The 115,343-nt window shown below is 48.3% G+C and carries 117 protein-coding genes, 2 tRNA genes and 1 riboswitch; of the genes, 24 read left to right on the top strand and 95 right to left on the bottom strand.

The window, feature by feature from the left end; genetic code table 11:
- The first annotated feature begins 219 nt into the window (after positions 1-219).
- From DFR27_RS04200 to DFR27_RS04190, 3 genes are all read left to right on the top strand, one after another.
- Complete coding sequence (locus DFR27_RS04200; RefSeq protein WP_121876225.1) at positions 220-1,920, top strand: nitrite/sulfite reductase; 1,701 nt, start codon at positions 220-222, stop codon at positions 1,918-1,920.
- Positions 1,913-2,272 carry a DUF934 domain-containing protein gene (locus DFR27_RS04195; protein ID WP_170150773.1) on the top strand — a complete coding sequence of 120 codons (360 nt, stop codon included), beginning with the start codon at positions 1,913-1,915 and terminating at the stop codon, positions 2,270-2,272. Before DFR27_RS04200 ends, DFR27_RS04195 begins: the two co-directional genes overlap by 8 nt.
- A 97-nt stretch (positions 2,273-2,369) precedes the next feature.
- On the top strand, positions 2,370-3,539 hold the full coding sequence (locus tag DFR27_RS04190) for a cation:proton antiporter domain-containing protein (protein WP_121876223.1): 1,170 nt from the start codon (positions 2,370-2,372) through the stop codon (positions 3,537-3,539).
- Positions 3,540-3,772: 233 nt separating this feature from the next.
- Here DFR27_RS04190 and sohB read toward each other — a convergent pair whose 3' ends face one another.
- Positions 3,773-4,864: a protease SohB gene (gene sohB / locus DFR27_RS04185; RefSeq protein ID WP_121876222.1), complete on the bottom strand. Its 1,092-nt coding sequence runs from the start codon at positions 4,862-4,864 to the stop codon at positions 3,773-3,775.
- A gap of 152 nt (positions 4,865-5,016) precedes the next feature.
- Between sohB and DFR27_RS04180 the strand changes: the two genes are divergently transcribed.
- Positions 5,017-5,766 (top strand): SDR family oxidoreductase, encoded by a 750-nt coding sequence (locus DFR27_RS04180; RefSeq protein WP_121876221.1) that lies wholly within the window; start codon positions 5,017-5,019, stop codon positions 5,764-5,766.
- Between the two features lie 91 nt (positions 5,767-5,857).
- Here the strand turns inward: DFR27_RS04180 and nudC are convergent, their stop codons facing one another.
- Complete coding sequence (gene nudC, locus DFR27_RS04175) at positions 5,858-6,601, bottom strand: NAD(+) diphosphatase (protein WP_121876220.1); 744 nt, start codon at positions 6,599-6,601, stop codon at positions 5,858-5,860.
- A gap of 1 nt (position 6,602) precedes the next feature.
- Entirely contained in the window at positions 6,603-8,234 is a 1,632-nt protein-coding gene (locus DFR27_RS04170; RefSeq protein ID WP_147434516.1) for a FimL-related protein, read from the bottom strand.
- Between the two features lie 244 nt (positions 8,235-8,478).
- On the opposite strand from DFR27_RS04170, the gene nhaB reads away from it, so the two are divergent.
- Entirely contained in the window at positions 8,479-9,957 is a 1,479-nt protein-coding gene (nhaB, locus tag DFR27_RS04165) for a sodium/proton antiporter NhaB (RefSeq protein ID WP_121876592.1), read from the top strand.
- Between the two features lie 130 nt (positions 9,958-10,087).
- Here the strand turns inward: nhaB and dnaQ are convergent, their stop codons facing one another.
- The 3 genes from dnaQ to DFR27_RS04150 are packed head-to-tail and all read right to left on the bottom strand — an operon-like array spanning position 10,088 to position 11,977.
- Positions 10,088-10,810, bottom strand: coding sequence for a DNA polymerase III subunit epsilon (gene dnaQ, locus DFR27_RS04160; RefSeq protein WP_121876218.1), 723 nt, complete (start codon positions 10,808-10,810; stop codon positions 10,088-10,090).
- Positions 10,811-10,814: 4 nt separating this feature from the next.
- A complete protein-coding gene (gene rnhA / locus DFR27_RS04155) occupies positions 10,815-11,255 on the bottom strand; it encodes a ribonuclease HI (RefSeq protein ID WP_121876217.1) in 441 nt (146 codons plus the stop codon).
- Positions 11,252-11,977, bottom strand: coding sequence for a class I SAM-dependent methyltransferase (locus tag DFR27_RS04150; RefSeq protein WP_121876216.1), 726 nt, complete (start codon positions 11,975-11,977; stop codon positions 11,252-11,254). Before DFR27_RS04150 ends, rnhA begins: the two co-directional genes overlap by 4 nt.
- Positions 11,978-12,059: 82 nt before the next feature.
- Here DFR27_RS04150 and gloB point away from each other — a divergent pair, with 82 nt between their 5' ends.
- On the top strand, positions 12,060-12,833 hold the full coding sequence (gloB, locus tag DFR27_RS04145) for a hydroxyacylglutathione hydrolase (RefSeq protein WP_121876215.1): 774 nt from the start codon (positions 12,060-12,062) through the stop codon (positions 12,831-12,833).
- Entirely contained in the window at positions 12,833-14,431 is a 1,599-nt protein-coding gene (locus DFR27_RS04140; protein WP_121876214.1) for a lytic transglycosylase, read from the top strand. Before gloB ends, DFR27_RS04140 begins: the two co-directional genes overlap by 1 nt.
- A gap of 359 nt (positions 14,432-14,790) precedes the next feature.
- On the opposite strand, the gene DFR27_RS04135 is transcribed toward DFR27_RS04140, so the two are convergent.
- The 10 genes from DFR27_RS04135 to fadB all read right to left on the bottom strand — a co-directional run bounded on the left by DFR27_RS04135 (position 14,791) and on the right by fadB (position 27,182).
- The gene (locus tag DFR27_RS04135; protein WP_121876213.1) at positions 14,791-16,653 is read right to left on the bottom strand and encodes a SurA N-terminal domain-containing protein; all 1,863 of its coding nucleotides are present in this window, start codon (positions 16,651-16,653) and stop codon (positions 14,791-14,793) included.
- A gap of 93 nt (positions 16,654-16,746) precedes the next feature.
- Positions 16,747-17,019: an HU family DNA-binding protein gene (locus DFR27_RS04130; RefSeq protein WP_121876212.1), complete on the bottom strand. Its 273-nt coding sequence runs from the start codon at positions 17,017-17,019 to the stop codon at positions 16,747-16,749.
- A 139-nt stretch (positions 17,020-17,158) separates the two neighbouring features.
- Positions 17,159-19,558 carry an endopeptidase La gene (gene lon, locus DFR27_RS04125; RefSeq protein WP_211327563.1) on the bottom strand — a complete coding sequence of 800 codons (2,400 nt, stop codon included), beginning with the start codon at positions 19,556-19,558 and terminating at the stop codon, positions 17,159-17,161.
- Positions 19,559-19,742: 184 nt separating this feature from the next.
- A complete protein-coding gene (gene clpX, locus DFR27_RS04120; RefSeq protein ID WP_121876211.1) occupies positions 19,743-21,029 on the bottom strand; it encodes an ATP-dependent Clp protease ATP-binding subunit ClpX in 1,287 nt (428 codons plus the stop codon).
- Positions 21,030-21,093: 64 nt separating this feature from the next.
- The gene (gene clpP / locus DFR27_RS04115; RefSeq protein WP_211327562.1) at positions 21,094-21,726 is read right to left on the bottom strand and encodes an ATP-dependent Clp endopeptidase proteolytic subunit ClpP; all 633 of its coding nucleotides are present in this window, start codon (positions 21,724-21,726) and stop codon (positions 21,094-21,096) included.
- Between the two features lie 158 nt (positions 21,727-21,884).
- Entirely contained in the window at positions 21,885-23,201 is a 1,317-nt protein-coding gene (gene tig, locus DFR27_RS04110; protein ID WP_121876209.1) for a trigger factor, read from the bottom strand.
- A gap of 255 nt (positions 23,202-23,456) precedes the next feature.
- A tRNA-Leu gene (locus DFR27_RS04105) sits at positions 23,457-23,541 on the bottom strand.
- A gap of 41 nt (positions 23,542-23,582) precedes the next feature.
- Positions 23,583-23,667 (bottom strand) — tRNA-Leu (locus DFR27_RS04100).
- A gap of 182 nt (positions 23,668-23,849) precedes the next feature.
- On the bottom strand, positions 23,850-25,025 hold the full coding sequence (gene fadA, locus DFR27_RS04095) for an acetyl-CoA C-acyltransferase FadA (RefSeq protein ID WP_121876208.1): 1,176 nt from the start codon (positions 25,023-25,025) through the stop codon (positions 23,850-23,852).
- Positions 25,026-25,040: 15 nt separating this feature from the next.
- Positions 25,041-27,182 (bottom strand): fatty acid oxidation complex subunit alpha FadB, encoded by a 2,142-nt coding sequence (gene fadB, locus DFR27_RS04090; RefSeq protein ID WP_121876207.1) that lies wholly within the window; start codon positions 27,180-27,182, stop codon positions 25,041-25,043.
- 278 nt (positions 27,183-27,460) lie between these two features.
- Between fadB and DFR27_RS04085 the strand changes: the two genes are divergently transcribed.
- Positions 27,461-28,822, top strand: a complete 1,362-nt coding sequence (locus DFR27_RS04085) for a glutamine synthetase family protein (protein WP_121876206.1) — start codon at positions 27,461-27,463, stop codon at positions 28,820-28,822.
- Positions 28,823-28,947: 125 nt separating this feature from the next.
- On the opposite strand, the gene DFR27_RS04080 is transcribed toward DFR27_RS04085, so the two are convergent.
- Both DFR27_RS04080 and DFR27_RS04075 read right to left on the bottom strand, forming a co-directional pair.
- Positions 28,948-29,496, bottom strand: a complete 549-nt coding sequence (locus tag DFR27_RS04080; RefSeq protein ID WP_245962599.1) for a cupin domain-containing protein — start codon at positions 29,494-29,496, stop codon at positions 28,948-28,950.
- Positions 29,497-29,664: 168 nt separating this feature from the next.
- On the bottom strand, positions 29,665-31,509 hold the full coding sequence (locus DFR27_RS04075; RefSeq protein ID WP_121876204.1) for a beta-ketoacyl synthase: 1,845 nt from the start codon (positions 31,507-31,509) through the stop codon (positions 29,665-29,667).
- 107 nt (positions 31,510-31,616) lie between these two features.
- Here DFR27_RS04075 and DFR27_RS04070 point away from each other — a divergent pair, with 107 nt between their 5' ends.
- A complete protein-coding gene (locus tag DFR27_RS04070) occupies positions 31,617-32,591 on the top strand; it encodes a GlxA family transcriptional regulator (RefSeq protein ID WP_121876203.1) in 975 nt (324 codons plus the stop codon).
- A gap of 8 nt (positions 32,592-32,599) precedes the next feature.
- On the opposite strand, the gene DFR27_RS04065 is transcribed toward DFR27_RS04070, so the two are convergent.
- The 3 genes from DFR27_RS04065 to DFR27_RS04055 all read right to left on the bottom strand — a co-directional run bounded on the left by DFR27_RS04065 (position 32,600) and on the right by DFR27_RS04055 (position 36,360).
- Positions 32,600-33,367: an enoyl-CoA hydratase gene (locus DFR27_RS04065; protein ID WP_121876202.1), complete on the bottom strand. Its 768-nt coding sequence runs from the start codon at positions 33,365-33,367 to the stop codon at positions 32,600-32,602.
- A gap of 165 nt (positions 33,368-33,532) precedes the next feature.
- A complete protein-coding gene (locus tag DFR27_RS04060) occupies positions 33,533-35,023 on the bottom strand; it encodes a peptide MFS transporter (protein ID WP_121876201.1) in 1,491 nt (496 codons plus the stop codon).
- Between the two features lie 83 nt (positions 35,024-35,106).
- Positions 35,107-36,360 carry a valine--pyruvate transaminase gene (locus tag DFR27_RS04055; protein WP_121876200.1) on the bottom strand — a complete coding sequence of 418 codons (1,254 nt, stop codon included), beginning with the start codon at positions 36,358-36,360 and terminating at the stop codon, positions 35,107-35,109.
- A 456-nt stretch (positions 36,361-36,816) separates the two neighbouring features.
- Between DFR27_RS04055 and DFR27_RS04050 the strand changes: the two genes are divergently transcribed.
- Positions 36,817-37,206, top strand: coding sequence for a response regulator transcription factor (locus DFR27_RS04050; protein ID WP_121876199.1), 390 nt, complete (start codon positions 36,817-36,819; stop codon positions 37,204-37,206).
- Between the two features lie 320 nt (positions 37,207-37,526).
- Here the strand turns inward: DFR27_RS04050 and DFR27_RS04045 are convergent, their stop codons facing one another.
- The gene (locus DFR27_RS04045) at positions 37,527-38,129 is read right to left on the bottom strand and encodes a hypothetical protein (protein ID WP_121876198.1); all 603 of its coding nucleotides are present in this window, start codon (positions 38,127-38,129) and stop codon (positions 37,527-37,529) included.
- Positions 38,130-38,485: 356 nt separating this feature from the next.
- On the opposite strand from DFR27_RS04045, the gene queD reads away from it, so the two are divergent.
- Positions 38,486-38,851: a 6-carboxytetrahydropterin synthase QueD gene (gene queD, locus DFR27_RS04040; protein WP_121876197.1), complete on the top strand. Its 366-nt coding sequence runs from the start codon at positions 38,486-38,488 to the stop codon at positions 38,849-38,851.
- Here queD and DFR27_RS04035 read toward each other — a convergent pair whose 3' ends face one another.
- The 4 genes from DFR27_RS04035 to DFR27_RS04020 all read right to left on the bottom strand — a co-directional run bounded on the left by DFR27_RS04035 (position 38,852) and on the right by DFR27_RS04020 (position 43,963).
- The gene (locus tag DFR27_RS04035; RefSeq protein ID WP_121876196.1) at positions 38,852-39,217 is read right to left on the bottom strand and encodes a DUF2750 domain-containing protein; all 366 of its coding nucleotides are present in this window, start codon (positions 39,215-39,217) and stop codon (positions 38,852-38,854) included.
- 21 nt (positions 39,218-39,238) lie between these two features.
- Positions 39,239-40,000 carry a head GIN domain-containing protein gene (locus tag DFR27_RS04030; protein WP_121876195.1) on the bottom strand — a complete coding sequence of 254 codons (762 nt, stop codon included), beginning with the start codon at positions 39,998-40,000 and terminating at the stop codon, positions 39,239-39,241.
- A 96-nt stretch (positions 40,001-40,096) separates the two neighbouring features.
- Positions 40,097-43,297, bottom strand: coding sequence for an amidohydrolase family protein (locus tag DFR27_RS04025; RefSeq protein ID WP_121876194.1), 3,201 nt, complete (start codon positions 43,295-43,297; stop codon positions 40,097-40,099).
- Between the two features lie 15 nt (positions 43,298-43,312).
- Positions 43,313-43,963, bottom strand: a complete 651-nt coding sequence (locus DFR27_RS04020) for an MBL fold metallo-hydrolase (RefSeq protein ID WP_121876193.1) — start codon at positions 43,961-43,963, stop codon at positions 43,313-43,315.
- A 160-nt stretch (positions 43,964-44,123) separates the two neighbouring features.
- Between DFR27_RS04020 and DFR27_RS04015 the strand changes: the two genes are divergently transcribed.
- The 4 genes from DFR27_RS04015 to DFR27_RS04000 all read left to right on the top strand — a co-directional run bounded on the left by DFR27_RS04015 (position 44,124) and on the right by DFR27_RS04000 (position 47,327).
- On the top strand, positions 44,124-44,609 hold the full coding sequence (locus DFR27_RS04015) for a DUF3806 domain-containing protein (RefSeq protein WP_147434515.1): 486 nt from the start codon (positions 44,124-44,126) through the stop codon (positions 44,607-44,609).
- A gap of 20 nt (positions 44,610-44,629) precedes the next feature.
- The gene (gene pepQ, locus DFR27_RS04010) at positions 44,630-45,934 is read left to right on the top strand and encodes a Xaa-Pro dipeptidase (protein WP_121876191.1); all 1,305 of its coding nucleotides are present in this window, start codon (positions 44,630-44,632) and stop codon (positions 45,932-45,934) included.
- 44 nt (positions 45,935-45,978) lie between these two features.
- Positions 45,979-46,578 (top strand): acyltransferase, encoded by a 600-nt coding sequence (locus DFR27_RS04005; protein ID WP_121876190.1) that lies wholly within the window; start codon positions 45,979-45,981, stop codon positions 46,576-46,578.
- Between the two features lie 140 nt (positions 46,579-46,718).
- Entirely contained in the window at positions 46,719-47,327 is a 609-nt protein-coding gene (locus DFR27_RS04000) for a glutathione peroxidase (protein ID WP_245962598.1), read from the top strand.
- A 37-nt stretch (positions 47,328-47,364) separates the two neighbouring features.
- Here DFR27_RS04000 and DFR27_RS03995 read toward each other — a convergent pair whose 3' ends face one another.
- On the bottom strand, positions 47,365-48,297 hold the full coding sequence (locus DFR27_RS03995; protein ID WP_245962597.1) for a histone deacetylase family protein: 933 nt from the start codon (positions 48,295-48,297) through the stop codon (positions 47,365-47,367).
- Positions 48,298-48,397: 100 nt separating this feature from the next.
- Here DFR27_RS03995 and DFR27_RS03990 point away from each other — a divergent pair, with 100 nt between their 5' ends.
- Together DFR27_RS03990 and DFR27_RS03985 are read left to right on the top strand one after the other, a co-directional pair.
- Positions 48,398-49,735, top strand: a complete 1,338-nt coding sequence (locus tag DFR27_RS03990; RefSeq protein ID WP_211327561.1) for a class II 3-deoxy-7-phosphoheptulonate synthase — start codon at positions 48,398-48,400, stop codon at positions 49,733-49,735.
- A gap of 91 nt (positions 49,736-49,826) precedes the next feature.
- The gene (locus DFR27_RS03985) at positions 49,827-50,573 is read left to right on the top strand and encodes a helix-turn-helix transcriptional regulator (protein ID WP_170150771.1); all 747 of its coding nucleotides are present in this window, start codon (positions 49,827-49,829) and stop codon (positions 50,571-50,573) included.
- Positions 50,574-50,576: 3 nt separating this feature from the next.
- Here DFR27_RS03985 and DFR27_RS03980 read toward each other — a convergent pair whose 3' ends face one another.
- The 5 genes from DFR27_RS03980 to DFR27_RS03960 all read right to left on the bottom strand — a co-directional run bounded on the left by DFR27_RS03980 (position 50,577) and on the right by DFR27_RS03960 (position 54,594).
- Positions 50,577-50,807: a cysteine-rich CWC family protein gene (locus DFR27_RS03980; RefSeq protein WP_121876187.1), complete on the bottom strand. Its 231-nt coding sequence runs from the start codon at positions 50,805-50,807 to the stop codon at positions 50,577-50,579.
- Between the two features lie 2 nt (positions 50,808-50,809).
- Positions 50,810-52,216: a sodium-dependent transporter gene (locus tag DFR27_RS03975; RefSeq protein WP_121876186.1), complete on the bottom strand. Its 1,407-nt coding sequence runs from the start codon at positions 52,214-52,216 to the stop codon at positions 50,810-50,812.
- An 88-nt stretch (positions 52,217-52,304) separates the two neighbouring features.
- A complete protein-coding gene (locus DFR27_RS03970) occupies positions 52,305-52,532 on the bottom strand; it encodes a hypothetical protein (protein ID WP_121876185.1) in 228 nt (75 codons plus the stop codon).
- An 8-nt stretch (positions 52,533-52,540) separates the two neighbouring features.
- Positions 52,541-53,305 carry a dimethylarginine dimethylaminohydrolase family protein gene (locus tag DFR27_RS03965; RefSeq protein WP_245962596.1) on the bottom strand — a complete coding sequence of 255 codons (765 nt, stop codon included), beginning with the start codon at positions 53,303-53,305 and terminating at the stop codon, positions 52,541-52,543.
- An 8-nt stretch (positions 53,306-53,313) separates the two neighbouring features.
- Positions 53,314-54,594 (bottom strand): APC family permease, encoded by a 1,281-nt coding sequence (locus tag DFR27_RS03960; protein WP_121876184.1) that lies wholly within the window; start codon positions 54,592-54,594, stop codon positions 53,314-53,316.
- A gap of 109 nt (positions 54,595-54,703) precedes the next feature.
- Here DFR27_RS03960 and DFR27_RS03955 point away from each other — a divergent pair, with 109 nt between their 5' ends.
- Complete coding sequence (locus tag DFR27_RS03955) at positions 54,704-54,943, top strand: hypothetical protein (RefSeq protein WP_121876183.1); 240 nt, start codon at positions 54,704-54,706, stop codon at positions 54,941-54,943.
- A 107-nt stretch (positions 54,944-55,050) separates the two neighbouring features.
- Here DFR27_RS03955 and DFR27_RS03950 read toward each other — a convergent pair whose 3' ends face one another.
- The gene (locus DFR27_RS03950; protein WP_121876182.1) at positions 55,051-57,264 is read right to left on the bottom strand and encodes a TonB-dependent receptor family protein; all 2,214 of its coding nucleotides are present in this window, start codon (positions 57,262-57,264) and stop codon (positions 55,051-55,053) included.
- A 28-nt stretch (positions 57,265-57,292) separates the two neighbouring features.
- Here DFR27_RS03950 and DFR27_RS03945 point away from each other — a divergent pair, with 28 nt between their 5' ends.
- A complete protein-coding gene (locus DFR27_RS03945; protein WP_121876181.1) occupies positions 57,293-58,375 on the top strand; it encodes a DUF3080 family protein in 1,083 nt (360 codons plus the stop codon).
- A gap of 113 nt (positions 58,376-58,488) precedes the next feature.
- A riboswitch (TPP riboswitch) is annotated at positions 58,489-58,585 on the top strand.
- Between the two features lie 54 nt (positions 58,586-58,639).
- Positions 58,640-60,670, top strand: a complete 2,031-nt coding sequence (locus DFR27_RS03940; RefSeq protein WP_121876180.1) for a TonB-dependent receptor — start codon at positions 58,640-58,642, stop codon at positions 60,668-60,670.
- Positions 60,671-60,914: 244 nt separating this feature from the next.
- On the opposite strand, the gene DFR27_RS03935 is transcribed toward DFR27_RS03940, so the two are convergent.
- The 12 genes from DFR27_RS03935 to DFR27_RS03880 form a co-directional block, all read right to left on the bottom strand.
- Positions 60,915-61,253, bottom strand: a complete 339-nt coding sequence (locus tag DFR27_RS03935) for a hypothetical protein (protein WP_147434514.1) — start codon at positions 61,251-61,253, stop codon at positions 60,915-60,917.
- A gap of 87 nt (positions 61,254-61,340) precedes the next feature.
- Entirely contained in the window at positions 61,341-61,736 is a 396-nt protein-coding gene (locus DFR27_RS03930) for a GFA family protein (protein ID WP_121876178.1), read from the bottom strand.
- A complete protein-coding gene (locus DFR27_RS03925; RefSeq protein WP_121876177.1) occupies positions 61,729-62,331 on the bottom strand; it encodes a carbonic anhydrase in 603 nt (200 codons plus the stop codon). Before DFR27_RS03925 ends, DFR27_RS03930 begins: the two co-directional genes overlap by 8 nt.
- Positions 62,332-62,539: 208 nt before the next feature.
- The gene (locus DFR27_RS03920; RefSeq protein WP_121876176.1) at positions 62,540-62,974 is read right to left on the bottom strand and encodes a hypothetical protein; all 435 of its coding nucleotides are present in this window, start codon (positions 62,972-62,974) and stop codon (positions 62,540-62,542) included.
- A gap of 41 nt (positions 62,975-63,015) precedes the next feature.
- The gene (locus tag DFR27_RS03915) at positions 63,016-63,240 is read right to left on the bottom strand and encodes a hypothetical protein (RefSeq protein WP_121876175.1); all 225 of its coding nucleotides are present in this window, start codon (positions 63,238-63,240) and stop codon (positions 63,016-63,018) included.
- Between the two features lie 3 nt (positions 63,241-63,243).
- On the bottom strand, positions 63,244-63,933 hold the full coding sequence (gene aqpZ, locus DFR27_RS03910) for an aquaporin Z (protein WP_121876174.1): 690 nt from the start codon (positions 63,931-63,933) through the stop codon (positions 63,244-63,246).
- A gap of 91 nt (positions 63,934-64,024) precedes the next feature.
- Positions 64,025-64,486: a YaiI/YqxD family protein gene (locus DFR27_RS03905; protein WP_121876173.1), complete on the bottom strand. Its 462-nt coding sequence runs from the start codon at positions 64,484-64,486 to the stop codon at positions 64,025-64,027.
- A gap of 2 nt (positions 64,487-64,488) precedes the next feature.
- Positions 64,489-64,932: a GNAT family N-acetyltransferase gene (locus tag DFR27_RS03900; RefSeq protein WP_170150770.1), complete on the bottom strand. Its 444-nt coding sequence runs from the start codon at positions 64,930-64,932 to the stop codon at positions 64,489-64,491.
- A gap of 190 nt (positions 64,933-65,122) precedes the next feature.
- Positions 65,123-65,695, bottom strand: a complete 573-nt coding sequence (locus tag DFR27_RS03895) for a phosphoribosyltransferase (protein ID WP_121876171.1) — start codon at positions 65,693-65,695, stop codon at positions 65,123-65,125.
- Between the two features lie 75 nt (positions 65,696-65,770).
- The gene (locus DFR27_RS03890; RefSeq protein ID WP_121876170.1) at positions 65,771-66,322 is read right to left on the bottom strand and encodes a DUF3833 family protein; all 552 of its coding nucleotides are present in this window, start codon (positions 66,320-66,322) and stop codon (positions 65,771-65,773) included.
- The gene (locus DFR27_RS03885; protein ID WP_121876169.1) at positions 66,319-66,819 is read right to left on the bottom strand and encodes a chalcone isomerase family protein; all 501 of its coding nucleotides are present in this window, start codon (positions 66,817-66,819) and stop codon (positions 66,319-66,321) included. The genes DFR27_RS03890 and DFR27_RS03885 overlap by 4 nt, the downstream gene beginning before the upstream one ends.
- Positions 66,816-67,355 (bottom strand): DUF2878 domain-containing protein, encoded by a 540-nt coding sequence (locus DFR27_RS03880; protein WP_121876168.1) that lies wholly within the window; start codon positions 67,353-67,355, stop codon positions 66,816-66,818. The genes DFR27_RS03885 and DFR27_RS03880 overlap by 4 nt, the downstream gene beginning before the upstream one ends.
- Before the next feature lie 323 nt (positions 67,356-67,678).
- Here DFR27_RS03880 and DFR27_RS03875 point away from each other — a divergent pair, with 323 nt between their 5' ends.
- The gene (locus DFR27_RS03875) at positions 67,679-69,181 is read left to right on the top strand and encodes a sensor domain-containing diguanylate cyclase (RefSeq protein ID WP_121876167.1); all 1,503 of its coding nucleotides are present in this window, start codon (positions 67,679-67,681) and stop codon (positions 69,179-69,181) included.
- Positions 69,182-69,222: 41 nt separating this feature from the next.
- On the opposite strand, the gene DFR27_RS03870 is transcribed toward DFR27_RS03875, so the two are convergent.
- From DFR27_RS03870 to DFR27_RS03850, 5 genes are read right to left on the bottom strand one after another with little or no spacing between them, the layout of a single operon-like run.
- On the bottom strand, positions 69,223-69,762 hold the full coding sequence (locus tag DFR27_RS03870; protein WP_121876166.1) for a lipocalin family protein: 540 nt from the start codon (positions 69,760-69,762) through the stop codon (positions 69,223-69,225).
- Entirely contained in the window at positions 69,759-70,475 is a 717-nt protein-coding gene (locus DFR27_RS03865) for a DUF429 domain-containing protein (protein ID WP_121876165.1), read from the bottom strand. Before DFR27_RS03865 ends, DFR27_RS03870 begins: the two co-directional genes overlap by 4 nt.
- Complete coding sequence (locus DFR27_RS03860) at positions 70,475-70,810, bottom strand: tRNA-binding protein (protein WP_121876164.1); 336 nt, start codon at positions 70,808-70,810, stop codon at positions 70,475-70,477. The genes DFR27_RS03865 and DFR27_RS03860 overlap by 1 nt, the downstream gene beginning before the upstream one ends.
- Entirely contained in the window at positions 70,807-71,118 is a 312-nt protein-coding gene (locus DFR27_RS03855) for a putative signal transducing protein (RefSeq protein ID WP_121876163.1), read from the bottom strand. The genes DFR27_RS03860 and DFR27_RS03855 overlap by 4 nt, the downstream gene beginning before the upstream one ends.
- A gap of 55 nt (positions 71,119-71,173) precedes the next feature.
- Positions 71,174-71,881, bottom strand: a complete 708-nt coding sequence (locus DFR27_RS03850) for a ZIP family metal transporter (protein ID WP_121876162.1) — start codon at positions 71,879-71,881, stop codon at positions 71,174-71,176.
- Between the two features lie 126 nt (positions 71,882-72,007).
- Here DFR27_RS03850 and DFR27_RS03845 point away from each other — a divergent pair, with 126 nt between their 5' ends.
- A complete protein-coding gene (locus tag DFR27_RS03845; protein WP_121876161.1) occupies positions 72,008-72,757 on the top strand; it encodes a class I SAM-dependent methyltransferase in 750 nt (249 codons plus the stop codon).
- Between the two features lie 4 nt (positions 72,758-72,761).
- On the opposite strand, the gene DFR27_RS03840 is transcribed toward DFR27_RS03845, so the two are convergent.
- The 3 genes from DFR27_RS03840 to DFR27_RS03830 form a co-directional block, all read right to left on the bottom strand.
- Complete coding sequence (locus DFR27_RS03840) at positions 72,762-73,496, bottom strand: polysaccharide deacetylase family protein (RefSeq protein WP_121876160.1); 735 nt, start codon at positions 73,494-73,496, stop codon at positions 72,762-72,764.
- 18 nt (positions 73,497-73,514) lie between these two features.
- Positions 73,515-74,120 (bottom strand): DUF2238 domain-containing protein, encoded by a 606-nt coding sequence (locus DFR27_RS03835; protein ID WP_121876159.1) that lies wholly within the window; start codon positions 74,118-74,120, stop codon positions 73,515-73,517.
- Between the two features lie 161 nt (positions 74,121-74,281).
- Complete coding sequence (locus tag DFR27_RS03830; RefSeq protein WP_121876158.1) at positions 74,282-75,415, bottom strand: cobalamin-independent methionine synthase II family protein; 1,134 nt, start codon at positions 75,413-75,415, stop codon at positions 74,282-74,284.
- Between the two features lie 243 nt (positions 75,416-75,658).
- Here DFR27_RS03830 and DFR27_RS03825 point away from each other — a divergent pair, with 243 nt between their 5' ends.
- A complete protein-coding gene (locus tag DFR27_RS03825) occupies positions 75,659-75,955 on the top strand; it encodes a hypothetical protein (RefSeq protein WP_121876157.1) in 297 nt (98 codons plus the stop codon).
- A gap of 37 nt (positions 75,956-75,992) precedes the next feature.
- Here the strand turns inward: DFR27_RS03825 and DFR27_RS03820 are convergent, their stop codons facing one another.
- From DFR27_RS03820 to DFR27_RS03655, 32 genes are all read right to left on the bottom strand, one after another.
- Positions 75,993-77,834 carry a CocE/NonD family hydrolase gene (locus DFR27_RS03820; RefSeq protein ID WP_121876156.1) on the bottom strand — a complete coding sequence of 614 codons (1,842 nt, stop codon included), beginning with the start codon at positions 77,832-77,834 and terminating at the stop codon, positions 75,993-75,995.
- Positions 77,831-78,046 (bottom strand): hypothetical protein, encoded by a 216-nt coding sequence (locus DFR27_RS03815; protein WP_121876155.1) that lies wholly within the window; start codon positions 78,044-78,046, stop codon positions 77,831-77,833. The genes DFR27_RS03820 and DFR27_RS03815 overlap by 4 nt, the downstream gene beginning before the upstream one ends.
- 76 nt (positions 78,047-78,122) lie before the next feature.
- Positions 78,123-78,920, bottom strand: coding sequence for an SDR family NAD(P)-dependent oxidoreductase (locus DFR27_RS03810; protein ID WP_121876154.1), 798 nt, complete (start codon positions 78,918-78,920; stop codon positions 78,123-78,125).
- Positions 78,913-79,848: an NAD-dependent epimerase/dehydratase family protein gene (locus DFR27_RS03805; RefSeq protein ID WP_121876153.1), complete on the bottom strand. Its 936-nt coding sequence runs from the start codon at positions 79,846-79,848 to the stop codon at positions 78,913-78,915. The genes DFR27_RS03810 and DFR27_RS03805 overlap by 8 nt, the downstream gene beginning before the upstream one ends.
- Entirely contained in the window at positions 79,845-80,735 is an 891-nt protein-coding gene (locus DFR27_RS03800) for a bile acid:sodium symporter family protein (protein WP_121876152.1), read from the bottom strand. The genes DFR27_RS03805 and DFR27_RS03800 overlap by 4 nt, the downstream gene beginning before the upstream one ends.
- A gap of 1 nt (position 80,736) precedes the next feature.
- Positions 80,737-82,026, bottom strand: a complete 1,290-nt coding sequence (locus tag DFR27_RS03795; RefSeq protein ID WP_121876151.1) for a flavin-containing monooxygenase — start codon at positions 82,024-82,026, stop codon at positions 80,737-80,739.
- Positions 82,027-82,280: 254 nt separating this feature from the next.
- Positions 82,281-83,468 carry a CaiB/BaiF CoA transferase family protein gene (locus DFR27_RS03790; protein WP_121876150.1) on the bottom strand — a complete coding sequence of 396 codons (1,188 nt, stop codon included), beginning with the start codon at positions 83,466-83,468 and terminating at the stop codon, positions 82,281-82,283.
- Positions 83,465-84,604, bottom strand: coding sequence for an acyl-CoA dehydrogenase family protein (locus DFR27_RS03785; RefSeq protein WP_121876149.1), 1,140 nt, complete (start codon positions 84,602-84,604; stop codon positions 83,465-83,467). Before DFR27_RS03785 ends, DFR27_RS03790 begins: the two co-directional genes overlap by 4 nt.
- Positions 84,594-86,732, bottom strand: coding sequence for a 3-hydroxyacyl-CoA dehydrogenase NAD-binding domain-containing protein (locus DFR27_RS03780; protein WP_121876148.1), 2,139 nt, complete (start codon positions 86,730-86,732; stop codon positions 84,594-84,596). Before DFR27_RS03780 ends, DFR27_RS03785 begins: the two co-directional genes overlap by 11 nt.
- Positions 86,733-86,741: 9 nt before the next feature.
- Positions 86,742-87,944 carry an acetyl-CoA C-acetyltransferase gene (locus DFR27_RS03775; RefSeq protein WP_121876147.1) on the bottom strand — a complete coding sequence of 401 codons (1,203 nt, stop codon included), beginning with the start codon at positions 87,942-87,944 and terminating at the stop codon, positions 86,742-86,744.
- A gap of 239 nt (positions 87,945-88,183) precedes the next feature.
- Entirely contained in the window at positions 88,184-89,218 is a 1,035-nt protein-coding gene (locus DFR27_RS03770; RefSeq protein WP_121876146.1) for an AraC family transcriptional regulator, read from the bottom strand.
- Between the two features lie 110 nt (positions 89,219-89,328).
- Positions 89,329-90,522, bottom strand: a complete 1,194-nt coding sequence (locus DFR27_RS03765) for a BamA/TamA family outer membrane protein (RefSeq protein ID WP_245962594.1) — start codon at positions 90,520-90,522, stop codon at positions 89,329-89,331.
- A 153-nt stretch (positions 90,523-90,675) separates the two neighbouring features.
- Positions 90,676-90,915 carry a DUF6868 family protein gene (locus DFR27_RS03760; protein WP_121876145.1) on the bottom strand — a complete coding sequence of 80 codons (240 nt, stop codon included), beginning with the start codon at positions 90,913-90,915 and terminating at the stop codon, positions 90,676-90,678.
- Between the two features lie 98 nt (positions 90,916-91,013).
- Positions 91,014-91,472 (bottom strand): SRPBCC family protein, encoded by a 459-nt coding sequence (locus DFR27_RS03755; RefSeq protein ID WP_121876144.1) that lies wholly within the window; start codon positions 91,470-91,472, stop codon positions 91,014-91,016.
- Positions 91,473-91,652: 180 nt separating this feature from the next.
- Positions 91,653-93,476, bottom strand: coding sequence for an ABC transporter ATP-binding protein (locus DFR27_RS03750; RefSeq protein ID WP_121876586.1), 1,824 nt, complete (start codon positions 93,474-93,476; stop codon positions 91,653-91,655).
- Between the two features lie 88 nt (positions 93,477-93,564).
- Complete coding sequence (locus DFR27_RS03745) at positions 93,565-94,233, bottom strand: outer membrane protein (protein ID WP_121876143.1); 669 nt, start codon at positions 94,231-94,233, stop codon at positions 93,565-93,567.
- 126 nt (positions 94,234-94,359) lie between these two features.
- Positions 94,360-95,697, bottom strand: coding sequence for a DASH family cryptochrome (locus DFR27_RS03740; protein WP_121876142.1), 1,338 nt, complete (start codon positions 95,695-95,697; stop codon positions 94,360-94,362).
- 170 nt (positions 95,698-95,867) lie between these two features.
- Positions 95,868-96,206 (bottom strand): outer membrane protein assembly factor BamB family protein, encoded by a 339-nt coding sequence (locus tag DFR27_RS03735; RefSeq protein WP_121876141.1) that lies wholly within the window; start codon positions 96,204-96,206, stop codon positions 95,868-95,870.
- A 118-nt stretch (positions 96,207-96,324) separates the two neighbouring features.
- On the bottom strand, positions 96,325-96,705 hold the full coding sequence (locus DFR27_RS03730) for a hypothetical protein (protein ID WP_121876140.1): 381 nt from the start codon (positions 96,703-96,705) through the stop codon (positions 96,325-96,327).
- 75 nt (positions 96,706-96,780) lie between these two features.
- The gene (locus DFR27_RS03725; protein WP_121876139.1) at positions 96,781-97,275 is read right to left on the bottom strand and encodes a lactoylglutathione lyase family protein; all 495 of its coding nucleotides are present in this window, start codon (positions 97,273-97,275) and stop codon (positions 96,781-96,783) included.
- 238 nt (positions 97,276-97,513) lie between these two features.
- Positions 97,514-99,382, bottom strand: a complete 1,869-nt coding sequence (locus DFR27_RS03720) for an amidohydrolase (RefSeq protein ID WP_121876138.1) — start codon at positions 99,380-99,382, stop codon at positions 97,514-97,516.
- A gap of 226 nt (positions 99,383-99,608) precedes the next feature.
- Positions 99,609-100,034, bottom strand: coding sequence for a GNAT family N-acetyltransferase (locus tag DFR27_RS03715; protein ID WP_121876137.1), 426 nt, complete (start codon positions 100,032-100,034; stop codon positions 99,609-99,611).
- Positions 100,035-100,070: 36 nt separating this feature from the next.
- Positions 100,071-100,883 (bottom strand): transporter, encoded by an 813-nt coding sequence (locus DFR27_RS03710; protein ID WP_170150769.1) that lies wholly within the window; start codon positions 100,881-100,883, stop codon positions 100,071-100,073.
- 104 nt (positions 100,884-100,987) lie between these two features.
- Complete coding sequence (locus DFR27_RS03705) at positions 100,988-101,557, bottom strand: dihydrofolate reductase family protein (protein WP_121876136.1); 570 nt, start codon at positions 101,555-101,557, stop codon at positions 100,988-100,990.
- Positions 101,558-101,865: 308 nt separating this feature from the next.
- Positions 101,866-102,153 (bottom strand): hypothetical protein, encoded by a 288-nt coding sequence (locus tag DFR27_RS03700; RefSeq protein ID WP_147434513.1) that lies wholly within the window; start codon positions 102,151-102,153, stop codon positions 101,866-101,868.
- 651 nt (positions 102,154-102,804) lie between these two features.
- Complete coding sequence (locus DFR27_RS03690) at positions 102,805-103,272, bottom strand: hypothetical protein (protein ID WP_121876133.1); 468 nt, start codon at positions 103,270-103,272, stop codon at positions 102,805-102,807.
- Positions 103,273-103,763: 491 nt separating this feature from the next.
- On the bottom strand, positions 103,764-104,339 hold the full coding sequence (locus DFR27_RS03680) for a YdeI/OmpD-associated family protein (RefSeq protein ID WP_121876131.1): 576 nt from the start codon (positions 104,337-104,339) through the stop codon (positions 103,764-103,766).
- A gap of 210 nt (positions 104,340-104,549) precedes the next feature.
- Positions 104,550-104,987 carry a GNAT family N-acetyltransferase gene (locus DFR27_RS03675; protein ID WP_121876130.1) on the bottom strand — a complete coding sequence of 146 codons (438 nt, stop codon included), beginning with the start codon at positions 104,985-104,987 and terminating at the stop codon, positions 104,550-104,552.
- 88 nt (positions 104,988-105,075) lie between these two features.
- Positions 105,076-105,405, bottom strand: a complete 330-nt coding sequence (locus tag DFR27_RS03670) for a hypothetical protein (protein WP_147434512.1) — start codon at positions 105,403-105,405, stop codon at positions 105,076-105,078.
- A 131-nt stretch (positions 105,406-105,536) separates the two neighbouring features.
- Entirely contained in the window at positions 105,537-105,734 is a 198-nt protein-coding gene (locus DFR27_RS12765; RefSeq protein WP_425452016.1) for an NAD-dependent epimerase/dehydratase family protein, read from the bottom strand.
- A 266-nt stretch (positions 105,735-106,000) separates the two neighbouring features.
- A complete protein-coding gene (locus tag DFR27_RS03660; RefSeq protein WP_170150768.1) occupies positions 106,001-106,528 on the bottom strand; it encodes an Hcp family type VI secretion system effector in 528 nt (175 codons plus the stop codon).
- A gap of 422 nt (positions 106,529-106,950) precedes the next feature.
- Entirely contained in the window at positions 106,951-107,460 is a 510-nt protein-coding gene (locus DFR27_RS03655; RefSeq protein WP_121876127.1) for a GNAT family N-acetyltransferase, read from the bottom strand.
- A gap of 357 nt (positions 107,461-107,817) precedes the next feature.
- Between DFR27_RS03655 and DFR27_RS03650 the strand changes: the two genes are divergently transcribed.
- Positions 107,818-109,110, top strand: coding sequence for a flavin-containing monooxygenase (locus tag DFR27_RS03650; RefSeq protein WP_121876126.1), 1,293 nt, complete (start codon positions 107,818-107,820; stop codon positions 109,108-109,110).
- Positions 109,111-109,357: 247 nt separating this feature from the next.
- Here the strand turns inward: DFR27_RS03650 and DFR27_RS03645 are convergent, their stop codons facing one another.
- The 10 genes from DFR27_RS03645 to DFR27_RS03600 form a co-directional block, all read right to left on the bottom strand.
- A complete protein-coding gene (locus DFR27_RS03645; protein WP_121876125.1) occupies positions 109,358-110,332 on the bottom strand; it encodes a 3-hydroxyacyl-CoA dehydrogenase family protein in 975 nt (324 codons plus the stop codon).
- Between the two features lie 251 nt (positions 110,333-110,583).
- Positions 110,584-110,844: a Txe/YoeB family addiction module toxin gene (locus DFR27_RS03640; protein WP_121876124.1), complete on the bottom strand. Its 261-nt coding sequence runs from the start codon at positions 110,842-110,844 to the stop codon at positions 110,584-110,586.
- A complete protein-coding gene (locus DFR27_RS03635) occupies positions 110,837-111,091 on the bottom strand; it encodes a type II toxin-antitoxin system Phd/YefM family antitoxin (protein ID WP_121876123.1) in 255 nt (84 codons plus the stop codon). The genes DFR27_RS03640 and DFR27_RS03635 overlap by 8 nt, the downstream gene beginning before the upstream one ends.
- Before the next feature lie 182 nt (positions 111,092-111,273).
- Positions 111,274-111,573, bottom strand: coding sequence for a type II toxin-antitoxin system RelE/ParE family toxin (locus tag DFR27_RS03630; protein WP_121876122.1), 300 nt, complete (start codon positions 111,571-111,573; stop codon positions 111,274-111,276).
- Positions 111,561-111,818, bottom strand: a complete 258-nt coding sequence (locus DFR27_RS03625; protein WP_121876121.1) for a type II toxin-antitoxin system Phd/YefM family antitoxin — start codon at positions 111,816-111,818, stop codon at positions 111,561-111,563. Before DFR27_RS03625 ends, DFR27_RS03630 begins: the two co-directional genes overlap by 13 nt.
- 196 nt (positions 111,819-112,014) lie before the next feature.
- Positions 112,015-112,254: a type II toxin-antitoxin system BrnA family antitoxin gene (gene brnA / locus DFR27_RS03620; RefSeq protein WP_121876120.1), complete on the bottom strand. Its 240-nt coding sequence runs from the start codon at positions 112,252-112,254 to the stop codon at positions 112,015-112,017.
- Entirely contained in the window at positions 112,241-112,585 is a 345-nt protein-coding gene (locus DFR27_RS12760; RefSeq protein ID WP_211327560.1) for a BrnT family toxin, read from the bottom strand. The genes brnA and DFR27_RS12760 overlap by 14 nt, the downstream gene beginning before the upstream one ends.
- Before the next feature lie 49 nt (positions 112,586-112,634).
- Positions 112,635-113,240: a hypothetical protein gene (locus DFR27_RS03610; RefSeq protein ID WP_121876119.1), complete on the bottom strand. Its 606-nt coding sequence runs from the start codon at positions 113,238-113,240 to the stop codon at positions 112,635-112,637.
- A gap of 89 nt (positions 113,241-113,329) precedes the next feature.
- On the bottom strand, positions 113,330-113,776 hold the full coding sequence (locus tag DFR27_RS03605; protein ID WP_121876118.1) for a hypothetical protein: 447 nt from the start codon (positions 113,774-113,776) through the stop codon (positions 113,330-113,332).
- 101 nt (positions 113,777-113,877) lie between these two features.
- Entirely contained in the window at positions 113,878-114,558 is a 681-nt protein-coding gene (locus DFR27_RS03600) for a hypothetical protein (protein WP_121876117.1), read from the bottom strand.
- Positions 114,559-115,343: the final 785 nt, after the last annotated feature.

The following is a 115,343-nucleotide window of genomic DNA, read 5'->3' as shown; positions in this document are numbered from 1 at the left end:
ATTAGATTGACCGATCCATAACAGCCTCGGCTATTTACAGTATAACCACTACCTATTACCACCGACAACCCGTGGAAACCCCCACTCTGGCTGGCCTAGCGCAGCGCATTCAACTTATATAACAATAGGTAATAAGAGTATAAAATTACTGTTCTTTTTAGAATAATAGAAAGCTGCTAAGTTAGCGCCCTAGTAAAGTAATTCAGGGATTGACTGAACATGTACGTATATAAAGCCTTCGACCAATCTGTGGTTGACCAACGAGTTAGTCAATTCCGTGATCAAACGGCTAGATACCTAGCCGGAGAATTATCTGAAGAAGCCTATCTGCCGCTACGTCTTCAGAACGGTCTTTACATTCAACGTCATGCGCCCATGCTCCGAGTGGCTATTCCCTACGGGATGATTAATAGCCAGCAACTGCGCAGGCTTGCCGACGTTAGTCGACGCTATGATCGCTCATATGTCCACGTAACGACTCGCCAGAACATTCAGCTCAATTGGCCGCAGCTCGAAGACGTTCCCGATATTCTAGCTGAGCTAGCTCAGGTTGAAATGCACGCCATACAAACGTCTGGCAACTGCATTCGAAATACCACTACGGATGCTTTCGCAGGCGTAGCAAGAGATGAAGTCGCCGACCCTCGTCCGCTGTGTGAACTAATCAGGCAGTGGAGTACGCTGCACCCTGAGTATGCGTTCTTACCTCGTAAATTTAAGATCGCCGTATCGGGCACTGAGTCAGATCGTGCCGCCATCCGCTTCCATGATATCGGCCTGCAGTTAGCCCACAACAGCTCGGGTGAACTAGGCGTTGAAATTTTCGTGGGCGGTGGTTTGGGACGCACGCCAATTGTCGGGCAGTCGGTTTTTGATTGGGTTCCACTTAGTCAGCTACTTAATTACCTCGAGGCCATTTTAACGGTCTATAACCTGAATGGCCGACGCGACAACAAATACAAAGCCCGCATCAAAATTTTGGTGAAGGCAATGGGCGTCGAAGCATTCAGAGAGGCCGTGTTAAAGCAACTACCAATAGTTGGCAGCTACGAGGAGCGGCACGTCGCTAACAAGCTGAGCGAGCTCGGCGGCTATTTTAGCGAGCCCAATTATGAACGCGGTCTTGATGAACTTGAAACGCAAGCAAAACTGTTTGAGCAGCAAAAGCTCGATAATAATTTTGCGCTTTGGCTTGGTAGAAACGTAAGTCAGCATCGTATCGATGGATATCGCGCGGTAACACTCTCGCTCAAGAAGCCCGGCACGCCACCAGGTGATCTATCCGCTGACCAACTTAACTTGGTAGCCGATCTTGCTGAGCAATATAGTTTCGGCGAAGCCCGAATGACGCACGAGCAGAATATCGTTCTCGCTGATGTGCCGGCCAATGGTCTTTATGCACTTTACCAAGCACTCTTAACGGCCGGTTTCGCTACGCCAAACATCAACACCATGACTGATATCATTTGCTGTCCTGGCGGAGACTTTTGTGCCTTAGCTAACGCCAAGTCGATTCCGGTCGCACATGATATTCAAGCGACCTTTGATAATTATGATTATCTTTATGACTTGGGCGATCTTGATCTCAATATTTCCGGTTGCATGAACGCCTGTGGCCATCACCACATTGGCGACATTGGTATTTTAGGCGTCGACAAGAAAGGTAAGGAGTTCTATCAAATTTCTTTAGGTGGCAATGCGGGCTACGAAGCAGCAACTATTGGCAAAATACTGGGGCCATCATTTGCCCAAGAGGAAATTACCAGCGTCTTGCAGAAGCTCCTTAATGTCTTCCTGGAGCACCGCCTAGAAGGCGAGCGATTCGCTCATACCTACCATCGCATTGGCCACGCGCCGTTCAAAACAGCCGCCTATGCAACCACAGCAAACACAACTACGGAGGCTGTCACTAATGCCTGAGCTGTCAGTTTTATTGGCCGAAGACATCGAAACTGTGTATCCGAACAGCCCAACTATTAATGAAAGCACCGACTTGCATGCACTTGTCGCGGGCAAGGACGATGCGATAATTATCGAGGTCCCAGTTTTCACCGATGGCAAGGTCTTCAGTATTAGTAAACAGCTTCGAGCGCTGGGTTTCACCGGTCACATTATCGTCTCAGGTAACTTTATCACTGATCAAGTTGGCTACCTCTCTCAGTGCGGTGTAACGGTATTCATGGTGAGCAATGATTCCGCTCGTGCAGAAGTGGAACGACTACTTGAACGTCGAATTGATAGCTATCACTTTCAAGAAGTCGCGAAGCATTAATCCTTCCCCCTATGTTGGTTGCACTTGGGGGGCACTTTCAAGATTACTCGCTTGCGTAATCCTCAGGACTCCGCCACTATTTGGAGGCTATTAGGAGATTGACGTGACCGATATTTTCCAAAGTTTTTTTATTATTTTTTCAAGTGCCGCCGTAGTGGCTACGCTAGCCCTTTGGGGTAAGCAGCCACTGATTGTTGCCTATATCTTAGTCGGAATGTTGCTTGGTCCGTTCGGTTTCGGCTTCGTTTCGGACTTAGAACTGCTTCGACAAATCAGTGGTATTGGTATTATTTTCCTCTTATTCCTACTCGGTCTGGATATGCAGCCCAGCGCTCTCTTGTCCACCTTGCGAAAGTCCACCGTTGTTGTCCTATTAAGCTCACTGGTCTTTGCGGGGTTAGGCGCCATACTGGCATTTAGTTTCTCATTTTCCACCACTGACGCGCTGATTATCGGGGCGTGCTGTATGTTCTCCTCTACCATTATCGGCATCAAGCTGCTCCCCACTACAGCACTACACCATCGCCACATTGGTGAGCTACTGGTTGGAATTTTGCTGGTTCAGGATATCATCGCGATCATTCTAATTAGCTTATTGCAAGGCACTGATAGTGTTGATAACGCCTTCGCCTCAGCGCTCTATATACTCGCGATGATTCCGTTAGTTGCCGGCGGATCGCTAATTGCGGTGCGGTTTATACTGCTCCCATTGCTCGCTAAGTTTGATCGCTTTCAGGAGTACATCTTCTTGCTGAGTATTGGTTGGTGTCTAGGTGTGGCCGAAGTTAGCGAACTAATTGGCTTATCACGTGAAATCGGTGCCTTTTTTGCCGGAGTAAGCCTCGCGAGCTCACCTATTTCTCAATATATCGCATTAAGTCTTAAACCGCTCCGAGACTTTTTCTTAGTGACTTTCTTCTTTGCCCTAGGAGCGGGTTATAACTTTGCCCTGTTAGAAGAGGTCTGGCTAGTGAGCAGCTTGCTCGCGATCAGTATTCTAGTGATCAAACCACTGACCTTTAGAACGTTACTTCGAAAGCAGTCTGAATCAAACCGATTAGCGTGGGATCTAGGAATACGTCTCGGCCAAATTAGTGAGTTCTCTCTGCTCGTTGTTTTCGTCGCGATAAATGCCGGACTTCTCTCTGAAGCGGCATCAATTACAGTACAAAGTGCTGCGATCTTGACCTTCCTAGTTTCCAGTTACCTCGTGATTTTTAATTTGAGTAACCCTTTGTCACCAAAAGATTCGTTACGACGGGACTAAACGCATATAATTCGCATTGGACCTAGCGCAACGCTGAGCCCTGCACTAATTCGTATTGTCACGCTTGGCAAGCATTTAGCAGTAACAAAAAAAGGAGCCAATTGACTCCTTTTTTTGTTACTGCTAAACAGCGCCCTACCCTTCGGTAAAACTTTCAGCACTCTCCACGAACAGTCACATCACTGTAGACTAGAAGTTTCGCCAAGGTACGAGAGAAGTCGCCACGCTGTATCTTAAAAATCGCGGCGATGCGTAAGACCCAGTAGTTTGTCATACGTGGCGGTTAGCGCGGTTTGAGCTGCCAAGCCAACTTTATCTGCAACGGACTTCTTCCGCGACCACTGCACAAGGTACTGATCAAAGGTCTTGCGACCACTGAATAAATACTCGTCTGAGGTCTGCAACTCATCAACCAAATCTAGCGCTAAGGCTTGCTTTCCATACCAGGCTTCGCCGGTAGCTACAGCATCGATATCAAGCTTAGGTCGAGCTTCGGCAACCATGTCGCGGAACAGGCGGTGAACCTCTTCCAGCTCCTCTTGGAACTTCTCTCGCCCCTCATCGGTGTTCTCACCGAGCATGGTTAAGGTTCGCTTGAATTTCCCTGCAGTATGTAACTCAACATCCACATGATTCTTCTTTAACAGGCGATGAATATTCGGCATCTGCGCCACCACACCAATGGAGCCAAGTAATGCAAACGGTGAAGCAATAATACGATCAGCCAAACAGGCCATCATATAGCCACCACTCGCAGCCACCTGATCAACGCAGATAGTCAATGGAATTTTCTTCGCCTTGATTCGTTCGAGCTGAGCAGCAGCCAGGCCATAGGCATGCACCATACCGCCGGGACTTTCTAGTCGAACAACCACTTCGTCGCAGGGTTCCGCTGCGATCAATATCGCAGACACTTCCTCTCGCAGGTTCTCTACGGCGGAAGCTTTAACATCGCCATCAAAATTGATGACATAGCGAATCGGTTTTCTTTTATCCGACGCCGAGGCATCTTCCTTTTGCTCATCGGCCTTTGACGAAGTCTTGGCAGAAGCTTTCGCGGCCTTCTTAGCCGCCTTTTTCTCTGAATTCTTCGTCTTTTTAAGCGCTTTCTCGCGGCGTTTGATCTGGTCATCACTCGCCGTGGCTACAAACATGGCCTCCTCCAGCTCTTCGAAATGACCATTTAGATCCGTTACTGATACCTCACCCTTTTTGGCACTCTTTCGTGCACCACTATTGGCGATCAGACCAATCACTACCGCAATAGCTATAACTACCGTGATCGATTCAGCTAAAAATAATCCGTACTCTGCTAAGAATTCCAAGTATTAATCCTCCGATATGTAGGCATATTATGCCTCACGACTAACGCTTCGACTAGCAATTCGATTACGGTTTTCCCCCTTCGCCAAGCGGCGCTTGCTGCAGTAGACTGAATCATCTTACTGATAATAATTAACTAGGAGTTAACATCGTTATGACCACCACCTTTGATCTTTCGGGAAAAATTGCGCTGGTAACAGGCGCCAGTCGCGGCATTGGCGAAGCAACAGCAAAGCTATTCGCGCAGCATGGTGCTCATGTCATCGTCAGCAGTCGAAAAGTGGCCGATTGTGAGAAAGTCGTCGCTAGTATTGTTGCGGCTGGGGGCAGCGCTGAAGCGCGAGAGCTGCATGTTGGTAAAATGGATGACATTAGCAGCACCTTCGAGTGGCTAGCTGCCCAATATGGTCGTTTAGATATCTTGATTAATAATGCCGCCACCAACCCATACTTCGGAGCCATTGAAGATACCCCCGAGTCGGCCTTTGATAAAATTGTTGAAGTGAATTTGAAGGGCTACTTCTACATGACGGCTAAAGCCGTGAAGTTGATGTCTGCCAACGGTGGCGGGAGTATTGTTAATGTCGCTAGCATCAACGCTAAGTCACCAGGCCATTGGCAAGGTGTGTATTCAATCACTAAGGCTGGCGTCGTCAATATGACCGAAGCGTTTGCCAAGGAGTGCGTGAAGGACAAAGTTCGCGTGAATGCCTTATTACCTGGCCTAACTGCCACAAAATTTGCCGGCGCGTTGACTGAGCACCCTGACTCACTAAAAAATATTCCTATGGGTCGCGCAGCACAGCCCGAAGAAATGGCGCCTGCACTGCTCTATTTGGCGTCAGATGCATCAAGCTATACCACTGGCTTAGCGCTAAATGTTGACGGTGGACTGCTTATCTAAATGCGCTTGGAGTTTGGATGCCAACATGGCATCCATATTTAATTTAAGAGTTTGTTTCGCTTTGGCCGGGAGGCCACAATAGCTGGCATGGCTATTCAGCCGATTGCTGCGAGGCTAACCACTGAGAGATCATTGCTTCCGATATAGTGCCTAACGGAGGCAACAGGGCTAACTCGTCCTTTTTGAACCAACGTAAATCGCTCAACTCGTTTTTATCACGACTTAGCTCACCGGACTCATAACTCGCTATGTAGGCCAACATCATTTGCCCCGGGAAAGGCCACGACTGGCTGCCCAAATAGCGAATGTTACTCACATGAACGCCCGCCTCTTCCTTCACTTCACGGAGCACTGCCTGCTCGGCAGATTCCCCCACCTCAATAAATCCCGCTAACACTGTATAGACGGGCTCATTACTACGATGGTGATGAGCTAAAAGAATTCTGTCGCCGTCTTCAACTAACGCAAGCACACAGGGTGAAAGTCGGGGATAGCTACGATATCGACATTTATCACAGGCCATGGCTAGCTCATTACTGAGCCTACGAGTGCGGTAGCCGCAGCGCGGACAGTACCGATGATCTTTATACCAGTTAGCGACTTCTGCCGCGGCACTCAGGTATTGTTGATCCTCGAGGGAATAGCTTAACAGTAAGTCTCGAAGATTTTCACCATTGATAGGCTCATGCGGCACCAATACATACCAATTAACGCCGTGATCCTCGCGAATCAAAATCTCGTCGCCAACAATCATGGGTGGCTTAGCGGTATAAAACAGGTTGGTTTGGGTGAAAACGTGACTTCCGTCCGTAACGATCCAACGATTAGTTTTCACGTTAATAGCCCACAGCCTTTAGGCTTTCTGACGCCATATCCAAAATGCCTTCGTCCGTATTTTCATCAAATGAAACACGATCCAAATAATACTCCAGACCAATCAGCGCATCAGCAAACGTTTCCAACATGGGCTCAATGGCTCCATCGAGGTGATCACTCAGCACCTTCTCACTGACAAAAGATTGTGCTGATTGAACCACTGAAAGCGGACGAGCTAAGTTAAGCGCGTTCATTATTCCCGCGATACAGTTTAACTGCGACGCGGCTTCATTCACTACACTAACGTCAAAGCCACTTTCTACGAACTCGTTCAGTGAAATTTTTAACGCACCCACCATGACTTTGGCTTCGTTGAGCGCAAGCTCCCGCGCGCTCTGAAACAAATTATCTGCAATAATACTTTTGCGACGTTCGTCATTAAACACATCTAGGGATTCGGCATCAGCACTATTGATTGTCTGCAAACATGACTCCACGTAGAGGAGACAATCAGCAGTATCTTCAAGTAATTTATCAGTTAGCGAAGTATTAGCGCTTGCCTCAACCAAGCTATGCGCCTGATTACGTAGCAATACCGCTAATGAACCAAGCGAGATAACTTCAAGCGTATTAGCAACGCTTTTGAACTGCCCAACTAATTGATCAATACGCGCGTTGTCTCTTGATTGATTATCACTCGACATTAGCTCTAGGAGCTCCCGCGATTGGCGTAGATCTTCTTTGACCAGTTCCGCTACCGAAGAGAGCGTGTCGGCCGCAATACCGTCTAGCTTGCTGCGTGCGGTCGTCAATTCAGCCCAGCTAAATTCGGCCACGGCACTGTAGGGATAGCTTTCCAGGCTAACCCCGGAAGCCCGTTGTACCGACGACGACCAACACACAGCCCCCAGCGCGCGGTTATAAGCATTCAGCTCACCATTCCCTTTGATTCGTGCAGCCAGATAACGATCTAGGTAGCTTAACTGGCGCTTCGCGTCCATCGGAACCGTTGCTGTATCGTAAGTTGAGATAAGCTGTGACGCCAACTGCCAAAGGAGCTCATCGGCATCAATAGCACCCTTGCGCAAGCGTTGGGCCGCTCTGTCCATCAGCAGCACGGCACGACCTGGCTCATCGCTCAGCAGTGCTAGTAACCCCGTCTGAAACATGGTTCGAAAACGCCGAAGCGCAGCGTCGTCATAGCGGTAGTCCTTTAGTTCAACCGCATTAAGCAGGTCATCCCGCCACTGAAAAATGTCGCTCGGTTTTTCTTTAGCAAGACGCTCAAGCTTGACGATATCGGCATGCAGAACCTCAGCTGCCGCAAGCCCACCCTCTTCAAGAAAGTCGAGGTAGCGCTCTGTTTTAAGAATAAGCGTGGCGTAGTCTGCCTTCTTGATTTCCGTTGCTGCCGAAATGGAGCCATTAGCCAAGGCAGTGTGGGCAACGCCGTAAAAAGTAGCTAAACCATCCAGTGACAGAATTTTAGCCGTTCCGGCTAACTGAGACAGGTCATTCATCGCCTGCTCTAGCGATTCGCTCAAACTGTCATCTTCAATCCACTCATCTAAATGGTTCGCTGCTCCATGCAACGTAGCGAGCATTTGTTCCTTGACTAGCACGAGTGAAGCGATTTGGAAATTCTGAGGCACATTGCCCTCCGCAAAGCAGTTCTCTTATTGTTCTATATTTATAACACAAAACTCAGTCGGCGCGAGCACAGCATCGAGGGTATACTTAAAAAATATGATTCTTGTCTGAATATTACGAATAAAGAAATTTCACTTGAAAACAGGACAAAATCAAGCAAAGGTAAGAGGCTTTAGTAGTCCATAATAATTAACTAAGTGGATGTTTGCTCCACTCACCATCGTACTCATCCAAGTAGAGGCCAAAATGGTATCAAATCTAGCAACAGCGCTATCAAAGAATTTTCTCGGTAATTCACCGAGTTGGTACAAGCTGACGATTATCGGTTTCCTGATCATTAACCCCATCATTCTTACTGCTCTCGGCCCTGTCGTCGCTGGCTGGATACTTATTTTGGAGTTTATCTTTACCCTCTCTATGGCATTAAAGTGCTATCCGCTTCAGCCAGGGGGCTTACTGGCTGCTCAAGCAGTCCTTCTAGGTTTGACCACCGCAGATGCGGTGTTCACCGAGACGGTAAACAATATTGAAGTGATCTTGCTGTTGGTCTTCATGGTTGCAGGCATCTACTTCATGCAATCTATGTTGCTGTTTATTTTCACTAAAATTCTGGTGGGGATTCGTAACAAGCTATTACTCTCCTTTCTCTTTTGCTTTAGCGCGGCGGTCCTTTCTGCCTTCCTCGATGCACTAACTGTTACCGCGGTCTTGATTACCGTAGCAATCGGTTTCTACAACGTTTATAACACCGTCTACTCTGGGTTAGTTCAAGAATTCGGCATCACTGAGGATGAGAAACGTTTTCACAAAAAGAGTCTGGCGCAGTTCCGGCGCTTCCTTCGTAGCATCATTATGCACGGGGCGGTTGGTACTGCCCTAGGTGGCGTGAGTACCATTGTTGGTGAACCACAGAATCTCCTAATTGGTGAGCGTCTCGATTGGAACTTCGTCGAGTTCTACCTAAATATGGCACATATCACTATGCCAGTACTCGGTTTAGGGCTGCTAACCTGCTTAGCGCTTGAAAAGCTAAAATGGTTTGGCTACGGTGCCGAGATTCCAGGCGACGTTCTTCAGGTGTTGAAAGCGCATGAAATGGAGCAGACTGCCAACCGTACAACACGAGAAAAGGCCGAAATCTTAGTTCAAGCCATTGTTGCTATTGTCCTAGTGCTGTCACTTGCCTTTCACGTTGCTGAAGTTGGCCTGATTGGCTTGCTCGTAATTATCCTACTTACTGCATTTAACGGCATCACCGAGGAGCATCGTATCGGTCATGCATTCGAAGAAGCGTTACCATTTACCGCGCTGTTAGTCGTATTCTTCGCCATCGTAGCGGTCATTCATCAACAGCATCTTTTTACTCCAGTCATCGACGCCGTATTGGCCTTACCGCAAGAAGACCAAGCACCGATGTTCTTCATTGCTAATGGCGTTTTATCCATGATCTCGGACAACGTCTTTGTGGCCACGGTCTACATTGACGAAGTCGCTTCGGCCTATAACGAAGGTTTAATAAGCCGCGAGCATTTCGAACACCTAGCCATTGCTATTAACACCGGTACCAACTTGCCGAGTGTTGCCACGCCGAATGGCCAGGCTGCGTTCCTATTCCTTCTTACGTCTGCGCTCGCACCGCTAATCCGACTTAGCTACGGCCGCATGGTCTATATGGCATTGCCTTACACCATCGTGCTTGGTGTATCAGGCTTCCTACTCATATAGGTTCAGCTTTCTCACACCAAAAAAAGCGGACCATTTAGTCCGCTTTTTTTATTTTCGAGTATATATTCTGGTGCGATTTAAGCCCGTTGAAAATCTGAATTCACTCGCGTCAACGCAAATATAATGAAGATCAAGCGGTATCCAGATCCTCAAAGATCACCACCCCACCAGAAGACTTTTTAATCGTCTCCAGTCGGTCATAGTGGGATTGACGTTCGCTTGGGCTAAGACGATACACAGGCAGCGCTAACTGCATTTGAGAACGATCAATGGGTGTTACTGGCATCAGTGAGTCGGAGGATGATCCATCACTCGCGGCAAGTTCTAACGACTTTTGTCCGCCGGTCATCGCGAGATAAACGTACGCCAAAATCTCAGAATCTAAAAGGGCTCCGTGGAGATCACGGTTCACCGAATAGGTTGGATACTCTTTAGCCAAGGCATCCAATGTATTTCGCTGGCCTGGCCGCATCTCACGCGCCATCACTAGGGTGTCAATGATTGAGCAGACACTCGCGAGATTCGGGTAACCTCGATTCAGTTCATTGAGCTCAAAATCTAAGAACCCCAAATCGAACGGGGCATTATGAATAATTAGCTCCGCGCCTTTCACAAAATTGAAGAATTCATCCGCAACTTGCGAAAATATTGGTTTATCGTCGAGAAATTCATTGGTAAGACCATGAATCGCAATGGCGTCTTCGGGGACATCTCGCTGTGGGTTGATGTACTGATGATAAGTATTGCCGGTAATCTTTCGATCTATCATCTCCACACAGCCAATCTCTACCAGACGATCACCCTGTTTCGGATCAAAGCCGGTAGTTTCGGTATCGAGTATTATCTGCCGCACGTTATTAACTCCCCATTACTTCATCGGTGCCGAGATTAGCCAGTTCATCGGCTAACTCATTACCTTCGTTACCCGAATGCCCTTTCACCCAGTGCCATTCAATTTGATGGCGCTGAATAGCCTCGTCAAGTTGCTGCCAGAGGTCTTTATTTTTTACCGGCTGTTTTGAAGCTGTCTTCCAGCCGCGCTTTTTCCAGCCTTCAAGCCACTCTAAAACGCCCTTTCGAACATATTGAGAATCCGTATAAAGCTGAACATCGCACGCCTCACTTAGCGCGTTTAAACCCTCAATGGCTGCGGTAAGTTCCATGCGGTTATTCGTTGTCTCCCGCTCACCCCCGTGCAACTTCTTTTCATGTTTACCAAAACGTAACACAGCGCCCCACCCACCAGGGCCGGGATTTCCTCGGCAAGCGCCGTCACTAAACATTATTATCTTCTTCACGAACTAACTTCCTTCGACGCGGCGGGATTTACTACCCCACCGGAAAACTGTTTCATTAATTTTTCCGCTCTTGAACGTCGCATCAAACCACTGTATTTCTGTTTTTTCGCTAACATCACATAGCTGGAGCCCATCCGCCAAGTCAATGGCGTCAGCAGCTCGTTAATACGCTTAAACGCGCTTCCCGCCGGCGTAGGTATAACCTGCGTATACTGACAAGCGATGACACTAAAACCGAACAATTTCAGCCAATCTCTCAGCCGATATTCTGCCAGCGATGAATAATGCCAGGCAGGATTATTCCAGCGCTTCACAGCTTGTTTTAACGACAGCAAGCTGTAGGGGTTAAAGCCAACAATCAACATATATCCGCCGGCTTTAACAATTCGAGCTGTGTCACTAAACACCTCATGAGGCTCACGTGAAAAGTCCAGCAAGTGATGTAGAATTGCCAGATCGACATCTTCATTCATGAACGGCCAGGCAGCCGGCGAGCAATAAAGACTACTGGCGTCAACCTCTACCGAATTTGATGCCCACCAATAATTACCGGTACTTGCACTCAGCTGTAAACCGCCATCCACAACACTCGACTCTACCGCACAGTAGCCAAACACTGGGTCAATAAGTTTTTGGCAAACCGCGCGTTCATGAGCCAAAAGTGCTGGTCCGCCTACCTCGGTAAAATAGCTGTCTAATGTTGCCTGAAATTTAGGGGGCATTTCTCGAATCTCAACGGCGCTATGCCATTCAACAAAGTTAACTGTTAATATAACGATTTAGCGTAGCAGTTGCGAGGGAATCATGGCTTTACATCCAGTGCCCGCCTTTACCGATAACTATATTTGGTGCTGGCAGGATCAAGACGATCGATGGTGGATTGTAGATCCGGGTGAGGCGAAGCCAGTCATCGATTTTTTCACTGCGCGCCAATGCACTCCATTCGGTGTCCTGGTGACTCATCATCACCCGGACCATATTGGTGGCATTAAGGATCTCCAGGCCGTGTACTCGGATATTCGCGTTATTGCCCAACCTCAGACCTTTGAAGACGCAACGGACCACCCCAAAAGCCAGCTTTTTTCGCAACAGTTCCCTGATATTCGAGTATTAGATGTCCCTGCACATACGCTTGATCATATCGCTTATGTCGCCACATTAGCGGATGGCTCAGAGGCGCTCTTCTGTGGTGATAGTTTATTTAGTGGTGGTTGCGGTCGCCTTTTTGAAGGAACACCTGAGCAATTACTCCAAGTGATGAGCACTTACAAAGATGAACTAAGTCTCGATTCCCTTATTTGTTGTGCCCATGAATACACAATTTCGAACCTTTTGTTTGCGCTTGCTGTCGAACCTAACAATGATGCCATTCGTCAACATCTCGAATGGTGCTACCAGCAGCGTGAAAACAATCAACCTACGCTGCCAAGCTCCATGAGTATGGAGCTAAAGATTAATCCATTCCTGCGCACCTCAGTGGAAGCCGTAAAAGCGGCAACCCTCGCAAAGGATCCCGTTAAAAATAATAATGAAGTAGCTGTAATCGCGTGTTTGCGCGCGTGGAAGGACACCTTTTAATGACTAATAAATTACCACTAAAGCCGCTCGCACTGATCGTCATGGGAACACTCGGTGGCTGCTCCCAGTTCACGCAACTTAGCCATTCGCCATCGCCATCACCCGTTGAGACCGCTGACTCCGCACTTGGCGCCGATGCACCCGAGCGGGAATCAGCCGCGCAGGAAGATGACATAGTTATCGCTGAGGCGGAGCTTGACCTTCCGCCCGAAGATGTCTGGGAAGTAATTCGCGCCGGCTTAACGCTTGATACGCACGTTGATAGACGCGCCGTAGAGCAGCAAATCGCCTTTTATTCGCAACATCAGTCCTACCTCAATCGCGTCGCAACTAGGGCTACGCCCTTTATGTACCACATTGTGCGCGAACTTGAAGAGCGAGACTTACCCACTGAATTAGCACTACTGCCTATTGTAGAGAGTGCGTTCGACCCGTTTGCCTATTCACATGGGCGTGCCAGTGGGCTTTGGCAGTTCATCCCCAGCACCGGCACATACTTTGGCCTTGCGCAGAACTGGTGGTATGACGGCAGAAGAGATCCTATTGCAGCTACCGACGCGGCACTGACCTATCTTGCGCAGCTAAATCGTCGTTTCGACGGTGATTGGGAGCTTGCAGTGGCCTCATACAACGGCGGCGGTGGCCGAGTTAATAGCGCGGTAAGGCGTAACCGGCAGGCAGGCAAAGCAACGGATTTCTGGTCCCTTGATTTACCTCGAGAAACCGAGGGCTACGTGCCTAAACTGCTGGCTCTCGCAGAGATTGTCTCCAATCCAGAAAAGTACGGCGTTAGCCTGCAGTCCATTCCGAACGAACCTTACTTCGTATCGGTTGATCCAGGCTATCAACTTGATATCAGTAAAGCCGCAGAACTAGCCGGATTAGAAGAAAGCGAGTTTAGGGCTATGAATGCGGGTTACACCAAATGGGCAACTTCACCGCGCGCTCACCAAAGAGTGAATGTGCCGGTAGCAGTAGCCGAGCAGTTTATTCAATCCGTTAGTTCGCTACCCGAGAACGAGCGCATTAAATTCGAACGCTATCAGATTCGCGAAGGAGACGCGCTCAGCTTAATCGCATCTCGCTTTAATACTCAAGTTGATGCAATTAGGGCCTATAACGACTTACGCGGTTCGTCCATTCGCGCAGGTGATTACCTCCTGATTCCCATCCCTGCCGCTCCGTTAGACTACTATCGTAGCTCCGACTGGCAGCGACTCGCTCGAGCTCAGCAGCGAGGCGGTCAGGGAGGCGCTTATCGAATTGACTATCGGGTAGAGAGCGGAGATAGTCTCTGGGAGCTCGCGCGAGAGCACGGCGTTAATGTGAGTGATATCGCCCGATGGAACAATATGGCGCCCAATGATCCAATCCGACTGGGGCAAGAATTGGTAATATGGCAACGAACCCCCGTTCAAGCCAACACCCGACGTGTAAGCTATGCGGTACGTCAAGGTGACTCACTCGCGCGAATCGCCCAGAAGTTCAAAGTAAGCGTCTCCGACTTACGTCGCTGGAATTCCACGATCAACGGGCAAAAGTACATCCAACCCGGCCAAAGCTTAGTGATCTTCGTAGACACGAATAATCAAAGCTAACGGATTATTCATTACCTCACCGTAAACACCTAAAACGGGGCTTTTAAGCCCCGTTGTTCATTTTCCTCACCCAAGCATGCCTAGCGTATGAAAACGCTTAGAGCGAGCATTTACGCCTGTCTAGCTATGTTCGAAATCGAAGACTAAGCTGCCACTCGCAAACTTCACCGACATACGCCCCTAAACAACGCCCCTAAACAACGCCCCTAAACAACGCCTCTAAACAACGCCTCTAAACAACGCCTCTAAACAACGCCTCTGTATTTACTGAAACAAAAAGGCCCGAGCTAGCTGAACTAACTCGGGCCTTGATGTAGTTGATGTGGAACGTTTACCGCCCAACATCCTTAACAAATAGACTAGCGACGCTCGATGGCTGCGCCTTCATACAATGCCTGCTGCAGTGCTTCCGCTTCCGCTGCCGCATACATGTTGTCGAAGAATTGCATCATCATATCGAGTTGAGCGGCGTCGTCAGCATTGAACGAACCGTCGGCAACACCAATTAAACCAAACACAACTACTCTTCCAGACGCTAAGGTTACCGCGCTGTATTCACGCTCACCTGAGACGTTTAAAGGTAACTTAAACGCTGCCTGATTAATCTCTGGCTCTACAGTTACCATGCTTCGCGTGAGATCGCGCGCAACCAGCCACTCGATCTCTTGTTCAGCAAACAAGGTTTCTAATGATGTGCCAGATTTAGCACGCTCCACTAAACCGTCTGCTAATTCCTTCGCACGTAATGAAGCAGCTTCGGCCGTGAGCTCTGCTACCAGCTCTTCACGAACCTCGTCCAAGCCCATAACACGAGCAGGATCGAACTGCTGCATCGCAACCACTACTGCAACGCCCTCTTCTGCCTCAACTACCTCTGAAATGAGACCCTCTTCTCGGACATCACTTGCAAAAGCGGTAGCGCGAAGCTCAGCATTAGCCATCATTCCCTCACCGGCATCCAAGGTGAATGTCGATGTTTCGTAGACGGTTAGTCCAAGCGCCTCAGCTAGCGACTCCAAATCACCATACTGGTACGCAGCATCGCGAAGAGCCTCTAATTCAACGGCATAGATCCGGTCGACTTCCATGTTACGAATGCGCGTTTCAAGCTCATCCTTCACATCTTCGAAGGCAACTTGCTCTGCTGAATCAATTTCCAGTAGTTTGATAAAGTGGGTACCAAAATCCGTCTCGACCGGTCCTGACACTTCACCAACAGCCAATTCGTCCAAAGCGTCTTCAAAGGCCGGGTCAAAGGCAGTGCCATCCGTTTGGCCAATTTCGCCACCAATCTCAGCACTAGCGAAGTCATCGGAATAGTTCAGCGCTAACTCGGAGAAGTCGTCGCCGCGCGCTAGCGCTGCCTCAATGTCCGCAATAGTCGCTGCTTCAGACCCATCATCCTTCGGAGTCACCAAAATGTGTGCAACCAGCTTAAGCGTTTGTGCTGACACGTTTGCCTGCGTTACTTCGTATTCGCGCTGAAGATCTTCCTCAGTCACCTCAACGGAAGCTGCTAGCGTACTTCGCTCAAGCTTTACATATTGGGCCGTCATTTGCGCTTCAGTCAAAAAGCGCTCTAAATTTTCGTTATAGCGAGCTTCAAGGGATGCTTCGTCAATAGTAATACCCGCGGTATCACTAGCATCAATGACACCGTATTCGAAGCTGCGGCGCTGTTCGATAATTGCTACCAACGCAGCAATTTGCTCATTTCCCAAGAACGCCGTGTTGGTCAAACCTGAAAAGTACTGTTGGACCTTATAATCACGACTTAATGCGTCAACAAATTCCTGCGGCGTGTAGCCGAGCTGGGCGATACGCATGCTAAATGTGTTGGGATCGTAACCATCTATACCCGCAAATGCTGGGTTGGTAACGATTTGCTGATCGATAACGGCTTTCGACACCGCTAGATTCAATTCTTCTGCTGCCTGAGTAAGGAGCTCTGCACCGATGAGTCGATCCAGTACCTGTTCGCGAAGCACATCATCGCTGATATCCGACACGCCACTTTGGTAAAGCTGCTGCTTCTGACGTTGAACTTCTACCGCTACGGTAGGCTCTGCAATTTCAGTCCCATTGACCTCAGCTGCATTTGGAGGTCCGCCAATTGAGTCAATCAAAGGGCCTACACCGAATGCTGCCATTGCGATTACTAGAATACCGGCAACGAAATACGCTGCGATACCTTGGGTGTTGTTTCGAATTTTCTGAAGCATTTGTTACTCACACATAAATAAAAAAAAGCGCAGTCTCTAACGGCTGCGCCTTTTCTATGACTGCCTGAAAAAAAACCGTAAAGGTTATTTCAATCAGTTAACCGCGTCTTTCAGTGCCTTACCAGCTTTGAAAGAAGGTACCTTCGCTGCAGCGATTTGAATCTCTGCACCTGTTTGTGGATTGCGGCCAGTACGTGCAGCGCGATCTTTAACAGTAAATGTACCAAAACCTACAAGAACAACAGAATCGCCGCCCTTCAAAGTACCCGTAATAGCTTCAAGAGTAGCATCCAACGCGCGACCAGCAGCCGCTTTTGGAAGATCCGCTGATTCAGCAATAGCATCGATTAGCTCAGATTTATTCACTCTACACCCCTCTTAGATTCGTGTGGTTTGTAGTTAATTTTAAGTTAGTTTTTGTTTTCGTAACTACAGCCACAACCGTTGTTGTAACTAGTCACTGTGAGAATTTATAACAAGTGTAATCCCACGGGTCAAGCATGTTTCAATGCCTATTCACATTGCTCTCACCTTTATTTTCGGATTCGCTCGTTTTTTGTACGCGATTAAACTCCTCATCGCTCAACGCGACAGGCTTCGATTCCAGCGCAATTGAAAGAACCTCATCAATATTCTTAACCGGCCTAATGTCGAGATTTTCCTTAATATTGTCGGGAACTTCCTTTAAATCACGCGTATTTTCATGAGGAATAAGTACAACCTTAATGCCACCTCGACGTGCTGCAAGTAGTTTTTCCTTCAATCCACCAATAGGCAGGACCTCACCGCGAAGCGTAATTTCGCCAGTCATCGCAACATCCGCCCGTACAGGAATATTTGTCAAAACTGACGTCATTGCGGTCACCATGGCGATACCAGCACTTGGCCCGTCTTTCGGTGTAGCGCCTTCTGGGACGTGAATATGAAGGTCAACTGACTGATTAAAGTCACCGAGCAACCCTAAACTTTGCGCGCGAGTACGAACAACAGTGGTAGCGGCTGCGATAGATTCCTGCATGACATCTCCGAGAGAACCGGTTTTAACAATCTGGCCCTTACCACGCATAACCGCTGACTCGATTGTCAATAATTCGCCACCCACGGAGGTCCACGCCAAGCCCGTCACCATACCGATGCGATTCTCTGCCTCAGCAATACCATACGAGTGCTTGCGAACACCCACAAACTCTTCAAGGTTATCGCCATTGATGGTCAGCAGCGACTTCTCTCCGCCACGTACTTTAGCCGTTACCACCTTTCGGCATAGCTTCGCGATAGAACGTTCCAGAGCACGAACACCCGCCTCTCGGGTGTAATAGCGAATCAACCCTAGGATAGCGCTTGAATCCACCTCAATTTCACCATCCTTCAGCCCGTTAGCCTTGATTTGCTTCGGCAGCAAATAGCGTTCTGCAATCGCTAGCTTCTCATCTTCCGTATAGCCAGGAATTCGAATAATCTCCATGCGATCCAAAAGCGGACCCGGAATATTCATACTATTTGAGGTACAGATGAACATGACATCCGAAAGATCGTAATCCACCTCAAGATAATGATCATTGAAGGTGCTGTTTTGCTCAGGATCTAGTACTTCGAGCAGTGCCGATGCAGGGTCCCCGCGATTATCCATACCCATCTTGTCAATTTCGTCGAGCAGGAATAGCGGGTTTTTGACCGCCACCTTAGATAGCTTCTGAATGAGCTTACCTGGCATTGAACCAATATAAGTCCGGCGATGACCTCGAATTTCAGCTTCGTCTCTGACTCCGCCAAGCGCCATACGGACAAACTTACGATTTGTCGCCCGCGCAATGGACTCACCGAGTGATGTCTTCCCCACTCCTGGCGGCCCAACCAAGCACAACACCGGTCCCTTTAACTTGCGAACACGTGATTGCACTGCCAAGTACTCAAGAATACGATCTTTAACTTCCTCAAGACCATAATGATCAGCTTCCAGTGTCTTTTGTGCCTTCTCCAGATCATGACGGACCTTGGAGCGCTTCTTCCACGGCACGCCGACCATCCAATCAATATATCCACGCACCACAGAGGCCTCAGCCGACATTGGCGACATCATCTTAAGCTTAGATAGCTCTGCATTGGTCTTATCAAAGGCTTCAGTCGTCATTCCTGCTTCCTGAATACGCTCTTCAAGCTGCTCAAATTCATTAGGGACATCATCCATGCCGCCCAATTCCTTTTGAATCGCCTTCATCTGCTCATTGAGATAGTATTCGCGCTGGCTGCGTTCCATTTGCTTTTTTACACGCCCGCGAACGCGCTTTTCCACTTGAAAAAGATCAACCTCGGTATCAATAACACCCATGAGAAAGGCTGCGCGCTCAGGCACACTGATAACCTCAAGCATCTCTTGCTTCTGCGCAAGATCTAATGACATATGGGCAGCCATGGTATCTACCAAGCGTGAATGATCCTCTATTCCGCTTAGCGACGTTAGCACTTCAGCAGGCACCTTCTTAGAAAGACCTACATATTGCTCGAACTGCTCTTTCAACGCGCTAATAATCCGTGCATTGTGGCTGACATCTTCCTCAGGCAGCTCAACTGCTCGGCCCACCGCATAAAAGCTACGCCCGTCTTCTTCAATATCTTTCAGCTCGGCACGTGATACGCCTTCGACTAACACCTTTACGGTTCCGTCTGGTAAGCGAAGCATTTGCAAGATCTGCGCAATCGTTCCGGTGGTGTAGATAGTCTCTACACTTGGCTCATCATCGGCCGCGTTCTTCTGGGCTGACAGGAGTAAACGCTTGTCATTCTCATTAGCCTCTTCAAGCGCGGCTATGGATTTCTCGCGACCAACAAATAAGGTAGTAACCATGTGGGGATACACCACTACATCGCGCAGTGGTAGTAAGCTGTACTTAATAAACTCTGACATCTCTTCTCCTGACCGCGACACCAACTCATCGGGCATCCACGTATTATGATAGCTTCTATATACTTATTTGAGGGCGACTCGTAAAAAAACAAGCCTAGCCGCCCAATCTTTTTGACTTAGCAAAAACCACAGACAAAAAAGGCGAGCTATTAAGCTCGCCTTCTCATATCGCCTTTTCGAGGCATTAAGCACTTGGAGCAGACTTTTGCTCGTCTTGCTTGTATACCATCAATGGCTTGCTATCGCCTCGAATGCTCGATTCATCAACAACCACTTTGATGACATCGTTAAGTGAAGGTAGTTCGTACATTGTCTCCAACAACGCACCTTCGAGGATAGAGCGTAAGCCACGCGCACCGGTGTGACGCTCAAGCGCCTTCTCCGCTACGGCTTGGAGTGCCTCACTGCGGAACTCCAACTGACAGTCTTCCATCTCGAAAAGATGTTGATACTGCTTGGTCAGTGCGTTCTTTGGTTCACTCAAAATCTGTACCAAGGCATCAACGTCAAGCTCTTCGAGTGTAGCAATAACTGGTAGACGCCCAACAAACTCTGGAATCAGGCCAAACTTCACTAAATCTTCCGGTTCCAAACCTTTAATGGCATCACCGAATAACTGACCTTCACTCTTAGAGCTCACCTCGGCTCCGAAGCCGATACCGCCTTTCTCAGTACGGTCTCTAATCACGCCGTCTAGGCCCGCAAACGCGCCGCCACAGATAAACAAGATATTACGAGTATCAACCTGCAAGAACTCTTGCTGTGGGTGCTTACGTCCGCCCTGAGGCGGCACCGAGGCAACGGTCCCTTCGATTAACTTAAGCAGTGCTTGCTGAACGCCTTCACCTGATACATCTCGGGTGATGGATGGGTTTTCAGCTTTGCGAGTGATTTTATCGATCTCATCGATATAAACGATCCCGCGCTCCGCCTTTTCAACATCATAGTCACAGCTCTGTAAAAGCTTCTGAATGATGTTTTCGACATCCTCACCAACATAACCCGCTTCCGTTAGCGTTGTGGCATCAGCCATGGTGAAGGGTACATCAAGCGTACGAGCTAGTGTTTGTGCTAATAGCGTCTTACCACAACCCGTTGGACCCACGAGCAGAATATTAGACTTTCCTAGCTCTACGCCCTCTTGACTGGTTTTAACATCCTTCCGAAGACGTTTGTAATGATTATAAACTGCTACCGCTAGCACTCGCTTAGCAAAGTCTTGACCGATAACATAATCATCAAGCGCCTTCTTCAACTCATGAGGGACCGGCAGGCTGCTCTCGGTAGTTTCGGCTGGGGCGCCCTTTATTTCTTCATCGATAATGTCGATACAGAGGTCGACGCACTCGTCACAAATAAATACGGAAGGCCCTGCGATAAGCTTCTTAACTTCATGCTGGCTTTTACCACAAAAGCTACAGTACAGAAGTTTGCCGCTCTCGCCGCCGTTTCCAGTGTTTGTATCAGACATTTAACTACTCCGATTATTACCTCATCTATCTCTAAGATGAGGCTTCATGCTGTAAATTTCAACCCTAAACAGGACGCTTAAGTAGAACCTCGTCCACCAAGCCGTAGGCCTTTGCCTCATCAGCACTCATAAAATTATCACGCTCCGTATCCAACTCAATACGCTCCAGTGACTGGCCGCTGTGCTCTGCCATGAGCTGATTCAAGCGTTCACGAATCTTGAGGATCTCTTGCGCTTGAATATGAATATCCGAAGCCTGACCCTGTGCACCACCCGATGGCTGGTGAATCATCACACGAGAATTCGGCAGACAAAAGCGCTTACCAGGGGTACCGGCATTCAGCAGGAAAGCACCCATACTACAGGCTTGCCCCAAACAAATGGTGCTCACATCAGGCTTGATAAACTGCATCGTGTCGTAGATTGACATACCCGCAGTAACGGAACCACCCGGTGAGTTGATATAAAGGTGAATGTCCTTATCAGGATTTTCCGACTCGAGGAACAAAAGCTGAGCAACAATAAGATTAGCCATGTGATCTTCCACAGGGCCTACCACAAAAATGACGCGCTCTTTGAGTAATCGCGAGTAGATATCATAGGAGCGCTCTCCACGTGAAGACTGCTCTACCACCATTGGAATAAGGCCTAGCGCTTGCGGGTCGATACTTGTTTTGTTGTGGTCAAAATTCTGCATATGTAAGGGAACCCTTATCGACATTAATTAATTTGGATATGTACAGTAGAGCTTAGACGGAAGCACCACTGCTTGTACAGTGCCAATTACTGCGGAAAATGCATAAAAAAACCGCGACACTGTTAAGCTGCCGCGGTTTTCTTGAAGACTACGAGATCTTAAGCGTTTGCAGCTTGATCAGCAGGCTTGATTGCCTCGTCGTAGCTTACTTCAGTTTCAACAACTTTAACGTCGGCAATGATCGCTTCAACCGCTTGATCTTCTAGCACAACGTTCTGGATACCAGACAACAACTCTTGGTTACCCTTGTAGTAGTCAATCACTTCCTGTGGATCTTGGTAAGTTGAGGCAACTTCAGCAAGCTTTGCATCCACTAGGTCTTGAGCAACCGTTAATTTCTTCGCAGAAATCACTTCACCCATAACGAGACCTAACTTAACACGGCGCTCAGCTTGATCCTTGAAGAGATCATCAGGAAGGATTGACGGGTCGATATTCTGACCGCCACCAAACTGCTGCATCATTTGCTGACGAAGCTGTGCGATTTCGTTAGTAAGTAGCGCGGCCGGTACGTCAAACTCGTGCTTTTCAACTAGCGCATCCATAACCTGTGTCTTAACTTTGTTGGTTACAGCGTTCTTTAGTTCACGAGCCATATTCGCGGCAACTTCTTCACGGAACTTCTCTTCGCCACCTTCGCTCACGCCGTACTTCTCAAAGAATGCGTCGTCTAGCTCTGGTAGTTGCTGTGCTTCAACCTTGTTAACGGTGATAGCAAACTGAACCGCTGCACCTTTAAGCTCTTCCGAGTGATATTCTTCTGGGAAGGTTACGTCAATAGTACGCTCTTCACCGGCTTTCATGCCTGCGATGCCGTCTTCGAAACCAGGAATCATTTGCTTAGAGCCTAGTGTCAAGTCAGAACCTTCAGCTTTACCGCCTTCAAATTCTTCACCGTCTTTGGTGCCAACGTAGTTAATGTTAACTTTGTCGCCTTCCGCCGCAGCGCGATCAACTTCAACGAATTCACCTTGCTGCTTGCGAAGAATCTCGATCATGTTATTGATGTCGTCTTCGTTAACTTCTGCAACGGGCTTAGTCACTTCAACAGCCGACATGTCAGCAAGCTCAATCTCAGGGTAAACCTCGAAAGTCGCAACAAACTCAATGTCTGAACCTTCTTCTAAGTTCTTAGGCTCGATATTTGGCGCACCAGCTGGGCGAACTTTTTCAGCCTGAACCGCTTCGTAGAAAGCGCGGTTGATTGCATCACCTAAAACTTCTTGACGGATACCGCCACCGAAACGCTGCTTAACAACTTTCAGAGGAACTTTACCGTTACGGAAACCGTTGATTTTGACAGTTTTTGAAGCCTGTTTAATACGCTCTTCCACCTGAGCATCAACGCTCGCTGATGGAACTGTGACAGTCATACGACGCTCAAGGCCGTTAGTCGTTTCAAGAGATACCTGCATGGATCGCTTTTCCTCAAAAATAATACGTTTGCGATGATTAAAATAGACATCGCTGGTTATAAGTAGGCGTAGTAAACAATATTACACACACCTACGACTGCTAAATCGAATCGACGCATTATATGGAATTGCCTGTTAAGGTCAAGAAAACGAGTGCCCAGCGGTGAAAATAATCGGTGAATGGCGACAGCAGAAAACTGATTATTCACTCAATCAACACAACAATAAAAACAAGTAAGGAATTTGGAAAGTAGATGGTGGGGATGGAGAGACTCGAACTCTCACGCCTCGCGGCACCAGAACCTAAATCTGGCGTGTATACCAATTTCACCACATCCCCATCTAAAGGGCCGAGCGACTGCTCTAATTAACATCGAAATATGGTGGGGATGGAGAGACTCGAACTCTCACGCCTCGCGGCACCAGAACCTAAATCTGGCGTGTATACCAATTTCACCACATCCCCAGCGCAAAGTGTTTCGTAACGCTTTCGATGTTAACGAGGCGGAATTATAAGGATTAATTTGCTTTTGCCAAGCAATTTTTTCATTATTTTCAAAGACTTGTCCAATTGGCGTCTTTTCAACCAGTTAATAAAAAAAAACCGGGACAAAGTCCCGGTAAAGCAGCATAAAAACTAGTTTGGTATTAAACGCGCTCAATCACCGTTGCAATACCTTGACCAAGACCAATACACATGGTCGAAACACCAATGGTCGCATCCTTTTGCTCCATCACGTTTAGCAGCGTGCCAGTGATACGAGCACCAGAACAACCAAACGGATGACCAAGAGCGATAGCGCCACCATTCAGGTTGACCTTGTCGTCCATCTTATCGAGTAAGTTTAAGTCCTTCAGGACCGGCAGCGCCTGTGCCGCGAAAGCTTCGTTAAGCTCAACCACATCAACGTCGTCAATGGTTAAACCGGCGCGCTTGAGCGCCTTTTGAGTTGCGGGTACTGGGCCGTAACCCATGATAGAAGGATCTACCCCTGCAAGCCCTAGCTGACGAACCTTAGCTCTGATTGGCAAACCAAGCTCTTTCGCCTTCGCCGCTGACATCACCAACATCGCTGACGCGCCATCGGTAATTTGCGATGAAGTGCCCGCAGTCACTGTCCCGCCGCGCGGATTAAACGCAGGCTTAAGGCCCGCTAGCGACTCAGCAGTGGTATCAGGGCGAATGGTTTCGTCATGCTTCATCATGTACAAACCGCCCTTCGCATCGTGCGCTTCCATCGCAAGAATTTCATTATCGAAACGCCCGGCAAGTGTAGCTTCGTGAGCCAAACGATGTGAGCGCGCTCCGAATTCATCTTGCTGCTCGCGACCGATGCCGTGCATCAGAGCTAGGTACTCTGCCGTCATGCCCATCATACCGGCGGCCTTAGCTGCCTTAATGGATACCGATGGATTTGGATCAACACCGTGATCCATTGGCAGGTGTCCCATGTGCTCCACCCCACCAATGAGGTAAACATCACCTACATCAGCTTGAATATTAGCGACCGCTGTGTGTAGCGCTGACATAGACGAACCGCATAGGCGACTGACCGTTTGCGCGGGCACAGTGAATGGAATTGAGCTCAATAGCTGAGCGAAACGTGCAACGTTCCAACCCTGCTCTTTGGTTTGGTTAACACAACCCCAAATAATGTCGTCGATAAGCGCAGGATCCATTGCGGCGTTACGCGCCACAATACCGTCCATTAGCCGGGCCGATAGCGTATCCGCTCGAAGGTTCCGAAAGGATCCGTTCTTTGAACGCCCCATTGGGGTACGGATAAAATCAACAATTACTGCATCTCTTGCATTTAAACTCATTTTTAACGCTCCCAATTATCCGTAGTACGACTCGCCATTGGCGGCCATTTCGCGCATTTTGTCTGTAACTTCGTACGATGCACCAAGGTGCTTCAGCGAGTCCGCCATTGCCACAAAGTTAGCCATACCCATCTCATCAACGTAACGGAAAACACCGCCGCGGAAAGGAGGGAAACCAACACCGTAAACCAGCGCTAAATCTGCTTCAGCTGCTGAGGCGATAATACCTTCTTCCAAGCAACGCTGAACTTCGATTACCATTGGTACCATCATACGGGCTACCACATCGTCCGCTTCAAACTCGGTTCGGTCGGCACAGTGTGGTGCAATCAACTCATAGCTTTCGCTCGTCGCAACTTTTTGAACTTTGCCGCGCTTATCCGCCTCGTAGTTGTAGAAGCCTTTACCATTCTTCTGTCCGTAACGACCCGCTTTAAATAGCACGTTAGTCGCCAAACCCTCAAACTGAGCCATACGATCAGGGAATCCCGCCTCAAGCACGTCAGCTGCGTGCGCAGCCGTATCCAACCCAACTACATCACTCAAGTAGGCTGGACCCATTGGCCACCCCCAGCGCTCCATGACTTTATCAACGGCTGCGAAATCAGCACCGTCACGGAGAAGCAGCGCAAAGCCACCGAAGTAAGGGAACAACACGCGATTCACAAAGAACCCAGGGCAATCGTTAACAACAATCGCCTTCTTGCCTAATGCATTGGCGTAGGCCACGGTCTTCGCCACCGCGGTATCGGAAGTCTTCGTACCACGAATAACTTCAACTAACGGCATGAGTGGCACTGGGTTAAAGAAGTGCATGCCACAGAAGTTTTCTGGGCGCTCAAGCGCTTCCGCCAAGTAGTCAATGGAAATCGTTGAAGTATTGGAGGTAATAATGGTATCGGCAGCCACTTTCGACTCAACTTCCTTGAGAACAGCGTGCTTAACCTTCGGGTTTTCAACCACAGCCTCAACGATCATATCCACGTCACTCAGCTCTTCATAGCTCAGCGCAGGATTGATACGACTGAGAACTTCAGCCATCTTATCAGCCGTCATTCTACCGCGCTTCACGCGCTTCGAAAGCAGCTTGCTTGCTTCGGCAAGGCCGAGGTCAATGCCAGCTTGGTTAATATCCTTCATCACGATAGGCGTACCCTTTAAGGCCGACTGATACGCAATGCCGCCACCCATGATACCAGCTCCTAAAACGGCGGCCTTCTTGACATCGGCCGCGCCTTTGGCGATGGTCTTCGCCTTCTTACTTACCAACTGGTCGTTGAGGAAAATACCAATGAGGGCTTTAGACTGGAAGGTACGAGCCATGCGAATAAAGTGCTGAGTTTCCAGCTTAAGCGCATCATCACGACCAAGCTTAGCACTCTGCTCCATAGCCTCGATCGCCGCCACCGGCGATGGGTAATTTCGACCAGCTTGCTGCTGAACCATTGCCTTGCAGGTAAAGAAAGACATAAGCATTTCAATATCGTTTAGCTGCAACGGCGCCTTCTTCTGCTCGCGACGCCCCTGGTAAGCGATGTCGCCCGAAACAGCCTGCTTCAACAGATTCAAACTTGCTTCGCGTAGATCATCTGGCGCAACGGCGGCATCAACCACACCGGTAGCCAGTGCGACATCAGCGCGATATTCCTTGCCGCCAGCAATCCACTCAATGGCATTATCCGCACCAACAAGACGCGGCATACGCACGGTACCACCAAATCCTGGGAAGATCCCTAGCTTGGTCTCCGGCAAGCCGACCTTCGCGGCTGTACTCATGACTCGGAAGTCACAGGCTAGCGTAATTTCTAAACCACCACCCAGTGCGAAACCGTTGATCGCACAAACGGTTGGCATAGGTAGATCTTCAATTTGATTGAAGCAGGCATTAGCGCCATTAAGATTGGCAGTGAAGGCCTCATCATCAAGTGCAAAATTGCCCTTAAATTCGGTGATGTCTGCACCAACCACGAAGACCGGCTTCCCACTGGTTACCAGTAGGCCTTTCGCATCGGAGTCTTTAAGCAGCGCACCTGCCTCGGCTAATTCCTTAATCGTTGCAGCGTCGAACTTGTTGACGGAGTCGGATTGATTATCGAAACAAAGCTCGTAGAGGCCCGGTTCAATAGCGCTTACGGTTAGCGTATTACCTTTATACATACCTACTTATCCCTCATTATTATCGCCATAGAAAACTACTTCTCAGCGGTGATTGTCGCATCAGTCTATATAATTCAAACGACCGTTTGAATTACTTTGTACGATTTTTTGTGACTTCACGGTCACCTCATCGTCCAGCTAAGCGAATTTTATTTAGTACAAAAACATAAATTGATGTTGCGTATCACACAAACAGTGTTTTAAATATTGAACAGTCTGATCATCTCAGTTAATGTACTGACCATAAAATAATGAAACTTAGTAGGCGATAGCTCATCATGCAATTGTTACCTGAATTAAATGCCTTTCTTGAGGCGAACCCTGACGTTAATCAGTTTGATGTCATTCTAGTTGATCTTAACGGCATTCTCCGTGGCAAACGTCTGGATCGTAATGCCATCACCAAATTATATAAGTCCGGCATCCTGATGCCCCGCTCTACGTTTGCGAGCGACATTGAAGGTGACACCACTGATGGCACCGGTTTAGGTATTCGCACGGGTGACATTGACTGCCCTTGCCTACCCGTCGCTAACTCGCTAAAGATTGTCCCTTGGGCGCATGAACCTTCGGCTCAAGTGCTTGCGTACATGGTTGACGAAGACGGAGAAGCCCTCCGCTATACTTCGCATGGCGTACTGCAGAACGTGATTGATAAGTTTAAAGAATTAAAACTGAAGCCTATTATCGCGCCGGAGCTAGAGTTCTTCTTACTTGATCGCCAACGTGATGAAGACGGGCGCCCGTTACCACCTATTTCACCAGTTACTGGCGCGCGTGATAAGAACACGCAAGTTTACGGTATCGCTGAACTTGATGATTATGCGGCGTTCCTGCGCGACGTAAAAGCCGCCGCGGTCGCGCAAAACATTCCTGCCGATACCGCTATTGCGGAATACGCGCCTGGCCAGTTTGAGATCAACTTGCATCACAGTGATGACTTGATTCAGGCCTGTAATCACGCGATAGAACTAAAACGACTCATTAAAGCCGTAGCGCTTCAGCATGACTTCGATGCAACCTTCATGCCGAAGCCTTTTGCGGACCTGTCTGGCAACGGTTTCCACATGCACATCAGCCTCTATGACGAGGCCGGCAACAATGTGTTTGCTAACGGAGAAGACTTAGGTAACGACACCCTTCGCCATGCCATTGGCGGTCTCTCAGCCACGATGGAAGAAGGCATGTTACTCGCAGCTCCCGGCGCCAATAGCTACCGTAGGTTTAGCCCGGAATGCTACACACCTCTGCATCCAAGTTGGGGATTCAACAACCGCACGGTAGCAATGAGAATTCCGGCCGGTCCTGATGCAGCAAAGCGCGTAGAGTGCCGTGTTGCAGGTGCTGACGCCAACCCTTACATTTACCTTGCAAGTTTATTGTCGGGTATTTATCTGGGCATCACGCAACAACTTGAGCCAGGTCCCGTAACCCAAGTCAACGCCTATAAGGAATTCGAGCCAACGTTACCACTAACGTGGGACGCAGCAATACAAAGTTTCGAAGAAGCGAAGTTATTGCCCCAGGTACTCGGTAGCGAATTCTGTCATGTCTTCTTACAGATTAAACTCGCGGAACGCCAGAAGTTCCACGAGTTCATCACTATGCAAGAGTACGACTGGTATCTTCGTCACGCCTAAATAGCGCCAATTTATCGGTTACAAAAAAGGCCAATCGACTAATCGATTGGCCTTTTTTTCAAGTTGTTATCACTACATAAACACAGCGGCTAACGAACCATTTAGCAATTGCCGATAAATATCAGTTAAAAGCTAGGTGGATTATTGGCAGAAACTACTTTACATGGCTTACCGCTCGCATTTCGGAAGCGGTGCGGCAGCCGACTATCGAAGTAGTAGCCATCTCCAGATTTCAAGGTGCGCGTAGCACCATCTACGGTGAGTTCAATCTCGCCTTCAACCACAATACCGCCCTCTTCTCCGTTGTGTGAGATCATTTCATCTCCAGTATCGGATTCAGGGGGATAGGTTTCAAACATAACCTGCATTGAACGCCCTTCAATGGACGCTCCTAGGAGTCGGTAGCTAATCTCACCAGAGCCAACCTCGGTCATTTCCTCGGCAGTGAAGAACACTTTTTCGCCGTCGTTCGCCTCAACCGAAAAGAACTCAGCCAAAGACATTGGCAGTCCATCCAAGACCTTTTTTAGTGACGCGATTGATGGGCTAACTCGCCCTTGCTCGATTAAAGAGATGGTACTGTTCGTTACTTCTGCTCGTTTCGCGAGTTCTCGTTGAGACCAACCTCGCTGCTGACGAATTACTCGTAATCGTTTACCAACTTCTTCAGACACTTCACACTCCATGGATTATGTTATGAAACAATAATCTAACAAGTGTTCGATATTTTTTACAGTGTTTATTTTGAATTGGCGGCGAAACAAGAACAACGAGGGATAAATCGGCAAGTCAGCTAGCACAAATCTAGCTGACTTTGCAGTAAATACTTAGTAAGAAGATAGCTAGTATGGGTTCTCAATATCTAGCGAAACATCACGAGCATAAGACTCAATTGATAGGCTAAATTCAGATATTTCAACCGCTTCATCCATGACCACATGCTCCCCGAAGGAATATTGCGTAACGTCTTCGCCAGCTAATATCTGTTGCTTATAGGCTTCACTTTGCGCAGCAACACTTTTATTTCGCTCTTGCCACTGAGCTAGCTTCGCTTCGCCATGACGCGCCGCTAGGAGCGACATTGTTTTAGCTGGTGAAACCACCACACCACTTGCGTTATTACCACCAAAGCCTTTGGCGTTCAGGAACGCGACATCAATACCATCTACCCCAACATTGCGGTGGGCCGTTACATAGTCAAGCTTCTCTTGATAGACGTCGTCCGCTATCTCCGTAACATTATTAATGCGCGGTATAATACCATCGGCCCAAACCCCCAAAGTCGCCATCAGCTGATCGCCAGAGGCCACTCCAAGCGAGTGACCTAAGTAAGATTTCATGGCCGTAATGGGCCAATTCTCAATACCAAAAGCCTTCGCCACACGTTCAAAAATGATTGATTCTGTTACTCTATTCGCCGGCGTACTGGAGCCATGCGCTTGAACAAAAGAGCGTTGCTCAACGGATTCACGACCTAATAGTGAACGCGCAAACGCCACTGATTTCGCCAAGGTCAGGTAGTTACCAATTCCCGGCGCAGAAATCGACTTCTTAAAGCCATCCGCATTCACGTACACTGCCGGCGTTGACGCATGAATGTTCGCACCGAGCTCAAGCGCTAGGGTATCCGCCATGATCACGGCGTACTGAGCCCCCTCAGCAATGGTAAACCCACAATTGTCGGCAAAAGGCCTGGAAGCTCTTCGATGGTCAGCTTGCTCAGAGCCATCTAGTTTGCATAAGTTGTCGTCGGTCGCCAACGCGCTCATCGCAGCGTAACCCTCTATAACTTCCGGATTCACTGGAGCCTCAGCATTCCCCACGAAGGCAACTAGCGCTCTACCTTCTTTGATATCTTCAATGGCCAGATTTAGGTTATAAAGGAAGCTTGCGCACGCCCCTACCGCCGCGCCAGTTGAGCCCACTGAACCCAACAGGTAGGCATTAACGAAGTCGGCAGGCATTTCTACCAAACCTAGCGGGCATTGCTTAGACGAAGCCCTATCACCCTGCCAACGAGCCCTGAGCAGACCACCATTACCAGCGTCATCTAACTGAGCCATGGCCGATCCTGAATACACCGAGACTTGATCAGGGTTGATATGTGCCATAACCTCTGACCAAGCGATACCCATTGACTGCAAGGCATCGGATGCTGCGAACATATTAAGTTGCAAGCCACGAGGGTGATGGCGAGAGCTATATCTCGCCGCCGGGTCAAAGCCAGAAGGTACAGTGCCAGCAGTTGAAACTGCCATCTTTCGCGAAGTTGGCAAGAGCGCATTGAGGTCACTCGCACTAAGACGAATACCCGCTTTATCCTCACCAATTATGGTCCAGCTATCGGGAAGCTGAGCCGGCAGGTCTCGCTTTTTCATCGTGAATTCAATTGCTTGCTTAGCGGTACACAACTCTACCCGCTTCATTCCTGGCGCATGATCAACATCAAAATGTTCGGCGCCAATCTTTCGAATCAAAGAATTCTCAAGTACTGCAGACTCAAACGCCTCAGCGGTGGAGTAGTCTTCGGCAGACATGCCACTCAGCGCCGCCAACGCGGTGATCATCTCATTACGTTTTTCGCTGGGTAGCGCTTCTTCAACCAATCGGCGATATCCCAAATGAAAAGTCGATCTGCCTGCGGCGTTAACACCACCAAACCCCACTACTACTGGCATCGCTTTCATATTTCTCTCCAGAACTAATCAGTCATAAATTATATGCTGCTAGTTTAGAAAGAATTACGATACAATAATATGGCATAATAGCCACAAAGAAAGGCAAAAAAGACAAAATGAGCGATATCATCCTATTAGCCAGTCATAATGCCCTAAGCTCTTCCATCAGCCTCCCCAGCGAGATGCTGACGGCCGCGAATGACTTCGCCAAAGCACATGGTAACCCTCAGCTAAGCGTTGTCACGGCAACCGCATCTGGCAAGGCGGTAACCACCCAAGCAGGCTTTTCGGTAAGCGGTCCGGCGCTAGAAACATTAGCGCGACCACAGCTAGTGTATATTCCTTCAACTTGGCGCAGCCCTCTTCCCATGTTAAAGGAGCTTGCGCCATTGCGAGACCGTATCACCCAATGGTATTTAGAGGGTACTCGGTTTTGCTCAGTGTCAACCGGGTCATACCTACTCGCCGAGTTTGGTTTGCTGGATCATCAACCTGCAACCACTCACTGGCATTACTTTGATCATTTTGCCAGCCGCTATCCTCATGTAGAGCTTAAGCGAGATTATTTCGTGACGGTTGCCAAGCAAAGCTACTGCGCCGGCTCAGTGAACTCGCTGGCAGATTTAACCGTCCACTTGATTTCCGAACTTTATAATCATGAAACCGCACACTGGGTACAGCGAAATTTCAGCCATGAAATTCGCCGTCCATTTAAGGAAATCGCATACATCCAAGGTGATTCCGCCCACAAAGACGAAGAAATCGCCCTGGCCCAACATTGGATTCGCGAAAACTTACAACATCCAGAAATTCTGAATGCCATTGTGCAGCGCTTGGACATGAACCCACGCACGTTTTCACGCCGCTTCCGTAACGCGGTGCAAATGACACCTAATCAATTTGTGCAAAAGTGCCGTATCGAGCAAGCAAAGCAATTGCTCCGGCACTCCAACTTAGCAATTGGTGACGTATCATTTAACGTGGGATATCAGGATGTTAGCTTCTTTGCACAGCTATTTCGAAGACAGCTAGGACTATCCCCAAGCGAGTACCGGCGTACCGTAAGGGCTAAGCTCTTTATCGCGCGCTAGGCGCGCAACTAGTCACAAGCTCTAAAGTTGGGCGCGCGTCGTTCAAAAAAAGCGGTGAATGCTTCTTTAGCAGCAACGGAGTTCAACCCTGCAGAAAAATGCTCAACTTCTTCGGCCATAACAGCGACTAAAGCCTCTGGGCTTGGACGTAGTAATTTTCTTGACGCCCTTAGCGCAGTCTTGGGTTTGTCCGCCAAGCGCTGGGCAAGCTTCATAGCCTCGCTACGCAGGTTAGCCTCATCAACTACCTCATAAGCTAAACCATAATCCAACGCCTGCTGGGCATCAATGCTGTCTCCTAGCAGTGCAATTTTTGCCGCACGCTGGTGACCAACAATCATAGGTAAGAGCAGTGAAGAGCCTGCCTCAGGAACTAATCCCAGATCGGTGAACGGCATCTTTAAACGCGCGTTCTCTCCAAGCACATTAAAGTCACAGTGAAGAAGCAGCGTTGCACCAATTCCTACCGCCAGCCCTGGAACAGCACTAACCATAGGTACCGTACCCTCGGCCAGAGAGCGAATAAAGACACTTACTGGCGAACTTTCATCCATATTAGGATTGGCCATGAAATCAGCCAAATCATTACCGGAGCTAAAGTTATCGCTGGATGAACACCAAAGAATGACACGCACTTCGGGATCATCTTCGGCACGATGCATGGCCGCTGACATGGCGCGATACATTTCAGCAGTAATCGCATTCTTTTTGTCGGCGCGATTAAAGCTAATCGCTAGTACGCCATCTTCAAGTTCAGTACTAATATGAGTTGTCATTCCCTACCCCAGTTTTTGCCTAAGTAAGCTAAAGCTCAATGTTTATTATCGTTAGCTTAGTTTAGTCCGAATCACCTATTCACAACAATGACGTGTCCTACCTAGACAAAAAAAGGGCACCTAAATACTTAGATGCCCTCTTCCGAAACTAAAGCTTAAGAAAGTTTAGTCGTTATTAACTTCCCATTTACGAGTCTTATAGCCAATTAGCAGAATTACCACACCAAAGACGAGGCTGATCTGCGCAACGTTCATAAACAGAGCCGGTAGCTCTTGGACGTTCTCCGGATCGAATCCACCGGCCAACAAACCAGCAATGATGTTACCAATTGAATAGGTCAGAACAAACACACCCATCATCTGACCGGCGAAGCGCTTAGGCGACAAACGAGACACCGCGGCAAGCGCGATTGGGCTTAGGCAAAGCTCGCCAACAGTATGCAGGAAGTAGGTTGCAACCAGCCAATATGGTGCGACACGTAATTCCGCCGCAGCCAGCTGAGCGGCAAAGTACATAACAATAAAGCCTGACGCCATGATTAGGATACCCGCACCAGTCTTTAGACCAAAGCCAGGGGTTGTCATGCGCTTACCCAGGTTAATCCAAAGCGCCGCAAAGAATGGACTTAGAATAATGATGAAAAATGGGTTAACAAACTGAAACCACGCGGTGGGGATTTCAAATGAACCTAACTGGCGATCCACAATCTGCTGAGCAAAGAGATTGAGTGATGAGCCAGCTTGCTCAAAACCAGACCAAAAACATGCGGAAGCCACACAAACTAGTAGTAGTGCAAGCATGCTTTTCTTTTCAAGCGCATTGAGCTTACCGAAAAAGAATACTTTCCCGAAGAAACCAATGAATAGGAGCGTGAAAATCACTGCTGAAGCTTGAGCTAATGGAACGGGATCTAGCGTAATGGTACCCGCTAGAGCTAGCACCGCAACCAGTACTATGGTGAGAACAATTAAACCGATAACCGTCCAAGCCGTTTTACGACCTTTCTCCGATAGCGGAGCAATTGGAGTTAAACCAACTTCGCCAAGCGCGGCCCGAGTGAGCTTAAACTGGAGAAGTCCAATTGCCATGCCCACTGCTGCAGCGCCAAACGCCCAATGTGGGCCAAACGAATCAGCATCGTACAACCAGCCGCAGATCAGATAGCCACCAATGGAACCCAAGTTAATACCCATGTAGTAGAGTGCATAGCCACTCTCCATACGGGGGTCATTCCCCTTATATAGCTGGCCAACAGCGGCGGTGATATTCGGTTTCAACAAACCGGTACCCAATACCACCAAAATGAGACCAAAGTAGAAGGTGACATCACCAGGAATTGCTAAACTGATGTGGCCGAACATAATGATAATGCCGCCATACCAAATAGCATTCTGTCCGCCAATTAAACGATCGGCAATCCACCCGCCAGGCAGACCTGCCAAATAGACAAAGCCGGTGTAGAGGCCGTAGATGGCGGTAGCCATCGCAACGGTAATGCCAAGACCACCCTCCTGCAGAGAGAGCGTCATAAACAGTACCAATAAGGCACGCATGCCGTAATAACTCATACGCTCCCACATTTCTGTGAAGAACAGTGTTTTCAGCCCCTTGGGATGGCCAAAGAAAGCGTCATTAGACGAATCTGTTGAATTCATGAAGACTCCGTTAAGTCAGTTCCAAAATATTTGGATTGGGCAGTGCCCTTATTATGGTTTTTATTGAGGTAGTGAACGGCTGATCAAGCAAACTCAGCTACCGTTTTAGCAATGATTTCAATTCCAGCTAGTACCTTATCGCTATTTTGCGAATAAGTCACACGGATACAACGATCAGAATGCAGCCCCGGTTCACTAGTTCCGAAGAAAAAATAATGTCCGCTGACAACCAGCACTTCCCGCTCACGGAGCATCTCGTAGAGCGCCTGAGAGCTAATCCTCAGCGATGGAAAGTGTATCCAAAGAAACATCGCGCCGTCTGGTTCGTGAATTTCGTAGTCAACGCCGTGCGCTTGGAAATGTCTATCCGCCGCCTCAAGCAGAGCATCGCGCTTGGCGAGGTAGTGAGGACGCACGTGTTGCGCGCACAGCGCATCAAGCTTACCACCTTCTAACAGCGGCGACATCAACGCTTGCCCCAAACTAGCCGGAGCCAAACTCATAATCGCATTCATTGTGGCAAGTCGTTTCGCAATCGCCTTCGGCGCCACCACAATACCGGTTCGCACCGCAGGGAGTCCTAATTTCGATAAACTCAGCGTTAGAATGGTGTTATCGCTAAAATACACCTTGCTATCGCGGTAAATTAAGTTCGGAAACGGAAGCCCGTAAGCGCCATCAATAATCAGCGGCACGCCCCAAGACTTGGCAAATTCATCGAGCTCTTCCAAATCAGGCGTAGAGATAATATTACCTGTGGGATTCCCCGGCCGCGACACACAAACTGCACCAATATCATCGAGCGTCGAGAGTTCTTCGAAGTCGGGACGATAACGAAAACGGTGGGCTGAGGTGGGTTCTACCTTCGGAGCGAGAGAATGGAAGAGTGCCGGATCAATTCCTGTATCCGCGTAGCCAATGTACTCAGGTAGCATGGGTAAGAGAATCTTACGATTAACATTATCCTCTCCAGGACCAGCAAATAAATTGAACAGCATAAAGAGCGAGGTCTGGGTTCCATTTGTGACCACTATCTGGCTGGCGTCAATCTCTTGATCAAGCTGTCCCGATAGATAGGCGGCAAGCTTTTGTCGAAACGATTGATCACCCGCCGGCTGGTCATAAACACCCACCGTGGAGTGAGCTAATTCGGCATCATTTGCCAGATCTTGAAGTAGGCGTTGGAAGCACTTGCTAACCTCGGGAATGTGACCCGGATTGCCACCTCCCATCATTATCATTTCAGGTTTATTCGCTAGGGCATCACCTAGGTCATCCATCAAATCACTGATACCCGATTGCCCTGTGATACGAGCGCCAAAACGCGACAATTTCATTCAATCTATGCTCTTAGAATCGTGAGAAAAAACTTATTTCGCCGAAGTGTAACGCAAAAGGACTTAATTTTGAAAAAATACCAAAAATTGGTAGATTAATGTGGTTTAGCGCAAGATGTAGTGGTTAAGACCAATTTACCAACACTACAACAATTATCGTATGCCAATACATTTCATTCTATGAAATAGTTACTCTCCCTAACGGGACTCTCGAGTTAAAAAAGCGTGATCAAATAAACATCAAAAATGTGAATCAATTGGCAGTTCTACGTTGGTAATAGGATTCCCTCCCCGCTTAACTCTCGAGATAGCAGCAGCGCCAGGTAACACTAAAACCATTAGTATGCTCATTACACCTCGGCACAGATTCGCTTCATAATAAAGTATTTGTATGGATACAAATCATGTTCAGTCCGTGGTTCTTCCGGACGTTCACTAAATCAATAGGAAATCATCATGCGCGCCCTTGCTACCGACAAGCCACTTCCAACAGAACAACTCGCTTCGCTTGCTCAAGTCTCAGTCAATTTGAAGATTCTTCGCCAACGGCTCTACGACGATATCCAACTTCGCCAGGTACTGGAGCAATCTATCGAAACCATCCGTGAAATCACTGCACAATCAGACAAGACCGATAGCCACAAGCACTCCAATGTTACCTCTATTGCCGGCCTCACTCAGCGAGAGGTAGAGGTACTAGAATGCTTACTTAGGGGAGATCGCCCGGCACTTATAGCTAATCAGCTTCAGGTTGCCCTCAATACGGTTCGAAGACATCTCTCAGCTATATACCGCAAACTTAATGTGAACTCGCAGGTAGAGTGTATCGAGAAATTTCGTTATTAACGCAGGGCGTTGAGAAATTTAAAAACTAAGTTAGCAGCTTAAACAGAGCGAAGATCACGCATCTCGGTTCACGGCGTTTAAACGCTTCTAGGGTAGAATTGAAGGTTGATTAATAGGTTGTCATTCGCACCCTAGGGCTATCAATGCACCTAAGCGCGGCGTAGACACGTTCAGGGCATCTCCTAGATCTTTAGGGGGTGTTTCCATGGCGTTCAGTTTCAATTAGCCCCCCTGCTACCTTCACTATGCCACGACGCCCCTCGGAAGGTATTCAGCCAAAAGCCAACCTAGCCTATTAAAACTGGCTTTCTGAAGCGCTACTATTCACTAGATTGAATTCGATTTGACAACCTACTTATCTGGTTCAATCTAGCCATTCTATTAGGGTCATAGATTCGCCTTAACATTGGTAGTCGAGGAATGGCGACCAAGGTGATAAGACTTAGTATACTGGCGAAGAGAATCGGCTCGAATGGATTGTCGAAATCCAACATGCCGGCAAGCTTAAAAAAGAAGGTCATAATGAGCGCAGAGATAAAGAGCGTGATGAAAAAGATCAGTCCGTACTGAATGGTTTCTGACATTGAAGGACTATATGGCTGGAGCTCTCCCAGGTTATTCAAGCGCACGTTGTAAGCCTCTTGAGCTGAGATCGACTGTTCAATCTTCTTCTCGCCTTCAACATAGATTCTAACTAGCAGTGTTCCCGCATGAATAACTGCACCAATCTCTACAGCTACTTGATGGCCTGTAATTTCTAAATTATGAAACAGCGGTTTAAGCGCGATATCTGAAATGCGAATCCTCGATAAAATATCTCCATCCATGGAGAGCGACATTGAACCCAGGCCGCGATGCCATTTAACAACCAGCTGATGCTCGCCAATCTGGCAACTTAATCTTGAAACCCAGTCCCTTTCCATCGCACGCGTCCTTACTAAACAAAGCTTAAACCAATGGATAAGAATGCCTTTAAGCAGTCCTTACTTGATATTCAGATAGGTCCAACCAATCCCAGGTTAGTTCGAAAACGGCTTCGCTAAAGCCAATCCTGTCTTGATTAAGCGTCCTAGCGTCTTGATAAGCGTCCTAATAATCAACAACTGAAAAATAGTCACTTTTAACTTAACTACTAAGAAGTGAAGACCATGAATGTGACACAAATCACATTTAGAGCACAGGTTTATGACCAGTGGACAAATTGGGTTCTAAGCGGTCAATTGCTTTATTTTCAAGCAACAAAAGATTAGGATGCGCAGATATATACACGGAGACACCCATGGAACTATTTAAAGAATTCACTTTCGAAGCGGCTCACCGCCTTCCAAACGTGCCTGAAGGGCACAAATGTGCGCGCCTCCACGGTCATTCGTTCATGGTTCGAATTGCGGTGGAAGGGCCTGTAGATCCGGTTATGGGCTGGGTTATAGACTTTGGTGACATTAAGAAAGCATTCAAACCCATTTATGATCAACTAGATCACTATTACTTGAATGATATACCTGGGCTGGAGAACCCAACCAGTGAGGTGTTAGCAGAGTGGATCTGGGAAAAGCTTCAACCCACCCTACCGTTGCTTAGTCGTGTTGAAATTAGGGAAACTTGTACGTCAGGATGCAGTTATCTGGGCCCGAAGGCCAAGTAATTACTCAATGTCGTCTAGCAGGCTATCAATTTGGTCTGCTAGGTCCATTGGTTCAATCTCAACGCCTTCCAGCGCTTCAGTCCAATTAACCCCTACCAAGAACTCGTCTTCGTGCATACCTTCTAACCATTCTTCAACGAAGCCCTCTAGGGCAATCTCGACAACCTCAAAAGATGCCCAATCATCAGTGAGCACTGCCTCAACAAACGCTTTTTCACTCCAAAACGGTATCACCTCACCATCGGGGAAACGCTCGGAGCCCACAACAGCAAAGCCGTCATCATTTTTAAGCGTCCAAACCGATCCAGTTGAAACGATTTGCTGAAGAAAGATTTCGAAATTATCGTGACTATTATCAGTTAGCACTAGCTAAACTCCCATACGATGTTAGTGGCGAGTTAAATGGACATCCCCACTACCGCGAATAGATTGACGAGCAATGGAGTTAGCATTTAACCACACATCGCCGGAGCCGAAAATAGTAACTTCCGTGTCGCCCACTTCTAGGTAGCGACCGTCGAAGTCACCCGAGCCATAGATTTCCACTACAGTACCATCAACTGAGCCCGCAACTTTAATGTCGCCAGAGCCACGAATGACGCTATCGATTGTGAGCGCATTGATTTCGGCGACCTTAACATCACCAGATCCGGATACTTTGATTCGTACATCCTCGGCACCAACGTTAGCGAGCTTGATATCACCAGAACCATTTACAGCTATGTCTAGGTTGGTGGCGACAACAGCCGACACGACAATGTCTCCGCTTCCGTCAATTCTAAGTTCGAGATCATCAGCTTCAATTGTCTCAGCAAAGATCTCACCAGAGCCTTGGATAAAGATCTCTTCAATTTGTGGCATTTGGACATACACATCTACATCGAAATCATCGCCGAAGAAACCCGTCGGCCTGCGCGGATCCATACGTAAGGTCAAGGTATCACCATCACGCTCAACCATTACCCATTGCTGCCATTCTTCTTCCGTTTCTACGATTACTGAGAATTGATCAGACTGTGTCACACTGACATCAATATTGCCCTTGAGATTAATTACGTCAAAATCATCAAGATCGACATGACGATCAGTAACGCCAGCAAAGGTGATAGTTGACGCAAAAAGTGTAAGAGCAGAAGCTAACTTACGCATAATATTATTTCCCTTAAAGATTAATGTTCTATTCCCTTAAATAGACGCACGCCAACTACAAACGGATGCAGTTGGCGCAGTTTTTTTATTTTGGAGTTAGTGCGAATGAGCTCGCGTATTGGTTGGCGAAGCTACCGCTCCTTCTACTCGATGCCATACGGACGGGGCTCCTTCACCATCTTGCAACAGATTAGCAAGATCGTTCACCCGGCGAAGCTCACCATTAATCACCACCATGGTCATTGAATCGGAATGACGAATATCTTCTAGCGGGTTATCTTCAAGAATAACCATGTCCGCCAACTTACCCGTCTCAATACTTCCGATATGCGCGTCTAAGCCTAGGTACTCGGCCCCTGACAAGGTAGCGCTGTGAATGATATCCAGTGGGGTCATACCACCAAGACCTAAATTCCACATTTCCCAATGCATTGCTAGGCCCTGCATTTGTCCATGACCGCCAACTTGAACCCCCACGCCCATTGCTTTAACGCGGTTTACTGCCTCAGAGACCTGAATATGATAGTAATCAAACTCAGGGGTCTTCTGACGACGAAGTGAACGAGAATCTAACCAGTCATTAGGTACAAACTGACGCAATGGCTCAGCGTTGAATACGTCGTCATGTTGGTACCAATAATATTCACCACTCATGCCACCGTAGCTCACCACAAGCGTTGGGGTATAACCCACATTTGTATTCTGCCAGAGCATCTCCATGTCTCGGTACAGCGGCGCTACCGGAATGTTGTGTTCAATACCTGTAGACCCATCAAGAATCATCGAGAGGTTATGATAGAAAGTAGAGCCACCTTCCATTACCACCAACAAACCCAGTTCTCGAGCAGCCTGGTTAACCTGCTGACGCTGATCGCGACGGGGCTGGTTATAGCTCTTCACGGATGTCGCTCCAACCGCTTTCAAACGTGACAAATGAGTTCTGGCATCGTCAAGCGAATTGATTTCCGCCTTAAAATCGCCATCTGCGCCGTACAAGATTGACCCCGTTGAATACACACGAGGACCCAACATCGCACCGCTTCGTACCATTTCAGCTTGACCAAAAACAAATTCAGTACTGGCCGACGGATCTTGAATAGTGGTAACACCATAGGCGAGATTGGCCAAATAGGCCCAGTTCGACTGAGGAGAAACGCCACCGTAGAAATGCTCGGCATGGGCATGCGCATCAACGAGTCCAGGAATTATCGTCTTACCTGAAACATCAATGCGCTGATAAGCTTCAGGGATATCCGCTTCCGCAACAACGCCAGCGATCTTACTTCCGTCGATCAATACCGTCGCCTGCTCCAACACTTCACCAGGGCGCCCAGTAATGACTCGTGCGCCAACCAGCGCATACTGATTTGACGGTGCTGCCACATTCAGCGTTGCCACCAACGTAAGTTGCTTGTGCTCAGCCTCAGCATCGCCCAAAAGCGCAGTGAGCGCAGTGCTGTGGTAAGCATTACCTGTCATCCAATGGAGCTGCTCGCCAGAGCGACTCCAGTGAAGTGAGCTGCCACTATTCTCAGCAACTTTATCAACGGGAATAGCCGTTGTGTTTCGGCTTAACTCTATAGCTTTACCAATCGCTGGCATCGGTGCAACATAAGCCGTGAACAACTCAGTGAAGGCAACAAAATCACGAGCGGGACTTAGCTTGATATCATTCACGTACTTCAGATCAAAGATATTTCGTGCTTCGCCACCTGAAAGGCCAACCCACATAAACTGTTTTTCGAGTCCATAGCCATCAAGGAAGTAAAGTCCGCTGCCGTTCGCATCGAACTGTGGCCTGCGCCCGTGAGAACTGACCTTACGCGCTTCATCACCATCGTCTTCGGCAACAAAAATACCTGTATCAACACCGTAAACATAGCCTAGGAGATCGTTCCCAGAAGTCCGCTCGTAGGCAATGGAATCGCCATCCAAGGAGTAGGTAGGATTCGCGTAATAACCAGGTCTATCTGTTAACTTTTTCATCGAGCGACCGCGCAGGTTCACACTACGAACTTGGGCTAAGTCTTCATCGTTCCACGCAACATAGATAATTCGGCGACCGTCCGGCGAGAAGCTCGGCTGATATTCGAAGTCGCTAGAGCGCGTTAGGCGCTTTGCCTCGCCATTGTTGGTGTCGCTGATCCACAGGAATCCTGCCGCGTGGAAGACCACCTTCGAGCCGTCAGGTGAAGTGGTAACGTCGCGGATCATCTGCGCATTGAACTGCCCTTCGGGAATGGTAAAATCATGCTCAACGGCACTGACTACCGGCATGTCTACATCAACTGAAAAGGGGACCTCGGCCACGTCACCCGACGAGACATCGAGACGCTTGATCTTACCCTGCGACCAAAATAACAGGGATTCAGCATCCGGAGTCCAGCTGATATTCGGGTAAACGCCAAAGATTGCCCAAGCCTCCTGCTGATCATGCTCTAAGTCGCCGTATACCTCGAACTGTCGTCCGGATTCACGCTCGTATAGCCAGAGCTGAGTATCACCACGGTGCCTACGAACGAAAGCAATGTACTTGCCATCAGGCGAAGGGCTCGGTCGAGCTGAGCCGCCATAACCACTAATTAAGGTGGCTAACTCACCCGTTTCCATATCCAATTGCTGAATTTGATAAATCTCACCATTCGCATCTTTGTTGTACTGAAAGAAAGGTCCACGAGTAGTGTCTTCAGAAAAATAAACGTAGCGACCGTCTGGTGAAAATGCGGGCTCACCGGAATCCTGCTGCTCATTTCTGCGCTCGGTAAGCTGAATACCGTCACCACCATTTACATGATAGAGCCACATTTCACCCGCTCCCAAGGAACGTGTTCCGGTGAAGTGCTTACGCGCAACTAAATAGTCGCCATTTGGATGCCACCAAGCGTTATTGAGCAGACGAAAGTCTTCGTTAGAGATGGCGCGAGCTTCACTACCATCCACTTTCATCACCCAAATGTTATCGGCCCCATTACGATCAGACGTAAAACTAATCCAATCACCATCAGGCGAGAAACGAGGTTGAATATCAAGTGCTCGACCCTGAGTTAAGGCGGTTGCCTTGCCCCCACTAAGAGGCATGGTGTAAATGTCACCTAAGAGATCGAAAACGACTAAGTCACCCCGAGGAGAAACATCAACGTTCATCCAAGTTCCCTCATCAGTGGTGAACTGAATACGACTTAGCTCTCCCCCATTGGCACCTTCGATATCCCAGGACTCGTCACTAGCATCCTCGGCGAAGGAAAAGCTAGACAGTGCAGCGAGAAGGGCGATCAATACATGACTTAACTTATTCATCAGTACGTCCTCAATTTAACGGTAGCGAGCATCAGCTACAAATGGGTTAGTAGCGCGCTCAGCGCCAAACGTAGAAGTAGGTCCATGTCCAGGTATAAACTGTGTTGCATCATCAAGCTTAAAGAGCTTTTCTCGAATGCTGTCGATTAACGCCTGGTGGTTACTTTGCGGAAAATCAGTACGACCAATTGATCCCTTAAAGATGACATCTCCTACCCAAGCCAATTGGTTCTTCGAGTCATGAAATACCAAATGGCCAGGGGTGTGCCCAGGACAGTGATATACATCTAGCGATACATTTCCTACCGTTACTGTGTCACGATCCTCTAGATAGCGATCTGGCTGAAAAACGGTGACAGCGGGAAACCCAGCTTGTGCACACTGCAAGGGCAGTTGATCTATCCAAAATTGATCCGCCTTGTGCGGTCCCTCAATACTAACTTGATAGTGATCAGCCACCACGCGAGCGGCTGAACAGTGATCGAGATGACCGTGGGTAAGCAAAATTTTCTCTATCTGCACACCTTCTTTAGTAACTGCACTATAGAGCTTTTCTACGTCACCGCCAGGGTCTACCAGTGCCGCTTTGTTAGTCTCATTGCAGATAAGCAAACTACAGTTCTGCTGGTAGAGTGTGACTGGAATCACTACTACGCGAAGATTCATATTGTTCCTTAAATCGAACTAGCTAATTATTGTGCCAACACTATAGCGCAATAGTACGGCAAAACAACTCATGGCGATCACCCAATTAATGCTACTCAACCCAGATTTCTGCGTTAGAATGGTTATCAAAAGCAACTAAATTTAGCTAGGAGATTCAATCTTGCGGACAATAACATTACTACTCTTGTTAACACTGCCATTAGCAAGCCAGAGCTTCGCCGCTGACGAAGACGTTGAAATAAACTCGCCGTCTACCATCATGCTGCAATATTTAGCTGCGCAACGCGATTACTTAAAAGCCGAGATTTCCGCAGCTGGAACTTGGCTAAATGGCAACGAGTATGATTTAAAAACCTTTCAACGGCTGTTCGATGACAATCGAATTGATCGAACCGATCGTCGATTAATGCAGGCTATCGGCATATATATGGGAGACTTACTTCAGGAAGCAACCTACAACAACTTTCGTTGGGCGTCCTACGAGGATGACAAAGGAAAGAGTCGCGCGCTGTGTCTGCGAGAGCAGACCCCCTGTGTATTCCCCTCAACACTAATCTCTCGTCGAGCCGAAGGCGGCGCTAACGTTAATTTCTACGAAATCTATCAGCGGACCCTCGAACAACTTCAACAGGTTCCCATCCGCTAACTTTGCCCTAGAAGGTCAATATGAATTTATACAACGATCATTTCGAAACCATCACTCAGCGCTTTAGTAACGCGCTAACGGCTACCCATAACGAGGGAGTGGTGATTCACTCAGGTTCGCCGCAGAAAATATATCTGGACGATCAAAGCTACCCCTACAAAGTCAATCCTCACTTTGCGTACTGGGTACCCATGACTGACTGCCCAGATAGTTTTATTGCATTTAAACCTGGACAAAAGCCATTACTGATTGTGCTCCAAGCCAACGACTTTTGGCATACCCAACCTCAGCTCAATCAAGGCCCGTGGCTGGAACTTTTTGATACCAAGTCGGTACCCACCCTCACGCAAGCTGAGCAGCTACTCGCTGACTATAAACAGTGTGCGTGGCTGGGTGATACCCCACACATGCCCACCCAGTGGGGCTTTGAGACAACTAACCCCGAAGATCTATTGGCCTTTTTGCACTATGAACGCGCGCAGAAGACCGATTGGGAGATAGAACTTCTGACCACGGCTAACAACATGGCTGCACGGTCTCACCTAGCAGCCCGCGACGCGTTCCTAGCCGGTGCATCGGAAATTGATATTCACAATCACTACCTATTAGCCATGAGCGCGCCAGAGTCAGCGCTCCCCTATAGCAGCATCGTAGCACTGAATAACCACGGCGCCGTTTTGCACTATGACCGTTACGAAACCACTGCGCCAGATCAGTCCATTGCTTTCCTTATCGATGCCGGCGCACGACATCACGGCTATGTTGCCGATATAACCCGCACTTGGACCACGCCAGAGCACAGCGAATTTCAGCAGTTTATTGACCGCATAACGGCTGAACAGTTAGCGCTGATCGAAACCCTCAAGGTTGGTAGCAACTACGCTAGTTATCATTACGACATGCACACCCGCCTCGCCGATGTTCTTAGCGACTTCAAACTGATTAATTGCTCCGCAGACGAAGCCCTTGCAACTAATGTGACTAAGGCATTTTTTCCACACGGCCTAGGACACTTAATTGGCCTACAAACCCACGATGTGGCGGGTCATCAGCTGGATCATCAGGGTACCGAAGCAAACACCTCTGACGGCCACCCTTTCCTTCGACTTCGTAGGGAAATAACCGAGGGCATGGCCTTTACCATTGAGCCAGGTTGCTACGTCATTGACCAACTCCTTGCCGAACACACTGGCACCGGACGAATCAACCAAGCACGAGTCGACTGGCTCCGTCCGTACGGTGGCGTCCGAATTGAAGACACGGTGGTCATGAAAGACCACAAGCCCGTAAACATCACACTTCCGGGCTTTAACCAGCATAGCTAAGCCTGAACTTGCGTAAAAGTCGCCTTGAGATAACGGTATAAAAAATGCCTGACTATATTACTCAGCATAAAGCGCGCCTAAATCACATGCCGTGGCTTTACTTCAAACTAAAGCCTAAGCATCTTGTCTGGGCTAAGCCCTGGCAGGAGACGCTTCAAGCAGCGCTTGCTGAGGTGGAAACCGTCCACTTCGGCAAACATTGCTTTGTTGCCGAGACCGCAAAGTTATTCGCCGAACCAGGGCGCGATATAACCATTGCCGAGCAAAGTCACATCGGTGCCGATTGCTTCCTTCACGGCCCCATTAACATTGGCTCCAATGTGGGTATTAATCATGGCTGTTCATTGGATGGCGGCGCTGGCGGTATCCAAATTGGCAACAATACACGCATTGCCAATAACTGCTCTATCTATGCCTTCAATCACGGGACTCAAGCCAATCAACTTATCCGTGAACAGCCCGTCTCCTCAAAAGGTATAACTATTGGCCGCGACGTTTGGATTGGCGCACAGGTTGGCATTGTAGACGGCGTAACCATTGGCGACGGTGCCGTTGTTGCCATGCACAGCGTGGTCACCCGTAACGTTGAGGCCTATACCGTCGTTGCTGGAAATCCTGCCACATTTATCAAAGTAAGACGCTGAAGAGGCGGTGTTTTAACGCCGTCGTCAACCTCATTCTACACCGCATTCCTTGGCCCCCCTAGTTTAGGGATAATCCGCAAGGGTAAAGCGAAGAAGAGCGCTATAACATTAGCGGATAAAATTTTCTATTTGGTGGCCCTGTGAGTAGCCTAAAGTTTCTCAAGTTTTGGTTAATGATTATCTGCGTGGTCCAGAGCACTTCGGTGCATGCTGAACGTAGTTGCGGAATCTTGGATCAAAATGTTCGCTTACTCGCATCGGATGACGTCCGCAATCTCTGCCATGATTATCCAGCAAAACTCTATCTTATCGTTAATACGGCGTCGGAGTGTGCGTTTACCCCACAGTACGAGGAACTTGAATCACTTTATCAAGACTATGCAAGCCGAGGGCTCATGATTTTTGGCTTTCCGTCCAATGACTTTTTAAATCAAGAGCCAGCGGATGAGGACGAAATTCGCAGTTTCTGCAACACAAACTTCAACGTTAGCTTTCCAATGTTCGAGAAGACCGAAGTAACCGGCGCTAATCCTTCACCTCTCTATGCTGCACTGGCGGCAGAAGTTGGCGCCCCCCGCTGGAACTTCTATAAATATCTCGTTGACGCCAATGGCGTGATCATAAAACGTTTCACCAGTATCGCGCGTCCCGAGAACACCCGTTTTCGCGCCAAAATTGACGAAATACTTCGCCTGATTGAAGAAGACCAGCGCGCTCAAGAAGAAGCTGCTGAAGCACCCACTGAGTAGCCAACCCGAAGCAAACCCGCTTTTCCCGTCACAGACGCTAGCCCGCTTCGCCGCGCGTTAGCACAAGCGCGGCTTCGATAACCATTGCATGACGGTGGCTCAGCGCTTCCCTATCGTCGTCGTAACCACCACCTATTACCGTTGCAACAGGCACTTCTCCATATAGTGCCGATAATACCTGCCGTTCTCGTTGGCGGAGCCCAGCGGCCGAAATATTTAGCCTACCTAGCGGATCACCCTCAAACACATCAACGCCCGCGTCATAAATGACTAAGTCAGGTTGGAAAGAATTCATAGCCATTTGCAGAGTACTATCCACCATCCGCAGGTACTCATCGTCACCCAACCCCACCGGCAAACCAATATCAATTGATGACGACTGTTTCCTCACTGGAAAGTTCTTCTCGCAATGAACACTTACGGTGTGGATATGGGGGTGATCAGCCAGTATCGCTGCAGTGCCATCGCCTTGATGAACGTCGAGATCGAAAATGAGTACCGATTGAAGCCCCCACTCCTCTACCGCTTTGAGCGCTGCAATAGCCATATCATTAAAGATGCAAAAGCCCGAGGCGAAGTCACGATGGGCATGGTGCGTACCCCCTGCCAGATGGCAGGCTAGCCCATGCTCCAGCGCCAGCTCAATGGTTTTGATGGTCCCAGCTGGCGATAGCAGGGTCCGATTGAGCAAACCCTCGCTCCAGGGAATACCCAATCTACGCATCGCTTGTTTATCAAGGCGATTATGGATGAATGCATCCACATAGTGCCCGTCATGGGCTCTGAGAAGATCAGTCATGGTAACGCGATCAGGCTGATGTAACTGCAATTGTTCAAGTGCTCCTGATTCCTTGAGATAACGGTATAATAACTCGAATTTACTCATCGGGAAGCGATGGCTGGGTGAAAAATCAAAACTGTAATCTGGGTGCCAAACAGCTGGTAAGCTTGGGCGCAGTGAAGCAATCACTCTAAAACTCTCTCTGTTACTATTTGCTGAAATCCGCTATGAAAAATCTCCGACGCTCGTGCATAATAGCCATCATTAGAACTTAAGTGTAGGAATCAACGTGGCTAATTCTTGGAGTGCCAATAGCTGGCGCCAATACCCTGCTCAACAGCAGGCTAACTACCCAAACCCCAGCGCCTTGGCAGAAACAGCGGCCAACCTGGCCGCCGCGCCTGCGCTAGTTAGCTATGAGGAGTGCCAGCTATTAAAAGCCCAGCTAGCCAAAGCCTGCAACGGCGAAGCATTCCTACTTCAGGGCGGCGATTGCGCTGAAACCTTTGACGCTTTTTCACAGCAAAGCATCCTTTCTACCTTTAAGATACTCCTGCAGATGGCCATCGTCCTTACCCAAGGCGCTGGCAAACCAGTAGTAAAAGTGGGTCGTATCGCTGGCCAATTCGCCAAACCACGATCTAGCGATACTGAAACCATCAATGGCATTTCGCTGCCTTCCTTTCGAGGTGACATGATCAATGGTCTCGCCTTCGATGCTAAAAGTAGAGAGCCTGACCCAACTCGCCTAACTCAGTGCTATTTCCAGTCAGCCGCTACACTCAATCTGTTGCGCAGCCAGGCGTCTAGCGGCACCGCTTCTTTGGATCACGTTCAGGCTTGGAACGAGGGATTTATTGAGCGATCAGCCTTGGCGGCTCAATACAGCGTGATTGCTGCTCAGGTTAAAGCCAGCTTAGACTTCATGGCGGCGTGCGGAATTCGGAACCAGAATGATTCGGCGCTTAGCAGAATCGATTTCTTCACCTCACACGAAGCGCTGCACCTTGAATACGAAAACGCGCTTATGCGTCAACATCATGACCGCCACTTTATTAGTAGCGGACATATGCTATGGATTGGTGATCGCACTCGACAGCTAGATGGTGCACACGTTGAAATGCTCTCTGGCGTTGATAATCCTATTGGTCTCAAAGTGGGCCCTTCCATGGAGCCGGACGAACTCATCCAGCTTATCGAGAAGCTTAATCCGCACAATGAAGCGGGTAAGTTAACCCTAATTACCCGAATGGGTGCCGACAAAATTGCCCAGATACTCCCACCGCTGGTCCAGCGAGTCACTCAAGCAGGCGCCAAGGTAGTGTGGAGCTCTGATCCCATGCACGGCAACACTCACAGCTCTTCCACAGGCTTAAAGACCCGCTCATTCGACCGTATCCTATCGGAAGTAAGGCAGTTCTTGGCCATCCATAAAGCGGAAGGTACTCACGCTGGCGGGGTTCATTTAGAAATGACGGGGCAACACGTCACTGAGTGTATCGGAGGCTTGTCAGATCTTCGTGATGAAGACCTTCCGCACCGCTATCAAACGGCCTGTGACCCGCGCCTGAATGCTGATCAAGTACTAGAAATGGCCTTCATCTTGGCCGATGAGCTCAACGCATAAGCCACTAGTCAAGGCTACTCTTTTAGGTGGTTGCGGTGAGATATCCCAACTACCTAATATGCGCACTCAATTTTTAGCGAGAGCGCATACTATGGTTCAACTTTCTTATTTCCAGCATCGCCTATCTAAGTGTGTTTCGGTGCAACAGGCTGCCGTCATATTTCAAGACTATTGCTTAGCACAGGGTTTTGAACATTGTCTTCTTCAACCCCAAATTGGTAATCTCAGCCCGCTACGCCCTACCTACCAAATGCTGATGAACCATTTCGGCTGGCATGAATTTGATACCCAACAGTGGAATCGCTTTGGCTTTGACCAACAGGCAGATCTAATTCAACAGCTCTCAAATAGCCGTGGCCCTTTCGCTTTCACGGTTGAAAGCATTCAAGCTTATTGGCATAAACGGCGCGACTTCGACCTCATCCGAGCCATATTTAGACGCTATAGCATAAGACAAGGCATTGTGGTGCCGCTACACCAACCGCTGAATTCACTGGGCTACGTAGTGCTCTTTACAACGCGCTGTCTAGATTTGGAGCCCTTTATCGAACAACACCGTTCAGAGCTCTCCATTATTAGCCACTGTTTCTTGGAAAAAATCATTGAATTAAGCCAGCTTGACGACGACAAAATTAAGCTTTGCGGACTGTCACAAAAGGAATGGGAATGCTTGCACCTAGCTGCTCAGGGACTCACCGAAAAGGAGATGGCCGGAAGACTCGCACGTTCAGCGGATACCATCAAATTCCACCTTCGCAACGCGGCGCGAAAACTCACCGCTAAGAATCGCACTCAGGCCGTCGCTAAGGCTTTAAAGTTAGGAATTATCCGCCCCTAATAGCTACTCTTCGCGTTGAACCGAGCACGGCTGTTTTACCAAATCAGCAATGCGCGCCAAGCAGGACTCACAGACACAACTCTGTGTAACTATTGGCTCAACGCCGCCAGATAATGCCTCTTCCAGCTTCAGATGATCAACTTGGTAGTTCATACACCAGCAACGTGATTGATCAACCCCACAGGCATTCGCGCGTTGGCACAAAGGACATTCTGCAGGGTTAACTACTGACATACTTAAGAGAAGAACTTAGTCATGACAGTATTAATAAAGATGACCGCCAGTACCAATGGAATAAAGCCACTTAGTGCGAAATTCATGTAACGATCATACCAAGACATACTTCGGTCCGCCGCGCCTTCATGTAATGCTTTTTGGAAATTTGCCTTTTTCCACTTATACATTACAAACAGACACACCAATAAGCCGTTCAACGGGAGAATAGTGTCGTAGAAGATATCGTAGATCACATCAAACAACGACTTATCAGCACCGGAATAGACCACAAACTGACTGAAGAAGTCACTTAGTCCGAAAGACATCGAAGCCGCCGCACCAAAGGCACCTAGCAATAGCACCATGAAGCCGATTGAACGCTTACGGTTCATTGTGCGACGCTCACTCATCGCCGAAAGCGGTACTTCAACAATTGAAACCAAGCTGGTTATTGCTGCAACGAGAACAAGTAAGAAAAAGACACAGGCAATGGTACTAGCCCAGAACACCCCAACATCAGCCTGGAGCGCCACAAATATCTTCGGTAGAAAACTAAACATCAGTGAGACTGAAGACTCAGAAAGTTCCGAGGTATTGATCTGTGGGTCAAATGAAAAGATAGCTGGGAGGATGAGTAAGCCGGCGCTAAACGCTACTAAGGTATCAGTGAGTGCCACTAATTTGGCACTTTGTTTGATATCCGTGTTGCGATCCATATACGAGCCGTAGGTAATTAAAATCCCCATACCAAGGCTCAACGAGAAGAAAGCCTGACTCAGGGCGCCATTGATCACTGATGGTGTAATTTTACTTACATCAGGTATCAAGTAATAACTCACACCGGCCATTGCATTAGGTAAGGTGAGTGTATAAATCACCATGGCTATTAACATCACGAACAACGTTGGCATCAGGAGTTTAGCAGCGCGCTCAATACCGTCCTTCACCCCACCGGCAAGAATAGCAAATACAATAACACCCACGGCAGCTAAATAGCCAAAGACCGCATCACTTGAAATAAACGAACCAAAATAACTTGGATCAGCTAGATCAACCAAATCACCACTAATAATGGCGGTGAAATAACCTAAGATCCAAACCGTGATCACTGAGTAGAAGACAGCAATCATGAAGGGGGTTAGCACGCCAATAATGCCTGCGAATCCCCAGATAGGACCGCGACCACCCAGAGCGGAATAGGCCTTACTTGGATCCTTTTGGCTAGCCCTACCCATGGTTAGCTCGGCCATCATAATAGGCAGACATATGAACGCGACAAAGAGCGCGTAAACTAGAAGAAATGCGCCACCGCCGTTCTTGGCTGCAGCCACTGGAAAACCAACTAAATTGCCAATACCAACGGCTGAACCTGCCGCCGCTAGGACAAATCCTAGGCGCGAACCGAAGTGTTCTCGAGAAACTGTCATGTAAAAACCTTTCTTATAATTGTAATTGCAACATGCTGAACGAAAACTTTAACATGCCGCTCCGTTGCGTTGTAGTAGCAGTTTTCGATTAGTCTTCCGACGGTGTGGGCTCATCGAGCACAAGTGAATTTCCATCCCACGAATGCGTTGGGTCTGGCATAAATGTTAAGCCCCCCGCACTAGATGGGTTAGGATTAAACGCAACTAACCACCCACCCGGGACGGCGGTACGAGAAAGACCGTGTGGACCACCCTCACTGCGTAGCGGACTCCAGGTTACGGTACCCTCATAGTCTGGCTTAGTATTAAATCCCATAGTAACTCCTAAAATCGCAAGCTCAGGCAGCTCAAACCACCATCAATTTTTCTAAACTCAGTAGTATCAACACGAACCACTGGATAACCGAGCTCTTCAATCAAACTTGCCGTTTTATCGAAGCCGGTTGGCACAATAACAGAACCATTAATCCACAGAGAGTTAGCGGCGTACTCTTCACCCTCCGGAATTTCAAAACACTCGTAATCAGCGAAGGCAGGATGACCTACAAATTCGCCACAGACTAGCATTTGTTTATTACTGAGATAGTTTACGCCAGTTTTCAGGTGAAGCATCTCCGACATCTTCACTCGAATGACATCTACACCATGCGGCGCGAAGATACTCGCCAATTGCGCCACACCTGCTTCGTTGGTGCGATCCGACAAGCCAACATAGAGCTTATTTTCAACGCGCATAATATCACCAGCTTCCAGCGTGCCAGGGTGAGTAATAGTGTGAACCTCAGTAAAGAACTCCCTGATGGTTTCCGCCATGAAGGAAACTTCAGGCTCGCGACTCTTAGCGCCAGGACGAGTTAATACTGCTACGTCATCAACGAGCAAGGCAACATCCTCCACGAACGTTGCATCGGCTAAGTCATCGAGTGCTGGCAACTGTGTTACCGTCAAACCTAGGGCTGTGAGCATATTGGTATAACTTTGGTGTTGCAGTAACGACTGCTGGTAATCTGGGGTGCCTAGATCAGCGCCGGTCAAGCCTTCGCTGATCGAACGTGACGGTTTACGAACTATCGCCTGTTTGAACATCATATTTTCACCTATTTTTTATGGCCAGATCTTAGCGCAAAATACAGCGGCATCCCAGCCACCAGAAGTAACCCACCAAGATACACTGTCTCCGCACCGGAGCCAATGACAGCAAAGATGGAATACCCTAACGCCAACACCGCTACCATCACTTTCAATGGCGTCATATTCCCATTGCGACGTTGTAACACGAGATCAGCCAATGCACAGACCGCATACGGAAGGATAACCATCAAGGTTGATAATTTAATAATCCAGGTAAACGCACTAACCAAATCATCGGTGTAATTCATTGCCACGAAGAAGGCAGCAAGTAACGACGCGGTAATCAAACCGGTGGTCGGCACGCCTCGCTTATTAAGCTTGGCAAATGAAGCCGGGAAGATGCCATCTTTCGCAAGAGCCAAGGTCATTTGGCCACTAAATAATATCAGTGCATTGAGTGCACCAGCGATCGCCACCAGCGCCCCAAGACCAATTAACCAAGCGCCAACGGGACCAAAGAGAATAAGTGCTGCATCGGTGAACGGCGAGGTAGAGACCGCCAACTGTTCGGCCGGAATTAATAGTTGAACGCCGTAAGTCGCTAGAATGTAAACCGCCGTGGCCGTTAGTGTACCGGCAACCAAAGCAATGGGAATGGTGCGCTTGGCATTGATGGTATCTTCGGCCGGAATAGTAGCGGATTCTACGCCAATAAAGGCCCACATAATAAGCAAAGCCATTGAAGACAGCATGGCGACGGAAGACTGATTATCCGGATTGAGCGGCTCAACGGCATGCCAATCGCCCATACTAAAGCCCACAAATCCTACCAACACCAAGGGCACTAACTTCAGAAGTGTGGTAACCAGCTGCACCACGCTTGCGGATTCAACACCCCGGCAATTAACGAAACACAGTACCGCAATAATCCCCAGCGCTACGGCGAGTTGCCCGAAGGCACCAAGATTCCCGCCTGCTAAGGTATCGGTATAGCCAGCAAACGCAATCGCCACGGCCGACACACCACTCCACAGTGATATCCAATACCCAAATGCAATAAGGAAACCAACGAAGGGCCCAAAGGCCTCTCTAGTATAAGCGTAAGGACCACCCACCTTTGGATAATGGCTCGCTAGGGATGCCAGTGATAGCGCTATAAAGAGCGTTCCGGCGCCGGCAAACATCCAACCCCAGAGACTGTTAGCGCCATAGGGAGCAAGTACCGCGGGCAGAAGAAACACACCTGATCCTACCATCGTACCCACTACTAGCGCCCACGAACGCCAAACACCCACGGATTTCGTCATCTACCCTACCCCTGAAAAAATAGTATTGGCTGCGATTATAGAGTCATTTTAGAAAATATCATCTACGCTGTGTTAACCAGTAGCAATTCAACTTAATTAGGACAACCGTATGCGTAAGGTAACACTCAACTTTATCGGTGATCGATCCGAAACCATGGCCGAGGCATTTTATACCTGGTTATTAGATGGCGGGCTGGAGGATACATTAATTGAAGGACTGTCAACGGATGAATTAGAGCTCGACGGCGTCATCGATTTCGACAATCAAAATCTAGAGGTCGTGCTCGCTAGCTATCTTGTTGAAGACCCTTCAGCCGAAGATGATGAACTGGATGATGACGACGACTAGCATCGCCTAAAGCTAAAAAGCCGTTCATCTCTGAACGGCTTTCTGATTTCCTACTGCTCACCTATTTCTAACTTATAGTCTAGAACCTATCGTCTAAAACTTATCGTTTAGAACTTATAGTCTACGCCCAGCGTAAATGAACGAGGCATATTTGCCCGAGCTCCGTAAGGGCTGCGCGAGACGATGGTCCGCTCATCCAACAGATTATCGACATTCAAATAGAGGTCGGCTCTATCCGTGAGTGCATAGTGCGCCGAGGCGTCAAGCGAAAGCTGATCGTCAGTCTTCGAGAATGTATCCCCAGTTCGATTACACCCGGTCACAACGCATGAACCTTCTACATATGAAGCGCGTAGGTATCCGGATAGGCCTGTGGCACCATCAATCAATCCAATCGTAGCTGAAAGTTGGTTAGCTGGAATATAAGCCCACTCGTCACCGCTGACGTCGGTGGCGCCGTTCACGCCTTCAGTTACTTCAGCTTGAGTGTAGGTATAGGCAACGCCGATTGGCATGCTAAGACGGCTAAACTGTGCCGTAGTATCAGCACGGAGTTCTAGACCGATGACCTCTGACTCGCCCAAACTTAGCGCTCCCTGAGTGTCGCCATTATCACATGGATACGCATTCGAACAGTATTGCACGGTATTCGCATAGTCACTATAGAATCCGATCATCGAGATTTCAGTGGCCGCCGCAGTCCAGCGAGCGCCTAACTCATAGTTGGTTGAGGTCTCGGGTGCATCGGGCTTCTTCGATCCTCCCGATATGGGCGTCATACCCTGCTGAACGCCACCTAAGACAGTCCAAGCATCGCTGAGCTTATAGCTAGCCGAAGTACCAAATAACCATTCATTAGCGTCATTCGTAGTCTTTGCTGGGGTGTTCACTCGGTCGTTATCACCAAAGGTACGACGACTCACATCCATATCTTCGTTACGAATAGACACATTGACTTTTAAAGCTTCACTGACTTGAATGTCGTCAATTAACCAGAAAGCGAGCGCGTCAGCCGTCTCAATGCGGTTATTCGAACCCGTTACATTGCCTGCGGTGGAATCGACAAAAATAAGTTCGCCATTCACCTGCGCAAAGCTCTCAACAGGCTGGAAGCGATCCATTTCGTCGCGGTGATCACGAACCCCAATACGCACATCGTGTTGCGTTCCGCCGAGTTCGAACTTCCCGTTAACCACCAACTGAACACCTTCGGACACATAGGCACGGTTATTGTGCTTAATATCAATATCGGCCACATCAGCCGAGCCATCCAACCACGATTGATATAGTGCGGCGTCCGTTCCGTTTGTGTTAATGGTGCCTATTATGGAGCTACCCGATACACCGTTGATTTTATCCACCTTGAACCAATCACGCTGAAACTCATTACGGTATGCCAGTGCACTAACGCTGAAAGCAGGTGAAAGACGAAGCTGATAGTTTACTGAGTAGCTATCACGACTATTATCCATCTCATCCAACTCGGTCAGCCCATAGCGACGGTCGGCATCCTGGTTGAAGTCGGCGTCAGTGAGACCAAAGTAAGACATATTCGAAGTCTCTTCAGCGTACTGATACTTCACGTCAAGCTGATGATATAACCGACCCGGGACATTATCACTGTGTACACGGAACTTAGCGGTGACGTCGTTCTTATCAAAGCCAGTATCTTGGGCACTGCGATCAATATCCTGAAAACCTCCAGACTGGAAGTTTTGCGCTTCAATCATCCACCCAACATTGGCACCGTGACCACCCACGTTGGCTAATGCGCGGTAAGTATCAAATGAACCCGCCTCAACATTCGCTCTGGCCTCAAAGCCCGCTTCAGGAATCTGAGCCGATACGAGGTTCAGTACACCACCGATGGTAGCTGGGCCATACTCTAGAATTGGCGATCCCTTAAGTACTTCTACGCCTACCATTCGGCTTGTTGTAGGAAAGTAATAGGCTTCTGGATTGGAGTAAGGGGCTGGCGCGACCAACACGCCATCTTCAAGAATCGTTACCTTACTGCTGCGAGAGGTGCCGGTTCCCCGAATGCCAATATTAGGGCGTAATCCCCAGCCTTCTTCCGCGGCAACATAGACGCCGGGCGCATCCAGCAAAATCTTGTTAATGTCTCGACTGTGGAAGACTTCCAAATCTGTTTCATCTAGGACAATAGCTGAGGCCGAAATCTCTTTAGCTCGATCCTGCTGACCAATAACCGTAGTTTCTTCTAAGTACAAATTAGCACTTTGAAGGTCCGGCGCGGCATTAACCATACCGGTTGTTGCTAATAAACTAATCGCTAAACTTAGTTGATTACGTACTAACATAAAGGCTGCGTTCTCTAAGGTTGTTTAAATGAATTCCTCAAGTTGCGCAAATGATAATGATTATCAAAAACAAACGCAAGTGATAATAGTTATCATCTGCAAATTATCGTTACTATTTGCTTTTACCCTGCTATCAGCATGCTCTGAACCCCCTTCTCGCCATGACCAATGGGCGAACTACCTTGAGCGTTTAAGCACAGTGTTAAGTCAAATACCCGCGGAAATCGTTAGCGTGCCTCCCTCACCAACGTGGTCATCAAACAAACCTGAAAGCATTGCAACAGCGCCACCATCCATTAGCCTCGTTGAATTCTGGCAGCTTAAGCCCTGCGCACTCCACCAAACCATTGCCCTGCGCAACTCAAACCTCGGAAAATTCCAACAACCCTCGCAACAATTGCTCTACGAGTTGACCGTCATTGAACAAACCCCCACCTGTATAGCCATTATTGAAGCTGAACATGCCGAACTCGCCAATCAGCTCGCACAGCTGCGCACCGCAAAGATCAACACACTGCCAAGCACTATCTACCAAGCAACGCTCAACGGGCCAGAGTGGTCCCGGCTCCACAGTAATCTCCAACCGCAGCCGACTAACATTAGCTCGGGACTAGCCGGCTTACGGCAACTAGGTGGGCTGGTAGAGCGCTGGAGTTCAGGTGACTACTCGCCGTCGCGCCTTCATCTTGAAGAGCGATTCGGCCAGATATACCACTCCAACGCAGCCAGCTATCTTTTTCGGTACGCTCGGCAAGAATTGGCCTTCTACTTATCAGCCAATCAAATATTACTTCGCCAGCTCAACACTGGCCCACTTTGCTTTCAGCCCTCGCCCACTCGAAAGGCGCGAAGGTTTCATGGATTAGTGGTCAACTACTTCAACACGAATATTCAACAGCCTGGTAGCGAAACGCTGCAACAATGGCGGCAACTTAATGACGCTTTAACCCGAATAGAAACTCCACTGTTACCGTACCTATCAATACAGCAGCGTCGCTACATTGAAAACCGCCATGCGCTGCAAGGTACTTTAATTACCGCGCAACGAGCGCACGCAAAACTGATTAGCGAGCTACTTTCTCAGTGCGGATTAGCCGTTAACTCAGCGTAATCAAGGGAACCGAAAGCAGCGCAACGAGGAGTTAATCCGTTGATCACCAACCTCAGTGGGTTGCGACTGAGCAATTCAAGCGTTATGATTGCGCCGTTGATTGCAAGCTCAATCAACTACCTAAGGGGTGGCTCAGCCTGAGATGTCTTAGACAAACCCTTTGAACCTGATCCGGGTGATACCGGCGTAGGAATAGGTCTCTCTTTTTGCGTTATCCTTCTATACGTCTACCCCGGTTTTCTATCTGTTATATTGGAGAAAACCATGAATTCTGCTCGAAACACGCTTGCCGTTGCTATGTTATCCATTGCCGCTGCGCCGTCTGCTCTGTCACAAGCTATTGAAGAAATTGTGGTCACAGCGAACCACTCCGATCGCTTACTCAGTAATTCGGAAGCATCTACTTCGGTCGTCAGCGCTGAGGAAATCAACCAGCGCCAAGCCACCAACTTAGCTGAAGCCGTTAGTAGCCTCGCCAACGTAAACTTTGCTTCCGGCGGTTCGAACCCCCGTTTCTTTCAGATTCGAGGTATCGGTGCTAGGTCACAATTCGTTGAGCCACTTAACCCATCTGTTGGGCTAGTTGTAGATGGTATTGAAATGAGCGGTTTAGCAGCCGGCGCAAATCTTATTGATACTCAGCAAGTAGAGGTACTTCGTGGACCGCAGGGCACATTCCACGGAGCCAATGCCTTAGCCGGCCTGATTTATGTAGCAGGTAATCGAGCCCAGCAAACGTCGTCATTCGCGCTGGAGCTCGGCGCGTCACGCTTCAACACCCGAGAAATCGGTGTAACCGCCAACGCGCCGATCAATGAAGCGCTAGCCGTGCGCATTGCCGCGAAGCGTCTTACCAGTGACGGTTTCTATTTTAATAGCTATGTGATTGACGAAACCCAGAACCGAGAAGAACACAGCCTTCGTCTCGCCATAGACTACACCCCGTCAACGGACTCTGAATACCGACTGACCGCCTACTACCTTGATATGGACAACGGCTACGACACCTTCAACTTCGATAATGATTACACCACTCAATCGGATCAGCCGGGTGTAGATCAGCAGGAAACTGTGGCGGCATCGTTGGCGGCAACTCATCGTGGACTTAGTCAAGTCAACATTGAGTGGAACCTGGCGGTACAGCAGTCAGATCTACTCTATGCTTACGATGAGGACTGGTCATACGTTGGTTTTCATCCTTGGGAATACTCGAGTTACGATGCCTACTTCCGAGACGCTAACTCCTATAATGGCACCGTACGAATTCGTGCCAAGGACGATGCCCCTCTAGATTGGACGATTGGCCTATACACTGCTCAACGTGGCACCGACCTACGCCGTGAATACACCTATCTCGCAGGCCCCTTTTCATCCAGTTTCGACGCCTCAACCCATGCACTATTTGGTGAAGCAACGGTTTCAATAAATGACTATTCTCGCTTACTAGCGGGTGCTCGCGTAGAGCAATGGGACGCCGACTATCGCGATTCAGATGGTATCTCCAGCGCCCCGTCAGAAACCATGTGGGGTGGTAAACTATCCTACGAATGGCTGCTATCGGATACCCATCGATTTTACGGTTTGGTATCACGTGGTTACAAAGCTGGCGGCTTCAACAGTAGCACTGAGCTCCCCGTGGCACTGCGTAGTTACGAAACCGAGACACTCTGGAATACCGAACTGGGCGTAATTGCTAACGGCGAGCAGTTTGATTATCGCATCGGCATCTTTCGCCAAGATCGTGAAGATGTTCAGATTAAGGCATCTCGCTTGATATCTCGCCCCGATGGCAGCACCCAGTTCGTAGATTACACCGCGAATTCGGCCGAAGGCGTTAGTTATGGTATTGAAGCAGACACACAATGGCGCATCAATCAATCCCTAGCGCTTCAGGCCAATATCGGGCTACTACACACTGAACTAAACGATAGTAGTTCTGGTTTAAGCGATCGCGAATCTGCACACGCGCCAAGCTATAGCGCTACGGTAGACTTGGACTATCAATTGTCAACAACACTTAGCGGTAGAGTTGGTATCGAAGCGAAGGATTCCTTCTACTTTTCTACCCGTCATGAGGCGCAATCGGAGAACTACGTTTTACTGAATGCCAGCTTAAACTGGTCGCTAAGCAACTGGGAACTGCAGCTTTGGGCTAAGAACTTAACCGATGAAGTAACGCAAACACGTGGCTTTGGAAGTTTTGGCAACAATCCAGCTAACGGCTACGTGACAGAGACCTACGTTCAACTGGGTGCGCCTCGCCAAATTGGCATCAGCGCGACAGCTAACTGGTAACCAGTAGCTGGCCGTCACGTTGTAGCAGACGAGAGCAGCTCGCTCTCGTTTGTTACAGTGATCTGAGGGCTTTGTCGCATTGGATAACAGCTGACTAAGTGACACTTAAGCTTAAACCCAGACCTCAACCCAGACCTCAACCCAGACCTCAACCCAGACCTCACCCGATAACTTGTACCAGAATTAAGTTCACGGTTGCAGTGTTGCCGCTTTATGATGGGAAGATATCGATGAGTCCTAGCGGCTAATCGTCACTTTTATCCGCTTTGGTAAAAATAGTGCCAAACTTTTGGTAGCACTGGAAACTGGCCAAGGCGACAAACACCTGACCCATTGACGAGTAAAAATAATGACTGTTTGGAATGCCATTAATGAGTAGCTGAACCACATACATCGCTACCACTGTTCCTAGCACCCAATAGCTCACCTCGTTCCGCCAGGCCGAATTAAACGGCTCCAACGCTAAGATCTTGGCCTTACAGTGTGGACAGACTAATCGCTTCCGCTGACCTTTTGACTCGTGGTTGAGCGCCATTCCATCCAGACGGAAATGAGTCGTGCAAGCTCCACATAAGTAACGCATCAGCGGCCTCTTCTTTAATCAGGGTCAGTAAATTAACTATAACGCAGCATCGGGTGTTTTTCTTCGTTTTTTCATGCGCAAAAACCCCTAGTCCAACCACTCTATATGCTCATTATGAGGCAGCCATGCTGGACGCCTATCATCGTAGATGGCAGCAGTTGGTTGCCAGAGCTCAACTTCATCAATGACCCCCAGAGGAATGATGGTTTGCTGCTCAAGCGCTTCATGGCGATAACGAACTGTACTGCCGCAGTCTGGACAAAAATCAAAAACGATCTCCGAACCCGAGCTGGTGATGCGTTTGTAGGCCTGAGTGTTAGCACTAAGGCGGATATCTGAAGATAAAAAGCGTGCTTGAGCGGCCACCACCGAACCGGTACGCTTCCTGCAGCTCATGCAGTAGCAAAGGGATACACGCTGCGGATCGGCAAGTATTTCACCTTGGCACGCTCCGCAACTGCAGCGAAAGCTCAGCTTAGACATCTATAAAGCTGACACAACCCGTTTCCAACGAATACTCAGCGCCAACAATAGTGAGTCGGCCGTCGGCGAGTAACTGTTTGATGATATCCGAGCCCTGCTTTAAGTTCTGAACCGACGCCAAAATGTTGGCTCGAACCGCCTCATCCAAGCGCGCATCCGGTGCGAGGCTATGATCACAATCAATCACCGCCGGACGAATCCGTTCAACAATAGACTTTAGGTTATCACTGCGTTCAGATGACGGATTGTCCAGAGCTTGAAGCGTGGCTTCAACGGCGCCACAATTAGAGTGACCCATCACTACCACTAATGGCGTGCCAAACATCTCAGCAGCGTACTCAATACTGCCAATCTGTGACGGTGCAACAATGTTCCCCGCAACGCGGATAACGAACAGATCACCTAAGCCCTGGTTAAAGATAATTTCCGCCGGTACTCTTGAATCAGAACACCCCAAAATGATGGCGAAAGGGAATTGCCCTGCGACTAGTTCAAGTCTTCGTTCGATACTTGCTTTACCCACAGAACGACGCTCGGCAACAAATGACGTGTTGCCAGCCTTAAGACGATCAAGGCCTTGTTTGGCGGTTATCATATGCTCTCAACTACTCCAAATTCTATTTTATTATTATGGTACTTTTGCTAAATCCTAGGACTTATGACCAATTAGTCACAATATTAACACAGACTTTCGATTTCTAGGCACTATAACTTTCTAAAATGAGTTCAAGTCGAAGAATATGACAGGATACTTGTTCATAATCGCAGCAATTAGGCGTACTTTACTAGGCCAACTAGATTAGCTATCGTCGTTCAATAAGCCAACGTCCGCGGACACCAAAGAGTGGTAGCATTGCTGCTAACGCGCCGGATAAGAGCGTGGCCCACCAATCTACCAAACCACTGGCAAAACCCACTGCAATCAGAACGCTCAACAACATAACCAGCAACAAACGCCGAAACAGCACTCGTTTAAGCGGCAAGAAGCTAAGGTCGAAGCCATCAACTTCGCGGCCATTAGCCGTCAACACCGCGGTGATGGCATTGCTTCTATCTGAACACGAAGCGGTACAAATCATAAACTCCACTTCGTCTACTACAAACCGCAAGCTGCGGGGAGCCTCGCTCACCACCGTATGTTCAACAAGCTTGTTATCTACCCGAATAACCTCGGCGCCTGACAGCGCCGCGGCAGAATAACTAACTTGATGGGTTTGATGTTGAAATACAATTCGCATGCCCTTCCATGGCGAAAACGAAACGGCATGTTGAGGCATCGTTACTTACCAAATAACTTCTTAGCGTTGGCTAGGACTAATGCAAGCACGTAAACGACTACCAGCTGCAACGCTAAGCGCTCCCAGTTGATATGTTCATAGGCGTGCACACCGGCTTGGCTTTCCCAGATAAAGTAATAGCTTTCGATCCCCAATGCCGAAACTGGCACATAAATAAAACACGCGATGGTGCCGACAATAGCAATAAGCCTAGCAAGATGAGACATCAATTATTCCTCTTCAGTGGTGATTGTCTTATAAATTAACGCACCTGCTAACGCTCCTACAAGGGGAGCTAGCCAAAAAACCCACATTTGTAGCATTGCCCAGTCACCCACATAGACTCCCACACCCAGGCTTCGAGCCGGATTCACCGAAGTGTTGCTCACGGGAATACTGATGAGGTGAATTAGCGTGAGACACAAGCCAATGGCTAGCGGTGCAAAACCTGCAGGCGCTTTTTTATCGGTACTGCCAAGAATCACTAACAAAAACATGGCTGTTAATACGGTTTCGGCCACAATAACGGCCGAGAGACTATAGCCTCCCGGCGAATGCGCTTCATAGCCATTTGCGGCGAAGCCATTGCTCACATCAAAGCCCGCTGCACCTGAGGCGATAACGTAGAGCACTCCACCAGCAGTGATCGCTCCGAGGCATTGAGAAGCGATATAGGGCAGAAGTTGTTTTCGCTCGAACCTACCCGCAGCCCATAGGCCGAAGGATACGGCTGGATTAAGATGACACCCTGAAATAGGGCCAATCGCATAAGCCATGGTCACAACCGTTAAGCCAAAGGCCAGAGACACCCCAAGCAAGCCAATGCCCACTTCAGGAAAACTCGCTGCCAGGACCGCCGAACCGCAGCCACCAAGCACTAACCAGAAGGTACCCCAGAACTCCGCCATGATCGCTTTCATATACCATTACCTTTGTTGTCTAGTTAACTGAAGTATATCTAGGAATTCTAGATTGGCACGGTAAAGCAAAATTTAGCTCAAATCACTGGGGCTATTTGCTACCTCTACGCAGCGCTGCGCTAAGTTCACGGTCTAGTGAATTCGCAAATTCACGTGTATCAGCGGCGCTAAATGCCTTGGGCCCACCCGTATCAACACCACTTGATCTGAGTTCATCCATAAAGTTTCGCATCGATAAACGTGCGCTGATATTCGCCTTAGTCAACTTCTCGCCCCGGAAATTCAATACCATTGCGCCTTTTTCGATGGCCTCCGCAGAGAGGGGAATATCATTGGTAATTACCATATCACCCTGCTCGCAGCGCGCCACAATCTCGTTATCCGCTTCATCAAAGCCGCTTGCTACCAGAAGGCGTTCAATAAACGGAGATCGAGGAATCTCGAAGGCGTGATTAGAGACCACGGTTAACGGTAGCTCAACGCGCTGAACAGCACGGTAAAGCGTTTCTTTTACGGGACGTGGCGAAGCATCCGCATCGAGCCAAATTTTCATCGTTACGCAAACTCTCTAATATAAGCGCGATAAACCGTATCGAGCTCGTAACCACGAGTCTCGTAGAGCTTAATTGCAGTAGTATTTGAATGGTTAGTTTCCAACTGAATTCGACAGGCGCCCCGCTCTTTGGCAAATTCTTCCGCAGCGGTCATTAACTTAGACGCCACGCTTAGTCTGCGCGCTGACGCATCCACGTAGAGATCATAGAGAATATAAATCGGCATCAAGGCTAACGAACAATAGCTGGCGTAAAGGAGCGTAAACCCTACTATACGGCCCTCATGTTCCGCAGCAAAGACATGACATTCATCCGCAGCTAAGCGTTCGTAAAGATAGGAAGTCGCCGCAGCTATATCGCTTTGGCATTGATAAAACTGACGATAGCTATCAAACAGTGGTGCGATGAGAGGTACATCGCCTAATCCTGCAGCATATATTCGCATTTTACACCTTGTAAGCACCATTGGTTAACGAGGGTTCTACCTCAGTAACCGCTTTGTTTAAGCCATCATACAAGGAAAAGGCGCGGCAACGAAACGCTAAGCGCGTAATTAACGCGCCCAGAATGGTTCGTAGCTAGTCGCTAAGTTATGGTTACCGCGCTAAGCGGCAGCACCTAGCGTAGAACGGAGCTTAAGAAAGCTTACCCAGTTCGATCAATTTATCGGCGATCACAGAAAACTCGGGTTTGTTCGCTCGAATCTCTTGCGCAGACAGGCCATCAATTTCATGGGGAAAAACCAACCACTCATTCGACTCATGGATATAGTATTCTGGGGTACGCTCGGTCTGATTATTCGAGGGTTTAAAATAAGGCGTCGCGATGCGAATCTCTGGCGTATTTTTCTTACAGGCTTTTTGCAAATCGATGATAGTCTGCTGAATGCTCAATCCCGAGTCATAGACATCGTCAACAATCAACAGCGAGTCTTCAGACTCAAGTCGCTTAATCAGGTAGGTAAGACCATGCACCTTCACGGTACGGCTTCGTTCGCCAATCCCAGTATAGGAAGAGGTTCGAATTGCAATATGATCGGACTCAACGCCTAACACATCTAGCACCTCTTGAACCATGATACCCACTGGTGCGCCACCTCGCCAAACACCTACAATGTAGTCCGGTCGAAAGCCGCTCTCGAAAATCTGTAAAGCGAGCTTAGCGGAATCTTCGAGTAGTTCTTGCGCTGAGATGTATACTTTTTCCATTTAGATGCCCTGTGGGTGCTAGTTGCGAATACGGTAAGTGTATCAGAGGGCCAGTGCGTCGATGAAAAAATTAAGCTAATCAAACGTCAACGGCTGATGTCCTCGTTCCATTACCAGTATAACTTCACCAAGGGTCAGCCCAAACTTAGAAATTTCACTTACGTTGATAACTCGGTCGTTATCAATCGCATAGATCCAATCATCGAAACGGACTTCGTAGCTGGAATCACCCACATCAAGCAGGATGTTATAGTTCAAGGTTAATTCTGGACCTGAAACACGAAGTATCGCGGTACTCAAAGTGTCATTGGCAGTGCCGCTAAAATTGCCATCACCATCTTTAACAAAGGTCCAAACACGCTGCGCTCGCTCTCCATCATCGTAGAGAAACTGTTCATCGAGCGTCCCTACGCCCTCCTCCCAAGTCCCCAGTAGATTTACCTTAAATCGTCGCATTAACTCACCACCTCGGCTGCGGACAATTCCGTAGGCGTGAAGTTCGCCGTTGAAGAATCCTTCAATATCAAAACGCGGTTCGAGGTGATCATAATTCGCCGGCGTACACGATCCTAAGGCAAACACTGCCACTGCCACTACGGCCAGACGCTGACAAAGAACTTTAATCATGGCGAAACCTCACCGCGTAGCTCCGCACCAAGCTCAGGGTACTGGGCTTCTTCTGCCAACCAGATTGCCGAAAACTGCTGACTAAACTCTTGATCCATTACTACTCCCGTGTGCTGCTCGTTGTGGTGAAAGATGGCATGACCACTTTCATCAATCATGAGTTCAAAGGTATCTCCCTCCTGAATATCTCGATATACAGCAGTCAACTCTGTAAGCCAGTTTGAACGCTGTTGGGCACTGACGCCCAAGTGCTTCCAAGAGTCTTCAGTGGCCGCTAATAAATCGGACTTGCTAATATCGATGAGATAGTTGAGACGCAGACAGAGCGGTTCTCCTCGCCGATAAGTTCCCGCTGGTGTCCGCAATTCCGCCCGATAGATATCAAACCATAGCTTCGTGAGCTCTGTTTCGCCTACTTTGGCCCACTGTTTACAGCTCGCTTCGGCGCTAAACGGCGCCAAAAAGATGATTACTGCGATAATCTTAAGAATATTCATGACTTTATCTGCCTAGAGTGAGAGGTCAGTAAATGAGGAAATAACCAGCCGAAGAACGCCCAAACTAGTCCCAAGATCAGTACGCTAACTTCCAGCCCATGCGGCAGGCTATAGGCACCGGCCTTGAAAGCTACCCAATAGGAAAATGGGCCCGAGATCCCAAAGGCAACCACAGTGATGACAACAGGCTTTTCGACAAGCCAAGCCAAGCTACTATGAAGCGTTGCTGAAAAGCAGAACCACAGAACCACCAACCAATAGGGAATTAATCGCAGATCCTCGCTACCCCCTGCGAAACTAAACAGGCCCAAAGCGGTGAGGCTCTGATCAATAGCGCAGCCTATGAGTGCCAGCACAAGCACAGACCGCAGCTGGTTGCGGATGCTTATGAACGTGAGCCCTAAGAGGGCCAAACCAGGTCCCAGCCAGGGTAGCGCCTGATGGCCGAATACCAAACTTGCCCAGGTAGCGTTAAACCACGCTAACTCGGCGAACCAAGCAACGCGGTGGGTAGCTTGTAATGGTGGTGACGTCATCTTAAAACCCAGTTGTCGTTATCTTGGGCTTGGTTACGACCAATAGCGGCAGTTGGATTGCTTTTTTCGATGTGAAGAACCGAGAACCACTTACTACTCTGCACGCATTTAACCTACCAACGACCACAGCGGTAATTCCGCGAAGAATAATCATCCGTCACGGCCAAAAAAGGCCTTGATTGATTGAAAACTTGATATCTAAGTGGACTGATCTTTAATTAGATTTGCGGTATCGGGGGGAAAGACCAGTTAATCTGAAAACAACATTTCGATAACACCTGCCATTAAGAGTGAACTAACATGTATACGCGGTCGACATAAACATGAACAAACAACAATGGGACAGTTTTGATCACTCCCTGTTGAGCTCTGTCCTAACGATTCAACAGTCCTTTATCGGTCAACTTGACCTCAAATCAGCCTTTTCTCGGATCCTTTCTGAGCTACTGACCTTAACCGGAAGCGATTATGGTTTCATTGGCGAAATTCACCACGATCCATCACCCTACATGATCGCGCATGCACTCACGGACGTGAGCTGGGATAGCGACAGTAAAGCCTTCTACGAACAACAGATGGCTAAAGGCTTTGAATTTCGGAACCTGAACACGCTTTTCGGTGTATCGCTCATCACGCAGGAACTAGTTATCTCCAATGATCCAGCTGCTGACCCTCGCAGCGGCGGCTTACCCAGAGGACATCCGAGGATGGCTTCATATCTCGGTCTACCTATTATTCATGACGGAAAAATGCTTGGCCTAATTGGGTTAGCCAATCGGCCTGGCGGATATACTAGTCAACTCGCTGCTCTTCTCGAACCGATTACATTCACTTGCGCTACCATGGTGAATGCTTTCCGTCAGCAGCAGCAGAAACAGCAGATTGAAGCCGAGCTCCTTGCCAATAATCAGCTACTCGATGCAATTCTACTAAATGTGCGAGATGGCATCGTTTTAGCTGATTACCAAGGTGTAATCGAAATTGCCAATGCCGCCGCCGCAGAGCTATTGTGCACAGACGCTGAAGCACTGACAGACAGCCATCTTCAAGACTATCTAAATGCGGAAGGTAGTAGGCTATTCGCTGCTAAATTAAAACGCTTTTTGCTCACCGGAGATAGCGATGAATTTTCATCCCATATTAATATCCAACCTAAACACAGATCAAAAGGCAGCCCTCAGTTTCTAGAATTGGGAGTGAGTGAGCTTAAACTCGCTAATCGAAAACTATTTGTCATTAACTTACACGATGTGTCTGCTCGGAGAGAGCAGGAGAGTAAACTCGAGCAAGCGAACATATCTCTGAGGGAGCTTGCTGAGACGGATGATCTAACCGAATTATCCAACCGACGAGCTTTTGACTCCTTACTTGAAGACAACTTTAGCAAGTGCAAGCGCCTTGATCTGCCATTAATGATGGCCATTGTAGACATCGACCATTTCAAGGAGTACAACGATCACTATGGGCACCCTCAAGGGGACGAAGCCTTGCGTTCATTGGCGAAAATATTTAAATCTAAACTCAAACGATGTGTGGATAGCTGTGCCCGTGTCGGTGGCGAAGAGTTTGCAATTTTAGTTGCAGGAGGAAATAGAGACGACTTCAATGGTTTGCTAAAATCCGTTAACAAAGCGCTCACGAAGCTTGCAATCGAACATCGTGCTAGCCCCTTTAATAAGCTAACAATATCAATTGGCTGCTCCGAGCTTACGAGGAAAATGACTGCGCCAGCAGAACTTTATCAGGCGGCAGATAACGCACTCTATGAGGCTAAAAACGCCGGCAGGAATCAGCGTATTTGGCACCCCACCAACGCAACGAATTAGTTGCCCTCTTCGCGTTACGAGTCGGTAGGGCGTTAATTCTCTTACAACGGTTTCAACGCTCGCTCCTGTTCCACCCAGATGAGCTCAGATAGGTCAAATCCTGCCTGAACGGCAAACGCCTCAAAACGCTGACGTTCTTGCGCAGTAATAATTGGGGTTCTCGATAACAGCCATAGATAATCACGATTGAACCCCGTTACCACCGAATACTGATAATCGTCATCTAGGCTTAGCACCACATAACTCGCGTAGAATGGACGAAAAAAGCTGACTTTTAAGTGCCCTGTCTCTGGGTCATCCACAAAATAGGCAACCCCCTCCGCCTGAGACCAAGTGTTGTCTTCTACGTTAAAGCCCCGATTCAACACTCGTACCGAACCATCTTCGTTAACTTGATATTCAGCGGTGACATCTACTAGTCCTCGTTCAAAGGAATGATCCAAACGGGCGATTTCAAACCAGGTGCCGCTGTATCGCTGGAGGGAGAAATTACTAACTGGAGACAACCCCTCGGGCACCCCCGTACAGGCGGTCACCAAGAATAGCAAAACAATGATCTTAAGTTTTTTAACTACTTTCATAACGATTCCTTAGGGACCCAGATATACCCGTCATCAACATTCCCGAAGCAGTAGTGCATTCGCCTGAAATGATAGCATCCTGCTACCAAACCACAGATAATCGCATCTAATGCGTCTTCGTTAATTTTTAAAGACTTTCCTTTAAGGCACTCAATACGCTTCGATTCGAAGAGGTACTCAACGGATTTAGCGACCACGAACTTACCGCCAGATACCCACTCGTTTAGTAGTTCAACGAGCGCGATCTGTCCGGCTCGGCGGTGATCCACCGTACCACGTTTATAGGCCAATCGTCGCTCAAGCTGGAACCACTCGATGAGGGTAGGATGCGGATAGCACTCAATTTGCCAACGCTCTTCGGCCAAATGCTCAAACCCTTGCTGGCGAAGTAAATAGCTAAAGTGACCAATCTCCTGGCGAGGATATAAGTTTAGATTGGAGGGATGACATCCGGCGTATTTTGCGCGGTACACTCGGTTCAGCTCTCGTTCACACTTGCGCATTCCCGTTTGATTTTTAACCACCAGCGGCGCATCAATCGCTAGCCCTGCTGGCTGCCATTCGTCAATTTTAGCTAGGACGTCAAAGGAACCGATAATAGTCGGAATCACCTCGCACAGCGTTAAGACACCGTGGCTAGCGTCCATTAGTGCTAACGCACTATTATTCTTCTCCAGTCTCCAAGCAAGATCCGCACCCACTAAGCGCGTCATTAGCCCAGTTTCGCGCCATTGTTAAGCGCGCGCTCTGGAACTGCTAACACCACATCGCCGTTTTGATCATAAAAACCCGTGACCAAGCACTCACTGCGAATTGGACCAATCTGCTTCGGTGGAAAGTTCACGACCGCTAGTACCTGCTTACCAATCAGTTCGTTTAAATCATAATGCACGGTGATTTGAGCGCTGGACTTTTTAATGCCGAGCTCATCGCCGAAATCGACCCATAGAAGGTAAGCGGGCCTTAGCGCCTGCTCAAAAATCTTCGCATCGACAATGGTTCCTGCGCGCAAATCGATCTTACTAAAATCTTCCCAGCTAATCGTCATATCGCATCCTCCGGATGGGTAGAACCACATTGCCAGCAAGCGCCGAATGCAAAGCCGTTGTACTCTTTGCATTCTGGGCAAACCCAGTCCTCGCCCGTTTGCTTTAACTCTTGATCAACAAACCGCAACGCACGCTGAAAATCTATATCGTCCACCACTAACTGCGGCCATGAATCAACGAAAGCCAGTTCTCCTGCAGCACCCGCTGCATACTGATTCCGCACTTCGGAAGGAACCTGTCGTAACTCAAGGACATTCGCCATCTGTTGGACCATCGCCAGAATCGGGTGGGTATAAACTTGCTTCATGCTGACGTTCTCGCGTCCTTAAACCTAACTAAAAGCGGGAATTGACTTAGCGCTACTACCCAGTCCACATTGAACCTACTAGGCCCAGCATGAAGCCAAGGACCGCCCCCATGGGCGGCAGCCAATGCGTTTCCAAACGGACCTTCGGGGCGATGTCTTGGAATACTGAATAGAGTATTCCCCCCGATGCTACCAGCATAATTCCGGAAACCCATTGCGGATAGTCTGTTAAGTATAAATAGCCAATTGACCCTGCAATGGGGCCCAGTAGAGACATCGCTATGAAGATCAGAATAATCTTAGCGCCGCGGACCACCGCATCACTACGAAGTTCTAAGTAGGCATTAAAACCCTCTGGCAGGTTCTGTAAACCGATAAGCAAAGCAAGCAAAAACGCGTTCTCTGACCCAGTTGCGAACGCCGCACCCAGTGCTACTGACTCAGGAATAAAGTCAGCTAACATAGCCGCCAACTGACTAGCTGGCGTATTAGAGCGTGCCAGCCAGATATCAAGAGCCATGAATAGCAGCCCTCCTAGTACCAGCAGCCCCGCTGCGCTGAACGGTCCAAAACCAACCACTCCCTCTGGTACTAACACCAGCGCTATCGCCGAGAGTAACGCCCCGCCACCAAACGCCATAATCGTATGCCGCAATTCATTCTTCGAACTCACCGCAGAAAAGGAGCTTATGAAGGCGCCTAGGGGCATCGCTAAGCCAGCGAGGAGCGTCGAAAGTATTACCAATAGTAAATGTTCTGTCATAGGTGGGATCCATGTGCAGCTACGTGGTCAACATCGGTATATTTGTTCAGCAGAACTCATTAGTCTATAGTCTAGACTAATAGTGGATCAATCAGCAGTATTAAATTTATATGCCACGGTGAGCCAATGATAAATAATAACCGCGTAGCCAATACTTCTTTAGAACGAATTTATCCCAGACAGATGGACCCAAACAAAGCCGCTGATCGCGACTCAATTGAGCTACATCAACAACGATATGAGTACGCGGTAAAACAGCTGTCTGGTGAACGAATCTTAGACCTTGCTTGCGGCTGTGGCTACGGCACGGCGCTCATGGCTGCCGCACACCCCGACAAGTCTTTCACCGGCGTTGATATTGACCCAGAAGCCGTCCGTTACGCAGAGGAAAACTATCAACTACCTAATCTTCGTTACCTGAGCGCTAACGCAACACTGTTTCAATCCAAGCAAGCCTTCCAGACTATTGTCAGCCTCGAGACCATTGAACACCTACCAGCAGTGGATGCACTGTTTCAGAACTTCAAACGATTGCTAGTACCCAATGGCAAACTTATCGCCTCGGTCCCCACAACGCCAACGTGCGACGGTAACCCGCACCACCTACAAGACTTTAGCGAAAGGAGCTTTAAACGTTTATTGCGTCAGTATGGATTCGATTTTTCCACTGGTTTCGAACAGGTACAGGAATGGGTATACGATGATCTCATGGCCGACGACTCAGCGGAATCAACAAGCAGGGCTAAGGGAGTTGGGCGAAACCTACTTAAGTATTACCTTAAAAAACCCTGGACCTTGATAACTCGCGTCCATGCGCTGCTCGTCCACGGTCGCTGTAATAAATACCTTACCGGGGTGTTTATTCAGCGTGATTAACGTGTCAGTTAGCACCATGACTAACGGTGGTAAAGTCCAGTTTACTGGCCTGCTCGGTGGCTAACCAATCCGCTAGCGCTGATATCGTATTGATCTTGGTTTCATGCAGCAACACAATATCCCCGCGTTTAACGCCACGAAGGCGCTGAGTTATCTCCCCAACCGATCCAAAGAAATCTCGGCCATGGCAACTCCAGCCAATCTGTTGAAGCGAATGCCGCGCTGCCGCGTGGACGGTGTTGGGTGTTGAGACACCGTATGGTGGCCGATAAATTAGCGGCGAATAGCCCAGAACCTTCGTCAAACTTTGCTGACACGCAGCCAATTCTTCATCCCAGCCCCCCTTGGAGAACAGACTGATCAAGTAGCTGTGAGTGTGAGAATGATTACCAATCTCGTGACCCTCGGCCGCAATCTGTTGAACCAGTTCTGGATACGCTTCAGCCCTAGCCCCAACGAGAAAAAAAGTGGCTTTGATCTGATATTTAGCCAATAACTGGAGTAATTCTGGGGTGGTGTCAGGATGCGGGCCGTCGTCAAAGCTGAGGCTAACCAGGTTTCCTTGATGGCGATAATAGCAGGGCGAAAATATTTGAGTATTAGGATGAAAGGCAATCCATGCCATGAGGCAAATATAGGCTAATAATAAGGCCAGCAGCCACCACAATACAGCCGAGTACAGCAACAAAGCAGCGGCGATAGCCAGGGTAATACAACGAATCAGCCAAACGGGTTTCACGATCAACACCTAGGACACTTATGCCGTATCACCCAATAGCTGAGTTAGCTGTCGGTCATGCCACTTGGCGAGTAGAATCACTGAACAAATTGCCCCCACTAGCGCCAATGCCATGTCTGACTGAGTATCCCAAACGTACCCTTGAGTACCCAAGAAGGCCTCTGCGCCCTCCCCGCTGGCTACCGCCACCCACCATTCGATTAATTCATAAAAGGCGCTAAACGCTAAACAAATCGATACGATGAACAGGTTCATCCACGCAATACTCTTCACAACCTGACGGCGAATAAGGATCTCTCGGGCCAATAACGCCGGAATGAAACCCTGTGCAAAGTGGCCGACTTTATCGTAATTATTTCGTTCCATATTGAAGGTGTCACGCAGCCAATCAAAGGCGGGGACCTCAGCATAGGTATAATGCCCACCCACCATGAGTATCCAACAATGGAGGAGAATAAAACCATACAACATTGGCGTTAGCGGGAAACGTTGGTAGCTGACGGCAAGCAATACCAACCCAATGAGCGCTGGAAGCACTTCTAGAAACCAAGTGAACTGATCCTTGGGATTAATCCCCGACCAAACTAATACCGCGGTGAAGCCGATCAGCCAAAATAGTTTCATTTCAAGTACTCCCGTTATTTACGCGACTGAGTAGTAAGCCAAACAACGGGGGTTATTTCGTTTGCTCATTTACACCCCGTTGACGGTTGGAATTATATTCAATTGCCCAGTCAACAGGGTAGCGCTAGCCAGCGTAAATGCAAGTATTAAGTAGCGGGGTTTCAGCTCCGCTTTGAGGCAATCTCTGCACCTTCTGACAGCGAGCTTAACTTCGCATAAGCAATATCGGGATCCACGGAGCCAAAACCTGCGAAAGTACCGAAGCCACAGTCCGAACCGGCCATCACTCGTTCATTCCCAACAATAGCGGTAAAGCGATCAAGTCGCTGTGCCACCACCTCAGGGTGCTCTACAAAGTTAGTGGTTGAATCAATGACACCAGGCATTAGCACCTTGGTGTCCGGAATATCGGCTTTGCGATCCCGGAACACCGTCCATTCGTGCGCATGCCGAGGGTTGGAGGTTTCGAAAGCTAGATAGCGAGCCTTAGACTGCATTAGCGTGTCAAAAACCTTATCCATACCGATGTCACAAACGTGTGGCCCCTCATAGTTACCCCAACAAATGTGCAATCTGACTCGTTCCTCGGGCACGTTCTTAAGGGCGTAATTTAATGCTTCAACGTGAGTGTTGGCGATCGCCACAAACTCGTCATCACTCAGGTCGTTAAACAACATATGACGCGACAGCGCTAGATCAGGACAATCAAGCTGCAGATCCAAGCCCGCGGCAATAATGATCTCGTACTCTTCTCGCATGGCTTCGGCAAGCGCCGCCAGATAATCTTCGCGCTTGGCGTAGTGAGCATTCTGGAGGAATAAGCTAATCACCCCCGGCGACGCAGCATTCATAAAGCCACGCTGAGCACCATGATTCGCCATCGCCGACTTTAAGTTGGCGATGTCCTTATTCAAATCAACATGATCCTTTACTTTCACTTCACCCGTACACATGGGACGACGATAAGTGGGTGTACCGCCGCCATCGGCTAAACGCTTCAAAAAAGAGGGAAATTTAAGCAAATCAGCGGGCGGATTGCGCTCACTATCACCCGAAAAACCGGTATAGCGGTCTTTCACGTAAGTGGCGTAGGAAATCTTTGAGGTCTCACCATCGCTAACAACGTCTACGCCCGCTGCAACCTGACGCGCTACGACTTCGTCGACGTGTCTTGCCATACAAGCGTCAAACGCACTTTGCTCATAGGCTTCACCGTTTTCGCGCGCGAAGATAAAATCCACAACTTCCTGAGTACGGGGTAACGAGCCAACGTGAGTGGTCAATATTTTAGTCATAATTCCTCTAGCGATATGCGCAAGCAGTTTCAATTGCCGATATTGTAGTTGATCTGTGCGAAGGCTCACACCCTTGGACTATGGCAAATTCTCATAGCCTCAATAACAGAAGACTTAGGTGAGCGTCTTAACCAGCATCCTGCTCGCTGAAGACCTATGCCACACCGCTTTAAATGGATAGCTCATTGCTCCAATCACGCGAACCAACTATAGTTAAAATCAACTCTATAGATTGAGGCCTCTATGCTCAAGTCCGCCAGTATTATCAGCTGCATTCTCCTAGTTAGTGTCGGCTGTAGCCATTCAAGCCCAAATATCCGCGCCGAAGAAGTCTATATTGACCGTGAAGGCTATTATCACCACTGTGGAATTGGCGAAGGCCTCACACGCTGTGACAAAGAATATGACACGGCTGAGAGCAACGAAGATATCGATGCCGAAGCCGAGGAAATCCGCGCCGAAGAAATCGAGCATTTCGAAGAAACCATTGAACGTTTAGAAGAAGAGAAAGAGGCCAAAGAAGGCGTGCCCCTACCCTAGCCTTCTCCTACTCTAGGCCCTAGCAAAGACCTCGCCGCTAAGGCCTAGCCAAGACTGGAAACTCAACATAAGCCTCAACTTCCGGCCCGGTGTGTACACGATTCATCGCTATCACTCCCGTCAACTCATCGTAGTTATTTCCACCGGTATTGAGGTTTCGTTCAATACGGGGATAGTTTGACGAGCTCACTTCTAATCGAATTCGATGTCCGCGGAGAAAGGTATTTGCAGTGGTATGAAGATCAACTTCAATCTGATACTGCTGCCCCGGCACCATCAAAGTTGCTTCGGAAAGACTATCCCGATAACGCATTCTGCGCATGCCCTCTTGAACGTTAAACGCCTCGCCTGATGGATAAACATCTACGAGCTTAACGCTAAAATCAGTATCGACGGCGGATGATTCAACGGTCAGCACAGCACGAATTCGTCCGGCCATCTCAACGTCATCCGTTAATGGATCGCTGGTATACACCAGCACATCCTGCCGCTGCTCTATGGGTCGTTGATCATACCCCCCCGCTTCCGTATCCGTACCGGTACAGCACGTATGACCGCCAAGCGATGGGACCGGATTGTTAGGATCATAACTGAATTCGTCCACCACCGAGTGCTCAGGCGGCGTAGTCCGCAAGCTACCGTCACCCGTTAGGCTATTCGCGGCGCCGAAACTAGCGAGGTACCAGCGCTGACTTTCGGAGCCTTCGGGTGGCCACTGGTTTGTTGATCGCCATTCGTTAGACCCCATTTGATAATAGTGGATCTTCGGCCTATCGAGCACACCATTGCGCTCACCCTTCATCCAAAAGTTATACCAGTCCAGTTGCAATTGCGCATAATCAAATTGGGCATCACCTACATTCCGCTCCCCTACTACAGTGTTTGTGCTGGTATCGTCGTAATTACAGTGAGTCCCGGGGCCAATGACCAGAAATTGATGCGCTTTTGCTTCTTCGGTTTGTGCATTGCGCTCGAAGGTCGCCATCATTGCCAAGGTCTCGGTCGCTCCGTAGTCGTACCACGAATCCATAAAGAGCATGGGGATACTCACCGAGTCATCCTTCGAGACCAAGTCTAAGTTCCGAAAGTATTCCCCGTCCGGATGAGATATCCGCCAGCGTTTAAAGTCGTTCTCGGGAATACCCGCGCGGTCTAACACATCAATAATAGGCAGAACGGCAAGCTCAGAGAGATAACGAGAGAAATCCACCTCTGGGGTCATGACAATGGGTTCATCGAGAGTCTGAAAGTACTCGCCACGCGCTATCCCTGCCGGAGGCTGAGTGTAGACTTTTGACCCACTTCCAGCGAACCACCCCGCGGTCTGGCCGAGTTCAAAGGCGCCACCGCTAAAAGCCTGCCAGGCCCGGCCAGGCTCATAATAGCCGGACGCCGGCGACATCGGGACAGCCGTCACTAAACTAGGGTGATTAGTCGCTGCAAGAACAACTTGGGTCTCGCCAAGATAGCTACAGCCGGCAAGCGCCACCTTACCGTTTGACCAAGGTTGGGACGTTAACCAAGATAAGGTATCAACGCCATCCTCTCTCCGCCCTTCGGCGATAACGTATTCCCCGCCGGACTCAAAGCGACCGCGAATATCTTGAATCGCGATCACATAGCCCTGCTCAATCAGTTCAGCCCAAACTGGGTTCCATTCAAAGGTATTATTTTTGTTGTAGACAGTTCGAATCAGTACCGTTGGATAGGCGGCCTCCGAGGCAGCAGGTAAATAAATATCGGTGGATAACTCCACCCCGTCACGCATGGGTACCATTTGGCTCTTAAGACGCTGAGCCTCGGCGTGGATGACTTGAACCCCGAACAGCAGGCCCAGAGCTAGCAACCTTCCGAATACATGACCCATCGACCAATTCATAACCAACGCCGCCAACGAAAGAACACCGCCATCAGGCAAGTCAGTACCAGACAAATCACGCCAACTGAATTTACATCCTCAAAATCGAAGTGCAGCCAAAGGTTTTGACCTGCACTCCAGTTTACCTCCTCCCAAGCCAGCGGTGACGCTCCGCCTTGGCCATCCAATTCCAGGGCGTGAATAAGCCCTTTTGGCGCGCTATCCATTGACATTGGACCCCCTCCGTAGCGCGCAATAGCTGGGCGCTTTGACTACTAATTTAAATGACATAATGAGAGCAGTCTGTGCTCATCGCTCTGCCGCCTCAGCATTAATTTCCACCTGGAACTTGCGTCTCATTAAATACTGATACAGTCCAGGTGAAAACTTATAAATCCAGGTGGCGAAACGAGTAAAATAATCGAAATAAAGCCGCTGCTCTCGCCGATGAATGGCAGCCATTATCTTGCTAACCACACTGTCCAGCGACTGGACTCTACCCGCCGTGGAGCGTGATTTAGTTGCTACTTTACCGCTGGCATTTAAGGCATTCTGTTCAATAGGTGTGGCAACAAAGGTTGGGTAAACCATCAAGATACCCAGACCTAGGCCGTGGCTTTCGGCACGAAGCGTCTCGAAATATTGGCTAAGTGCCGACTTCGCCGCGCAATAGCCCGCACGCCCGGCAACAGGCATCCAACCAGCCATGGACCCTAAATTAACCACCAAGCTCCTGTCATGATTCAGTCTAGCGAATAACCCAGAAACAAGTTGCACCGGCGCAAAATAATCAACCTGCATAACCCGCTGAATGACCGCCAGTTCAGTTTCGCTGGCCATCGAGCGGTGGGTAATCCCAGCGCTATTGATCAATAGCGCCAATCTGCCCTCCAAGCCACTAATTGTTGCAACCAAGGCGTCTATTTCTTCTGTATTACTTAGGTCTACCACCTGCACAAGGCGATCTTTTTTTCCGGTGGCGACATGCAACAACGCCGCCTCATCGCGATCTACCAGCACTAAGCGATGGCTGTCGGCAAGCTGCTCCGCTAAGGCTTTGCCAATGCCTGATGCGGCGCCGGTAATCACGGCAATCGGTTTAGTCATTCTTTTCTCGCTGCGCCAAGAGGTAGTAGCGAAAGGTCTCTAACGAACTTTTCGCGGGTGTGTAAGGGAACTTATCAATCAGTTTCTGATTGCTAAGCACTGGACGATAACGAAGAAAGTCGAGCTGTTCAGGTCCGAAGGGCGTTAATCGTAAAAGCCGTCCCAGCGTTAATAAACAGCGAAGCACACCAGCAGGAACGTCAAGCACCGGTTTGCCCATTAGTTGGGCCAATTCACGAATTGGTACTGCTCCCGAACCCGCCACATTAAAGGCTCCCGTGATATCACCTTCAATACCTTGAATAATAATATTGACCAGATCTTCATCCCAAATAAAGACAAAAGGCGAATTCGACCCACGAATCGCTAAGATACGTGAGCGTTGAAAAAGACGAGTAATTAAGTTGTCGGTATGCTCACCCAACACGGTCCCAGGGCGCAATATTAGCTGCTTCAGTTCTGGGCTATCGGTATTAAATTCAGCCAATAACGTCTCAACTAAGCGTTTATGGCGTGAGTATGAAAAGACCTCATTACCACGCAGCGGGTCCGTTTCCGACAGCCATTGCGGATTGTCGGCGTAATAGCCGTAAGCCGCGCCACTACTGGTGACAGTAAAATGTGCTACGCCACTTTCTACGGCGCAATTCAGCAGGTTTTTGGTGCCATTCACATCAATATCATAATCTCTATGCTCATCCGCAGAGGGACTAACAATACTTGCTAAGTGAATGATATGAGTAATCCGCCAAAGCTGCAGCAGTGCCGACACCTCCGCAGAGCGAATATCCATCTGCTGGTAGCTATAGTTTTGACTTGGCGTAGCGGCTAAATCAATGCCGAAAACGGCATGTGTTGTGGCCAGCCTCGCTACAATTCTTCTGCCAACGTAGCCCTCGGAACCCGTAATAAGAATTCGCTTATTCATGATGCTACGCCCGTTGAAATGCTTGGTGTTCGTCTTGCCCACCAGCTACTCAGTATCAAACCACTAGTTAGGTGCCAAATACTCCAGGCTCCGGCAATAATGGCCATCTCCCCGTAGCCGGGGAAGAAGCTAAAAATAATACCAAGGCCCAAACCCGAATTTTGAATCCCTGTTTCCAGTGTCACTGCGCGCCGATCCGCCACATTCAAACCTGCCAGGCTTGCCATCGCAAAACCAATCATCAGGGCAACTAAATTATGCAGTATAACTAGCAAAGCATAGCCCGTGACACCAGCGGCAAATTGCCCCCAATGGGACGCCAGGGCAATCACCGCAAAGCTCAGCAACAGTAGCAATGAGAAGCGACGAAACGGCACTTCGAACTTGATCGCTAACTGAGGCCACCGATGACGAACGCTCAAGCCCAACACCAACGGAATGATTAATACACCCACCACAAAGCTAACAATACCCGTCACGCCCACATCAATAGCGGTAACGAGTCCTGCCGTCTCGGGATTCAATGATGCATAAAGTAAAAAGTTCGCCGGTGTCGCGAAGGCCGCCACGGAACTGGAAACGGCGGTCATCGATACCGACAACGCCGCATTTCCACGAGCTAAATAGGTCATTATGTTCGAAAACGTTCCGCCTGGGCAGCAGCCAACCAGAATAAGACCAAGGGCGACCTCGGCGGGAACCTGAAATATGACGGTAATTAAATAGCTAATAAACGGTAATAGGATAAACTGACAAATCAGTCCTACTCCTGCCGCCTTCGGCATAACCGCCACCCGTTTAAAATCGGCAGGGCTGAGACTCAAGGCAATACCAAACATCATACAGCCCAGTACTAAATTCAGCGCAATCATGAAGCCTGGCGACATACTAATGCTCCAAATGTTTAACAGTTTTCTTTAGCGCGTCGAGATACGCCTGCTTATTCACGTAGAAAGACATTCTCTCCAATTTAAGATAATTGAAGCCGGCATTGAGCGGCTCATAATTTCGAGAGCGAATCTTATCCCAGAGCTTATTCGCTCCGGGGCTATTTTGTGCACGCCCCTTAATAAAGCGCGCAATGATCCGCGCCTGATCATCCCGAGGCTGCCAGCCTAAACCCGCTGCTTCCACCATTCCTACACAAAAGAGGTTATCGTGCTCTGGTGTAAACATCTTGAGATACAAGTCTGGCGCTTCGCGCTGCCAGTTAAGGTGAGCAGCGTCGATAAACGGAAAGTGCAACACATAACCCGTTGCCTCTAGGATCAGGTCGTACTCACCGGAGCTACCATCATCAAAATGCACCGTGTGACCATCGCAGTTGATGATGCTTGGTCGAACCGTGATATCGCCGTGCCCGATGTGATGCAGGAACATCGAGTTGATGACGGGATGAGACTCATACATTTTATAATCGGGATCGGGGAGCCCGAATTGACTTGGCTTACCGGATATCAACCTCACTAAAAGCCCGTCCACCAACTGTTTAATCTGCCCCGGGAGCTTAACTAGACCACCCAGCGTATCAGTCGGCTTCCCCATAACGTATTTAGGTAGGAAGTAGTAGCCCCTGCGAACCACCATATCAACGGATTTAGCACGATGAACCGCATCCACTGCAATATCACAGCCGCTGTTACCACAGCCAACGATGAGCACTCGCTTATTTTCAAAGCGCGCCGCATCGCGGTATTCGCTACTATGCAGTCGCTCACCGGCAAATTCGCCAGGGAGTTTCAATCGCTTAGGCTCATGGAGGGTTCCGTTTGCCAGCAATACACCTGCCGCCGCAACTTCTTCGGTCACACCGTCACAGATCAGGCGAACCTTCCAGCCACCATCTTCAGGTTCCATCCAGCTCACGTAGGTGTTAAAACGGTAGTATTTCTTGAGATCGAAGTGTGTGGCGAAGTCGTTAAAGTAATCTCTGAGTTCGGTGTGCTTTGGGTAGGTAGCAACATCTTCTCGCATTGGAAAGTCATCGAATTGGGTCATCGATTTTGACGAGATTAAATGCGCACTGTTGTACAGGGTACTGGTCGCACTATCGATGTCCCAAAGTCCGCCCACATCATGGTGAGTTTCAACACCAATAACCGGGATATCTTCTTCAATTAATCGGCGCACAGCAGCCAGGCCCGACGGCCCGGCACCAATGACAATATAAGGCTTCACGAACTTTCTCCTTGGATGCTAGCACCAAGTTAAAGCAGCCTGTTTTCGGAGGGTGATACTCCTTCACTCAACGCAAAGGACATCGAAAGCAACCCGATTATATGGAGCTAAATCACGCTAGCACTGAATCTTATTGTTATAAAACCCAGTGTGCGCAGAGCAGGAGACTTTTGCAAGCATTGCAGCATCGTCAACCAAGTAGCTAAGCTATGACACCCAGCTCTCGAAACTTTTCGACATTGCCAACAACCTAGCTAAGCAATGACACCCAGCTCTCGAAGCTTTTCGACTTCGCTGGGGACATAACCTAAGGCCTTCAATAGTTGCTCAGTGTGCGCACCAAGCTCACTGCCGCTCTCGTACTTATCCACGGCAAAGGGCAGAGACGACCTTAGCTGTGTGATCGTCTCACCGCTGGGTAGCTTCGCCTCAACGCGCATACCTCGTTCCGCCACCCAGTCTTCTGCCATGACTTCCTCAAGACTCATGACCGGCTCCACGCAACAATCCAGCTCAGCAAAACACGCGCTCCAATGTGTCAGGCTTTCGCTGCGAATGACGCGTGTAATATCGGCTTTAAGTTCAACCAGCTTTTTCCCCAACTCAGTTGGATTAGCTAAATATGACGAAAGCCCTAAGGCGGTAAGCAGTTGGGCTAAGAACTGCGGCTCTAGTGATCCGATACTCAAATAGCGCTCATCCGCTGTTTGGTAGTAGTCATAGAGACTCCCACCTGCGAGCAGCTCACTTCCCAACTGCGGGCAGGCGCCACCGGCCAAATAGCTCGCGCCGGTCATGGTGTTCAAGGCTAATGCCGCGTCGAGCATACTAATATCCAGATACTGCCCTTGGCCCGTTCGGAATCGCTCAATCACCGCCGCACACACAGCCATTACCGCCTGTTGCGAGCCACCAGCGATGTCGGCAATCTGAAAACCACTTAAGCTAGGTCCATGCTCCGCCTTCCCCGAATAGCTCGCCAATCCCGACCTGGCAAGATAGTTAATATCATGACCTGCACGCTGCGCTAAGCCTCCGGTTTGTCCGTAACCGGTTATGGAGCAATAGATCAGCTCCGGCTGGCTGGAACTCAACGCCCCATAGTCCAAATTAAGCCGAGCCATCACGCCAGGGCGAAAACCTTCGATCACGATATCAGCGGTAGCGATTAATGCCTGCGCTATTCGCTGGCCAACTTCGTGCTTCAAATCTAGCGCCACGGACTGCTTGTTACGATTAATGCTTAAGTGCGCAGCAGACTGACCGTCAACTAACGGCTGAACCATTTTCAATAGATCGGGGCGAGAAATCGATTCAACACGAATCACCTCCGCGCCCATATCTGCCAGTAAGTGAGTGGCGTAAGGTCCGGGGAGCAGCGTAGTGAAATCAATCACTTTCAGCCCCGCCAAAGGTCCACCTGTTGAGTTTGTCTGCGTCATGAGATGAGTGTTCTGCCAATAATCAGCTTCATAATTTCGTTCGTTCCAGCGTAAATCTTTTGCACGCGAGAGTCAGCGAACGCCCGTGCGACTGGGTATTCCCACATATAACCATAGCCCCCATGTAGCTGAAGACATTCATCCACTAATTTGCACTGTAGGTCGGTGGTAAGTAGTTTTAATTTTGCAGCGAGAACTTGATCTAGCTCCCCAGCCAAATGTTGTTCCAGGCAATAGTCTACAAATATCCTCGCTTGAGTCGCCTCCGCTGAAAGCTCTGCGAGCTTGAACTGGGTATTTTGAAGTGCGGCAATAGGCCGGCCAAAGGCATGACGCTCTTTGACATAATTAACGGTTTCTTCCAGAATCCACTCGCTAACCGCTACCGCAGCCACCGCGACAGAAAGCCGTTCCTGAGACAGCTCTTGCATTAAGTAAATGAAGCCCATCCCCGCTTCACCCAGCAGGTTGTCAGCCGGAATTCGGACGTCCTGAAAGAATAACTCCGAGGTATCCTGAGACTTTAAACCAATCTTCTCTAAGTTCTTACCCTTGGTGAATCCCGGCGTGCCAGCTTCAACAAGGAATAGGCTGACAGCTTTTGCACCTTCACCATCGCCACTTTTGGCAACCACAAAGACGAGATCTGCCATCTGACCATTCGTAATGAAGGTTTTCGAACCGTTGAGCACAAACTCATCGCCTTCCTTTCTAGCAAAGGTTTTAACACTTTGAAGATCGGATCCGGTGCCCGGCTCAGTCATTGCGATAGCCGTGATAATTGAGCCATCAATACAACCTGGAAGATATTTTTGCTTCTGTGCTTCAGTCCCATAAGCTAATAGATAGGGTACTGAAATATCACTATGAAGCCCAAAGCCCAGACCTGACACACCGCAACGCGCTACCTCCTCATCAACAATTACGTTGTAGCGAAAGTCTACACCCACGCCGCCATACTCTTCAGGAATGGTGGGACACAGCATGCCAAGTTCGCCGGCACGCCGCCAAATTTCGCGACTGACTTGGCCGTCCTTTTCCCACGCCTCTCTATGAGGCGCCGCTTCTTCGGCTAAAAACTTTCGAACGCTGGCACGAAACTGCTCATGATCACTGTCAAATAACTTACGCTTCATCTTGATACTCCCTGTTGTCGGTTGCCCGCTCTCTTAAACTTGCTGGGACGCTAAAGCCTGCGCCATAACCCTGTGCTAATTCATCGGCTCGCTCTACAAACTGAGCTAAGCCATGTTGATTCACGAACTGAAGGACTCCGCCGGTCCACGGCGGGAAGCCAATTCCCATGATGGAACCAATATTGGCGTCACCCACCGAATTGATCACACCTTCGTCAAGCGCGCGAACGGCCTCCAACGCTTGACGATAGAGCAGACGATCCTTAACGTCGGCAAATGGGATTGGGGGTTGATTGCTAAAGGTCGTAGCTAGCCCGCCCCATAACTGCTTGGCGCCCTCTGAATACTCGTAAAAACCAGCGCCTGCGGCTTTGCCACAGCGACCCTGCTCAATCATTGCGTCAAGCACCTGGTCACTTGGCGTAGTGAGATAGACATCCCCTAGTGCCGCCATATCCGCTTCAGTTTGCGCACGAACCTTCTGAATCAGTGTGAGCGACACTTCGTCAATGATAGCTAAGGGCCCCACTGGAAAGCCTGCTTCGTAGGCCGCGTTTTCAATCACTGCTGCGGGAACGCCTTCGGCAATCATGGTCATCGCCTCTTGAGTGAAAGTGCCAAAGACTCTAGATGTGAAGAAGCCCCGGCTATCGTTGACCACAATCGGAGTCTTCGCAATCTGCTGCACGAAATCATACGCCTGTGCCAAGGTTTCATCGGAGGTATGCTCGCCGCGAATAATTTCTACTAGCGGCATTTTGTTGACCGGCGAGAAGAAATGAAGCCCAATAAAGCGATCAGCCCGTGGCGATGCTTTGGCTAGACCGGTAATCGGGAGCGTTGAGGTATTCGAGGCAAAGAGCACCTCCTCTCCGGCGCTCGCAATAGCACGTTGAGTCACCTCGGCTTTTAGCGCACGTACTTCGGGAACCGCTTCAATGATCAAGTCACAGGCGGCTAACTCCTTCGTATCGCTTGTTGCCTTAATAGCCGCTAACACCTGCGTGGCCGCCTCCTCACTCAGGTAACCCTTAGCTACTTTATTACTCAAGAGTTTTGCGGTGTAGGCCTTGCCCTGCTCTGCGGCTTCATCGGACACGTCATTGAGTACCACCTGAATACCTTTACTCGCCGCCGCGTAGGCTATGCCAGCCCCCATCATGCCGGCCCCCAAAACACCCAACTTCTGACAACTAAAACGTTGTTCAACAGCCGGCCTTGAGGCCCCTGACTTGAGTGCATTGAGCTGAAACCAAAAGGTATTGATCATATTCTTGGCGACCGCGCCGCTGGCAAGCTCAACAAAATAGCGTGACTCAATGCGATCGGCTGCATCAACATCTACCTGTAAGCTTTCCACCATAACACTCAAGATGGCCTCCGGCGCCGGCATCACACCCTTGGTCTTCAACCTGATCATTGCTGGCGCGATAGGAAGTAGCCCAGCAACACTGGGGTGAGAGGGCTTGCCGCCAGGCACCCGATAGCCCTTTTGGTCAAAGCGCTGTTTCACCTCACCTTCCGTGGCGAGAATAAAGCCCATCGCCTGCGGCAATAGTTCATCTTGGTGCTCCACCAACTGGTCAACAAGCCCCAACTCCAATGCTTTGGCTGGTTTAAACTGCTTACCCTCTAACAGATAGGGCATTGCCGCCTGAAGCCCTAAGAGCCGCGTTAAACGGACTACCCCGCCGCCGCCGGGAAGTAGCCCTAATGTCACCTCAGGCAGCCCCAGGCTAACCCCTTTAGTAACCGCGATGCGGTGATGGCAATGCAGAGCCAGTTCTAAACCGCCACCCAATGCTGCACCGTTGATACATGCCACTACCGGCTTGCCGCAAGTTTCCAACCAACGCATGGCCAGCTTTAGAGCCTGCACACCCTCATAGCTCTGGGCCGCCGTAGTGCGATCAACTTGGATCAACTCACTTAGGTCCCCACCCGCGAAGAAGGTCTTCTTCGCCGAAGTAATCACGATACCGCGAAACGGCGTGGACTTGAGTGTTTCGACAACGGCAATAAAGTCAGCCGTAAACGCCTGATTCATTAGGTTGCTGGAACCGTTCGGATTGTCGAGTATGAGCTGAACGATCTCATTTTCTAACTGCTTAATCTGAATACTAGACATGACTAACTCCTAAAGACGTTCAACAATCGTGGCAATACCAATACCGCCACCGGCACAGAGCGTGGCCATTCCGAAGCGTTGCTGTCGAGCTTCTAACTCATCAATCAGGCTCCCTAGGATCATCGCTCCCGTAGCGCCTAACGGATGACCCATCGCAATCGCGCCACCATTGACATTTACCTTATCGGCGGAAATCCCTTGTTCGTCCATGAAGCGCATAACCACCGAAGCAAAGGCTTCATTCACTTCAAACAAATCGATTTCTTCAATGGTCATACCCGCCTTTGCCAGTGCCTTGTTAGCGGCCGGAGAAGGCCCTGTGAGCATGATGGTAGGCTCAGTTCCCACCAAGGCGGTTGAAACAACTCTAGCCCTCGGCCGAATACCCATCCGGGCACCCGCTTCCGCTGAGCCCACTAAAACAAGCGCGGCGCCATCCACGATTCCCGATGCATTGCCGGGCGTGTGCACATGATCAATTTTTTCGACCTGCGGATAGCGAGCACGGGCAATGCGATCAAAGCCCATATCGCCCATTCCCGCAAAGGAAGCTTTCAGAGCAGCCAGTGATTCGCTGCTCGCTTCTGGGCGAATAAGTTCGTCACGCGCCAGAATGGTTACACCATTGCGATCTGTTACCGGGATAACTGAGTGATCAAACGCACCGCGCTCCCAAGCTTGGTGAGCACGCTTATGAGATCTCACCGCAAACTCATCCACCGCAGCGCGATCATACCCGCCCAAGGTGGCAATTAAGTCCGCACCAATCCCTTGCGGAGCGAAGCCCGTTTTCATGTTGGTCTCGGGATCCAGCGCCCAAGCGCCGCCATCCGAGCCCATCTTGACGCGAGACATTGATTCAACGCCACCGGCAACCACCAATTCTTCCCAGCCAGACTTCACTTTCATCGCGGCGAGGTTTACCGCCTCAAGCCCCGAGGCACAAAAACGATTCAGCGTCACACCAGCAACATCATCATCCCAACCAGCTAAGAGTGCCGCAGACTTGGCGATATTCGCCCCCTGATCGCCCACGGCGGACACACAGCCTAGCACCACATCATCGATGGTTTCGGTCGCAAAGCCATTACGCTGTTGAAGATGATTTAGCAGGTCCGCGACCAGTGTGACGGGTTTAACCTCATGCAATGAACCCTTGGCCTTTCCAATGCCTCGAGGAGTTCGAATTGCGTCGTAAATATACGCTTCCATAGTAGAGTCTCACTTCTAATTGATAGACCTACCATACGACCTCGGCACCAGCCTCTCAATGATGTGAGATAACAAACAATTGACTGAAATTTACAATCTTCAACTCACACCCAAATTAACAGCCAATAAACAGGTGGCATGTACCAATCAAAAAAGGGCGGCAAGGAATGTACAGAATATGTGTGGCAAGGAATAGACAGACTATGTGTGCAGCTATGGGGTGGCCTTAGAATCTAGGGCTAGACCGACGAGGTCCCGCTGAGTAGTGATTTCCGATAGCTACTAGGTGATTGGCCCGTCCAGCGTTTAAAGGCACGATGAAAAGCCGCTGGCTCGCTGAATCCTAATTCTTCAGCAATTATCGCCAAAGGCTCGTCGCGGTTTTGGAGCCAAGCCATTGCAGTTCGGCGTCGGTAGTTATCATAGAGCGACTGAAAACTCTGAGACTCATCTTTTAAGCGTCGCCGTAGCGTGTGTGGCGGCAATGATAATTCGCTCGCAATGTGTTCAAAACGAATATCGGCAAATCGCACACCCGATTCAATCAACGCACTCATGCAACCGTTTAGCTGCGCCGTAAACGAATCATCTTTACGATATTGCGTTAGCAGCGAAAGCGGTGCGGCTTCAAGGAAAGTTTTCAATGATGCCTGGTTTTGGCGCAGTGGATAGCGCAAATAATCACTGGGCATCACTAAGCGAGTGGTTGCTTTACCATAGCTAATACCAGTGCTAAAGATTGCCTCGAGTTCGTCGCTAAACGGAGGCTGTTCAAAGCTAAACTCTACACGATGCAATAACAACGGCTGATCCACTAGCCAACACCAAAGTCGCATACAGATTGTGGCTATGGCGCTGAGAAAGAAACTACTCTGTTTTTGCTGTTCATTACGGTAGTTAATCTCGAAAAATACTTCCTCTTCAAACTCCCATAAACGATAGCTTAGCTCCTCCGATAGGACTCGAGAAAATCGAGCTAGGCGCACTAAGGCCGCGCCTAAATCCTCAGCGCCCATCAAGCCATGGCACATCAGATCAAATGAGCCAAGGCGCATTGGTTTCAACAAAAAACCACCAGCTTCATCATCAAGGGTTTGAAATAGCAGGGTAAGAATATGCGAATATTGCGCGAGCGTGATCGACCCGTCGAGGCTCTCCAAGGTATCACTCGCTAAGCCTGCTTGAAGTAGTAACGACTTTGCGAGCGCTGAATCTTCACCAACCCCGGCAAGTTGAGCGCTAAGTAATGATTTTGGAACAATCAATTTGCTCACTGCTACGACCTCCTACTCATAGGTTTCAACTCACCATTTCAATTTATGAGGTAGCGATGCGTCGTTCGGCTATTAGGCGACATAGAGGTAATCGGCTCAACACCTACCATCTAAAACGAATTGCCAAACTGTAAATACACCCCATAGCTATCATCCTGACCTTTGGCGCCCTCTAGACGAACAACCATGCCCTCAGAAGGCTTTAGCAGGTAGGTAACACCCGCCCCGACCATTGGAAACCAATTGCTTGTGTCACCGCAGTCTTCACCATCACCAAAGAGACAGGTTGCCCCAGCGAAAACCGTAGCGCCCCATCTACTAGACAATTTAATACGATCCTCAATTTCAACACTCATATTATGAGGCGCCAAATACTCCCCCACGGTATAACCACGCAATCTTACCGAGCTATAAGCGGCCTTAGGGGCATCATTGGTATATCGCCCAGTTAGCTGGGTGGCGATGAGATGATCATCATTGATCGGGTCAAAGCGAGAATATTTCGCTTGCCAAACCCCAAATTCAAGGTCGTCATTAAGCGCCTCGAGGTACTGGGTGTTGGTCACTTGAAAATAGCTTCCAGACTGAGGATTATTAACGTTGTCTCGTGAGTCCCGCTCAGCGACCAACCCTACCGCGGTGCCATTAAACCCATCAATACCAAATAGCTTTAATATCGCCTGAGAGAATGCGTCTCTGCCGGTAATGGAGTAATCCGCATGAATAGCCTGCCCGCCTAGAAACCAACTACTGGAAACTCGACGTAAATAGCGCAGGAATGACAGCGATGCTTCATCGGTTGTGCGGACATCTAATCCCGTACCCAGGTAATCTTGGTAATCATTTTCAATCTTCATAGTCACGTAAGCGGCTTGCAGACGTTGACGGTCCTTATCAAAATAGGTGGAGGCAAATGCCCCCTGAACCGACGAATCAGTATCACTATAACTACCTGTTAAGCCAATAATTGAAGACGGCGACGCCTCATCAAAATAATGGACGTAACCGGCGAGAAATCCTATGGAACTCCCCATTTTTGGGTCGCTGGACAGAGTTGGCGTTAATAACCAGGGGGACTCTTCATTTACTTCAATCTCGTCAGTCGTTACAGCTCCTTCTGTTTTCTCAGCCTCTTCGTAACCAGCACTTCCATGCTCTTCAGACTGACTAGGTACACTAGCACTAACAGCACTGGATGACCCCGCCGAGCTTTGTGCTTCAAAGCCGAAAGCCGCCTGCGAGGTAACAGTGAGAGCCCATAGGCTGGCGATAGATAGTTCTTTAAGCAGTAAATGTCTTCGCATTATTAAATGTACTTTTCCGTAATAATTAGCTTGAGCAAACCCATCGCTTCGCGCTGCAAAGCAACGACTGCATCATAACGCTAGATTAGAAGCAGCGCTTGATACCACAGACTTTCCGCGCTGAGCGCGAATGGCTTGTAGTATCCAGACTAACTAAATCAGGCGCAGTGCCACGTATGGCGCAACGGCCGTGCACAGCGCAATTATCTTGTAATGTCCTAGATAACTAAAATACAGCGAGGGCAACTCAGCTTCCGGAACACCCAACAGCGATGAGTGCAACCGCGCTATGGGCTTTCGAGCCGCCACCAATAGAAGGCTCGCTGAGCTCAACACAATGATGTGAATCACTGACATCCAACCGAATAGTGAGATAATTTCTGACATTTCCATTTCGAACTCTCCAATGTTTGATCCAAAAAATTAGTTAGACGAGATAACTTTCGTACTGAATTAACGCTGCGGCTTTCGTCCTGAGAACACCAAGTCACTTACTGCTTCGGCCGTTCAACGAAGGTTTTAAATCCGCCTTCAAACAACAGTCGCCAATCCTCAACGGGGTCGTAGCCACCTACAGCACCAAAAATGGCATCGTTTATAGTCAAAATCACCCCAGAAGAGGACTTAGCAAGGGCCACGCGAAGCGAAGTGACAGCGGGACCGCCAAACGGCGGTAATAGATAACCTGAGAGCAACAGTGATGACTCCTTCTCTATGGCTACAACGTGATACCAAAGTAAGCCACCGTGCTCCCCGTAGTCCTCAAAGAGCCTTCCTCCAGGAAATGGTTCCAGAGCAATGGATTTAGTCTTATCCGACGTAAAAAATTCCGGCGGCCACCACAATCCGATATCATCAATCAGTGACCTCCACACTTCTCCCAGAGGCGCTGAGATTTCCACCGATAACTCAAAATTTGCGGTCATTGCAGGTTCGTTAACCATAGACATGCTATGCGCTCCAATCCGTTGAAGGGTCATGATGATAAAGTTTAGCAGTCCATCTTTCGAAACTCAGCATCACGCATTTACTACTGACCATAAAACAAACTTAAGGCCGAGGCAAAAAACTGTTACGAGAGCACAATAAACTCAGGCACGCTGACAAGCTCCTGACAAAAATAGCTTCCCTTAATCCGCCAGAAAGCCACCACTCTGACGCTGCCAAAGCGAATAATAGAGGCCTTCTTTAGCCAACAGCTCCCGATGGCTTCCCACCTCAACAATTCGCCCTTGATCCATGACAACCAAACGATCCATTGCCGCAATCGTTGATAAACGGTGAGCAATGGCAATAACCGTCTTATTTGTCATTAATTCGCTTAAGCTTTCGGTAATAGCCTGCTCAATCTCAGAATCTAAGGCCGATGTCGCCTCGTCCATCACAAGAATCGGCGCGTCTTTTAATAACACCCGCGCAATAGCGATTCTCTGGCGTTGACCACCCGATAGCTTAACGCCACGCTCACCTACCTGGGCATCAAAGCCTCTATTACCTTGATCATCAACTAAGCCTGATATGAAATCGTACGCATGAGCCTGCTTAGCCGCTGCGATGAGTTCTGCATCCGTCGCGTTGGGTCTGCCGTAGAGGATATTTTCTCGAATAGTTCGATGAAGCAAAGATGTATCTTGGGTAATCATCCCAATGTGCTGTCGTAAATCGTCCTTCGCTATATCGGCGATATCCTGATCATCAATTAAGATCTTACCCTGCTTCAAACTGAAGAAGCCCAATAGCAAATTCACTAAGGTTGACTTCCCTGCCCCGGAACGTCCCACTAGGCCAATCTTCTCTCCACCGCTAATTCGCAGCGAAATATCCTCAATCACCGCCGCCTGATCATCATAGGAAAAGCCCACACCATTAAAAAGAATCTCTCCGTCTTCAATCTCCAAGGGCTGAGGTTGATCCGGCTCCGATGGCAGAGGTTCACAGAGTGTGGTCATACCATCTGCTACCGTACCGATATTCTCAAAGAGGCTCGAAACCTCCCACATAATCCAATGCGCCATTCCGTTTAACCGCAAGACCAGTGCCAACGAGACAGCAATAGCCCCAGCACCCAGCAGATCATTGAACCAGAGGTGCAATGACAGCGCGGCCACAGCAAATAGTAGGATGTAATTAGACGCTTCAACCCAAAAGTTAAGTCCCGTCACCAAACGCATTTGTTTATGAACCGTCACTAGAAAACCGTCCATGGATTCCTTGGCGTAAGCGGTCTCCCGAGCAGTGTGAGAGAACAGTTTAACAGTGGTGATATTGGAATAAGTGTCCACAATTCTTCCGGTCATTTGCGAGCGTGCATCCGCTTGCTCCATTGACACCTTTTTTAACTTGGGAATATACCAGCGAAGAATTGCGGCGTACGCAACAACCCACCCCAGCATCGGTAGCATTAATCGCCAATCTGCATACCCCAATACCACAATAATGGCAGACATATATACCAAAGCATACACAGCAACATCCAGCAGCTTCATCACCGCTTCGCGCACCGCTAAGGAAGTCTGCATGACTTTGGTGGCAATGCGCCCCGCAAAATCCTTCTGATAGAAACTAATGCCGTGTCGAAGCAAATGCTGATGCGATTGCCAACGAATTGCCATGGGAAAGTTGCCCAGTAAACTTTGATGGGAAAGCAATGAATGCACGCCCACCAACAGTGGTGCTCCTAGTAGGATAAAAGCGCCCAACCAAGCAAGCAACTCGCCCTTTTCTGCCAACAGTTCATCCTTGGAATACACGCTCAGCCAATCAATGAGCGTTCCCACAAAATTGAATAGCGCGACCTCGAAGCCTGCAACCACTGCGCTTAGTATCGCCATCAGCAACAGTGGCCGTTCAAAACCTCTCGTGAAGTGACGACAAAAACCCCACAGGCTTGACGGGATAGGACGATGGTCAATCTCTGGGTAAGGCTTGGTCCAGCGTTCGAACCGTTTGTACAACCACTTCATAAAAAATCAGCCCTTTAAGACAACAAAAAGCGGCTGTCTTAGCCGCTTTGGTATAGAGAATGTAAATCTTCATAAAAAACTAGAAGCGCGTACCGAACTCTATTGCGCCGCTGATAAAGCTGGGGTCCGAATGGGCGCCGCTCATGTCGAACCAATCCTGGGACACGCTTGCTTTAATAAACATGCTGGAATCAATTTCCCAGCGAAGGCCAGCGGTGGCGCCATAGCCAAAGCTAGTTTCGGTGTAGGTCTGATAGTAGTCATTACAAATATAGCCCCAATAGGGATGCCAGTAACAGCCTATGACCGGATCACCATCGATAATATTCGAGTCAAAATACTGCCAGCCTGCCGAAGCCGAAACGTAAGGAGTAAAGGACCCTGAAATGAAGTTGTAAGTACCGTTGAACATAAACGAGCTGAAATCGCCCTTATGCCCAAACTGTATATCAGGCTCTCCTGGAGTAGCCGAAATAAGATCCGCTTGATAATACGCGCGGAGATAATCCACATCGAAGCCAGCGCTAAAATGATCGCTAAAGTTATAGGCTAAACCAAACATAAAGCCATAATCCGATTCGAACTTAAGAGACGATCCCTCTTGACTACCAAGGAATTCACTATCCTGATATTTGAGTCCAAAGGTGCCCTCCCAGTGGCCCCCTCGCTTACCAATAGCCGAAGTCCATTGGGCATTAGCATTCGCCACTACCAGCATAGAAACCAAAATCAAAGCTACTCGAATCATGAACCACCTCGTTATTTTAGAAAGCGCTATCTGAACCCAATAATAGCGTTAATATGTCGCGCTGATAAGTTTTAAGTCCTATTGATTGCGTAATCATCGTTTAACCCGAAGAATTTCACCGCCATTTTATTGACTAGGATCAATCGGCCAATCTACGGCATCAACCCAAGGCGCGACAAAATGACTCTCACCACCTAGCCATTTAGTCCGATAGGTCCCGTCTGGATCATAGATTTCCGTTTGCTTGGCCAGATCAAAGTGGCGACCACCACGAGTATCTGCCCCCACGCCAGCGATGTACTGCCAATTTCCCCAATTAGCAGCAACGTCGTAGTCAACAAGATATTGCTCGAAATAAGCAGCACCAAAGCGCCAGTCGCACGCGAGTTCATTCACGAGGCAACTCGCCACTATCTGTCTCGCCCTATTGGAAATATAGCCGGTCTCACGGAGTTGGTTCATACAGGCGTTCACCAGTGGGAATTCTGTAGAACCCGAACTCCATTGCGCGAAACGTATGGCATTGAAATAGGTTAACGGCCGTGTAGCCGCTCTACCTTGAAACTTAAAGAGCTTGGCCCCGTCGCGAATAGCGAGTTGGTGAAAGTATTCACGCCACAACAACTCAAAGCGAATCCAATAGGTAGACTCATTAGCGGTAAACGCTCGCTCGAAGCCTTCAATGGCGCTCCAAACCTGTCTAGCAGATAGGATTCCGCTTGCTAAGTAAGGGCTCAGTTTGGTCGAAGCGTCCCACCTATCTAACGCATTTCTTGTTGCCTTGTAGCGCAACGGATTGGAGGTAGTGAAATAGTTTGTTAGGTGTAATTGGGCTGCACCATAGCCGCTATTAAAGACACCGCTAGTAACCGCCCCTAGCTGCGGATATTTCTGTTCAATTTGCGTAAAAATATCATCTATTGAGTCTGTGGTAGCTACCGAAGCTAATTCCAAACTGTGCGATGCACACGGCGAGGCGACCGCCAAATCACTGCTTTCGATATATCGTCGAAACTGACTAAAACTTGTCAATTTCGGGCTATCTTGCTCAATTTGGGCAGCATCAAATAACGTTAAATCCGTGTTTGCTATGACGCGAGGAACCTCGGCTGAAAGTGCTTTAAGCTGTTGCGCCTCAATCAATCCCGAAGGTCTGGCACATCCTAGGACCGAAACATCCCACTTTTGCAAATGACGGGTAATCTCTACCACGGGATCGCCCACTAAAACACTGAGAGCGTGTCCTTTTCGCTGCAAGGATTGATGAAGGTCAGATAAGCTTTGCTTCAAAAATAACCATCGATGTGGCGCCATCCTTGGTTGGTGAAAGTGCAGCGGGCGAAACCACCGAGGATCTATGACGTACACAAAGGCTACTCGCTCGGATCTATTGAGTAACTCTAATAGTGAGACGTTGTCTTCCAATCGAAGATCTGTGTTGAACCAATACAATCCAGTTTTCATAGGTACTCCCTGTCGGAAGAGTACGTCTTTTTAACGACCTTGGTTCACTAAACTCGCACAGGATCTCATTTGCTAGGAGTAACTAAGCACTGAAAATGTCTCAACAGGGATTAGCTTTTCGAGTTAGGCTACTAAACACTAACCAACTAACCAACTAACCAACTAACTGATTAATTACTTGCCGCAACCGCTGCACCTGCTCCCACCGTTGCTGCAGTAGCAGCCTGCTGAGCGGCAACTTGGCTAGTGATCACAGAGGTACTCTGTTGCTCGCTGGCGATAATACAGGTGCTGAAGCCAAGGCCTTTAAGTGTGTTGGTCCAAACAATCTTGCCATCTAGGGTGCTAAGGCAGAAGAGATGGCCTCCAGCGTAGGCAAAGACCTGATCGTTTTCATAGTAAACGTTCGTTACGGTAGAGGTCTTCAATTTTGTTCGCCAAAGTTCCTTACCGTCGCGCTTATCAAGACATACCACATGACTTTTTATACCTAAAAACAACTTGTTCAAACCTCAACTCCTTCTGGACTCATCGAAAAACACAGTAGTCCACTGCAATAATAAAATTAGTCACTACAGCCAGTAACAAGCGCCGGATCATCGCTGGTCCAACACCCAGCTCGCTCTGCTACAGTCGCTGGCCAGCGTCCTTATCAATAACTCGAACGGGCTGGATCTCAGCGCGTTGCAGTGTAACCTCATCAACTACCATAAACCACCGGCCGCCTTTCTGATAAGGCCGCTGATTCACCACGAAAGTGGTATCAAAAAAACCAATACCTACAACAAAATCGTCACCCTCAAAGTGCTTTATCGGCGCATTGATTGATGTGGTCATACCATTCTGAATACGCTGATAGGAAACTGAACCGTCTGCCAAAATCAGCAATCGCATCTCGGCACTGCGCCAATCCCCCGCGTAGGATGAATAGTCGCTGGGCAAAGGGTCTGAGCACCCCCCCAGCGTTAGTAGCCCCAACACCAATAGGATCTTATAGATTTGTTGCATTGTTATTATTCTCTGATATCGCAGTTTTCTAAAGCTAAACCTAATAGTTCAACCGTGTCATCGCAATGCTCTCAGCTAGTAAGCTCCCTGAGAGTAGGTTAACTCGTAGCTGTGCGAATACACTTCAAATATTAAGCCAAAGGGATCCTCAACGTAACACATTTTATAGGGTTTTTCGCCGGGATAGTATTCACGAATTGGCATTCGCTGCTTACCGCCGTTCGCCACAATTTTTTCAACTAATCCCTCAATATCCGGGTCCTGAACACAAAAGTGAAAAGTACTTGTTTTCCAGTACTCAAAGTTCGTTGGTGTTTCGTTGTTGCTAAATTCAAACATCTCAACACCAATCTTATCACCTGTAGACATGTGAGCAATCTTGAACGACCCCCAACCCGTACCAAATACATCAATACACATCTGGCCTATTGGCGTATCAGCTTCCTCGTTGATGACCGTTGGCTCCATAATGTGATACCACCCCATCACATCACTGTAAAACTTTGCCGCTTTTTCTACATCGGGCACCGAAATACCTATATGTGAGAAGGTTCTTGGGTACGTAGACATGATATTCCCCTGCTGTTAATGGCGCGTCTAATAACGCGAAATTCGCGATCCTCTTAACAGCCTAGCAGCGTGCGTTTAATCTACTCGATTTCCTTTGTAACCCGTTCGGCCAAACGCCCGTATAGCAAGAAGGAATTCAAATCACCCTCACGAAGAAAGGACAGCGCGACTCCCGTATTAGCCTAACTAAACAGCCATTTAATTTTCACAAGGTTCTTTGCTAATTCAAGCGACGAATTCATGTGCCATAAACACACTTTCCATCCATCCATGTTTCAACCACTTTAATAGCCCTGATCTGCTCTGGACGAACACTCCTAGGGTCTTTATCCAAAATCACTAAATCTGCAAACTTACCAACCTCCAAGCTCCCAAACTCATGCTCAGAGTACAATTGCCAGGCTGCCTCCGAGGTCATTGCACGAATTGCCGACTCAACCGAAATTCGTTCTTGAGGAGCCAACACATAGTTCGGTTCCTTCCACGTAGTCCGTGTCACGGCCATCTCAATCATATGCAACGGGTTAGGATCGGTGACCATGAAATCGGAGTGCAAAGTGAAACTAACGCCCGCGTTCTCCAGACTCTTACAACGGTCTAATAGCTGAACTTTTTCTTCACCAAAGACCTCATCGCGCATCGCAATTCCCCAGTAGTGAACATGGCCGATCAAGAAACTCGCTGATACTCCCAGTGCCCTCATCCTCGCTATTTGATCATCGTGAAGAATTGAACAGTGCTCTATACGCGGTCGGACCGTTTGTAAGTCAATACCTGCAGCTTGCAGAGCTTCACAAGTGGTTAGAATATTGTCAATCGCCGCGTCACCATTACCGTGGATAGCTAGGGGCCAACCTGCTTTAGCTCGCTCTAGAGCCGTCTCCGTGAGTTCCTCTAAACTCATGTAAGCAAGACCTTTATCCTCTGTACCTAAGTAGGCTTCTCTCTGTAAACCGGTATATCCTTGATTAGACCCATCTGCGACGAGTTTATAGCCAGAAACTCGAGCCAACGCCGAACCATCACCAGGCTTTATTCCAGCTTTGTCCCATGCCTCTGCCCCGATTGTATAGAATGGGTAAGCGCGAATTCGAGCAGCTAACTGCCCCGTCTGAGCTGCGGCATTCATTAGCTGAGCATCAGCTGGAGATTGTGTTAGTGCACCTAGACTCAATTCTGAAACGGTGGTTAAGCCCACTGCACTCCACTTATTCAAAAGCGTCGTCAATCCGCTAATTGGGTCTGCATCAACCATAGCTGGGTAGTGTGAGATCACCATCATAAAGGCTACATTATTCTTCATAACACCAGTTAGCTCACCGCCTTCATTTCTAACAAATTCGCCCCCCGCAGGATTAACAATGCCTTGAGCGATGTTGGCGACCTCGAAGGCCTTGGAGTTAGCATAGGCAATATGGCCTGAGGCATTCATAACGAAGATTGGATGAACTGCCGAAATAGGGTCCAATTCTGCAAAACTAAGTGCGCTTAGACCACCTTGCACGGCGGGATCAAAATTGCGAAATACTAACCACTCGCCTGGCGGCGAATTGTTAGCCCTATGAGCAATATGAGCCAGCACTTCATCCGTAGTTTGGAAGCGAGCCATCCCAACATAATCCATAATAGAATCTACTACAGCGCCAGAAACCGCGTGAGAGTGCGGGTCAACAAAGCCTGGCAGTAGCGTTCTACCCGCGAGATCAATAGTAGTGGCATTTTCTCCTGCCGAGTTGACGACCGCCCTCAGCTCACCCACCGCGATAATGCGATTACCACGAATAGCGATTGCCTCAACTTCAGAAAACTCCGCATCAACCGTCATGATAGTTCCACCAGTAAAAATCGTGGTATCAATCGCAGCTTGCGCGCGGGCTTTTTCATCCTTGGCACAGCTCGGTAGGAGGCCAAATAGTCCAGCAAACACTGCACTTCCCTTCAAGAAATCTCGACGGCTAAGCTGGTTAAAATTGATTCCGAGATTACATGACCACCCGGGTTGCCTTGATGCTGTAGCTAGTGATTCCAGTTGCTTATTTGAGGCGACGATACGATGAAGTTCGCCATTACAGCACAGACAGCCATGTTTAGCTTGATGCTTCTCCATACCATGCTTCCTCAGCCCTTCGGCTTTTCTTAACTATCCTGAATTCTGTATTATTAGCGTTCTCATCTAGAGTGAATTCACGCCAAAATACTCGCATTTCAACCAACAGCTGCAAAGGGCAAGAACTGTAAAAATTGGTTCAAACTCGTCCGTCCGTTGGACAAATGGAGAGTTCAAGTCTGTTAGGGCTATACCTAAGAGGGTAACATTAGTGATCGGCTTTGCCTTAGGGCAAGTTTAATCGCATGAAAAAGAATCGCTCATCCGCTTCAGTTTGAACAAACCCACAACGAAGATATAGGTGGACAGCTGGGCTGCGCTGAAAAACTTTCAATTCAATCCGTTCCATTCCCCGTTTCACGGCCAACTCCCTAATCATCCCAATTATCTTGGCACCAAATCCCTTGCCCTTGTTGGGGTCCGCTATCTGTATATCGCGCAGCTGGCAACCGGCTCCGTCAAAGGACAAGCGCACCGCTCCCACAATACCGTGATCACTGACAATGTCATAATTTAGGAGTTCGCTAATCGCCCTATGGATGTCGGCAACACCCCACTCAACACCGTACATGTCATAGTAGGGTTGCATATTAGTTAGGCTAAGCTGAGCAGACGCAGCTAAATCTTTAGATTCACACAGTTGCAAGTTCATTATTCTAATCCATTACCCAGCGCTGGGGAGCGCCTGCTACTTGGGATAGAGTAGCGTGAATAGAATTCTTATTCCAAACCCTTCTGGCCCATTATCCGAACTTTCAGCCCAGTAACGGATGCCACCGCCAACACTCACCAACTGATTTCCTATTTTAGTGACCTTTGTGGCGTTGAAGTTGATGGGTACGGACCACTGTTCCGACTCCCAATCATACGTTGATTCAGTATTGAGCGCGAAAGTAATGGCGTCCGGGGTTGTGTAGGAGAGAAACGGCTGCAAGAAGGTAGCGTTGATGTCCTGTCGTTGGTCATTCCCTGCTACCGACCAAATATGGTTTGCTAAGGTACCATAGGTCCACGGGCCATCTTGCCTTAGTGCCACGGCGGTGGGACCGAGTCCCCACTTATCAGCACCAAGTAATTCATCGGTTGCGGTAGGAAGAAGCAACACAGGCCCTGCTCCCCAAATCCAGCCACTTTCGGTGGGTTGGGTGGGTGAAAAAAAGGCACTCTGTACCACATCCCCTAAGCCAAATTGACTGCCCGAATTTGCAAACATATCCTGCTGTGAAACAACAGGTAATATGGTTCTTGAGATAAGATTCCAGTCATCATTGAGTGATACGGGAATAACCGGCTGTACGTTCAATAGCAAACGCTGGCCTTCATCGGCCTTGCCAATGTTTGAATCATGATTAAGCTGCAGTGGGACACTTATCAACGAAGCGATTGGATTGGATAACTTTTTGGCAAGTTCCTCGTTTGATTCCGAAAACACCACATTGGTCCATAGCACAGACATAGCAGCTAACACCAAAACAGAATATGCCTTTCCCTTGTACACCATGCTCGACTCCCTCGCGATTTAGTTTTCAGTATAGGCAAGTAACTCCGCCGATGCCCTAACACACGGAGACATCAATACTGTGAAATAAGCTCAACCCTATCAACCTAGTTATGATGATAGCTCAGCGTATAGCTAATCTGTACAAAGTCATTGTCATACACAATGGCCCTTGGGTTAACCACCGCAACCGACTTACTCATTAGTCCAAACAAAGGCTTACCCGAACCGAGTAAAATTGGCGCCTGAGTTGTGGTTATTTCATTGAGCAACTGCTTGTTAAGAAATCCAGTAATGGTTGCTCCGCCATCAATATATGCATGCTTGAAGCCATCTTGTTCAAGTTGCTTAACCAGCAGCTGAATATCACCCGAGTGCAGTTCAATCGGAGCAGGAAGACCTTCTGGCACCTGAGATAATGAACTAGTAAGCGCTATGATTCGAAGATCTCGATAGGGCCACTGCTCGGCGCTAAGCTTAAAACTCGCAAGCTTTTCCAGGCACTTGCGGCCCATTATCATGCAATCCACAGTGTCGAGATAGTAATTGAACCCCATGTCAGCGTTCACACCAAGATCTACGCCTTGCTTTCCCGAAGTTGTCAGCCACTCTACACTGTCGTCCGCCGTTGCAATGTAGCCGTCTACACTGGTTGCGATGAAGCAAGAACATTTCATATAACCCCCCCTCACATATCATTGTATGACGTACGCACTTAACAACGCCAAGTGTCAGCCCTTAGAAAAAAATTGTAGAGATAACCAGCGCCGATAGCCATTCCCTTGGCTGCGAACCTAGCACATAGTAGAGTTTAGAATTCGTCAGCGTAGAGCAGGCAGAATATTTTTTTGGATTTCACAGTCAGTGCAACGCGATTCGCGTCATTTCCTTTTTACAGCAGGAGTACAGTGAAGGTATCTAGTATCAAAAAGTTTATCGCTAGGGGGCTAGCTAGGCGCTCTGAAGACTGCCTAAAAGAATGCAGTTAGCGCTTATAGTTCTCTACTACCACATCCAGTAACAAGCTGAAGAATTCATACATAGCTCCCCGATCTTTGTTCGCCTCCTTCTGAAAATGAAGCGCATCGTCATTTGCGCGCTCTATTCCCTCAATATTGTCATGAGAGCCTGGAAATTCTCCATGACGTTTTGCTCGCTCCTGAGCGGCAAGGGAGCGCTCCTCATTTTCACGGGCTGCCTGCTCCATTTCCTTAGAACTTGTTACACAGCCAGAAAGAATAGCGAATAGAAATAATATAGTAATAGTCTTCATTACAATCTTCTCAAAATGGAATAACGCCGGCTAAAATCGCAGCCTCGAGGCTTAGCGCCTTCGACCTTAACGCCTAGGTGGTTTGAAGTTTGTAGTTCACATTCAATGCCTGCTAATCAACGCCAAGAACTGGGAACCTAAAACGCTTCGTTAGCCCTAATTTCCTTTGGCGGCATCAACGCAAGTACGAGTAAATAGCACCAACCCAGGAAAAAAGTGAACCCCAATAAGAATGCTACTGAAGCACAGCCGCCCCGCGACCTGTTTTTCCTTCCTGCCACCAGGTAGCTTAGGACCGCCGGTACTATCGAACAAAAAAACAGCACAAATGGCAGTAGTATAATAAGTTGAAAAAGTGACGGCCCCATTCCTTGCATCCCCCAAGGCGCTATTCAATACCGCTATTAACAAGGCCATGGAATCATAGCGCTCTAAAGTTAATCGCCGAGCTTAAACATTAGTAAATTATTTAATTCTAAATCGAAGTTACCAACCGCACTACATACACCCATCATTAGACCCAACCAAGGCTAACCTTCGCAAGCAAGCGAAGAAGCTGCCACACTGCTAAAGTTGATCATTCAACCATATCACTAACATCAACTTCGGACAATTGGCAAATAGAGTAGCTGGGACGGCTTGTTATAAGCTTTATTCACCAAGCCATTTAAATTTTGCAGCGCTGACTATTTCATTGAATTCATCCTGATTGATTTTGCCGCTGGCTAAATCATCTTCCGCAGGCCAAGCAACCTTCTGATATTCGTACTCAATAGCAGCAAGAATATAACCCAGTTCTCTCTCGGTGATGCTTCCACTATGGAAGTGTTGCATTGCCAACCTTTTATTCCAAGATAAGCCCTCTGGAGGTTGCGGTAAGGTAAAATCTAGCGTAAGAAGGCGTTCATCAGAGATCGTAAAACCTTCCGCTATTGAGTCTTTAGCACACTCGTACAGCATATAATCAATAGAGTCTTGAAGGCCGTAAAAATGCCAATCATAGCCAGCTATACACCCTCCTACAATCCTATCCTCTTGGTCAGAAATAGTTATCGCTCTTTCAGCACAACCTGAAAGGAAGAGTATGACTATGATTATCTTTGCTAAATTTCGATACATTAGTGAACGCTTCTAAAAAAATAACGAACTGTGAAGCTACCCACAACCAGATGGTGTCGATTTACCGAGTCCCGAGTGATTAGGTAGTTAGTCCTAACTGTGGAAACGGCTATAGTGCTCAGATCCTTCAATTAGTTCCGCCGTTAATCGCAGCTTTGTTTTCTAAGACTGTAGCTTCAGACGATTTTGTTAAATATTTTTCGCGTCCAGTCGAAACGCTCGAAACGCTCGAAACGCTAGAAACGCTAGAAACGCTAGAAACGCTAGAAACGCTAGAAACGCTAGAAAGACAGGAGCTATACATAGCGAGATTACAATCACCCAGCCAAAACTCGAGACTCCTGAGTGATACTCAATATCAACATATAAGGCCAGAATTAGCAACGACGTCATGAAAAGAAGGTTACCGATGCGATCGGCAAGCAACTTAGGGTTCTTCACCGTTTTATCGTCATACCCTGCTATCAAGGCCGTCTTCCTTTTTCTAACTACTAGGTAGGCTTTTCTTTACTGATGAGCATACCCATGTATTTATCAAACCGTCTCTGTCTTGTCTCTAGTTTCTTGGCACTAGTCAATCCCAGGGCTATTACATAATGACTTGATTTAGTAAGCGTACCGAAAAATTCTTTCGCCGAAGGATTACTGTCTAACGCTTCAATAAAATCAGGAGGAACTATCATTTCGCTTGCCGAATAAGCCCGTTCCCATCTTCCGTCTAATTTCGCAGCATTAACATGAATAAGTCCAGCCTCTTTCATGCGGCCGTCACTGACGAGCCTCTCAACATGATCTCTATTCCTTTTTGACCAATTACTTCGTGCTCTTCTCGGAGTAATCCTTTGCAGGTAGGAATTTTCATCAACTGATTTCTTCACACCATCAATCCAGCCCCAGCAAAGCGATTCGACCACGACCTCATCCCAAGTCACACTCGCTATTTTAGACTTTTTCTTGAAAATCTTGACCCATAATTCGCTTTCAATAGAGTGATTCGACTCAAGCCACTTTTCAAGACCATTCGGGGTTTCAAACTCTACGAGTTTAGATGGTTCGGCTTCAGGCATAAACTAGCTTCCCTTGGGCATAATGCATTTATAGTCGGCAGCTTTGTGCGTATCGCGCCTTAGACTGTCCAGCCACGAAGTGGCACGAGCAAATGAAATGGTTAATGCTTTGCACTTAGGGAAACCTAACTACAAGGTTTTTCACCGTTGTGAAGACGCGGACAGAAGGTTCCTCAGCAGCTTGCCGCTGCGGTGTGTAAGGTAGAGCTGTTACGCATTCTGTAGCCCCCCGATGGACAAATGATGCGACGTAATGCTAAGACCTTTTTTAAGATAAAGCTTATGTGCAACATGCCTATGATGCCCTGTATCTAGATGAAGGGCTTCGCAGCCATTTTCCTTCGCATGATTGATTAACCAGTCCATGAGAGTAGATGCATAGCCATTACCCCTATACTCTTCGCATGTTGTTAGATCATCAATATAAAGCACCTTTCCCCATGCCAGAAATTCAGTAATACGGAAACCGGCGGCGCTAGGCACTACACCGTCCTTTTTGATTGCGACAATTTGATAGGAGTCTTTTGCCTGACGCGCAACTTGTTCAATGAAGTCTTGCTTGTTAAGGTGTGGCCGCAATGCTTTGAAGGCGTCAAAGCAAAGAGTGATGTCTTCTTCATCTTGAATAAGTACTACTTCATTCTGCATTTCTGGATTAATCCTTGTTATGCCTAAGCCTCAAGACGGGACTCCCTTTCTTAACACGTAAACTGCTGTGGCCGCGTTTAACTTTTTGTTATGCTCTTTTTTCTGCCATTACTTGGATGTTAGTGACCCCAGAAACACTCGGCTCATTTGACCACATATCAAGCTCATCATGAATACTTCCAGTTATGGTATATGCCCTTCCAATAATTTGGGCTAATTCGATCGTTTCAAATACCACACAAGACCAGTCACCTTTGGAAACTATGGTTTCAAATGAGCAGGTAAAACCACCTTTATGGTATGGCTCAACTACTAGCTCGGAGTGTGAAACGCCGATGGATTTGACTACAGACTTGGCAACTTTCATTGCCTTATCTTTACTACCTGCAGGTGTAAATATCTTCCAATAAATACTCACGATATCTCCTGTGTATAACGTCGCATTAAGGTGCGACAAGCATATTTACTTTTATGATAAATCGACTTGGGTTGAGGGGTAGCTTTCTCATCAATTCAACCTGCAATACTTTTAGGTGTCGAAGCATTGCCTTACAACGCAGTTGTACTGGTAAAAATAAAGTGTTTAATTCCTGCTTTTAATCCAGCCAGAGCCAGTTTCCCAGTCGCGCCTACGTTGATAGATTGAAACTCTGAATCAGGTACTAAACCAACATGAGGAGCATGAAGAGCCGAGGTATGAATGATAACATCAACATTTTCAAGAGCCCTATTGCAAGTACCCCCGATTTGGTAAATCTAGAGCAAGTACAACGATCGGCTTCTATCGATTTAGGCGCATCGACTTCAAACTGGATGGCACCAAAGAGGCAACTTCCGTGATATTTCATGCTTTCTTCGTAGCAGTTTGAGCCGTTAGCTATTCAACCCAGACTACAACGGCACGCGAGCACGGTCAATTTAGGGCCCCTCAAACACCGCCTCGCCCCCGGCCTTTCACAGAGTAGCGACGTACCATTTTTACCACAGGAATCCCTGCGCGAGAATCCTATTGGCTATCTACAACCACGCCCTGAATATACTTCTGCAGTGACAGGTCTACCAGGCCGCCCACTCTCATCTAATGGCGTATAAGTGTAGGTAGCACTTTCAAAGCTAAAGCTCACCGTCTCAGTCAATCGTTCGTCGTCTCGAGAACTGTCCAACGAAATTGCCGACACAAACAAATTGCGGAATTCTATCTTAATATAATCGGGACCAGAATGATCTCGGGCACCTCCAGATATAGACTTCGGACTAGACACCGTAAACGTCGCTTTTTCATATTCGCGCCCCATGAGCTGCCCCATAAGTAGCACCGGCGAGCTAGAATCAACCCACTTAGTTAACGAAACATCTTCGATGTTGGCACAACGACCATCAAACGACGTATCCCAAGACCAAGCCAGAACATCGATTTCTCTTTCATGCCCCTGATAGAGTGAATCACCCGTTACACCCTCAATATCCAGAAACATATCTACCGAAGCGAGAGAAATACTCGGCGCTAATATCAATAAAAACCCTAATGCCTTAATCTTCATATTGCTCATCCTTAAATAATATTTTTGATTACAACTCATTGAACGTAGAGTAGATCGGGTTTCATGGATAGTCAACCGCTCACCCTAGCCCACACTGAGTGACGTAGTTCCATAAACCCTGTGACACACCGCTCACTTTCTCGCGAATCGATGCTGAATAGAGCATCATAGAAACTCTAAAGCAAAGCAGATATTTGAACAGCTAATCAGCCAACTTTGCCTAAATACGTGAGTTAACTCTGTACTTCAATCGATCAATTACTTTGCCACCAACGATCGAACGAACGTCACCTCGCAGGAGCGTAACCAGCAAGTGCGAGCAGTCCAGCCGAAGTGAACGCCCAAACGTGAAGCCGGGCGAGTCGCTCCACTACGGATGATCGTGTCATTACACGATAGCATGAACATCTCTTTTGGCGGCTTTAAGAATCGCTTGCGGAAAATGCCTCGTGATAAGTCACGTCACCCTGAGGTAGGCCACCTTGTAGTAGTAACGCCTGAAAATACTCGGGTGGAACCTCCGGTAGAATTAATCCCTCCTTTGGCTTAAAACCGAAACGCGAGTAGTAGTTGGGGTCGCCGAGCAATACGCAGCCATTGGCTCGAATCCCTTTAAGCGCCTTAATCGCTGCATTCATCAACTTTGAGCCAATACCTTTTCCTTGAATGCTCGGAAGTACAGATATTGGACCCAGACCATACCAACCGGTGGAATCGTCTGAGATAGCTACTGGAGAAACCGCCACATGACCAACAATAACACCGCCCTCTTCGGCTACGAGCGAGACCGTTAGAGCGCCTGCATCACGGAGCGCCTTCAAAATAAATTGTTCGGTATGATCGGTGTACTGAGCCTCGAGAAATGCTGAAACAGTGACCTCATGGATGCTTTGCAGGTCTTTTGGGCTTTCATCTCGGATGGTTATGTTCAATTTACACCTCCTAAAAATTAACGATTAAACAACAAGTTTAACCGTTAATGGCATTCATCTAGTAAACCTATTTTGAAAGGCGTGTTATAAGATATAAAGCCTGATTCCACCTGATTGAATCAACCTCGGGTGTTGTCACTTCCGAGATAGCCCTAAACAAATTTATACGCTACGTTGGGTCGATCCTTCCTTTGAACGAAGAGAAATTGTGAAGCTGATCCTGCGATGAATTCGTATTCAGTGCGGTCGCATCCAATGAGCAGTGGTCACGAGCAGGTTTGCATTCATCTAGTAGCGCTAAGAAGTTACCAGTTAGTAGACAGTTTCTATAACGAATATAACAACGAGACAAGACATATGAAAAGAGTAGCCATTATTGGAGCTGGACCATCAGGAATAACAGCAATCAAGAACTTCGCAGACCAAGGTTTTGAGGTAACGGCTTTTGATCGATGCGAGGGAGTTGGCGGAAACTGGAGGTTCAACGATCCGTCTGGGCACTCTAGCGTATTTGAAACGACGCATCTGATTAGCTCAAAGCACACGTCGTTCTACCAAGATTTCCCTTTGCCTGAAAATACACCCGACTACCCATCGCATTCAGAATTATTGAGCTACTTCAACGCTTACGCAGATCACTTCGATATTAAAAAGCTCATTAAATTTAATACGGAAGTAACCCAGTGTAAGAAGATCGACGGGGAGCGATGGCAAGTCGAATGGAACGCTTTGGGGTCCGACGAAAAAATTACCGAGGAATTCGATGCACTTGTTGTATGTAATGGGCATCATCATGAACCGAGATACCCAGATTATCCGGGTGAATTTACCGGGGAGTTGATCCACTCGCATGACTTTAAGTCAGCGAGGCCGTTTCAGGACAAACGAGTTTTGGTCATTGGCGGCGGAAACTCTGCCTGCGATGTTGCCGTAGAAACAGCGCGCGTATCTAAAACCACTGCCATCAGTTGGCGACGTGGATACTATCTTATTCCTAAGTTCATGTACGGCTTACCCACCGATTTACAAGCATTAAAAAATCGCTGGATGCCAGATTTTATTCGAGGACCATTTACAGAATGGATGCTCGAGATCTTCCAAGGAAAGAATGAAGATATTGGATTACAAAAGCCCGACAAAGGGCTAAGCGCAACTCACCCAACCGTAAACTCAGAACTTTACTATGCCGTCAGACACGGAAAAGTCACGCCCCACGTAGATATCGAAAGATACGAAGGCAATGAGGTTATCTTTAAAGATGGCAAGCGCGAAACCTTTGATGTGATCATTGCCTGTACTGGCTTTAAGATTAAACATCGATTTTTCGAAAAGAGCCTCGTTAATTATGAAGAAGGGAAAGTTCCGCTGCTTCATAAGATGATTCCCGCTGATATCAACAACTTGTATTTCATAGGCCTTTTTCAACCGCTGGGCTGCATCTGGCCGGGTGCAGAGCTTCAATCGAAACTCGCCGCTCAACATCTGCTCGGCAATTGGAAACCCAAACAATCCATTAAAGAGCTTATTGAAAAAGAGCTAGCGAATCCTGATGTGAAACAAATCGACACGCCAAGACATACAATAACCGTTGATGATTACTCATTCAGAGCTCGATTGAAGAAAGAACTCAAGAAATGTAAGGCTGCTTAAAAAGCATCCATCAGTGCTTTGTTTGTGTAAGAACGCCACTGAACACGAGCCGACATTGTTAGATATCGGCTTTTGCAAGGCTTGTTAGATTAACGATCGCTGATGGAAAGTATCTTCAGGTTATATCGGTGTTTGGTCATTCCTGAGATGAGGCCTAGTTACTATATTGCACAGAGACGAGTAAGTTGGCGACGCTAGTGCTAATTAAGCGTTCTTGCCGAAGCAATCGGCAAGAACGCATTGAGGCTTAGGTCTGGTAGTAATTCGCTTTCAACGTTTTGATGATACGACCGTTAATATCTTCCCAGAACTCCTCCGCGTTCGCGTTTGGATATTGGTAGAAGCCTTGACCTGTTTTAACGCCTAAATCGCCTTGCTCAACTTTCTCGCGGATTCTTTGATGGGCGCGGTACGCAGGATTGTCGAGAGTTTTGGCCACGTAGTCACCGACATTCACAATGGAATCGAGTCCGACCATATCCATGAACTGAATGGGACCCACGCTCGGCATTCTTAATCCAAAGCCATTTTTAACGACCGCATCGATTTCCTCCGCGGTTGCAATGCCCATATCCATCAAATCCATCGACGCTTTAATTAAAGCGCCCTGAAGTGCATTATGAATGAACCCTGGCGTATCTTTGCAGATCACGGGATGCTTACCTAGGCGCTCGAGCACCGCCACTGTCTTAGCTTCCGTCGCCTTTAGCGTTTCTACGCCGGCGACCACTTCAACTAACGGGCTAAGGTGGGCTGGAATAGTCCAATGCGCGGTAATTGCTCGCTGCGGGTGCTGCATCGCTTCGGCAATTAAGCTAATACTCATCGAAGACGTGTTAGAAGCGATAATCACATCGGGAGCGCAAAGCTCATCGCATTTTTTGAATACGGCCTGCTTCTTAGTGAGGTCTTCAGGTACCACTTCCATGATAAAGTCTGCCTCGGCAATCGAAGTGTCCCAGTCTGTTGAACGCCGAATTCGAGTTAGCGCCTGTGTTGCAGCTTCTTGTTCGACTAAGCCTCCTTTCACCATAAGGCTTAAATTCGCCCGTGTGCGTGTTTCTGCGGTTTTAAGCTGTGAGTCAAGCAAATCCACTCCGGTGACCTCATAGCCTGCCAACGCAAGAGTGAGAGCAATATCAACGCCCATGACGCCCTGACCTAGTACGACAATTCTATTTATAGTTTTACTGCTGATATCTTTCTCTAATTGAAAGTGCATAGATAGCCTCTATGTGGGAGTCCTTTGGGGTTAAGTCATTGATAAGGTCTGGGACGGTCCGAGAAACCTAGGTATCACCAATCTTTGTTGATTTTATGGCAAAAAGTCTGTGCGTGTTGGCAGTTAACGCCTGCGTCAGCGGGGAATAATAGTGAAGCTGATCATGCGATAAAATTGCACGCAGTGCAATCGCATGAGAGGCGGAGCGGTTATGACTCCGCCTGCACGCGCTTGTTAAATCGTTCTAATAATTAGTAATGATAACGACAAGAAATTATCGTAATGGCGAGATCATCAACTGCGTAGACTAGCCTGTGCTCACCGTCGATTCTTCGTGACCAAAATCCGGATAAGTTTTCCTTTAGTGGTTCAGGCTTACCTATTCCTTCAAAGGGTTCTCGTAACGTGTCGTCGACTAACTTATTTATACGCCGCAGAGTCTTCTTATCCTGAGATTGCCAATAGACATAATCATCGAACGCGGCTTTAGTAAATGAAACTTTCCTAGTCATCAGTTAGGCCGCCATCAATGACCGCACCGGACTTAAACTGAGCAATTGACTCTGCTAAGTGGGCGGCATTTGCAGGCGACTTTAAAAGATGTACAGTTTCCATCAGGCCGTTGAAATGATCTAGAGACATGACTACGGTATCTTCAGAATCTCTCCGAGTGATAACTGTGTAGTCTGCGTCATTCACTACTTGATCAAGCACTGATTTTAAATGATTGCGAGCTTCTGAGAAATTAACGATACGCATAGCGACACCTGTACTAAATAATGTACAAGTTTAACATGTACGAGATATTGTGCAAGTGTAAGATTTAACGCCCGCGTCAACGGGGAATAAGAGTGAAGCTGATCATGCGATAAATTGCTCGCAGTGCAATCGCATGAGAGGCGGAGCGGTTATGACTCCGTCTGCACGCGCATGTTAGATTGCTAACCTTCAGAAATTAGTTTACGAAGGCTTCGTTCTTGTCGAACGACGTGCACGATAGTGACTTTATCAACTTCATAGGAATAGAGTAATCTAAGTTGGCTAACTAATAGCTGCCGAAAATTATGATCAGGAAGTTCTTCTACCAGCAGACAACTTTCGGGAAATTCGACCAATTGGTCTGTAGCTTCGAATACCTGCTGAGCGAGTGAGCTTGCAGCCCCAGGATTAAACAATTCAATGTACTCGACGACTTCTCTTAGACCTAGCAGAGCGTTCTCAGTCCAAATTACTTGAGCCATTTAGAGAACATTTCCTTCGCTTCACTCTGCGTCTTAACGCGCCCTTCGAGAACATCCCTTTGACCACGAGCAATACCTTCAAGAATCTCCATTCGTTTTGCCATTGCGTCATAATCAGATACATCGACAAGGTACGCAGAGGGCTTACCATGCTCGGTAATAAGTATGGGCTCTTTATCCTCATGAAGCTGTGCGAGTATGGTTGTTGCTTGACGCTTTAACGATGTGACTAGTTCAGTACGCATAATAAATCCTCCAAAGTGACACTATAGTAGCACTTCTAGGTGAGTTGTGGAAATGGGGCAATGGGGAAATCTAACGCCTAGCTCTGCGGGGAGTGTTGGTGGAGATAAGGTCTAAGCGTATTTGCGCAAAGCGCTGCTTAGACAATATGTTATCGGAGCCAATACGACTCCGATGCATGCGCTTGTTAAATGCAGATCAGTGTTTTGCTGATGCAATGCCTTCTAAACGATCAGCTAGCCAAACTTTAATAATTGATTGGCGTGTAACGCCTAGGCGAGAAGCTTCCTTATCGAGAGAGTCGATCATCCAAATAGGGAAATCAACATTTACTCGACGCTGTTGCCGATTAGAACGCTTGGCGGTCGTTAGATCAAAATCGCCAACAATGTCTTCATTGCCGGCGTCGAATTTTTCGTCTAGTTCATTTGCTTTCATAAATATCCACCTCAGACTTTCGAGACCTTCTAACAGAGATAATACGTGTATTGGGCGGTCGATCTGTGATGATTACAGACGAATGCTTGCCATCGATCATCCCGATTACCAACTGCCGGGGCTCGTCGAGCGCCTTGGAGTCAATAATGAGTAGATCTGGGTCATCCCATAGAGCCTGTGCTTGCTCAAAGTCGATACCGTGTTTATAGGCATTACTGAGACTCTCTTTGGGATCAAATTCAAATGTAATAATGGTATAGAAAGTATACCTTTTTGAGGATTTGGCAAGAAGCCTGTGCAGAGTGGCATTTAACGCCGCGCTCTGCGGCAAATTTGGAGCGCAGCGGAAAATCTGTCCGACAGCTGCGCCTTGTTAAGCATTAGTAGTAACTCTGTGATTTTTCGGTGAGATAGGCCATTGAGAACTGGACGACTAGCCCAATAGCCATAATTACACCAAACAGAATAAGTACATTTAGCAATGACATGCCAACAAAAAGAATGCCCAGAATAGTTAACAGATACGCCACCTGAATAAAGAATGTAGATACCATCGCGTACTCATTGCCGGCCTGTAGGTCTTTTTGAGCAAGCCATGCAATTGGCCCGGTAGCAATACCATATGACCAAATTAAAACAGGAATTATTGAATCGTGATTTGCTTGCTTAGTGTAATAAATTAGAACCAAGACACACCACGCAACAAGAACGCCAATAGTATAAAGCGAGCTAAGAAAGCCAAAAACGTACCCACCGAATTTGTTGCCCTTTTCGAGCATGACAGCTGCGGGAGCTGCGAAAATCATGCCCGGCATCATGGCTAACCCGATACCCATACCCGACACAATTAGCGCCAGAATGCCGTAACCGATCAACCCCCACTCACCAAGAATAGCCAGCCATATGCCAGAGACGATGCCGCCAAACATATTGATAATTCCTAGGGGAATGGCAAGTACAGATAATGCTCTCGCAAATGATTCCATGGTTTGCTCCTTGTGGATGCTTAACGCCTCAATAAGAGGCTAAAAATTGTTTGCTAAAATCGCGAGGAATGAGCAACAGCAAACTGTTTTTAGTCCTGCTTGATTGACTTGTTAGCCATACTCGACTTGATTTCAACTGATACTCCTGAAAAGTAATCTTGATTGAACCATAGTAAGTTTTCTATTGGGAAGTTGGTTAAAGTTAACTTTATATCTGATTCCCATATTACTTCCAAGTTGTCTGGTTTCCCGTTTAAACCAAAGAAGCCATTGAATACTTTACCAGTTTCTACATCGACAATATTTATACCTGTTTGCCAGTTAGTCGTTGCACCGCAATCCGAATAACCAAGCTTCGCAATTTTTTTGCCATTTGGAGAAGTAAATTCTGCTACGTCGGTATAGGAGCAAAGTGATGGCCCTTCAATGTCAAAAAGATCCATCCCATAACCTATAGCCTTAAATCCAAACCAAATAAAAAAGCAAACAGCTCCAAGATTCCAGACTGATTTCTTAACCCTTGCTACAACGCTCATGCAGATCCTTATGTATGGCTAACGCCTCAAGCAGCGGCGTGGCGTAGCCACGTCCGGCGGCGAAGCTGCATACTGCCTTGACTGGTTATGTGCCGAAAAACTCACTGTTGCTCAACGTACTTCTGACCAAATTCATAATATTGTTCGATCACTTCGTTAACTATTCCGAAATACTCTACAAGCAAAGGATCTTCTTCGTTAGTAAAGTTGGCTGGAACTACTATGTTCTGTATCTCGAAGGGATTTGTACCGACAGCGTTAAACAAATTAAAAAGGTTCTTTGGATCGTTGCCCAGCAGCTGATTGAGCTGCATCAAGGAGTTAGTATCAATTTCTGGGGTTATTGAAACCGTAACAACGCCGGAGAAGCCAGCTTCAGTATAGTTACTGAGCACAAGCTGCAACGAGCCGATTGCGGGTGGGTTCACGGATTTCCACATGCGTCCATAAGCAGCTTCCGGCTGGCCGGACTCGTTAATGCGCATGCTGTAACCGCTCCAGCCGCCAGGCCTTTGGAATTGACTTGGCAAAGCTGCCGACGGGTCGGCCCACCCCATCTCAGTGAAGAAACTGTTGTAGAAACTACCAATGGAATCTGGCTCTATGTCACTAACGTCAAACGTAACATTCTTGCTGTAAAACTTTTCATTTGTATCTGAAAGGATATTCTCAGCTATTTCTGGAGTCGGAATTTCTATGGACCAATAGACTGTTCCACTATCAGCAACCGATGCGAGTGGAGCCAATGTGAGTAAAAGAAAAATCGACCTAATTTGGTTCATAAGATTAGCTCTCTAGGCACATAACACCGCCGTTAATCGCGGCCTTTGTTTTTTAAGGCCGTCGATTTAGACGGCTTTGTTATGTTCTTATTACGGGCGACTTGGTGTCCACGTACCTACAAATGGGATACTGGAAAGCAGTAAACTAAGACCTAGCCACATTAAAATAGCAACGATCGACCACAAAAAGAGTTGTTTTGAAAATTTCAAATACCTTGTTCCATCTCTTACTAACCCCACGACCAAACAGCCTAACGCGGCTATAATACCGACCCAGGGAAGCAGGATACACAGTACAATTAAAGCCCAATGAAGGTTAGAAGTTGATTGCGGAGATTTTGTCAGACTTTGATCACTCATGGGCCACACCTTTCCGAACATAACTCTCGCAACAGCTTACGACTCCGAGGACCGATAAGGGGCGGACTGCCTGCGGTTGTTATGTTCACTTAAGAAAAAAGAGAATAGTGACATAAATGCAAGATAGACCCATTGTCCATATAGAGAAAAGCAAAGTATCACTGCAATAAAGCAACATACCACTCTAACAGACTTGGTTAATGATCGTGTTAGTACTAAAACTATAATTACGGATATTATCATCGACACAAAAACATACGTCGTCAGGAAACTGACGGGAATACTGAATCCATTAATTTCTGCTGTCATTTTGAAATCTCCGAATGAACATAACGTTTTCGTTTTGCGGCCGACGCGAAGCGAAGGCAGCAACAACGATTTGTTATATTCAACTCTCTAAGAAGCACGATCCCTCAGGTTAGGAA

The sequence above is a fragment of the Umboniibacter marinipuniceus genome (genome assembly GCF_003688415.1).
Taxonomy (GTDB): Bacteria; Pseudomonadota; Gammaproteobacteria; order Pseudomonadales; family DSM-25080; genus Umboniibacter; species Umboniibacter marinipuniceus.
The sequence above is the reverse complement of the archived record's forward strand: the minus strand, read 5'-3'. Positions and strand labels throughout refer to the sequence as shown.

What these genes read in the sequence shown, in the direction of transcription:
- DFR27_RS03745 (WP_121876143.1), bottom strand. Translation starts at nt 94,233, where the DNA reads ATGATTCGAGTAGCTTTGATTTTGGTTTCTATGCTGGTAGTGGCGAAT.
- DFR27_RS03950 (WP_121876182.1), bottom strand. Translation starts at nt 57,264, where the DNA reads ATGTTAGTACGTAATCAACTAAGTTTAGCGATTAGTTTATTAGCAACA.
- DFR27_RS04070 (WP_121876203.1), top strand. Translation starts at nt 31,617, where the DNA reads ATGAGCGATATCATCCTATTAGCCAGTCATAATGCCCTAAGCTCTTCC.
- nhaB (WP_121876592.1), top strand. Translation starts at nt 8,479, where the DNA reads ATGGTATCAAATCTAGCAACAGCGCTATCAAAGAATTTTCTCGGTAAT.
- DFR27_RS03900 (WP_170150770.1), bottom strand. Translation starts at nt 64,932, where the DNA reads ATGCGAATATATGCTGCAGGATTAGGCGATGTACCTCTCATCGCACCA.
- DFR27_RS03715 (WP_121876137.1), bottom strand. Translation starts at nt 100,034, where the DNA reads ATGAACTTGCAACTGTGTGAATCTAAAGATTTAGCTGCGTCTGCTCAG.
- DFR27_RS03630 (WP_121876122.1), bottom strand. Translation starts at nt 111,573, where the DNA reads ATGGCTCAAGTAATTTGGACTGAGAACGCTCTGCTAGGTCTAAGAGAA.
- queD (WP_121876197.1), top strand. Translation starts at nt 38,486, where the DNA reads ATGGAACTATTTAAAGAATTCACTTTCGAAGCGGCTCACCGCCTTCCA.
- fadB (WP_121876207.1), bottom strand. Translation starts at nt 27,182, where the DNA reads ATGTATAAAGGTAATACGCTAACCGTAAGCGCTATTGAACCGGGCCTC.
- DFR27_RS03880 (WP_121876168.1), bottom strand. Translation starts at nt 67,355, where the DNA reads ATGACGTCACCACCATTACAAGCTACCCACCGCGTTGCTTGGTTCGCC.
- DFR27_RS03905 (WP_121876173.1), bottom strand. Translation starts at nt 64,486, where the DNA reads ATGAAAATTTGGCTCGATGCGGATGCTTCGCCACGTCCCGTAAAAGAA.
- DFR27_RS04025 (WP_121876194.1), bottom strand. Translation starts at nt 43,297, where the DNA reads ATGAATAAGTTAAGTCATGTATTGATCGCCCTTCTCGCTGCACTGTCT.
- DFR27_RS03760 (WP_121876145.1), bottom strand. Translation starts at nt 90,915, where the DNA reads ATGGAAATGTCAGAAATTATCTCACTATTCGGTTGGATGTCAGTGATT.
- DFR27_RS04060 (WP_121876201.1), bottom strand. Translation starts at nt 35,023, where the DNA reads ATGAATTCAACAGATTCGTCTAATGACGCTTTCTTTGGCCATCCCAAG.
- DFR27_RS03755 (WP_121876144.1), bottom strand. Translation starts at nt 91,472, where the DNA reads ATGTCTATGGTTAACGAACCTGCAATGACCGCAAATTTTGAGTTATCG.
- DFR27_RS03640 (WP_121876124.1), bottom strand. Translation starts at nt 110,844, where the DNA reads ATGACTAGGAAAGTTTCATTTACTAAAGCCGCGTTCGATGATTATGTC.
- DFR27_RS03985 (WP_170150771.1), top strand. Translation starts at nt 49,827, where the DNA reads ATGGTTCAACTTTCTTATTTCCAGCATCGCCTATCTAAGTGTGTTTCG.
- DFR27_RS03980 (WP_121876187.1), bottom strand. Translation starts at nt 50,807, where the DNA reads ATGTCAGTAGTTAACCCTGCAGAATGTCCTTTGTGCCAACGCGCGAAT.
- DFR27_RS03790 (WP_121876150.1), bottom strand. Translation starts at nt 83,468, where the DNA reads ATGACGCAGACAAACTCAACAGGTGGACCTTTGGCGGGGCTGAAAGTG.
- DFR27_RS03860 (WP_121876164.1), bottom strand. Translation starts at nt 70,810, where the DNA reads ATGACGATTAGCTGGGAAGATTTTAGTAAGATCGATTTGCGCGCAGGA.
- lon (WP_211327563.1), bottom strand. Translation starts at nt 19,558, where the DNA reads ATGTCAGAGTTTATTAAGTACAGCTTACTACCACTGCGCGATGTAGTG.
- DFR27_RS03890 (WP_121876170.1), bottom strand. Translation starts at nt 66,322, where the DNA reads ATGATTAAAGTTCTTTGTCAGCGTCTGGCCGTAGTGGCAGTGGCAGTG.
- DFR27_RS04180 (WP_121876221.1), top strand. Translation starts at nt 5,017, where the DNA reads ATGACCACCACCTTTGATCTTTCGGGAAAAATTGCGCTGGTAACAGGC.
- DFR27_RS03610 (WP_121876119.1), bottom strand. Translation starts at nt 113,240, where the DNA reads ATGGAATCATTTGCGAGAGCATTATCTGTACTTGCCATTCCCCTAGGA.
- DFR27_RS04085 (WP_121876206.1), top strand. Translation starts at nt 27,461, where the DNA reads ATGCAATTGTTACCTGAATTAAATGCCTTTCTTGAGGCGAACCCTGAC.
- DFR27_RS03970 (WP_121876185.1), bottom strand. Translation starts at nt 52,532, where the DNA reads ATGGGATTTAATACTAAGCCAGACTATGAGGGTACCGTAACCTGGAGT.
- DFR27_RS03815 (WP_121876155.1), bottom strand. Translation starts at nt 78,046, where the DNA reads ATGTCAATGGATAGCGCGCCAAAAGGGCTTATTCACGCCCTGGAATTG.
- DFR27_RS03975 (WP_121876186.1), bottom strand. Translation starts at nt 52,216, where the DNA reads ATGACAGTTTCTCGAGAACACTTCGGTTCGCGCCTAGGATTTGTCCTA.
- DFR27_RS03965 (WP_245962596.1), bottom strand. Translation starts at nt 53,305, where the DNA reads ATGATGTTCAAACAGGCGATAGTTCGTAAACCGTCACGTTCGATCAGC.
- aqpZ (WP_121876174.1), bottom strand. Translation starts at nt 63,933, where the DNA reads ATGAAAGCGATCATGGCGGAGTTCTGGGGTACCTTCTGGTTAGTGCTT.
- DFR27_RS03830 (WP_121876158.1), bottom strand. Translation starts at nt 75,415, where the DNA reads ATGACTAAAATATTGACCACTCACGTTGGCTCGTTACCCCGTACTCAG.
- DFR27_RS04020 (WP_121876193.1), bottom strand. Translation starts at nt 43,963, where the DNA reads ATGAATCTTCGCGTAGTAGTGATTCCAGTCACACTCTACCAGCAGAAC.
- DFR27_RS03855 (WP_121876163.1), bottom strand. Translation starts at nt 71,118, where the DNA reads ATGAAGCAAGTTTATACCCACCCGATTCTGGCGATGGTCCAACAGATG.
- DFR27_RS03605 (WP_121876118.1), bottom strand. Translation starts at nt 113,776, where the DNA reads ATGAGCGTTGTAGCAAGGGTTAAGAAATCAGTCTGGAATCTTGGAGCT.
- DFR27_RS03645 (WP_121876125.1), bottom strand. Translation starts at nt 110,332, where the DNA reads ATGCACTTTCAATTAGAGAAAGATATCAGCAGTAAAACTATAAATAGA.
- DFR27_RS03730 (WP_121876140.1), bottom strand. Translation starts at nt 96,705, where the DNA reads ATGCAACAAATCTATAAGATCCTATTGGTGTTGGGGCTACTAACGCTG.
- DFR27_RS03700 (WP_147434513.1), bottom strand. Translation starts at nt 102,153, where the DNA reads ATGAAGACTATTACTATATTATTTCTATTCGCTATTCTTTCTGGCTGT.
- DFR27_RS03725 (WP_121876139.1), bottom strand. Translation starts at nt 97,275, where the DNA reads ATGTCTACGTACCCAAGAACCTTCTCACATATAGGTATTTCGGTGCCC.
- DFR27_RS03810 (WP_121876154.1), bottom strand. Translation starts at nt 78,920, where the DNA reads ATGACTAAACCGATTGCCGTGATTACCGGCGCCGCATCAGGCATTGGC.
- DFR27_RS03680 (WP_121876131.1), bottom strand. Translation starts at nt 104,339, where the DNA reads ATGCCTGAAGCCGAACCATCTAAACTCGTAGAGTTTGAAACCCCGAAT.
- brnA (WP_121876120.1), bottom strand. Translation starts at nt 112,254, where the DNA reads ATGAAAGCAAATGAACTAGACGAAAAATTCGACGCCGGCAATGAAGAC.
- DFR27_RS04200 (WP_121876225.1), top strand. Translation starts at nt 220, where the DNA reads ATGTACGTATATAAAGCCTTCGACCAATCTGTGGTTGACCAACGAGTT.
- DFR27_RS04065 (WP_121876202.1), bottom strand. Translation starts at nt 33,367, where the DNA reads ATGACAACTCATATTAGTACTGAACTTGAAGATGGCGTACTAGCGATT.
- DFR27_RS03920 (WP_121876176.1), bottom strand. Translation starts at nt 62,974, where the DNA reads ATGCGAATTGTATTTCAACATCAAACCCATCAAGTTAGTTATTCTGCC.
- DFR27_RS03850 (WP_121876162.1), bottom strand. Translation starts at nt 71,881, where the DNA reads ATGACAGAACATTTACTATTGGTAATACTTTCGACGCTCCTCGCTGGC.
- tig (WP_121876209.1), bottom strand. Translation starts at nt 23,201, where the DNA reads ATGCAGGTATCTCTTGAAACGACTAACGGCCTTGAGCGTCGTATGACT.
- DFR27_RS03675 (WP_121876130.1), bottom strand. Translation starts at nt 104,987, where the DNA reads ATGCAGAATGAAGTAGTACTTATTCAAGATGAAGAAGACATCACTCTT.
- DFR27_RS03875 (WP_121876167.1), top strand. Translation starts at nt 67,679, where the DNA reads ATGAACAAACAACAATGGGACAGTTTTGATCACTCCCTGTTGAGCTCT.
- DFR27_RS03625 (WP_121876121.1), bottom strand. Translation starts at nt 111,818, where the DNA reads ATGCGTACTGAACTAGTCACATCGTTAAAGCGTCAAGCAACAACCATA.
- DFR27_RS03835 (WP_121876159.1), bottom strand. Translation starts at nt 74,120, where the DNA reads ATGAAACTATTTTGGCTGATCGGCTTCACCGCGGTATTAGTTTGGTCG.
- DFR27_RS03720 (WP_121876138.1), bottom strand. Translation starts at nt 99,382, where the DNA reads ATGGAGAAGCATCAAGCTAAACATGGCTGTCTGTGCTGTAATGGCGAA.
- DFR27_RS03785 (WP_121876149.1), bottom strand. Translation starts at nt 84,604, where the DNA reads ATGAAGCGTAAGTTATTTGACAGTGATCATGAGCAGTTTCGTGCCAGC.
- fadA (WP_121876208.1), bottom strand. Translation starts at nt 25,025, where the DNA reads ATGAGTTTAAATGCAAGAGATGCAGTAATTGTTGATTTTATCCGTACC.
- DFR27_RS03845 (WP_121876161.1), top strand. Translation starts at nt 72,008, where the DNA reads ATGATAAATAATAACCGCGTAGCCAATACTTCTTTAGAACGAATTTAT.
- DFR27_RS03925 (WP_121876177.1), bottom strand. Translation starts at nt 62,331, where the DNA reads ATGATAACCGCCAAACAAGGCCTTGATCGTCTTAAGGCTGGCAACACG.
- DFR27_RS03740 (WP_121876142.1), bottom strand. Translation starts at nt 95,697, where the DNA reads ATGAAAACTGGATTGTATTGGTTCAACACAGATCTTCGATTGGAAGAC.
- DFR27_RS03775 (WP_121876147.1), bottom strand. Translation starts at nt 87,944, where the DNA reads ATGGAAGCGTATATTTACGACGCAATTCGAACTCCTCGAGGCATTGGA.
- DFR27_RS03935 (WP_147434514.1), bottom strand. Translation starts at nt 61,253, where the DNA reads ATGCGTTACTTATGTGGAGCTTGCACGACTCATTTCCGTCTGGATGGA.
- DFR27_RS03820 (WP_121876156.1), bottom strand. Translation starts at nt 77,834, where the DNA reads ATGAATTGGTCGATGGGTCATGTATTCGGAAGGTTGCTAGCTCTGGGC.
- DFR27_RS03915 (WP_121876175.1), bottom strand. Translation starts at nt 63,240, where the DNA reads ATGTCTCATCTTGCTAGGCTTATTGCTATTGTCGGCACCATCGCGTGT.
- DFR27_RS03600 (WP_121876117.1), bottom strand. Translation starts at nt 114,558, where the DNA reads ATGAACCAAATTAGGTCGATTTTTCTTTTACTCACATTGGCTCCACTC.
- DFR27_RS03940 (WP_121876180.1), top strand. Translation starts at nt 58,640, where the DNA reads ATGAATTCTGCTCGAAACACGCTTGCCGTTGCTATGTTATCCATTGCC.
- DFR27_RS04140 (WP_121876214.1), top strand. Translation starts at nt 12,833, where the DNA reads ATGACTAATAAATTACCACTAAAGCCGCTCGCACTGATCGTCATGGGA.
- DFR27_RS03780 (WP_121876148.1), bottom strand. Translation starts at nt 86,732, where the DNA reads ATGTCTAGTATTCAGATTAAGCAGTTAGAAAATGAGATCGTTCAGCTC.
- DFR27_RS03765 (WP_245962594.1), bottom strand. Translation starts at nt 90,522, where the DNA reads ATGCGAAGACATTTACTGCTTAAAGAACTATCTATCGCCAGCCTATGG.
- clpX (WP_121876211.1), bottom strand. Translation starts at nt 21,029, where the DNA reads ATGTCTGATACAAACACTGGAAACGGCGGCGAGAGCGGCAAACTTCTG.
- DFR27_RS03895 (WP_121876171.1), bottom strand. Translation starts at nt 65,695, where the DNA reads ATGGAAAAAGTATACATCTCAGCGCAAGAACTACTCGAAGATTCCGCT.
- DFR27_RS03800 (WP_121876152.1), bottom strand. Translation starts at nt 80,735, where the DNA reads ATGTCGCCAGGCTTCATGATTGCGCTGAATTTAGTACTGGGCTGTATG.
- DFR27_RS04150 (WP_121876216.1), bottom strand. Translation starts at nt 11,977, where the DNA reads ATGCCCCCTAAATTTCAGGCAACATTAGACAGCTATTTTACCGAGGTA.
- DFR27_RS03955 (WP_121876183.1), top strand. Translation starts at nt 54,704, where the DNA reads ATGCGTAAGGTAACACTCAACTTTATCGGTGATCGATCCGAAACCATG.
- DFR27_RS04055 (WP_121876200.1), bottom strand. Translation starts at nt 36,360, where the DNA reads ATGAAATTGTCGCGTTTTGGCGCTCGTATCACAGGGCAATCGGGTATC.
- DFR27_RS04045 (WP_121876198.1), bottom strand. Translation starts at nt 38,129, where the DNA reads ATGGAAAGGGACTGGGTTTCAAGATTAAGTTGCCAGATTGGCGAGCAT.
- gloB (WP_121876215.1), top strand. Translation starts at nt 12,060, where the DNA reads ATGGCTTTACATCCAGTGCCCGCCTTTACCGATAACTATATTTGGTGC.
- DFR27_RS04050 (WP_121876199.1), top strand. Translation starts at nt 36,817, where the DNA reads ATGCGCGCCCTTGCTACCGACAAGCCACTTCCAACAGAACAACTCGCT.
- DFR27_RS03660 (WP_170150768.1), bottom strand. Translation starts at nt 106,528, where the DNA reads ATGAAGATTAAGGCATTAGGGTTTTTATTGATATTAGCGCCGAGTATT.
- DFR27_RS03705 (WP_121876136.1), bottom strand. Translation starts at nt 101,557, where the DNA reads ATGAAATGTTCTTGCTTCATCGCAACCAGTGTAGACGGCTACATTGCA.
- DFR27_RS04075 (WP_121876204.1), bottom strand. Translation starts at nt 31,509, where the DNA reads ATGAAAGCGATGCCAGTAGTAGTGGGGTTTGGTGGTGTTAACGCCGCA.
- DFR27_RS03930 (WP_121876178.1), bottom strand. Translation starts at nt 61,736, where the DNA reads ATGTCTAAGCTGAGCTTTCGCTGCAGTTGCGGAGCGTGCCAAGGTGAA.
- DFR27_RS04030 (WP_121876195.1), bottom strand. Translation starts at nt 40,000, where the DNA reads ATGCGTAAGTTAGCTTCTGCTCTTACACTTTTTGCGTCAACTATCACC.
- DFR27_RS03805 (WP_121876153.1), bottom strand. Translation starts at nt 79,848, where the DNA reads ATGAATAAGCGAATTCTTATTACGGGTTCCGAGGGCTACGTTGGCAGA.
- DFR27_RS04135 (WP_121876213.1), bottom strand. Translation starts at nt 16,653, where the DNA reads ATGCTTCAGAAAATTCGAAACAACACCCAAGGTATCGCAGCGTATTTC.
- DFR27_RS04195 (WP_170150773.1), top strand. Translation starts at nt 1,913, where the DNA reads ATGCCTGAGCTGTCAGTTTTATTGGCCGAAGACATCGAAACTGTGTAT.
- clpP (WP_211327562.1), bottom strand. Translation starts at nt 21,726, where the DNA reads ATGCAGAATTTTGACCACAACAAAACAAGTATCGACCCGCAAGCGCTA.
- DFR27_RS04005 (WP_121876190.1), top strand. Translation starts at nt 45,979, where the DNA reads ATGCCTGACTATATTACTCAGCATAAAGCGCGCCTAAATCACATGCCG.
- DFR27_RS03885 (WP_121876169.1), bottom strand. Translation starts at nt 66,819, where the DNA reads ATGAATATTCTTAAGATTATCGCAGTAATCATCTTTTTGGCGCCGTTT.
- pepQ (WP_121876191.1), top strand. Translation starts at nt 44,630, where the DNA reads ATGAATTTATACAACGATCATTTCGAAACCATCACTCAGCGCTTTAGT.
- DFR27_RS03690 (WP_121876133.1), bottom strand. Translation starts at nt 103,272, where the DNA reads ATGTATCGAAATTTAGCAAAGATAATCATAGTCATACTCTTCCTTTCA.
- DFR27_RS03650 (WP_121876126.1), top strand. Translation starts at nt 107,818, where the DNA reads ATGAAAAGAGTAGCCATTATTGGAGCTGGACCATCAGGAATAACAGCA.
- DFR27_RS03865 (WP_121876165.1), bottom strand. Translation starts at nt 70,475, where the DNA reads ATGACGCGCTTAGTGGGTGCGGATCTTGCTTGGAGACTGGAGAAGAAT.
- DFR27_RS03870 (WP_121876166.1), bottom strand. Translation starts at nt 69,762, where the DNA reads ATGAAAGTAGTTAAAAAACTTAAGATCATTGTTTTGCTATTCTTGGTG.
- DFR27_RS03710 (WP_170150769.1), bottom strand. Translation starts at nt 100,883, where the DNA reads ATGGTGTACAAGGGAAAGGCATATTCTGTTTTGGTGTTAGCTGCTATG.
- DFR27_RS03960 (WP_121876184.1), bottom strand. Translation starts at nt 54,594, where the DNA reads ATGACGAAATCCGTGGGTGTTTGGCGTTCGTGGGCGCTAGTAGTGGGT.
- DFR27_RS03635 (WP_121876123.1), bottom strand. Translation starts at nt 111,091, where the DNA reads ATGCGTATCGTTAATTTCTCAGAAGCTCGCAATCATTTAAAATCAGTG.
- DFR27_RS03945 (WP_121876181.1), top strand. Translation starts at nt 57,293, where the DNA reads ATGAATTCCTCAAGTTGCGCAAATGATAATGATTATCAAAAACAAACG.
- DFR27_RS03825 (WP_121876157.1), top strand. Translation starts at nt 75,659, where the DNA reads ATGCTCAAGTCCGCCAGTATTATCAGCTGCATTCTCCTAGTTAGTGTC.